General features: G+C 71.6%; 90 protein-coding genes (1 of these 90 running past the window's edge). 54 read left to right on the forward strand and 36 right to left on the reverse strand.

Going from position 1 to position 115343, the window contains the following annotated elements:
* Positions 1–219 precede the first annotated feature (219 nt).
* The 9 genes from pssA to BEK98_RS35350 all read right to left on the reverse strand — a co-directional run bounded on the left by pssA (position 220) and on the right by BEK98_RS35350 (position 11177).
* Positions 220–1038 carry a CDP-diacylglycerol--serine O-phosphatidyltransferase gene (pssA, locus tag BEK98_RS35310; RefSeq protein ID WP_094220827.1) on the reverse strand — a complete coding sequence of 273 codons (819 nt, stop codon included), beginning with the start codon at positions 1036–1038 and terminating at the stop codon, positions 220–222.
* 22 nt (positions 1039–1060) lie between these two features.
* Positions 1061–1717: a phosphatidylserine decarboxylase gene (locus BEK98_RS35315; protein WP_094220828.1), complete on the reverse strand. Its 657-nt coding sequence runs from the start codon at positions 1715–1717 to the stop codon at positions 1061–1063.
* 170 nt (positions 1718–1887) lie between these two features.
* Entirely contained in the window at positions 1888–3093 is a 1206-nt protein-coding gene (locus BEK98_RS35320; RefSeq protein ID WP_094220829.1) for an acyl-CoA dehydrogenase family protein, read from the reverse strand.
* 3 nt (positions 3094–3096) lie between these two features.
* Positions 3097–3609 carry a MaoC family dehydratase gene (locus tag BEK98_RS35325; protein ID WP_062716551.1) on the reverse strand — a complete coding sequence of 171 codons (513 nt, stop codon included), beginning with the start codon at positions 3607–3609 and terminating at the stop codon, positions 3097–3099.
* Between the two features lie 5 nt (positions 3610–3614).
* Positions 3615–4574 (reverse strand): HpcH/HpaI aldolase/citrate lyase family protein, encoded by a 960-nt coding sequence (locus BEK98_RS35330; RefSeq protein ID WP_094220830.1) that lies wholly within the window; start codon positions 4572–4574, stop codon positions 3615–3617.
* The gene (locus BEK98_RS35335; protein ID WP_094220831.1) at positions 4571–6598 is read right to left on the reverse strand and encodes a protein meaA; all 2028 of its coding nucleotides are present in this window, start codon (positions 6596–6598) and stop codon (positions 4571–4573) included. The genes BEK98_RS35330 and BEK98_RS35335 overlap by 4 nt, the downstream gene beginning before the upstream one ends.
* 9 nt (positions 6599–6607) lie before the next feature.
* The gene (gene ccrA, locus BEK98_RS35340; RefSeq protein ID WP_167444339.1) at positions 6608–7945 is read right to left on the reverse strand and encodes a crotonyl-CoA carboxylase/reductase; all 1338 of its coding nucleotides are present in this window, start codon (positions 7943–7945) and stop codon (positions 6608–6610) included.
* 438 nt (positions 7946–8383) lie between these two features.
* The gene (locus tag BEK98_RS35345; protein ID WP_208643319.1) at positions 8384–9220 is read right to left on the reverse strand and encodes a TetR family transcriptional regulator; all 837 of its coding nucleotides are present in this window, start codon (positions 9218–9220) and stop codon (positions 8384–8386) included.
* Between the two features lie 151 nt (positions 9221–9371).
* Positions 9372–11177, reverse strand: coding sequence for a 3-hydroxyacyl-CoA dehydrogenase family protein (locus BEK98_RS35350; RefSeq protein WP_094220834.1), 1806 nt, complete (start codon positions 11175–11177; stop codon positions 9372–9374).
* A 379-nt stretch (positions 11178–11556) separates the two neighbouring features.
* Here BEK98_RS35350 and BEK98_RS35355 point away from each other — a divergent pair, with 379 nt between their 5' ends.
* A complete protein-coding gene (locus tag BEK98_RS35355; protein WP_094220835.1) occupies positions 11557–12138 on the forward strand; it encodes an adenylosuccinate lyase in 582 nt (193 codons plus the stop codon).
* 7 nt (positions 12139–12145) lie between these two features.
* On the opposite strand, the gene BEK98_RS35360 is transcribed toward BEK98_RS35355, so the two are convergent.
* From BEK98_RS35360 to BEK98_RS35375, 3 genes are all read right to left on the reverse strand, one after another.
* Complete coding sequence (locus BEK98_RS35360) at positions 12146–12664, reverse strand: GNAT family N-acetyltransferase (protein WP_167444335.1); 519 nt, start codon at positions 12662–12664, stop codon at positions 12146–12148.
* Between the two features lie 350 nt (positions 12665–13014).
* Positions 13015–14577, reverse strand: a complete 1563-nt coding sequence (locus BEK98_RS35370; RefSeq protein WP_094220836.1) for an alpha/beta hydrolase — start codon at positions 14575–14577, stop codon at positions 13015–13017.
* Positions 14578–14713: 136 nt separating this feature from the next.
* Positions 14714–15787 carry an Rv2578c family radical SAM protein gene (locus tag BEK98_RS35375; protein ID WP_094220837.1) on the reverse strand — a complete coding sequence of 358 codons (1074 nt, stop codon included), beginning with the start codon at positions 15785–15787 and terminating at the stop codon, positions 14714–14716.
* A gap of 134 nt (positions 15788–15921) precedes the next feature.
* On the opposite strand from BEK98_RS35375, the gene BEK98_RS35380 reads away from it, so the two are divergent.
* The 14 genes from BEK98_RS35380 to BEK98_RS35445 all read left to right on the forward strand — a co-directional run bounded on the left by BEK98_RS35380 (position 15922) and on the right by BEK98_RS35445 (position 36423).
* Positions 15922–16365 carry an SRPBCC family protein gene (locus BEK98_RS35380; RefSeq protein ID WP_094220838.1) on the forward strand — a complete coding sequence of 148 codons (444 nt, stop codon included), beginning with the start codon at positions 15922–15924 and terminating at the stop codon, positions 16363–16365.
* A gap of 154 nt (positions 16366–16519) precedes the next feature.
* Positions 16520–18916: an MFS transporter gene (locus BEK98_RS35385; protein WP_094220839.1), complete on the forward strand. Its 2397-nt coding sequence runs from the start codon at positions 16520–16522 to the stop codon at positions 18914–18916.
* A gap of 153 nt (positions 18917–19069) precedes the next feature.
* The gene (locus BEK98_RS35390) at positions 19070–21520 is read left to right on the forward strand and encodes a SpoIIE family protein phosphatase (protein ID WP_094220840.1); all 2451 of its coding nucleotides are present in this window, start codon (positions 19070–19072) and stop codon (positions 21518–21520) included.
* A gap of 77 nt (positions 21521–21597) precedes the next feature.
* Positions 21598–22317 (forward strand): class I SAM-dependent methyltransferase, encoded by a 720-nt coding sequence (locus BEK98_RS35395; protein WP_094220841.1) that lies wholly within the window; start codon positions 21598–21600, stop codon positions 22315–22317.
* 125 nt (positions 22318–22442) lie between these two features.
* Positions 22443–24038 (forward strand): glycosyltransferase family 2 protein, encoded by a 1596-nt coding sequence (locus tag BEK98_RS35400; protein WP_208643320.1) that lies wholly within the window; start codon positions 22443–22445, stop codon positions 24036–24038.
* Positions 24035–25054, forward strand: coding sequence for a glycoside hydrolase family 26 protein (locus BEK98_RS35405; RefSeq protein WP_094220842.1), 1020 nt, complete (start codon positions 24035–24037; stop codon positions 25052–25054). Before BEK98_RS35400 ends, BEK98_RS35405 begins: the two co-directional genes overlap by 4 nt.
* Positions 25055–25098: 44 nt before the next feature.
* Positions 25099–26775 (forward strand): ArnT family glycosyltransferase, encoded by a 1677-nt coding sequence (locus tag BEK98_RS35410; RefSeq protein WP_244202112.1) that lies wholly within the window; start codon positions 25099–25101, stop codon positions 26773–26775.
* Positions 26776–26832: 57 nt separating this feature from the next.
* Positions 26833–27666, forward strand: a complete 834-nt coding sequence (locus BEK98_RS35415; protein ID WP_094220843.1) for a M55 family metallopeptidase — start codon at positions 26833–26835, stop codon at positions 27664–27666.
* Positions 27659–28966, forward strand: a complete 1308-nt coding sequence (locus BEK98_RS35420) for a M20/M25/M40 family metallo-hydrolase (protein WP_094220844.1) — start codon at positions 27659–27661, stop codon at positions 28964–28966. Before BEK98_RS35415 ends, BEK98_RS35420 begins: the two co-directional genes overlap by 8 nt.
* Before the next feature lie 3 nt (positions 28967–28969).
* Entirely contained in the window at positions 28970–30934 is a 1965-nt protein-coding gene (locus tag BEK98_RS35425) for a S9 family peptidase (RefSeq protein ID WP_094220845.1), read from the forward strand.
* Positions 30931–31854: a S66 peptidase family protein gene (locus BEK98_RS35430; protein ID WP_094220846.1), complete on the forward strand. Its 924-nt coding sequence runs from the start codon at positions 30931–30933 to the stop codon at positions 31852–31854. Before BEK98_RS35425 ends, BEK98_RS35430 begins: the two co-directional genes overlap by 4 nt.
* A gap of 130 nt (positions 31855–31984) precedes the next feature.
* Entirely contained in the window at positions 31985–33760 is a 1776-nt protein-coding gene (locus tag BEK98_RS35435; protein WP_094220847.1) for a CocE/NonD family hydrolase, read from the forward strand.
* Between the two features lie 22 nt (positions 33761–33782).
* Entirely contained in the window at positions 33783–34355 is a 573-nt protein-coding gene (locus BEK98_RS35440; RefSeq protein WP_094220848.1) for a GNAT family N-acetyltransferase, read from the forward strand.
* Between the two features lie 40 nt (positions 34356–34395).
* Positions 34396–36423, forward strand: a complete 2028-nt coding sequence (locus tag BEK98_RS35445; protein ID WP_094220849.1) for a DUF5107 domain-containing protein — start codon at positions 34396–34398, stop codon at positions 36421–36423.
* 9 nt (positions 36424–36432) lie between these two features.
* Here the strand turns inward: BEK98_RS35445 and BEK98_RS35450 are convergent, their stop codons facing one another.
* Positions 36433–36780 carry a VOC family protein gene (locus BEK98_RS35450; protein ID WP_094220850.1) on the reverse strand — a complete coding sequence of 116 codons (348 nt, stop codon included), beginning with the start codon at positions 36778–36780 and terminating at the stop codon, positions 36433–36435.
* Positions 36781–36872: 92 nt separating this feature from the next.
* On the opposite strand from BEK98_RS35450, the gene BEK98_RS35455 reads away from it, so the two are divergent.
* From BEK98_RS35455 to BEK98_RS35470, 4 genes are all read left to right on the forward strand, one after another.
* Positions 36873–37295 carry a phage holin family protein gene (locus BEK98_RS35455; protein WP_094220851.1) on the forward strand — a complete coding sequence of 141 codons (423 nt, stop codon included), beginning with the start codon at positions 36873–36875 and terminating at the stop codon, positions 37293–37295.
* A 118-nt stretch (positions 37296–37413) separates the two neighbouring features.
* A complete protein-coding gene (locus tag BEK98_RS35460; protein ID WP_208643321.1) occupies positions 37414–38733 on the forward strand; it encodes an NAD(P)/FAD-dependent oxidoreductase in 1320 nt (439 codons plus the stop codon).
* Positions 38730–40577, forward strand: coding sequence for a transketolase (locus BEK98_RS35465; RefSeq protein ID WP_094220853.1), 1848 nt, complete (start codon positions 38730–38732; stop codon positions 40575–40577). Before BEK98_RS35460 ends, BEK98_RS35465 begins: the two co-directional genes overlap by 4 nt.
* A 52-nt stretch (positions 40578–40629) precedes the next feature.
* Positions 40630–41304: a GvpL/GvpF family gas vesicle protein gene (locus BEK98_RS35470; RefSeq protein ID WP_094220854.1), complete on the forward strand. Its 675-nt coding sequence runs from the start codon at positions 40630–40632 to the stop codon at positions 41302–41304.
* Between the two features lie 19 nt (positions 41305–41323).
* Here the strand turns inward: BEK98_RS35470 and BEK98_RS35475 are convergent, their stop codons facing one another.
* Complete coding sequence (locus BEK98_RS35475) at positions 41324–42154, reverse strand: class I SAM-dependent methyltransferase (protein WP_094220855.1); 831 nt, start codon at positions 42152–42154, stop codon at positions 41324–41326.
* Between the two features lie 99 nt (positions 42155–42253).
* Positions 42254–43747: a bifunctional phosphatase PAP2/diacylglycerol kinase family protein gene (locus tag BEK98_RS35480; RefSeq protein ID WP_094220856.1), complete on the reverse strand. Its 1494-nt coding sequence runs from the start codon at positions 43745–43747 to the stop codon at positions 42254–42256.
* A gap of 73 nt (positions 43748–43820) precedes the next feature.
* On the opposite strand from BEK98_RS35480, the gene BEK98_RS35485 reads away from it, so the two are divergent.
* From BEK98_RS35485 to BEK98_RS35495, 3 genes are all read left to right on the forward strand, one after another.
* Entirely contained in the window at positions 43821–44507 is a 687-nt protein-coding gene (locus tag BEK98_RS35485) for a histidine phosphatase family protein (RefSeq protein ID WP_094220857.1), read from the forward strand.
* Positions 44508–44549: 42 nt separating this feature from the next.
* Positions 44550–46169, forward strand: a complete 1620-nt coding sequence (locus BEK98_RS35490) for an ABC-F family ATP-binding cassette domain-containing protein (protein WP_094220858.1) — start codon at positions 44550–44552, stop codon at positions 46167–46169.
* Between the two features lie 126 nt (positions 46170–46295).
* On the forward strand, positions 46296–46583 hold the full coding sequence (locus tag BEK98_RS35495) for a DUF6158 family protein (RefSeq protein WP_094220859.1): 288 nt from the start codon (positions 46296–46298) through the stop codon (positions 46581–46583).
* A gap of 70 nt (positions 46584–46653) precedes the next feature.
* Here the strand turns inward: BEK98_RS35495 and BEK98_RS35500 are convergent, their stop codons facing one another.
* The gene (locus BEK98_RS35500) at positions 46654–47196 is read right to left on the reverse strand and encodes a type 1 glutamine amidotransferase domain-containing protein (protein WP_094220860.1); all 543 of its coding nucleotides are present in this window, start codon (positions 47194–47196) and stop codon (positions 46654–46656) included.
* A gap of 67 nt (positions 47197–47263) precedes the next feature.
* Positions 47264–47638: a DUF2795 domain-containing protein gene (locus tag BEK98_RS35505; protein WP_094221008.1), complete on the reverse strand. Its 375-nt coding sequence runs from the start codon at positions 47636–47638 to the stop codon at positions 47264–47266.
* Between the two features lie 250 nt (positions 47639–47888).
* Here BEK98_RS35505 and BEK98_RS48715 point away from each other — a divergent pair, with 250 nt between their 5' ends.
* The 3 genes from BEK98_RS48715 (at position 47889) to BEK98_RS35520 (ending at position 51299) form a co-directional block, all read left to right on the forward strand.
* Positions 47889–48707, forward strand: a complete 819-nt coding sequence (locus tag BEK98_RS48715) for a hypothetical protein (RefSeq protein ID WP_143684199.1) — start codon at positions 47889–47891, stop codon at positions 48705–48707.
* Between the two features lie 241 nt (positions 48708–48948).
* A complete protein-coding gene (locus BEK98_RS35515; protein WP_107428311.1) occupies positions 48949–50205 on the forward strand; it encodes an aminotransferase class I/II-fold pyridoxal phosphate-dependent enzyme in 1257 nt (418 codons plus the stop codon).
* A complete protein-coding gene (locus BEK98_RS35520; protein ID WP_094220861.1) occupies positions 50202–51299 on the forward strand; it encodes an MBL fold metallo-hydrolase in 1098 nt (365 codons plus the stop codon). Before BEK98_RS35515 ends, BEK98_RS35520 begins: the two co-directional genes overlap by 4 nt.
* A 19-nt stretch (positions 51300–51318) precedes the next feature.
* On the opposite strand, the gene BEK98_RS35525 is transcribed toward BEK98_RS35520, so the two are convergent.
* Positions 51319–51933 (reverse strand): DedA family protein, encoded by a 615-nt coding sequence (locus tag BEK98_RS35525; RefSeq protein WP_094221009.1) that lies wholly within the window; start codon positions 51931–51933, stop codon positions 51319–51321.
* A gap of 14 nt (positions 51934–51947) precedes the next feature.
* Complete coding sequence (locus BEK98_RS35530; RefSeq protein WP_094220862.1) at positions 51948–52721, reverse strand: MBL fold metallo-hydrolase; 774 nt, start codon at positions 52719–52721, stop codon at positions 51948–51950.
* Positions 52722–52805: 84 nt separating this feature from the next.
* On the opposite strand from BEK98_RS35530, the gene BEK98_RS35535 reads away from it, so the two are divergent.
* The 8 genes from BEK98_RS35535 to BEK98_RS35570 all read left to right on the forward strand — a co-directional run bounded on the left by BEK98_RS35535 (position 52806) and on the right by BEK98_RS35570 (position 64409).
* The gene (locus tag BEK98_RS35535; protein WP_094220863.1) at positions 52806–53237 is read left to right on the forward strand and encodes a hypothetical protein; all 432 of its coding nucleotides are present in this window, start codon (positions 52806–52808) and stop codon (positions 53235–53237) included.
* Between the two features lie 95 nt (positions 53238–53332).
* On the forward strand, positions 53333–55486 hold the full coding sequence (locus BEK98_RS35540) for a phage holin family protein (protein WP_094220864.1): 2154 nt from the start codon (positions 53333–53335) through the stop codon (positions 55484–55486).
* 79 nt (positions 55487–55565) lie between these two features.
* Positions 55566–56627, forward strand: a complete 1062-nt coding sequence (locus BEK98_RS35545; protein WP_094220865.1) for an ATP-binding protein — start codon at positions 55566–55568, stop codon at positions 56625–56627.
* The gene (locus tag BEK98_RS35550; protein WP_094220866.1) at positions 56624–58426 is read left to right on the forward strand and encodes a vWA domain-containing protein; all 1803 of its coding nucleotides are present in this window, start codon (positions 56624–56626) and stop codon (positions 58424–58426) included. The genes BEK98_RS35545 and BEK98_RS35550 overlap by 4 nt, the downstream gene beginning before the upstream one ends.
* Positions 58427–58493: 67 nt before the next feature.
* Positions 58494–58919 carry an OsmC family protein gene (locus tag BEK98_RS35555; protein WP_094220867.1) on the forward strand — a complete coding sequence of 142 codons (426 nt, stop codon included), beginning with the start codon at positions 58494–58496 and terminating at the stop codon, positions 58917–58919.
* Between the two features lie 139 nt (positions 58920–59058).
* The gene (gene dnaK / locus BEK98_RS35560; protein WP_094220868.1) at positions 59059–60942 is read left to right on the forward strand and encodes a molecular chaperone DnaK; all 1884 of its coding nucleotides are present in this window, start codon (positions 59059–59061) and stop codon (positions 60940–60942) included.
* Positions 60943–61038: 96 nt separating this feature from the next.
* Positions 61039–61581 carry a hypothetical protein gene (locus BEK98_RS35565; RefSeq protein WP_244202113.1) on the forward strand — a complete coding sequence of 181 codons (543 nt, stop codon included), beginning with the start codon at positions 61039–61041 and terminating at the stop codon, positions 61579–61581.
* Complete coding sequence (locus BEK98_RS35570) at positions 61578–64409, forward strand: M56 family metallopeptidase (RefSeq protein ID WP_094220869.1); 2832 nt, start codon at positions 61578–61580, stop codon at positions 64407–64409. Before BEK98_RS35565 ends, BEK98_RS35570 begins: the two co-directional genes overlap by 4 nt.
* Positions 64410–64420: 11 nt before the next feature.
* Here the strand turns inward: BEK98_RS35570 and narI are convergent, their stop codons facing one another.
* From narI to BEK98_RS35605, 7 genes are all read right to left on the reverse strand, one after another.
* Positions 64421–65143 (reverse strand): respiratory nitrate reductase subunit gamma, encoded by a 723-nt coding sequence (narI, locus tag BEK98_RS35575; RefSeq protein WP_094220870.1) that lies wholly within the window; start codon positions 65141–65143, stop codon positions 64421–64423.
* The gene (gene narJ, locus BEK98_RS35580; protein ID WP_094220871.1) at positions 65140–65634 is read right to left on the reverse strand and encodes a nitrate reductase molybdenum cofactor assembly chaperone; all 495 of its coding nucleotides are present in this window, start codon (positions 65632–65634) and stop codon (positions 65140–65142) included. The genes narI and narJ overlap by 4 nt, the downstream gene beginning before the upstream one ends.
* A gap of 8 nt (positions 65635–65642) precedes the next feature.
* Positions 65643–67238, reverse strand: a complete 1596-nt coding sequence (gene narH / locus BEK98_RS35585; protein ID WP_094220872.1) for a nitrate reductase subunit beta — start codon at positions 67236–67238, stop codon at positions 65643–65645.
* A complete protein-coding gene (locus BEK98_RS35590) occupies positions 67238–70921 on the reverse strand; it encodes a nitrate reductase subunit alpha (RefSeq protein WP_094220873.1) in 3684 nt (1227 codons plus the stop codon). The genes narH and BEK98_RS35590 overlap by 1 nt, the downstream gene beginning before the upstream one ends.
* Positions 70922–71029: 108 nt before the next feature.
* Positions 71030–71851 (reverse strand): SAM-dependent methyltransferase, encoded by an 822-nt coding sequence (locus BEK98_RS35595; protein WP_094220874.1) that lies wholly within the window; start codon positions 71849–71851, stop codon positions 71030–71032.
* Between the two features lie 90 nt (positions 71852–71941).
* Positions 71942–72805, reverse strand: coding sequence for a helix-turn-helix domain-containing protein (locus BEK98_RS35600; protein ID WP_094220875.1), 864 nt, complete (start codon positions 72803–72805; stop codon positions 71942–71944).
* 96 nt (positions 72806–72901) lie between these two features.
* Positions 72902–73777 carry a helix-turn-helix domain-containing protein gene (locus BEK98_RS35605; RefSeq protein WP_094220876.1) on the reverse strand — a complete coding sequence of 292 codons (876 nt, stop codon included), beginning with the start codon at positions 73775–73777 and terminating at the stop codon, positions 72902–72904.
* A gap of 68 nt (positions 73778–73845) precedes the next feature.
* Here BEK98_RS35605 and BEK98_RS35610 point away from each other — a divergent pair, with 68 nt between their 5' ends.
* From BEK98_RS35610 to BEK98_RS35620, 3 genes are read left to right on the forward strand one after another with little or no spacing between them, the layout of a single operon-like run.
* On the forward strand, positions 73846–74922 hold the full coding sequence (locus tag BEK98_RS35610; protein ID WP_094220877.1) for an ADP-ribosylglycohydrolase family protein: 1077 nt from the start codon (positions 73846–73848) through the stop codon (positions 74920–74922).
* Positions 74923–74970: 48 nt separating this feature from the next.
* Positions 74971–75276 carry a 4a-hydroxytetrahydrobiopterin dehydratase gene (locus tag BEK98_RS35615; protein WP_094220878.1) on the forward strand — a complete coding sequence of 102 codons (306 nt, stop codon included), beginning with the start codon at positions 74971–74973 and terminating at the stop codon, positions 75274–75276.
* A gap of 5 nt (positions 75277–75281) precedes the next feature.
* Positions 75282–76031: a class I SAM-dependent methyltransferase gene (locus tag BEK98_RS35620; protein ID WP_094220879.1), complete on the forward strand. Its 750-nt coding sequence runs from the start codon at positions 75282–75284 to the stop codon at positions 76029–76031.
* On the opposite strand, the gene BEK98_RS35625 is transcribed toward BEK98_RS35620, so the two are convergent.
* Together BEK98_RS35625 and BEK98_RS35630 are read right to left on the reverse strand one after the other, a co-directional pair.
* Entirely contained in the window at positions 76009–76476 is a 468-nt protein-coding gene (locus BEK98_RS35625) for a hypothetical protein (RefSeq protein ID WP_094220880.1), read from the reverse strand. The two genes, BEK98_RS35620 and BEK98_RS35625, sit on opposite strands and share 23 nt — an antisense overlap.
* Positions 76473–76952: a hypothetical protein gene (locus BEK98_RS35630; RefSeq protein ID WP_094220881.1), complete on the reverse strand. Its 480-nt coding sequence runs from the start codon at positions 76950–76952 to the stop codon at positions 76473–76475. Before BEK98_RS35630 ends, BEK98_RS35625 begins: the two co-directional genes overlap by 4 nt.
* 40 nt (positions 76953–76992) lie before the next feature.
* On the opposite strand from BEK98_RS35630, the gene BEK98_RS35635 reads away from it, so the two are divergent.
* The 4 genes from BEK98_RS35635 (at position 76993) to BEK98_RS35650 (ending at position 81085) form a co-directional block, all read left to right on the forward strand.
* Positions 76993–77943, forward strand: a complete 951-nt coding sequence (locus BEK98_RS35635) for a helix-turn-helix transcriptional regulator (RefSeq protein ID WP_094221010.1) — start codon at positions 76993–76995, stop codon at positions 77941–77943.
* Positions 77944–77982: 39 nt separating this feature from the next.
* Entirely contained in the window at positions 77983–79860 is a 1878-nt protein-coding gene (locus BEK98_RS35640; protein WP_167444336.1) for a rhamnogalacturonan lyase, read from the forward strand.
* Between the two features lie 302 nt (positions 79861–80162).
* The gene (locus BEK98_RS35645; protein WP_341869026.1) at positions 80163–80711 is read left to right on the forward strand and encodes a DUF6313 family protein; all 549 of its coding nucleotides are present in this window, start codon (positions 80163–80165) and stop codon (positions 80709–80711) included.
* Positions 80708–81085 carry a hypothetical protein gene (locus BEK98_RS35650; protein WP_094220882.1) on the forward strand — a complete coding sequence of 126 codons (378 nt, stop codon included), beginning with the start codon at positions 80708–80710 and terminating at the stop codon, positions 81083–81085. The genes BEK98_RS35645 and BEK98_RS35650 overlap by 4 nt, the downstream gene beginning before the upstream one ends.
* Positions 81086–81127: 42 nt before the next feature.
* Here BEK98_RS35650 and BEK98_RS35655 read toward each other — a convergent pair whose 3' ends face one another.
* Together BEK98_RS35655 and BEK98_RS35660 are read right to left on the reverse strand one after the other, a co-directional pair.
* A complete protein-coding gene (locus tag BEK98_RS35655) occupies positions 81128–83794 on the reverse strand; it encodes a cellulose binding domain-containing protein (RefSeq protein ID WP_094220883.1) in 2667 nt (888 codons plus the stop codon).
* A gap of 96 nt (positions 83795–83890) precedes the next feature.
* Positions 83891–86806: a glycoside hydrolase family 48 protein gene (locus tag BEK98_RS35660; RefSeq protein ID WP_094220884.1), complete on the reverse strand. Its 2916-nt coding sequence runs from the start codon at positions 86804–86806 to the stop codon at positions 83891–83893.
* A gap of 262 nt (positions 86807–87068) precedes the next feature.
* On the opposite strand from BEK98_RS35660, the gene BEK98_RS35665 reads away from it, so the two are divergent.
* The 3 genes from BEK98_RS35665 (at position 87069) to BEK98_RS35675 (ending at position 91384) form a co-directional block, all read left to right on the forward strand.
* A complete protein-coding gene (locus BEK98_RS35665) occupies positions 87069–88544 on the forward strand; it encodes a cellulose binding domain-containing protein (RefSeq protein ID WP_094220885.1) in 1476 nt (491 codons plus the stop codon).
* Between the two features lie 61 nt (positions 88545–88605).
* Positions 88606–90324 (forward strand): glycoside hydrolase family 6 protein, encoded by a 1719-nt coding sequence (locus tag BEK98_RS35670; protein WP_094220886.1) that lies wholly within the window; start codon positions 88606–88608, stop codon positions 90322–90324.
* Between the two features lie 187 nt (positions 90325–90511).
* The gene (locus BEK98_RS35675) at positions 90512–91384 is read left to right on the forward strand and encodes a class I SAM-dependent methyltransferase (protein ID WP_094220887.1); all 873 of its coding nucleotides are present in this window, start codon (positions 90512–90514) and stop codon (positions 91382–91384) included.
* A 12-nt stretch (positions 91385–91396) separates the two neighbouring features.
* Here BEK98_RS35675 and BEK98_RS35680 read toward each other — a convergent pair whose 3' ends face one another.
* The gene (locus tag BEK98_RS35680; protein WP_244202114.1) at positions 91397–92935 is read right to left on the reverse strand and encodes a glycosyltransferase family 39 protein; all 1539 of its coding nucleotides are present in this window, start codon (positions 92933–92935) and stop codon (positions 91397–91399) included.
* A gap of 115 nt (positions 92936–93050) precedes the next feature.
* Here BEK98_RS35680 and BEK98_RS35685 point away from each other — a divergent pair, with 115 nt between their 5' ends.
* A complete protein-coding gene (locus tag BEK98_RS35685; protein WP_094220888.1) occupies positions 93051–96428 on the forward strand; it encodes an nSTAND1 domain-containing NTPase in 3378 nt (1125 codons plus the stop codon).
* Positions 96429–96486: 58 nt separating this feature from the next.
* On the forward strand, positions 96487–97188 hold the full coding sequence (locus tag BEK98_RS35690; protein ID WP_094220889.1) for an SDR family oxidoreductase: 702 nt from the start codon (positions 96487–96489) through the stop codon (positions 97186–97188).
* Between the two features lie 13 nt (positions 97189–97201).
* Here BEK98_RS35690 and BEK98_RS35695 read toward each other — a convergent pair whose 3' ends face one another.
* Positions 97202–97897 (reverse strand): glycoside hydrolase family 75 protein, encoded by a 696-nt coding sequence (locus tag BEK98_RS35695; protein ID WP_094220890.1) that lies wholly within the window; start codon positions 97895–97897, stop codon positions 97202–97204.
* A gap of 123 nt (positions 97898–98020) precedes the next feature.
* Here BEK98_RS35695 and BEK98_RS35700 point away from each other — a divergent pair, with 123 nt between their 5' ends.
* Positions 98021–98656: a hypothetical protein gene (locus BEK98_RS35700; protein WP_244202115.1), complete on the forward strand. Its 636-nt coding sequence runs from the start codon at positions 98021–98023 to the stop codon at positions 98654–98656.
* Positions 98657–98765: 109 nt separating this feature from the next.
* Here BEK98_RS35700 and BEK98_RS35705 read toward each other — a convergent pair whose 3' ends face one another.
* Positions 98766–99602, reverse strand: a complete 837-nt coding sequence (locus BEK98_RS35705; RefSeq protein ID WP_094221015.1) for an aldo/keto reductase — start codon at positions 99600–99602, stop codon at positions 98766–98768.
* A gap of 317 nt (positions 99603–99919) precedes the next feature.
* Between BEK98_RS35705 and pqqA the strand changes: the two genes are divergently transcribed.
* From pqqA to BEK98_RS35735, 7 genes are read left to right on the forward strand one after another with little or no spacing between them, the layout of a single operon-like run.
* Positions 99920–100087, forward strand: a complete 168-nt coding sequence (gene pqqA, locus BEK98_RS48140) for a pyrroloquinoline quinone precursor peptide PqqA (protein ID WP_107428312.1) — start codon at positions 99920–99922, stop codon at positions 100085–100087.
* Positions 100084–100857: a pyrroloquinoline-quinone synthase PqqC gene (gene pqqC / locus BEK98_RS35710; RefSeq protein WP_094220891.1), complete on the forward strand. Its 774-nt coding sequence runs from the start codon at positions 100084–100086 to the stop codon at positions 100855–100857. The genes pqqA and pqqC overlap by 4 nt, the downstream gene beginning before the upstream one ends.
* Positions 100854–101177 (forward strand): pyrroloquinoline quinone biosynthesis peptide chaperone PqqD, encoded by a 324-nt coding sequence (pqqD, locus tag BEK98_RS35715; RefSeq protein ID WP_425276643.1) that lies wholly within the window; start codon positions 100854–100856, stop codon positions 101175–101177. The genes pqqC and pqqD overlap by 4 nt, the downstream gene beginning before the upstream one ends.
* Positions 101174–102340: a pyrroloquinoline quinone biosynthesis protein PqqE gene (pqqE, locus tag BEK98_RS35720; protein WP_094220892.1), complete on the forward strand. Its 1167-nt coding sequence runs from the start codon at positions 101174–101176 to the stop codon at positions 102338–102340. Before pqqD ends, pqqE begins: the two co-directional genes overlap by 4 nt.
* Entirely contained in the window at positions 102337–103521 is a 1185-nt protein-coding gene (locus tag BEK98_RS35725; protein ID WP_094220893.1) for a glycoside hydrolase family 88/105 protein, read from the forward strand. Before pqqE ends, BEK98_RS35725 begins: the two co-directional genes overlap by 4 nt.
* A 4-nt stretch (positions 103522–103525) precedes the next feature.
* Positions 103526–108085 (forward strand): glycosyl hydrolase family 28 protein, encoded by a 4560-nt coding sequence (locus BEK98_RS35730; protein WP_094220894.1) that lies wholly within the window; start codon positions 103526–103528, stop codon positions 108083–108085.
* On the forward strand, positions 108082–110112 hold the full coding sequence (locus tag BEK98_RS35735) for a PQQ-dependent sugar dehydrogenase (RefSeq protein WP_094220895.1): 2031 nt from the start codon (positions 108082–108084) through the stop codon (positions 110110–110112). The genes BEK98_RS35730 and BEK98_RS35735 overlap by 4 nt, the downstream gene beginning before the upstream one ends.
* A 6-nt stretch (positions 110113–110118) precedes the next feature.
* On the opposite strand, the gene BEK98_RS35740 is transcribed toward BEK98_RS35735, so the two are convergent.
* Both BEK98_RS35740 and BEK98_RS35745 read right to left on the reverse strand, forming a co-directional pair.
* Positions 110119–111945: an AMP-dependent synthetase/ligase gene (locus tag BEK98_RS35740; RefSeq protein ID WP_094220896.1), complete on the reverse strand. Its 1827-nt coding sequence runs from the start codon at positions 111943–111945 to the stop codon at positions 110119–110121.
* 239 nt (positions 111946–112184) lie between these two features.
* Complete coding sequence (locus BEK98_RS35745; protein ID WP_094220897.1) at positions 112185–113684, reverse strand: MFS transporter; 1500 nt, start codon at positions 113682–113684, stop codon at positions 112185–112187.
* Between the two features lie 109 nt (positions 113685–113793).
* Here BEK98_RS35745 and BEK98_RS35750 point away from each other — a divergent pair, with 109 nt between their 5' ends.
* A complete protein-coding gene (locus tag BEK98_RS35750; protein ID WP_208643322.1) occupies positions 113794–114777 on the forward strand; it encodes an Lrp/AsnC family transcriptional regulator in 984 nt (327 codons plus the stop codon).
* Here the strand turns inward: BEK98_RS35750 and BEK98_RS35755 are convergent.
* On the reverse strand, positions 114759–115343 hold the 3' portion of the coding sequence (locus BEK98_RS35755; RefSeq protein WP_094221018.1) for a LysR substrate-binding domain-containing protein. Its footprint extends 294 nt past the window's final position; the window shows 585 of its 879 coding nt (coding positions 295–879); its start codon lies beyond the right edge, outside the window — the gene reads right to left on this strand; its stop codon occupies positions 114759–114761. The two genes, BEK98_RS35750 and BEK98_RS35755, sit on opposite strands and share 19 nt — an antisense overlap.

Raw genomic sequence — 115343 nt, forward strand, 5'->3', positions numbered from 1 at the left:
CCACCCGACTCGGTAGGCCGAAAGGGCACCCATTCAGCCGCCCGAGACGACCCCCACCCGTCCGACCGAGACGGCACCTTCCCAGCCCACCGAGACGGGTGGGCGGGTGGGCAAGGGGGGTCTGGGGGCGGAGCCCCCAGGACGGCCACATCGACGCCGGGCGCGCACAAAACGAAGGGCCCCGAACCCAACCAGGTTCGGGGCCCTCAAGCGTGAGCGTTACGGCAGCTGGGCTGCCCGCGCCTCACGCCGGTTGTCGCGGAAGTTGTTCACCCGGCGAGCCGTGGCGAACAGCGGGATCACCGCGCCCATGACCAGCTGCAGGGCGCAGCCCGTCTGGAGGAGCAGCTGGCCGCCCGGGGCGTCGAAGGCCCAGGCGGTCAGGAGGCCCATGGACAGGACGATCCAGGACAGCATGGCCACGGCGAGGCGGCCCCGCGGCTTCGGGTACTCGACCCGGCTCACCATCAGCCAGGCCGTACCGAGGATCGCCAGGAGCGTCGCGAAGAAGGGCAGCTCCAGGAGCACGATCGAGACGACCGTCAGCGCGCCGAACGGCGACGGCATGCCCTGGAACATGCCGTTGGTCGGCGTCACGCACGAGAAGCGCGCCAGGCGCAGCACCACGGCCAGGAGCACCACGATTGCCCCGACCGCCGCCACCTTCTGGTACGCGTCGTCCGCGACCATGCCGTAGACCAGCACGAAGTACGCGGGCGCCAGTCCGAAGCTGATCAGGTCCGAGAGGTTGTCCAGCTCGGCGCCCATGGGGGAGGAGCGGAGCTTGCGCGCCACCAGGCCGTCGAACAGGTCGAACACGGCTGCGCACAGCATCAGGATGACCGCCGTGGCCGCGCTGTTGCGCGCCATGCCGGACTCCTGGCTGTCGGTGAGGTGCGGGATCAGGATGCCGGTGGTCGTGAAGTACACCGCCATGAAGCCGCACGTGGCGTTGCCCAGCGTCAGGGTGTCCGCTATTGAGAGGCGGAGAGAAAGAGGCATCTCCTCCTCGTCGTCCACCTCGTCGGCCTCGGGCACCCAGCCCGCCTGGGTCTCCGGATCAATCACGGTCAATGCGAGTCACCCCAGCCACGGTCTTCTGGCCGACCTCGACCGCGACCTCCACGCCCTCGGGCAGGTAGAGGTCGACACGCGAGCCGAAGCGGATCAGACCGATTCGGTCGCCCTGCTCGACCTTCGTGCCTTCCGGGAGGTAGGGCACGATGCGGCGGGCCACCGCGCCGGCGATCTGGATCATCTCGATGTCGCCGAGTTCGGTGTCGAAATGCCAGACTACGCGCTCGTTGTTCTCGCTCTCCTTGTTGAAAGCCGGAACAAAGCCGCCGGGGATGTGCTCGACCGACGTCACCGTGCCCGCGAGGGGCGCGCGGTTGACGTGGACGTTGAGCGGGCTCATGAAGATCGCGACCCGGGTGCGGCCGTCCTTCCAGGGCATGATGCTCTGCACCACACCGTCGGCGGGCGAGATGACACGGCCCTGGGCGATCTCACGCTCGGGGTCGCGGAAGAACCACAGCATGCCCGCCGCGAGCGCGGTGGCGGGCACGGCGACGGCCTTGGCGGCGCCGGAGCGACGGGCGCGGGCCAGGCTGAGGGCTGCGGTGGCGACGGTCGGGAGAAGCCACGGCGATGCTCCGCGCGCGAGGCGTACGCCGACCTGGCGGTCGCGAGGTGCAGAGGTTTGGCTGTGGGGCATGGATGACCTTCGTAGCGGATGATGCCGCGCTCTGACGGGGGACGGCGGCTTTCCCGGGATCGTACCGGGCGTGGGCTACAACTGGGCAAGCCAGGAAGCCGAGTCGGCGGCTGAAGAGTGCCTACGGGGTGTGATCTTCTTCTCGAAGAAAACACCCCGTATCCGGACAATCAGCCCTGGAATCGATACTCTTCGAGCAGCCTGCGCCCGATGATCATTTTCTGGATCTCGGCGGTACCTTCACCGATGAGCAGCATCGGAGCCTCCCGGTAGAGGCGCTCGATCTCGTACTCCTTGGAGAAGCCGTAGCCGCCGTGGATCCGGAAGGCATCCTCCACGACCTCCTTGCAGTACTCGGAGGCGAGGTACTTCGCCATCCCTGCCTCGAGGTCGTTTCGTTCTCCGGAGTCCTTTTTGCGTGCCGCGTTGACCATCATGGCATGCGCGGCCTCGACCTTGGTGGCCATCTCCGCCAGCTTGAACTGGATGGCCTGGTGCTGGGCGATCGGCTTGCCGAACGTGTGCCGCTGCTGGGCGTACTGGACGCCCAGCTCGAACGCGCGCTGGGCGACACCGCAGCCACGCGCCGCCACGTTGACGCGGCCGACCTCGACTCCGTCCATCATTTGGTAAAAACCTCGGCCGGTGACGCCGCCGAGCACCCGATCGGCCGGAAGGCGCAGACCGTCCATGATCAGCTCGGTGGTGTCGACGCCCTTGTAGCCCATCTTCTCGATCTTGCCCGGGATGGTGAGGCCGGGGCGGACCTCGCCGAAGCCGGGCTCCTTCTCGATCAGGAAGGTCGTCATCGACTTGTGGGGCGCCGTGCCCTCGGGGTGTCCTTCGTCACTTCGGACGAGAACGGCCACCAGCGACGAGGTGCCGCCGTTGGTCAGCCACATCTTCTGACCGTTCAGGACGTACTCGTCGCCGTCCTTGACCGCCTTCGATGTGATGGCCGACACATCGGAGCCCAGGCCCGGCTCCGACATCGAGAACGCGCCCCGGATGTCGCCGGCCGCCATGCGCGGCAGGAAGTGGTCCTTCTGCTCCTGCGTGCCGTGCTGCTTGAGCATGTACGCGACGATGAAGTGCGTGTTGATGATGCCGGACACCGACATCCAGCCGCGGGCGATCTCCTCCACGCACAGCGCGTAGGTGAGAAGCGACTCGCCCAGGCCCCCGTACTCCTCGGGGATCATCAGACCGAACAGGCCGAGTTCCTTCAGGCCGTCCACGATCTGCTGGGGGTACTCGTCGCGGTGCTCCAGCTCGGTCGCGACAGGAATGATCTCCTTGTCGACAAAGTCCCGAACGGTGGAGAGGATCTCCTGCTGGATGTCGGTCAGACCGGCGGTCTGGGCGAGACGGGCCATGGCTTACTTCTCCTGCTGCTTGAGCTCGGGGCGGCCGGGCTGCTCGCCGCCGCGCTCCTTGATGTACGTCTCGGTGGGCACCATGACCTTGCGGCGGAAGACGCACACCAGGGTGCCGTCCTGCTTGTAGCCCTTGGTCTCGACGTAGACGATGCCGCGGTCGTTCTTCGACTTGGACGGCCACTTGTCGAGCACGGTCGTCTGGCCGTAGATCGTGTCGCCGTGGAAGGTCGGCGCCACGTGCTTGAGCGACTCGATCTCCAGGTTGGCGATCGCCTTGCCGGAGATGTCCGGGACGGACATGCCGAGCAGGAGCGAGTAGATGTAGTTCCCGACGACGACGTTCTTGCCGAAGTCCGTCGTCTTCTCCGCATAGTTGGTGTCCATGTGGAGCGGGTGGTGGTTCATGGTGAGGAGACAGAACAGGTGGTCGTCGTACTCCGTGACCGTCTTCCCCGGCCAGTGCTTGTACGTCGCGCCGACCTCGAACTCCTCGTAGGTGCGTCCGAACTGCATCGCGCTCAGGCCTCCGGGATCTCGAACTTCGACGTGCGCTGCATGCCGGCGGCGCGTCCCTTGCCGGAGATGACCAGGGCCATCTTGCGGCTGGCCTCGTCGATCATCTCGTCGCCGAGCATCGCGGAGCCCTTCTTGCCGCCCGCCTCGGACGTGTAGTAGTCGTACGCGTCCAGGATCAGCTCGGCGTGGTCGTAGTCCTCCTGGGAGGGCGAGAAGATCTCGTTGGACGCCTCGACCTGGCCCGGGTGCAGCACCCACTTGCCGTCGAAGCCCAGGGCCGCGGCGCGCTGGGCGACCTCGCGGTAGCCGTCGATGTTGCGGATCTGCAGGTAGGGGCCGTCGATCGCCTGGAGGTTGTTGGCGCGGGCGGCCATCAGGATCTTCATCAGGATGTAGTGGTAGGCGTCCGCCGGGTAGCCGGGCGGCTGCTCGCCCACGACCAGCGACTTCATGTTGATGGAGGCCATGAAGTCGGCCGGGCCGAAGATGATCGTCTCGACGCGCGGCGAGGCCTGGGCGATCGCGTTGACGTTGTTGAGGCCCTGGGCGTTCTCGATCTGCGCCTCGATGCCGATCTTGCCGACCTCGAAGCCCATGGTCTTCTCGATCTGCGTCAGCAGCAGGTCCAGGGCGACGATCTGCTCGGCGTTCTGCACCTTGGGCAGCATGATGCAGTCGAGGTTCTGGCCGGCGCCCTCGACCACCGTCACGACATCGCGGTACGTCCACTCGGTCGTCCAGTCGTTGACGCGCACGACCCGCGTCTTGCCCGTCCAGTCGCCCTCGTTGAGGAACTTGACGATGGTGTGCCGGGCCTCGGGCTTCGCGAGCGGCGCGCACGCGTCCTCCAGGTCCAGGAAGACCTGGTCGGCCGGGAGGCCCTGCGCCTTCTCCAGGAAGCGGGGGTTGCTCCCCGGCACGGCGAGGCAGGAACGCCGCGGACGAAGACGGTTGACGGTCATGCGGGGACCTCCAGGGGGTCGAGCTTGTTCGCTTTCCGGATCTCGTCGACGATGCGGCCGATGATCCCGGTGATGTCGAAGTCCTTCGGGGTGAAGACCGCGGCCACTCCGGCTTCCCTGAGCTGCTCGGCATCACCGTTGGGGATGATGCCACCGGCGATCACCGGTATATCTGTGGCACCGGCCACACGCAGCCGCTCGAGGACGTCCGGCACCAGCTGGGCGTGCGAGCCGGACAGGATCGACAGGCCCACGGCGTGCACGTCCTCCGCCAGGGCGGCGTCCACGATCTGCTCGGGGGTGAGCCGGATGCCCTGGTAGACCACCTCGAAGCCGGCGTCACGCGCGCGGACGGCTATCTGCTCGGCGCCGTTGGAGTGCCCGTCCAGGCCGGGCTTGCCGACCAGGAAGCGGAGCTTGCCGGAGCCCAGCTCGCGGGCGGTGGCGTCCACCTTGGCACGGACCTCGGCGAGTGCCGAGCCCGCCTCGACGGGGACGGCTATGGGGGCGGAGGAGACCCCGGTCGGCGCCCGGAACTCCCCGAACACCTCCCGCAGCGCGCCCGCCCACTCGCCGGTCGTGACCCCGGCACGGGCGCACTCCAGGGTGGCCTCCATCAGGTTGCCGGTGCCCTTGGCGGCCTCCTTGAGCCGCTCCAGCGCCTTGCACGGGCGCGGGTGGTTGAAGGGCGGCTGGTAGCGCGTGTCGCGCCAGGTCCCGATGGCGGCGACCACCCGGGCCTCGACGGCCGGGTCGACCGTCTGGATCGCGGCGTCCAGGTCGGCGGTGAGCGGGTTCGGCTCGGTCGTCTCGAAGATGTTGACGCCGACGATCTTCTCCTGGCCGGACTCGATCCGGCCCCGGCGCTCGGCGTGCGAGGAAACGAGCTGCGACTTGAGGTAGCCGGACTCGACGGCCGCCATCGCGCCGCCCATCTCCTGGATGCGGTCGATCTCCGCGAGGGAGTCCTCGATCAGCTGGGAGACCTTCGCCTCGATGACGTGCGAGCCCTCGAAGATGTCCTCGTACTCCAGCAGGTCGCTCTCGTGCGCGAGGACCTGCTGGATGCGCAGCGACCACTGCTGGTCCCAGGGGCGGGGCAGGCCCAGGGCCTCGTTCCAGGCCGGCAGCTGCACGGCACGCGCGCGTGCGTCCTTGGAGAGGGTCACGGCCAGCATCTCCAGCACGATCCGCTGGACGTTGTTCTCCGGCTGCGCCTCGGTCAGGCCGAGCGAGTTGACCTGGACGCCGTAGCGGAACCGGCGCTGCTTGGGGTTCTCGATGCCGTACCGCTCACGCGTGACCTTGTCCCAGATGCGGCCGAACGCCCGCATCTTGCACATCTCCTCGACGAAGCGGACGCCCGCGTTCACGAAGAAGGAGATGCGCGCGACCACGTCGCCCATGCGCTCCTGCGGCACCTGGCCGCTGTCGCGCACGGCGTCGAGGACGGCGATGGCGGTGGACATCGCGTACGCGATCTCCTGCACCGGCGTGGCCCCGGCCTCCTGCAGGTGGTAGCTGCAGATGTTGATCGGGTTCCACTTCGGGATGTGGGAGACCGTGTACGCGATCATGTCCGTCGTCAGACGGAGCGACGGCCCGGGCGGGAAGACGTGCGTCCCCCGGGACAGGTACTCCTTGACGATGTCGTTCTGGGTCGTGCCCTGGAGCTTGGTGATGTCCGCGCCCTGCTCCTCGGCGACGACCTGGTAGAGCGCCAGCAGCCACATGGCGGTGGCGTTGATCGTCATCGAGGTGTTCATCTGCTCCAGGGGGATGTCCTGGAAGAGACGGCGCATGTCACCAAGATGCGATACGGGCACGCCGACCCGGCCGACCTCGCCGCGGGCGAGGATGTGGTCGGGGTCGTAGCCGGTCTGCGTCGGCAGGTCGAACGCCACCGACAGACCGGTCTGCCCCTTGGCGAGGTTGCGCCGGTACAGCTCGTTGGACGCCTCGGCCGTGGAGTGGCCGGCGTACGTCCGCATGAGCCACGGACGGTCCTTCTGACGCTCTGTCATCTATGGCTCTCAGATGTTCCGGAAGCGGTTGATGGCGTCGATGTGCTTGGCGCGCATCTCCTCGTCGCGCACGCCCAGGCCCTCCTCGGGGGCGAGGCACAGCACGCCGACCTTGCCCTGGTGGAGGTTGCGGTGCACGTCGTAGGCGGCCTGGCCGGTCTCCTCCAGGGAGTAGACCTTCGACAGGGTCGGGTGGATCTTGCCCTTCGCGATGAGCCGGTTGGCCTCCCAGGCCTCGCGGTAGTTGGCGAAGTGCGAGCCGATGATCCGCTTCAGCGACATCCACAGGTAGCGGTTGTCGTACTCGTGGTTGTAGCCGGACGTCGAGGCGCAGGTGACGATGGTGCCGCCCTTGCGCGTGACGTAGACCGAGGCGCCGAAGGTCTCGCGGCCGGGGTGCTCGAAGACGATGTCCACGTCCTCGCCGCCGGTGAGTTCACGGATGCGCTTGCCGAAGCGCTTCCACTCGCGCGGGTCCTGGTTCTGCTCGTCCTTCCAGAACTTGTAGCCCTCGGCGTTGCGGTCGATGATCGCCTCGGCGCCCATGGACCGGCAGATGTCCGCCTTCTGGTCGCTGGAGACGACACAGATCGGGTTGGCGCCGCCCGCGAGCGCGAACTGCGTGGCGTACGAGCCGAGTCCGCCGCTCGCGCCCCAGATGAGGACGTTGTCGCCCTGCTTCATGCCGGCGCCGTTGCGGGAGACCAGCTGGCGGTAGGCGGTGGAGTTGACCAGGCCCGGGGCCGCGGCCTCCTCCCAGCTGAGGTGCTTGGGCTTCGGCATCAGCTGGTTGGACTTGACGAGCGCGATCTCGGCGAGACCACCGAAGTTGGTCTCGAAGCCCCAGATGCGCTGCTCGGGGTCGAGCATCGTGTCGTTGTGGCCGTCGCTGGACTCCAGCTCGACGGACAGGCAGTGCGCGACGACCTCGTCACCGGGGTTCCAGGCGTTCACGCCGGGGCCGGTGCGCAGGACGACGCCCGCGAGGTCGGAGCCGATGATGTGGTACGGCAGGTCGTGGCGCTTGGTCAGCTCGCTGAGCCGGCCGTAGCGCTCCAGGAACCCGAAGGTGGACAGCGGCTCGAAGATCGAGGTCCACACCGAGTTGTAGTTGACCGAGGAGGCCATGACGGCCACCAGGGCCTCGCCCGGGCCCAGTTCGGGCACCGGGACCTCGTCCAGGTGGATCGACTTGCGCGGGTCCTTGTCGCGGGTCTCCAGGCCCGCGAACATCTCCGTCTCGTCCTTGTGCACGGTGATCGCGCGGTACGACTCGGGGAGCGGCAGGGCTGCGAAGTCGGCCGGCGTCGATTCCGGCGACTGGATCGCGTCCAGGATGTCCTTCACGGTCACGGTATTGCCTCCGGCGGTGAGCGCCCTGAGGGAGGGGCGCTGAGGGTTCGTCGGTGCTGCTGAGAGTGCTGCTGAGGGTTTTGGGTGATGCCGTCGGTTCGGCGGGTGGTGCTTCGGCAGCGCTTTGTGGCGCGGGAGGTTGCCTGTGACGCAGGCGTCCGGGCGTGCAGGCCATCGGCTTGCTGGGACAGCCGACGCGCGATGGGTCTCTGCGCGCCGGCCGCCCGGACTCCTTCAACGTATGACACCGCGTGTCAGGCCGCAAGGCACTGAGTGCCAGAAGCTGGCCTCAGATGAAATCTTTACGTAACAAATGAGCGATGATCGATCGAACGGCCTCTGAAATCTGCTGGAAAAGGGCCCCTGACATGCCAAAACGGCCACCCGGTTGGGGTGGCCGTTGTCACAGCGGGGAACGCGTGCTCAGCGTGCTCAGCGTTCCTTGAGCGCCTCCTCGATGGTGCGCATGACCTCGTCCAGCGGGGCGTCCGTGCGGGCGACCGTCACGAGCACCTCGCCGTGCGCGGAGACCGTCGCCGGGGCCGTGGCTGCGGGCCTGGGCGCCGAGCCGCGTCCGGCGCCGATGCCGGTGCCGAAGGTCTTGCGCACGATCGCGAAGGCGTGGTCGAGCTGGGCCTCCACGTCGCCCTGGCCACCGGCCCGCAGCCAGCGCCTGAGGACGTGGTTGTGGGCGGTGACGACGGCGGAGGCGGCCACCTCGGCGAGCAGCGGGTCGTCGTTGGCGTCGTCGGCGTGCGCGTGCTCGTCGAAGTGGCCGAGCAGATAGCGGGTGAACAGACGCTCGTAGCGGGCGACCGAGGCGATCTCGGCCTCGCGCAGGGTGGGCACCTCGCGCGTCAGCTTGTAGCGGGCGACCGAGATCTCCGGCCGGGCCGCGTACATCTTCATGACTTCCTTGATGCCTCGGCACACGGTGTCGAGCGGGTGCTCGTGCGCGGGGGCGGCGTTGAGGACCGCCTCGGCGCGGATCAGCGTGTCGTCGTGGTCCGGGAAGATCGCCTCTTCCTTGGAGCGGAAGTGGCGGAAGAAGGTACGGCGCGCGACCCCGGCCGCGGCCGCGATCTCGTCGACGGTGGTCGCCTCGTACCCCTTGGTAGCGAACAGCTCCATCGCTGCGGCTGCCAGTTCCCGGCGCATTTTCAGCCGCTGGGCGGCGGCGCGACTGCCTGCGGCACTTTCCGGTGCGTCGGGCGTGGCTGGTGTACGTGAGGACTTGGCGGGCTGGGGCATGACCCGAACGTACTGCATGTCCGCAGCTCGATGCGCAGGTCCGGGGTTTCCCCCGCCCGTGGAGGGCGGGGGACCGCCGGCTCGGGAGAGCGGGGGAAACGCCACCGGATCCAGCAGCCCGCCCCACTCCGCGCCCTCCGGGGCACCGTCGAACCAGTCACCGAGCCCGTCAGCGGCGGGCATACTCGCGGAAGCCGCGGCCGGTCTTGCGGCCGAGGCAGCCCGCGGCCACCAGGTGCTCCAGCAGCGGGGCCGGGGCCAGGCCCGGGTCGCGGAACTCGCGGTGCAGCACCTTCTCGATCGCGAGCGAGACGTCCAGACCGACGACGTCCAGCAGCTCGAAGGGGCCCATCGGGTAGCCGCCGCCCAGCTTCATCGCGGCGTCGATGTCGTCCAGGGACGCGTAGTGCTCCTGGACCATCTTGACCGCGTTGTTCAGGTACGGGAACAGCAGCGCGTTCACGATGAACCCGGCCCGGTCGCCGCAGTCCACGGCGTGCTTCCTGACCTTCGCGCAGACCTCGCGGACGGTGGCGTGGACGTCGTCGGCCGTCAGGACCGTGCGCACGACCTCGACCAGCTTCATCGCCGGGGCCGGGTTGAAGAAGTGCATGCCGATCACGTCCTGCGGGCGCGAGGTGGCGCGGGCGCAGGCGACCACGGGCAGCGAGGAGGTGGTGGTGGCGAGCACCGCGCCCGGCTTGCAGACCTTGTCCAGCGTCGCGAACAGCTGCTGCTTGATCTCCAGGTCCTCGGCGACCGCCTCGACGGCCAGGTCGACGTCGGCGAAGGCGTCGTACGAGCCCGCCGGGGTGATCAGCTCCAGCGCCTGGGCGGCGGCCTCGGCGGTCAGCCGGCCCTTGTCGACGGAGCGGGCCAGCGACTTGCCGATCCGGGCCTTGGCGACCTGGGCCTTCTCCTCGCTGCGGGCGGCCAGGACGACCTCGTACCCGGCCTTGGCGAACACCTCGGCGATCCCGGAGGCCATCGTGCCCGACCCCGCGACGCCGACGGAGCGCACGGAACGGGCCGCGACCCGCGTGTTCCCCTCCTGCGGGGTCAGTGCGTCCGGGACGGTCACGGCGCTGCCCGGTGCCTCGTACGTGTAGAAGCCGCGCCCCGACTTGCGGCCGGTCAGGCCCGCCTCGCTGAGCTGCTTCAGGATCGGGGCGGGGGCGTGCAGCCGGTCGCCGGACTCGGCGTACATGGCCTCCAGGACCGTACGCGCGGTGTCGACGCCGATGAGGTCCAGCAGGGCGAGGGGGCCCATGGGCAGGCCGCAGCCGAGCCGCATCGCCGCGTCGATGTCCTCGCGGGAGGCGTACCGGGCCTCGTACATCGCGGCGGCCTGGTTGAGGTAGCCGAACAGCAGCCCGTCCGCGACGAAGCCGGGGCGGTCGCCGACCGCGACCGGCTCCTTGCCGAGTTCGATCGCGAGGTCGGTGACGGCGGCGACGGCCGGCGGAGCGGTCAGCACCGAGGAGACCACCTCGACCAGCTTCATCGCCGGGGCCGGGTTGAAGAAGTGCAGGCCGAGCACGCGCTCCGGGCGGGCCGAGTCGGCGGCGAGCCGGGTGACCGACAGGGCGTTGGTGCCGGTCGCGAGGATCGTCTCGGGGCGGACGATGCCGTCCAGTTCGCGGAAGATCTGGTGCTTGATCTCGTACGACTCCGGTGCCACCTCGATGACCAGGTCGGCGGCGGCCGCCGCGGCGAGGTCGGTGGAGGTGCGGACCCGGGCCAGGAGGTCCGCGCGCTCCTGCTCGGTCAGCCGGCCGCGCTCCACGGCGCGGGCGGTGGCGGCCTCCAGGGCGGCGACGGCCTTCGTGGCCTGGGCCTCGCTGACGTCGATGCCGATCACCTCGCGGCCGGCCTTCGCGAGGACCTCGGTGATGCCGGTGCCCATGGTGCCGAGACCGACGACGGCGATCGTCTTGAGCGGGGACAGAGGGGTGTCGGACAGGGGAGTGGCCATCGCGGGACTCCAGGAATGAGGGTGACGACTGGGAACGCGCCGGGTGCGCCGGAAGGCGCACACCGGTGCGGAGAGAAGTGCGGGTGTTGCCGGGCTGCGAGCGCACACGCCCGGGGGCCGTCGCCGCGGGCGTGCACACGCCCGGGAGCGGCTGAATCCGACCGGCCCTGTCCCGGAGCCGGGTCGTGCAAGCGGTACCGATGTACCGAACCGACCACGCTCACGACGGCTGCGTCACCAAACCGTCGTCAGTGGATGTGCGAGTGGGTAACTCGCTCGAATGAGCTTAACCGGCGGGTAACGAGCGCGCCAGCCCTGAGCCGGACCGAGTTTGTGATGTAGCTCCCTCGGCGGGGGCGACCCGCCTAGGCTGGTCTTCGTGGACGAAGAGTGGCGATCGCTCACGGAACGCGTACGGCAGGAGTCGCGCGGCTCGGTGGCGTACGAGCGGCTGGTGGCGACCGAGGACCACGACGAACTGGCCGAGGTGCTCATCGCGCCGGGACAGCCGCTGTGGGCCAGGGAACTGGCGGCGTTCCGGCTGGGCGTCGCCGGCGACCGGCGCGCCTTCGAGTCCCTGGTGCTGCTGCTCAACCACCGCGACCCGCCGCGCTGTGCCTCCGCCGCCCACGCCCTCTCCCGGCTCGGCGACCCGCGCACGGCCCGCGCGGCCGCGGCCCTCGCCACCAACGAACTGCGGGTCGCCTACGCCCTGCACCCGGTACGGCTCCTGGTCGAGTTGCGCGCGCCCGAGTCCGTGCCCGCGCTGATCACCACCCTGGAGCGGCGGCTGAGCCCGCACGACCCGTACCGGCGGGTGGCCCTGGCCTGCGTGGAGGGCCTCGGCACCCTCGGCGACGCCCGCGCCCGCCGGGTCCTGAGCGAGGCCCTCGCGCATCCGGCGCTCGCCGAGGCGGCGGTGCACGCGCTGGCCCGCATCCCGCAGCAGAGGCAGGGGTGACGCCCGCTCACAGCTCCCTGGCGTACCGCACCTCGGGGACGGCCACGCCGTCCACGTCGAAGGGCTCCTCGGCGCCGTCCGCACGGAAACCGGCCCGCTCGTAGAAGCGGCGGGCCCGCGTGTTCTCCTTCAGGACCCACAGGAACATGCGCGGGTACCCGGAGCACCGCTCGACCGACGCGGCCAGCAGCGCCCGCCCGGCCCCGCTGCCGAGGTGCACGGGATCGATGTAGATGGCGTACAACTCGGCGTCCCCGGTCCGCACTTCACCGTCCCGGTACGGCCCGTACGCCGCCCACCCGACGACCTGGCCGTCCCGCTCGGCGACCAGGTTCACCACGGTGCCGTCCCCCTGCCCGAACCAGGCCCGCCGCTTCTCGGCGTCCCGCGCCACGCTGAGCGCGTCGAGGTACGGCTGCGGCATGAGCCCCCGGTAGGCGTGCTGCCAGCCACGGATACGGATCTCCGAGACGCGGTCGCAGTCGCCGAGGGCCATCGGACGGATGTGCGGGGGCGGGGTGTCCATGGCGGCACCCTAGAGAGCCGCTCCCGCGGGCGCCCGTGGTTATTCGCCGGAAGCCAGGCGTCGGGTATGGGTGCGGCATGGGCTACAGGGCTCTCCCCTGCTCAAACGGGGCTGAGAGCCAGGGGAAGGATCGCTGGTACGTACACCCCGGTGGTGGCCGGACAGCGCCTCAGGTTCTCGGATACCTGCCGGGTTTGGGCGGTCGGCTCGTCCTCGCCGACCGGCTGACCACGTGGCTGTACTGGGCCGCGGGTGCGACCCCGTCGGGGGCGGGGATCCGGGTCGGTTCACTCATGGCTCCATGGTGGACCACGGGTCCGACAACGCCCCCGACGGGCCGGGAGGGTCGGCTACCGGCGGAAGCCCAGCAGGCCGTGCAGGGTCGAGCCGCGCGACGACGTCGAGGCCGCCTTCGCCTTGAGCGGCTTCGGGTCCGGGGACTTCCGGCACACCGCGTCCACCGTGCCGGTGCCGTGCGGCACCGCGCCGCTCTTCAGATACGCGGCCAGGTACTTGTCCAGGCAGCTGTTGCCGCTCAGCGTGACGCCGTGGTTGCCGCCGCCCTCCTCGACCACCAGGCTGGAGCGGGCCAGCAGGTGGTGGGCCGTCACTCCGCCGGGGTACGGGGTCGCCGCGTCGTCCGTCGCCTGGAACAGCAGCGTCGGGGGCAGCTTGCCGTTGGCGATGTTCACCGGCTTGCGGGTACTGGCGGGCCAGTACGCGCACGGGGCGTTGTACCAGGCGTTGTTCCAGGCCATGAAGGGTGCCTTCGCGTACACCCCCCAGGTGTCCGTCCGCCAGCGAGTCCACGAGCGCGGCCAGGAGGCGTCACGGCACTGCACCGCCGTGTAGACGCTGTAGCCGTTGTCGCCCGAGGCGTCCACGGCGGCGAAGTTCTGGTACGCCTCCACCAGCGGCTCGGCGTTCCTGTCGTGGACGTAGGCCGAGAACGCCTGGGCGAGGTAGGGCCAGTAGCCGTTGAAGTAGCCGCCGGGGATGAAGGTGTCCTCCAGCTCGGCGGCGCCGACCTTGCCGCCGGCCGGCTTCTTCGCCAGGGCCGCCCGCATCGCGTACCACGCGGCCTCGACCTTCTCGGGGTCCTTGCCGAGCCGGTACGTGGAGTCGTACTTGGCGATCCACGCCATCAGCGCCCGGTGGCGGTCGTTGAAGGCGTAGTCCTGGCCGAGGTTGTCCTCGTACCAGACCCCGGTCGGGTTCACGATCGAGTCCAGCACCAGGCGGCGGACCCGCTCGGGGAAGAGCTTGGCGTAGACCGCGCCGAGGTAGGTGCCGTAGGAGTAGCCGAAGTAGCTGATCTTCCGCGCGCCCAGGGCCTGCCGGATCGAGTCCATGTCCTGGACCGCTTCGGCGGTGTTGATGTACGGCAGCACGCTCGCGTACTTGCTGCCGCAGGCGGCGGCGAAGGACCGCGCGCGCTGCAGGTTCTTCTGCTCCAGCGCGGCGGTGGCGGGCACGGTGTCCGGACGCACCGTCTTGAAGTGGCGGGGCGAGCAGTCGAGGGCCGGGGTGCTGCGGCCCACCCCGCGCGGGTCGAAGCCGATGACGTCGTACTGCGCCGCCACGCTCCTGGGCAGCGCGGCCGCGACGAATCCGGCGAGCGTCAGACCGCTGCCGCCGGGGCCGCCGGGGTTGACCAGCAGCGGGCCCTGGGAGGTCTCCGCGGTGTGCGGGACGCGGGACAGGGCGAGGGTGATCTGCTTGCCGGACGGGTGCGTGTGGTCCAGCGGCACCTTCACGGACGCGCACTGGAGCGTCGGGTAGTCGCTGGTGCCACAGGTCTTCCAGGCGAGCTTCGCCGCCGGAGCGGTGGGGGCCGCCTGCGCGGGCACGGCCGTGACCGAGCCCGCCACCATGGCGGCGGCTGCGCACAGCATGGCTGCGCGTGTCCTCATGGGTCCTCCCGGGACGGAGGGTGATGCGAACCGCGAAGGTCACGGTTCTCGCCGCATCGTCCCGAAGAGAGCGCCCTGAAGAACCCGTTCTGTCAATAGTTGACCCAATTGGGTCGAGGGATGCGCTCCAACGCTCTCAAATGAGGGTGAGTTGGGTCGGTTCGGACGTGGCCGGAGGCTCGGCGGCGGCGGAGGCCTCGGTCGGCCGGATTCGCCGGGCCGCGCCCGCGCGCGTGGGGCCGATGCCGTACTCCTGGGCCAGCTCGTGCACCTGACGGGTGATCCGGCGCTGGTACCACTTGGGCGCGTAGACACCCTCCGCGTACAGCCGCTCGTAGCGGCGCACCAGGTGCGGGTGGTGCCGGCCGAGCCAGGCCATGAACCACTCCCGGGCGCCCGGCCGCAGATGCAGCACCAGCGGGGTGACCGAGGTGGCCCCGGCCGCCGCGATCGCCCGCACGGTGTCCCGCAGTTGGGCCGGATGGTCGCTCAGGAACGGGACGACCGGCGCCATCAGCACCCCGCAGCCGATGCCGTGCTCGCCGAGGGTGCGCACGACGTCCAGGCGGCGCTCGGGCGCCGGTGTGCCCGGCTCCACCGTGCGCCACAGCTCGGTGTCGGTGAAGCCCACGGAGACCGAGATGCCGACGTCCGTCACCTGGGCCGCCCGGGTCAGCAGCTCCAGGTCGCGCAGGATCAGCGTGCCCTTGGTCAGGATCGAGAACGGGTTCGCGTGCTCGGTGAGGGCCGTGATGATGCCCGGCATCAGCCGGTAGCGGCCCTCGGCGCGCTGGTAGCAGTCGACGTTGGTGCCCATCGCCACGTGGTCGCCCTGCCAGCGGCGCGAGGCCAGCTGGCGGCGCAGCACCTCGGGCGCGTTCACCTTCACCACGATCTGGGTGTCGAAGCCGATCCCCGTGTCGAGGTCCAGGTAGCTGTGCGTCTTGCGGGCGAAGCAGTACACGCACGCGTGCGTGCAGCCGCGGTAGGGGTTCACCGTCCATTCGAACGGCATGCGCGAGGCGCCCGGCACCCGGTTCAGGATCGAGCGGGCCCGCACCTCGTGGAAGGTGATCCCGCGGAACTCGGGCGTGTCGAAGGTGCGGGTGACGACGGCGTCCGCGCCGAACAGCGCGGCATCGGCGGCCCGGCCGTGACCGCCGGACTCTCCGGGCTCCCCGGATTCCACGGTGAGGTTCTCCCAGCGCATGACGCCTCCTAGGTAGCGCTCGCGCACACAATAGAACATACGTTCCCATGATCGTGCGACCCCGATTTGGGTGGCCGGGCGCCGGGGTGGTTGGCTTGCCCCAACCCCGAGAAACCAGGTCCTGGAGGAACGCAATGGCGCAGGTCGAGGCCACCACGGAGCGGGTCGTCGCGGCGGACGCGGAGAAGGTGTTCGACGCGCTCGCCGACTACACCGGCACGCGGCAGCAGCTGCTGCCCGAACACTTCAGCGAGTACGAGGTGCGCGAGGGTGGCGACGGCGAGGGCACCCTCGTCCACTGGAAGCTCCAGGCCACCAGCAAGCGTGTGCGCGACTGCCTCCTGGAGGTCAGCGAGCCCACCGACGGCGAACTCGTCGAGAAGGACCGCAACTCCTCGATGGTCACCACCTGGCGCGTCACCCCGGCCGGCGAGGGCAGCTCCCGGGTCGTCGTCACCACCACGTGGAAGGGCGCCGGCGGCATCGGCGGCTTCTTCGAGAAGACCTTCGCCCCCAAGGGCCTCGGCCGGATCTACGACGCGATCCTCGCCAACCTCGCCGCCCAGGTGGAGAAGTAACGTCAAACACGGGCCGGTGAGGGGGCGTTGCGCCCCCTCACCGGTTCGGGTGGTTCTCGGTGCCGTCCGGAATTGCGCCGTAACTCGCCGTACTTGTTCGCAGTTGTCGCATAACGCGGGAAATGTGTGACAGGCGCGACGAGGGGAGCCGTACGTGGGCGGGACGACTCTGGTGCAGCACGAGCCGGCCGTGGCACCGGCCCCGGCGGAGACTGCCGACGAACCTCCGCCCCCCGCCCCGGCCGCGGAACTCGGCACGCGCCGGGTGCGGTTGGTCTTCTTCGGGCTCATGCTCACGCTGCTGCTCGCCGCGCTGGACCAGATGATCGTCGCCACCGCGCTGCCGAAGATCGTCGGCGAGCTGCACGGCCTGGACCGGATGTCCTGGGCGATCACGGCCTATCTGCTGACCTCCACCATCGGCCTGCCCCTGTACGGCAAGATGGGTGACCTCTTCGGCCGCAAGGGCGTCTTCCAGTTCGCGATCCTGGTCTTCGTCGTCGGCTCCGCGCTCGCCGGGCGGGCGCAGACCATGGACCAGCTGATCGCCTTCCGCGCCCTCCAGGGCGTGGGCGCGGGCGGGCTCATGATCGGCGTGCAGGCGATCATCGCCGACATCGTGCCGTCCCGGCAGCGCGGCCGCTACATGGGCCTGATCGGCGCCGTCTTCGGCCTCGCCTCCGTCGCCGGACCGCTGCTCGGCGGCTACTTCACCGACCACCTCTCCTGGCGCTGGTGCTTCTACGTCAACGTCCCCTTCGGCCTGGTCACCCTGGCCGTCGTCACCGTCGTCCTCAAGCTGCCCAAGCCTGCCACCAAGGCCCGCCTCGACGTCCTCGGCGCCCTGCTGCTCGCCGCGGCCTCCACCTGCCTGGTGCTGCTGACCAGTTGGGGCGGCACGGAGTACGCCTGGGGCTCGCGGGAGATCCTCGGCCTCGGCGCGGGCGCCCTCGCCGCCACCGTCCTCTTCCTCGTCGCCGAGCACTTCGCCGCCGAACCCCTCATCCCGCTCCGGCTGTTCAGGGACTCCGTCTTCAACGTCACCGGCCTGGTCGGCCTGGTGATCGGTGTCGCCCTGTTCGGCGCGGCCAGCTATCTGCCGACCTTCCTGCAGATGGTCGACGGGGCCAGCGCCACCGAGTCCGGGCTGCTGATGCTGCCGATGATGGCCGGCATCGTCGGCGCCTCGGTCATCGGCGGGCAGCTCATCACCCACACCGGGCGCTACAAGATCTTCCCCCTGCTCGGCGGCGCCCTCGCCGCCGTCGGCATGTGGCTGCTGTCCCGCCTGGAGACCGACACGCCCCGGCTGCACTACAGCATCTGGATGGCGGTCCTCGGCGCGGGCATCGGCCTGGTGATGCCCGTCCTCGTGCTCGCCGTGCAGAACTCCGTGCGCCCCGCCGACCTCGGCACCGCCACCAGCGCCAACACCTACTTCCGGCAGATCGGCGGCAGCGTCGGCGCCGCCGTCTTCGGCACCCTCTTCGCGAACCGGCTCACCGACTCCCTGCGCAGGGAACTGCCCCCGCGCGCGGGCGCCCGGCTGCCCGACCCCGAGTCGCTCACCCCGCAGCTCGTCCACGCGCTGCCGCCGGCCCTGCGCGACGCCTACATCCGCGCCTACGCCGACGCGATGCCCCGGATCTTCCTCTATCTCGTCCCGGTGCTCGTCCTCGGCCTGGTCATCGCCTTCTTCCTCAAGGAGAAACCGCTGGTGTCCCACCACGCCACCGAGACGGAGCCCGCCACCGTGAACGCCCCCATCCCGCAGGCCCGTTCGCCGCACAGCGCCGGAATCCCGGTGTGCGGCACGGTCCAGCACCCCGACGGGACCGTGGTGCCCCGCGCGGCGCTCACCCTCATCGACATCGCCGGACAGCAGGTCGGACGGGGCGCGAGCGGCGAGGACGGACGGTACGCGCTCGCCACTCCCGGCACCGGCTCGTACGTCCTGATCGCCGCCGCGGGCGGCCACCAGCCGCAGGCCGTCTCCGTGACCGTCGGCGAGCGGCCCGTCGAACTCGACGTCGTCCTCGGCGGCGCCGGACGCCTCGCCGGCAGCGTGCTCACCGCCGACGGCAGCGCCGTCCGGGACGCCACCGTCACCCTCACCAACGTGCACGGCGAGGTCGTCGCCGCCACCCGCAGCGGCCGCGAGGGCAGTTACGTCATCACCGAACTGGTCGCCGGCGAGTACACCCTCGCCGCCAGCGCCCCCGTCTTCCGCCCCGCGGCCCTGCCGGTCACCGTGCAGGCCGCCCGGGAGACCCGGCAGGACATCGAACTCGCGGGCGGCGCCGTCCTGAAGGGCACCGTCCGGGCGAACGGCGGCCGCCCCGTGGAGGACGCGCGCGTCACGCTCCTGGACGCCGCCGGCAACGTCGTCGACACCCTCACCACCGGAACGGACGGAACCTTCCGGTTCGTGGATCTCTCCTCCGGCGAGTACACCGTCATCGCCGCAGGTTACCCACCGGTCGCCACCGTCCTCCAGGTCGCGGGCGGCGGCCGCACCGAACGTGACCTGCAGTTGGGCCACGAGGACTGAGGGGGGCGCCCGCAGGGCGCTGAGCTGCGCGCCGGGGTGATCCGGTGAAACCAATTCCAGGATTGCCACACATTGCTACCGGCCGCCGCCGTACCGTAGTGACGGGCGGCACAGATCGTTTGCGAACAGCCGTGGGGAGAGAGGGCCTGGGCCATGGACCGTGGCAGCGAGCGGGACGAACCTCCCGGCCGCGGCGCAGGCGACGCGGCCGCGGGCCGGGTTCCGCTGGGCGTGATCGTCGTCGACCGCGACGGCCTGGTGTCCCACTGGAGCAGCGGAGCGCGCCGCCTGTTCGGCGTGCAGCGCGACGACGCGATCGGGCACCCCGCCGCCGACCTGCTCCCGGTCTCCGGCGCACTCGCCGACGACCTCCCCGACGACGCGCTGCCGGACACCTACGGCCTCCACCAGGCGCACGACGGGCTCGGCCCCGACCTGGAGGCCTCCCTCGACGGCCGTACCGGCTACGCGACGGCGGGCCGCGCCCGCCTCTTCCCGCACGCGGACCACGGCACCCGCATCGACGTGCTGTGGTGGGCCTACCCGCTGATCGGCCCGGGGCCCTCGCGGCTTCTGGTGCTCGCCGCGGACGCCACCCGGCTGCGGGACGAGCGCGGGTACGACGACGAGACCGCCGAACGCATCTCGCCCGGCTTCGCCCGCCACACCGAACTGCCCGCCTCCGCCGAACTGGAGCGCCGGCTCCCCGAGATCCTGCCCAACATGGGCCCCGGACTCAGCGGCCGCATCGTCTCCCAGGTCCTCGAACTCGGCTACCCCGTCCTGGAGTTCAGCCAGTACGACCGGGTGCCCGTCACCCCGTACTGGGGCGTCCCGCGCCGCCCCGGCCGCGGCCCCGCCGAAGCCCTCGTACCGCAGCAGCGCACGGCCGCCGTGGTCCCGCTCGGCGCCGAGCAGGACCTCGAGTACGCCGCCGTGCGCGAGCGGCTGGAGTTCCTCAACGAGGTCAGCTCCGGCATCGGGTCCTCGCTCGACCTCGGCGAGACCATCCGCGAGGTCACCAGCGCCGCCGTGCCCCGCTTCGCGGACTTCGCCGGCACCCATCTGCGCGCCGCCGTCCTCGCGGGCGAGGGCTTCCCGGACGGCCCGCCGGACACGAGCACCGTGATGTTCCGCGTCTCGGTCGAGCACAACGACGAACCGGGCCGCTGGGACGACACCGTGCCGGTCGGCGAGGCAGTCGCCTTCCCCGAACACACCCCGTTCTACAAGTGCATGGTCACGGGCGAACCGGTGCTCATCCCGAGGGTCACCGAGGAGCTGTCCCACCGCATCTCCGGCGAGTTCGAGAAGCGCGACCTCAGGCCGCTCATCACCGGCCGCTCCCTGCTCATCGTGCCGCTCAAGGCCCGCAACGTCGTGCTCGGCTTCATGGTGCTCATGCGCCGCCCCGACCGCCCGGCCTTCGACGACATGGACCGCACCACCGGCGCCGAACTCGCCGCCCGCGCAGGGCTCGTGCTCGACAACGCCCGCATGTACACGTACCAGGAGAACGTCGCCGACACCCTCCAGGACAGCATGCTGCCGCAGGTGAACCCGCGGATGGCCGGCTGTGACGTGGCGACCCGCTATCTGCCCGGCACCCGGCTCGGCCGGATCGGCGGCGACTGGTTCGACACCATCAAGCTGCCCGGCTCGCGCACCGCCCTCGTGGTCGGCGACGTCATGGGCCACGGCCTCAACTCGGCCGCCATGATGGGCCAGTTGCGTACGGCCGTACAGACCATGGCCACCATGGAGACCCCGCCGGCCCAACTGCTGCGCAACCTGGACGACCTGGCCCGGCGGCTCGGCGAGAACTACCTCGCCACCTGCCTGTACGCGGTCTACGACCCGATCCGCGGCGAACTGCACCTGGCCAACGCCGGACACATCCCGCCCGTCCTGGTGCGCGCCGAGGACGGCCGCAGCGAACTGCTCGACCTGCCCACCGGCGCTCCCATAGGGGTCGGCGGCGTCCCGTTCGAGTCCACCGTCGTCCGCGTCTCACCCGGCGACCGGCTGGTGCTGTGCACCGACGGACTGGTCGAGGTGCGCGGCTCCGACATCGGCGAGGGCCTCGCCGCGCTCTGCGAGTCCGCCGCCCACCCCGCGGCCTCGATGGACGTCGCCTGCGACACCATCATCCGCGCCCTCAACACCCGTGGCGGCCGCAAGGACGACGTCGCCCTCCTCATGGCCCGGCTCAACGGCATCCCCGACGACCACGTCGCCGAGTGGCACCTCGACGCCGACCCGCGCGAAGTGGCCCGGGCCCGGCGCCTGGTCCGGGACCGGCTGCTGGAGTGGGGCCTGCCGCAGACGGTGGAGACGGCACAGCTGCTGGTCAGCGAGGTCGTCACCAACGCCGTCCAGCACGCGGGAGGCGGCCGGGTCGGACTGCGGGTGGTCCGCACCGACGCCCTGCTGTTCGAGGTCACCGACGACGAACCGGGCCTGCCCGCCATGCTCGCCAGCGGACCGTACGACGAGTCGGGCCGCGGTCTGCGCGTGGTCAGCCGGCTGGCCCGGGAGTGGGGCGCCAGCGCGACCGGGCACCGCAAGACCGTCTGGTTCGAACAGACCGTCAGCGGAAGGTGAAGGTGACCGCCCGCCCCTTGCCCCACTGACGGCCGTCGCGATATCCCGATCACGGAACCGACCGTGGGGAGATCGACATGAACGTCTCGGACAACTACCGTGACGCGTGGGAGAGTTACTGGCGCGAGACCTCCGACGCGACGGGCGAGGCGATCTGGGACTCCGATCCCTCCCTCACCGCCGAGCCGCACAGCGAGCTGCTCCTGCCCTATGCGGACACCGCGCGCACCATCGTCGACCTGGGCTGCGGCAACGGCACCCAGACCCGCTACCTCGCCACCCGGTTCGCCCGAGCCGTCGGCGTCGACCTCTCGCCCGCCGCCATCGAGCACGCCCGCCGCGCCGGCCACGGCGACACCGTCGAGTTCCAGCAGCTCGACCTGACCGACACCGACGCCGTACGGGCCCTGCACGAGCGGCTCGGCGACAGCAACGTGTACATGCGGGCCGTCATCCACCAGAGCGAACCGGACGCGCGTGCCGCGGTGGCCGCCGCGGTCGCCGAGATCATCGGCACCGAGGGACGCGCCTTCGTCGTCGAACTCACCTCCGGCTCACGCGATGTCCTCAAGCGGGCGGCCACCGGCCCGGACGGCCCGCCGCCCAAACTGCGCCGCGTCTTCCACCACGGCCTCAAGCCCGCCGACGCCGAGGACGAGGAGATCCCCCAGCTGCTCGGCAAGGCCGGCCTCAAGGTCCTGGCGAGCGGCGAGACGACCCTGCCGCAGACCGAGTACCACGCCGACGGCACCCGCATCGACCTGCCGGCGCGCTGGTTCGTCCTGACCGGAAAGTAAGCAGCCCCGTCACGGCCGGAACGGGATGGTCCGGCCGTGACTAAGCCGTGTCCCTTAGGTGAAGATCCCTCCGATAGCATTCCCCTCGCTGATTCACCCGAAGGTGTAGAGGGGGGCCCTTAGCCGTGACCGTCCGTACGGCCGAAGTACGCAGCCGAGGGCGGCGGCGTGCTCCGCGCTCCGGGCGCCCGAAGGCCCCCGCAGGGCTGCTGCCCACGCCCCCCGACGAACGGGAGAAGTACAGCTACGTCAAGCGCCACACCTGGGTGCTGACGTCCAGTTCCTTCCTCGGCTTCGCCTGTGTGCTGTACAGCCAGGCCGACACCGCCCGGCACAGCGGGTGGATCTGGGTGTTCGCGCCCACCCTGCTGCTGGCCGTCGTCGGCTTCCTCATATCCCTGCGCCTGGAGGCGTTCGCGCCCAGCTTCGACCTCAAGGGGCACCGGCGTCTGGTCCGCCGCTGGCAGCCGCAGCACCACCCGAGCGTCGACGTCTTCCTGCCGGTGTGCGGCGAGCCCCTGGAAGTGCTGCACAACACCTGGCGCCACGTACGGATCCTGGCCGACACCTACCCCGGCCGGGTCGAGGTCCTGGTGCTCGACGACGGGGACAGCGCGGAGGCGGCCGCCATGGCCGCCGACTTCGGCTTCCGCCACCTGGTGCGGCCCAACCGGGGCTGGATGAAGAAGGCCGGCAACCTCCGCCACGGCTTCGAGAACTCCTCCGGCGAGGCGATCCTCATCCTGGACGCCGACTTCGTCCCGCGCCCGGACCTGCTGCACGAGCTGATGCCGTACCTGGACGACGACCCGCGCTGCGCCATCGTCCAGTCCCCGCAGTTCTTCCGGGTGCTGGACCAGCAGAACTGGATCGAGCGCGGCGGCGGCGCCGTCCAGGAGCTGTTCTACCGCTCGGTGCAGGTCTCCCGGCAGCGCAGCGACGGCTCCATCTGCGTGGGCTCCTGCGCGGTCTACCGGCGCGCGGCCCTGGACGAGATCGGCGGCACCAGCCTCATCGAGCACTCCGAGGACATGCACACCGGCTTCGACCTGCGGGCCCGCGGCTGGGACCTGCGCTACGTACCGCTCGCGCTGTCCACCGGCATCTGCCCCGACACCGTGGGCGCCTACTACAACCAGCAGTACCGCTGGTGCATGGCCTCGATGAGCATGCTCGGCAGCCTGCGCGACTTCTGGCAGGTGCGGATGCGCTTCGCCAGCCGCCTCTGCTACATGTCCGGCTTCATCTACTACATCGAGACGGCCCTGCTCACCTTCACCACCCCGCTCATCGCGCTGACCCTGCTGATCCACTACCCGGACCAGCTGCAGGCCACCAACTACTGGATGGTCCTGCCCAGCGTGCTCTACCTGACCGTGGTCTACCCCCTGTGGCACCGCAACCCCTACCGGCTGGAGGCCTGGGCGACCCGGGTGATGTACGGATGGGCGCACGTCTTCGCCATCTGGGACGTCGTACGCCGCCGCCCGATGGGCTGGCAGCCCACCGGATCCAGCGGCGCGAAGAAGAACAAGACCCGCCGCTTCTGGGGCGGGATGTGGCTGTGGAGCGCCCCCACGGCCGTGCTGTGGCCGGTCCTCGCCGTGTGGCGCATGAACGGCGCCCACCCGGAGAACTTCGCGCTGATGCTGGCCCTGGGCCTGTTCTACGCGGTGGCCGTCGGCCGGGTGCTGATCCAGCCGAAGGAGGTGACCGAGTGAAGGCCACCGCCCTCGCCCGGACGCTGGCGGCCCTGCTGACCGGGATCCTCTGCCTGGCGGGCTGCGTCAGCTCCGGCCCGGCGCCCATCGGCGCCGGCGGCAACGGCGCCCAGCCGGCCGCGACCGGGCCCGGCGGCGCGTCGTACGTGCCCGCGCAGCCCTACGACGTCACCCCGCTGTTGCACCCCAAGGCCAAGTACTTCGGCGCCACCTTCGACGGCGTCCCCAAGGACCTGAGCCCCGTCGCACGCTACGCCTCCCAGGTCGGGCGCACCCCGACGATGCTGGAGTACTACCTCGGCTGGGGCGACGAGCTGCAGACGGACCAGACCGAGGCCGTGTGGGAGAACGGCCAGCTGCCGTACATCGCCTGGGAGCCGCACAAGGCCACCCTCGCGCAGATCGCCGACGGCAGCCAGGACGCGTACATCGTCAGCACCGCCCGTACGCTGCGCGCCCTGAACGTGCCCGTGGCGATGAGCCTGGCCCACGAGATGAACGGCGCCTGGTACCCCTGGGGCACCAAGGGCGCGACCGCCGCCCAGTTCGTCAAGGCCTGGCGCCACGTCCACGACGTCTTCCAGGACGAGGGCGTCTCCACCGTCATCTGGGTCTGGAGCCCGAACATCATCAACCCGGTGCCCCAGGTGGCCCTGAAGCCGTACTACCCCGGCGACGGGTACGTCGACTGGATCGGCGTCGTCGGCTACTACGCGCGCACCGGGGCCCAGGACTTCCAGACCCTCTTCGGGCCCACCTTCCGCCAGATCAGGACCTTCACCCAGCGTCCCTTCCTGCTGGCCGAGACGGGGGCCCAGCCCAATCCGCGCAAGAGCGCGCAGATCACCGAACTGCTGAAGACCGTCGCCACCCGCAGCGACGTCGTGGGCTTCATCTGGTTCGACCTGAACAAGGAGACGGACTGGCGGGTCGACAGCAGTCCCGAGACGCTGGCCGCGTTCCGCACGGCAGCCCGGAACCACCGGTACGACCTCGACTTCGCCGCCCTGAAGTAGCCGAAGCAGACGAAGCAGAAGAAGCAGACAAGACAGAAACCACGATGACCTACACGGAGCACCCGCGGCCGGTGCACGACGAGACCCTGCAACTGCGGGTCCTGCCGCCGCCCCCGGCCGAGGCCGACCCCGGCTTCTCCTTCGTCGAGCAGCCGCTGCCCGGCTGGACCCTGCCGCCGGTCGCCGAGATGGGCTGGGCCGCGGACACCGGACGGCGGCGCCGCATGGTCGGCCGCGTGCTGCTCGCCGTGATCCTGCTCGTCCAGGCCGCGCTCTCGCTGCGGCTGGCCAACTCCGCCTTCGAGGACGAGGCGCTCTACGTCTACGCGGGCCACGTGGAGATCGGCCACCTCTTCTACGGGGCACCCGACTACGGCGGCTTCGACAGCTACTTCTCCGGCGCGCCCGTCCTGTACCCGGTGCTCGCGGCCGCCGTGGACTCCGTCCTCGGTCTCGCCGGGGTCCGCGCGCTCAGCCTGCTGTTCATGCTGACGGCCACCGCCTGTCTGTACGGGCTGACCCGGCGCCTGTTCAACGAGCGCGCGGGTCTGTGCGCCGGCGCGCTGTTCGCCGTCTCCATGCCGACGCTCTTCCTCGGCCACTTCGCCACCTACGACGCCCTGGCCGTCTGCCTGCTGGCCCTCACCGCCTGGCTCCTGGTGGTGGTCGCACCGCGGCACTGGCTCCTGGCCGTCCCCGTCGGGCTGGTCGCCGCGCTCGCGGTCGCCGTGAAGTACGCCTCCGCGCTGTTCCTGCCGACGCTGGTGCTGCTGTTCGTGCTGGCCGCCTACCGGCACCACCATGTGCGCCGCTCCCTGCTGCGCGGCGCGCTCTTCAGCGTGGCCACCATCGGCGCGCTCCTCGGCGGCCTCGCGGCCAGCGGCTATCTGACGGCGATCCAGAGCACCACCACGGCGCGCGCCCACGGGGACACGCCCGCCTGGCAGATCCTCCAGGACACCACCCGCTGGGCGGGGCTGCTGATCGCCGTCGCCCTGGTCGGCACGGTCACCTACGCCCGCACCGCCCGGCTGAGCGAGATCCCGGGGTGGCGGCGGGCCGTCCCGGGCCGGCGCTGGCGCACCTGCCTGGGCGTGCTGCTCACCGGCACGGCGCTGCTCGCGCCCGCCTACCAGATTCATCTGCAGACCGAGACGTCCCTGCAGAAGCACATCGGCTTCGGGCTGTTCTTCGCCGCGCCCATGGCGGGCGTCGGGATCACCCGGCTGATGGGCGCCCACTTCAAGTTCCCGCAGTGGGCCATCGCCATCGGGGTCGTCGCGCTCACCCTCGGCCTGAGCCAGTCCGCCGCCTACTTCGGCAGCTGGCCGGACACCCGCTACCTGATCCCGCAGCTCTCCTACACGGTGCGTCCGGGCCAGCACTGGCTGGGCGATCCGAAGGAGGGCCCGGTGTACTACCTCAGCCGTGAGCGCCGCTCCTCGTACCAGGACTGGACCTCCTTCTTCTTCATCGACTACAAGGCCCCCGACGGCCGCCACCTGTCGGGCGTGCCCGGCTACCGCGCGGCCGTCCGCGCGGGCTACTTCGACGGTGTGGTGCTGAACTACTCCGGTGGCCTGCCCGCGGCGCAGGAGGCCGTACGCCAGGAGATGCGCACCAGCGGCCGCTACCGCCTGACCAGTTCGCTGCCGTACCGGACGTCCACGGGCGGCGGGCACTTCGAGATCTGGGTCAGGCAGAGCGCCGGCCGGTCGTGAGGACGCGGCGCCGCCCCGTCGTGGCCTCGCCCGGTCGGGACGCGTAACGTGCCCGGCATGAAGATCCTGATCAGTGCGGACATGGAGGGTGCCACCGGCGTCACCTGGCCGGCCGACGTGCTCCCGGGCACCCCGGAGTGGCAGCGGTGCCGGTCGATGTTCACCTCGGACGTGAACGCCGCCGCGCTCGGCTTCTTCGACGGCGGCGCCGACCAGGTGCTCGTCAACGAGGCCCACTGGACCATGCGCAACCTGCTGCTGGAACGGCTCGACGAGCGGGTCGAGATGCTCACCGGGCGGCACAAGGAGCTGACCATGGTGGAGGGCGTGCAGCACGGCGACGTGGACGGCATCGCGTTCGTCGGCTACCACGCGGGCGCCGGCATGGAGGGCGTCCTCGCCCACACCTACCTCGCGAACCAGATCACCGGGGTGTGGGTGAACGACGTCCGCGCGAGCGAGGGTCTGCTCAACGCGCAGGTGGTCGCCGAGTACGGCGTACCGGTCGTGCTCGTCACCGGCGACGACCTGGCCTGCGAGGACGCGCTCGGGTACGCGCCCGAGGCGCTGAAGGTCGCGGTCAAGGACCATGTGTCCCGCTACGCGGCGGTGTGCCGCACCCCGGCCCGGACCGCCGCCGACATCCGCGCGGCCGCCAAGGAGGCCGCACAGCTGGCCGTCCGCCACGCGCCCGTGCACGGCGGGCCGTTCACCGTCGCCGTCGAGTTCGACGCCGAGCACCTGGCGATGGCGGCGACCGTCGTCCCGGGTGTCGCCCGTATCGGCGAGCGGAAGGTGGCGTACACCAGCGACACCATGTACGAGGGAATCCGGACCTTCAAGGCGGTCACCACGATCGTCTCGGCCGCGGTGGAGGAGCAGTATGGCTGACCAGCAGGCACTGGACGAGGTGGTCGAGTTCACCTCCGGTCTGATCCGGATCGACACCAGCAACCGGGGCGGCGGCGACTGCCGGGAGCGGCCCGCCGCCGAGTACGCGGCCGAGCGGCTGGCCGGGGCGGGACTGGAACCCCTGCTGCTGGAGCGGACCCCGGGGCGGACCAACGTCGTCGCCCGGATCGAGGGCATCGACCCGTCCGCCGACGCCCTGCTGGTGCACGGTCATCTGGACGTGGTGCCGGCCGAGGCCGCCGACTGGAGCGTGCACCCGTTCTCGGGCGAGATCCGCGACGGAGTCGTGTGGGGGCGCGGCGCCGTCGACATGAAGAACATGGACGCGATGATCCTCGCGGTCGTCCGCTCCTGGGCCCGGCAGGGCGTACGGCCCCGCCGTGACCTCGTCATCGCGTTCACCGCGGACGAGGAGGACAGCGCCGAGGACGGCGCCGGGTTCCTCGCCGGCCGGCACCCGGAGCTGTTCGAGGGCTGCACGGAGGCCATCGGCGAGTCGGGCGCCTTCACCTTCCACGACGGCGCCGGCCGGGAGATCTACCCCATCGCAGCGGGGGAGCGCGGCACCGGCTGGCTGAAGCTCACCGCGCACGGCCGGGCCGGGCACGGCTCCAAGGTGAACCAGGAGAACGCGGTGACCCGGCTCGCCGCCGCCGTCACCCGTATCGGCGAGCACGAGTGGCCGCTGAGGCTCACCCCGACCGTACGGGCCGCCCTCACCGAACTCGCCGCCGTCTACGGCATCGAACCGGACTTCGGCGACGTGGACGGGCTGCTGGACAAGCTCGGCCCGGCCGCCAAGCTGGTCGAGGCGACCGTCCGCAACAGCGCCAACCCGACCATGCTGGACGCCGGTTACAAGGTCAACGTCATCCCGGGCGAGGCGGTCGCGTTCGTGGACGGACGCTATCTGGCCGGCGGCGAGGAGGAGTTCCGCGCCACCCTGGACCAGCTGACCGGGCCGGACGTGGACTGGGAGTTCCACCACCGGTCGGTCGCGCTGCAGGCGCCCGTCGACTCGCCCACGTTCGCCGGGATGCGGGCGGCCGTCGAGGAGTTCGCGCCCGAGGGACACGTGGTGCCGTACTGCATGACCGGCGGCACGGACGCCAAGCAGTTCTCGCTGCTCGGCATCACCGCCGCCTACGGATTCGCTCCGTTGAGGCTCCCCGAGGGCTTCGACTACCAGGCGATGTTCCACGGCGTCGACGAGCGCGTCCCGGTCGAGGCGCTGCACTTCGGCGTCCGGGTCCTCGACCGCTTCCTGCGGACGGCCTAGGCGATGGGGGACGAGGTGCACCAGCAGGCGTACGGTTCCTGGCCCTCGCCCATCGACGCGGCGCTGGCCGCCGCGCACGACGGGCACCCGGAGTGGGTGGGCTTCGTCGGGGACGAGGTGTGGTGGACCGAACCCCGGCCCGCCGAGGGCGGGCGCCGGGCCTTGGTGCGGCGTGGCACGGACGGTGCGGAGGAGTCGGTGCTGCCGGCGCCGTGGAACGTGCGCAGCCGGGTCATCGAGTACGGCGGCCGGCCCTGGGACGGCGTGATGCGGGACGACGGACCCCTGGTGGTGTTCACGCACTTCGCCGATCAGCGCCTGTACCGGTACGAGCCCGGCGGCGAGCCGCGCCCGCTGACCCCCGTCTCGCCGGTGGGCGGCGGGCTGCGCTGGGCGGAGCCGCAGGTGGACCTCGCCCGCGGCGAGGTGTGGTGCGTGCTGGAGGAGTTCACCGGGGACGGTCCGGACGACGTACGGCGCGTCCTGGCCGCCGTACCGCTGGACGGCTCGGCCGCCGACGACCGGGCCGCCGTACGCGAACTCACCGACGGCCGGCACCGGTTCGTCACCGGACCCCGGGTCTCGCCCGACGGGCGCCGGGCCGCGTGGCTCGCCTGGGACCATCCGCGGATGCCGTGGGACGGCACGGAACTGCTCGTCGGCGAGGTCGGTGACGACGGCACACTGCATACCGTCCACACGGTCGCGGGTGGTCCGGAGGAGGCCGTGGCCCAGGTGGAGTGGTCCGCGGACGGCCGTCTTCTGTATGCGAGCGACCGCAGCGGCTGGTGGAACCTGTACCGGGACGGCACCCCGCTGTGCCCGCGCGAGGAGGAGTTCGCCGGGCCGCTGTGGAAGCTCGGACTGCGCTGGTTCGCGCCGCTCGGCAACGGGCTGATCGCGGTCGTACACGGTCGAGGGTCGACCGTATTCGGGATACTGGATCCAGAATCCGGCGAGGTCGTCGACGCCACCGGACCCTGGACCGAGTTCGCGCCCAGCCTCGCGGCCCACGGCGGACGCGTTGTCGCGGTGGGCGCCGGCCCGCGCACCGGATACGAAGTGGTCGAGCTGGACACCAGCAGCGGACACGCCCGCGCGATCGGCGCCCGGCACCGGGATCCCGTCGACCCGGCCTACTACCCCGAGCCGCGGATCCGCACCTTCACCGGACCCGGCGGCCGCGAGGTGCACGCCCACGTCTACCCGCCCCACCACCCCGGCCGCACCGCCCCGGACGGCGAGCTGCCGCCCTACGTCATCTGGGCGCACGGCGGCCCCACCAGCAGGGTGCCGCTCGTGCTGGACCTGGAGATCGCCTACTTCACCTCGCGGGGCATCGGGGTCGCCGAGGTCAACTACGGCGGCTCCACCGGATACGGCCGCGCCTACCGGGAGCGGCTGCGCGAGCAGTGGGGCGTGGTCGACGTCGAGGACTGCGCGGCCGTCGCCCGCGCCCTCGCCGAGGAGGGCACCGCCGACCCGGGCCGGCTCGCGATCCGGGGCGGCAGCGCCGGCGGCTGGACCACCGCCGCCTCCCTGACCACGACCGACGTCTACGCCTGCGGCACCATCGTCTACCCCGTCCTCGACCTCGCCACCTGGGGGCCGGGGGAGACCCACGACTTCGAGTCGCGGTACCTGGAGTCGCTGATCGGCCCGCTCACCGAGGTACCCGCGCGGTACGCCGAGCGTTCGCCCACCGCACACGCCGACCGGCTCACCGTGCCCTTCCTGCTGCTCCAGGGCCTGGACGACGTGATCTGCCCGCCCGCCCAGTGCGAGCGCTTCCTCGCCGGGATCGCGGGCCGGGGGGTGCCGCACGCCTACCTCACCTTCGCGGGGGAGGGGCACGGGTTCCGGCGGGCCGAGACCATGGTGCGCGCGCTGGAGGCCGAGCTGTCCCTGTACGCTCAGGTGTTCGAGCTGGATGTTCCCGGGGTCCCGGAGTTGGAGCTGCGCACGTGAGAGAGCTGGTACGGCCGGCCCGGCTGGCCCCCGGGGCGCGCGTGGCCGTGGTGGCCCCCAGCGGGCCGGTGCCCGAGGAGCGGCTGCAGGCGGGACTGGACGTGCTGCGCGGCTGGGACCTCGACCCGGTGGTCGCACCCCATGTGCTGGACCGCCACGGGGAGTTCGCCTATCTGGCGGGCACGGACGCCGACCGTGCCGCCGACTTCCAGAACGCCTGGTGCGACCCGGCGGTGGACGCGGTCCTGTGCGCCCGCGGCGGGTACGGCGTGCAGCGGATGATCGACCTGCTCGACTGGGAGGCGATGCGCGAGGCCGGGCCGAAGGTGTTCGTCGGCTTCAGCGACATCACCGTCCTGCACGAGGCCTTCGCCGCCCGCCTGGGGCTCGCCACCCTGCACGGGCCGATGGCGGCCGGCATCGACTTCATCAAGAACGACCGGGCGCAGGAGCACCTGAAAGCCACGCTCCTCGCCCCGGAGACCGTCCGCACCATCGCCTCCGGCGGCACGGCCCTCGTCCCCGGCCGGGCCCGCGGGGTCACCCTCGGCGGTTGCCTGAGCCTGCTCGCTGCGGATCTCGGCACCCCGCACGCCCGTCCCTCCGCAAGCGGCGGGCTGCTGTGCCTGGAGGACGTGGGCGAGGAGACGTACCGGCTCGACCGCTACCTCACCCAACTCCTGCGCGCCGGCTGGCTGGAGGGGGTGCGCGGGGTGCTGCTCGGCTCCTGGGCGAAGTGCGATCCCTACGAGCGGGTGCGGCCCATGCTCGCCGACCGCCTCGGTCCGCTCGGTGTCCCCGTCGTCGAGGAGTTCGGCTTCGGGCACTGCGAGGGCGCGTTGACCATCCCCTTCGGTGTCGCGGCCGAACTCGACGCGGGCGCGGGCACGTTGACGCTGGACGAGCCCGCCCTGCGCTGAGATTCCCTGCTGAATCTCCGTCAAGAAACCACACGCAGGCCGATCGGCCAGGGTCCGACACGGGTCACAGCATGAGGACCGGCCGTTACCTACCGGCCGGTATCCGCGTTGCCTCGGTGTGGAGGTTTCCGTGCCCCGACGCCTGCCCAGATCCCGAGCCACGCTCGCTCTCGCCCTGGGCGCCGCGCTCACCGTCCCCCTCGCGCTCACCGCTCCCGCGGCCGCGACCGGCCCGTTCTCCGTCACCGCGCTGACGTTCACCGTCCAGGCGGGCGGCCGTACCTGCACGGTCGACGCCGACCTCTACCGCCCGGCGGGCGTGGACCGCGCCCACCCCGCACCCGCCGTGCTCGCCACGAACGGCTTCGGCGGGAGCAAGACCGACGGCTCGACCGACGCGATCGGCAAGGCCTTCGCCCGGCGCGGATACGTCTCGCTCGTCTACTCCGGACTCGGCTTCGGCCGGTCCGGCTGCCTCATCTCGCTCGACGACCCCGGAATCGACGGCACCGCCGCTTCCCGGCTCGTCGACTTCCTGGGCGGAAAGCGGGCCGCCGACGACGGCACCAGGGCCGACTTCGTCACCCTCGACTCCGCCGGTGACCCGCGCGTCGGCATGGTCGGCGGCTCCTACGGGGGTGCCATCCAGCCGGCGACGGCCGCCGTGGACCACCGGGTCGACGCGCTCGTCCCCCTGATCACCTGGAACGACCTCGCCTACTCGCTGGACCCGAACAACACCGCCGGCGGTGTCCCCGGCGCCTTCAAGTGGCAGTGGACCAACGGCTTCTACCTCATCGGCGAGAGCCGGCCGCTGACCGTGCCGAACCTGGACCCGTCCCGGATCAACTCCCTCGCCTGCCGTCACTTCGTCACCGAGGCCTGCGAGACGATCCGCACCCTCAACTCCGGCAGCTACCCGGCGCGCGCCACCGCCGAGCTGCTCGCCTACCTCCGCAGCGTCTCCCCGGTGTCGTACCTGAACCGGGTCGAGGCGCCCACCCTGCTGGTCCAGGGGCAGGCCGACAGCCTCTTCAACCTCAACGAGGCCACGGCGACGTACCGGACGCTCAAGGCCCAGGGCGTGCCCACCCGGATGATCTGGCAGTCCTGGGGCCACAGCGGCGGCATGACCGACCCGGCCGCCGGTGAACTCGACCTGACGCAGGGCAACTTGGAGTCCAGCTACGTCGGCCGGCGCATCCTCGCCTGGTTCGACCGCTACCTCCACCGGCGCCCGGACGCCGACACCGGCCCGGCCTTCGCCTACTACCGCGACTGGATCACCGACCCGAACCACACCTACGCCACCGCCGCCCACCTGCCCGCCCGCACCCGGAAGCTCTACCTCTCCGGCGACGGCAAGCTCGTCGACAACCGCGGGAAGGTGGCGCGAGGAAGCCGTACGTACCGCAACGGGCCACTCCCCACGAGCCATTCGGAAAGCCTGCTGACCGGGACCGTCGGGCTGCCGGACCCGGCGCCGTACGACACCGAGGGCACCTACCTGGGCTGGAGCAGCGCGCCGCTGACCCGCGCCACGGATGTCGTCGGCGCACCCCGGGCCGTCCTGAAGGTGGTGTCCCCGCAGGCCGAGCGGACGCAGCACTCGGGCAACGCCGCCGACAAGCTGGTCCTGTTCGCCAAGCTGTACGACGTCGCGCCCGACGGCACGCAGACGCTGGTGCACCGGCTCGTCGCGCCGGTCCGCGTGCCCGACGTGACCCGGAGCTTCACCGTGACCCTGCCGGGCATCGTGCACCGGTACGAGAAGGGCCACCGGCTGCGGTTCGTGATCGCGGCGAGCGACGACGCGTACTTCGGCAACCGGGGGATCAAGCCGGTCACCGTGGTCAGCGCGCCCGACGACACCGGGGTGCTGGAGCTTCCGGTGCTCGGCGGCTGAGTCCGGCCCTTAGGCTGGCGGGATGCCGCACACCGCATCCCGCTACCTCGCCGAAGGCCCCCGCGTGGGCATCCGCCCCTTCACCCTGGACGACGGCCCCGAGTTCACCGCCCGGGCCAGGGAGAGCAAGGACCTGCACCGGCCGTGGCTGTTCCCGCCGGACACCGACGAGGGCTACGCCGCCTACGCCAAGCCGCTCATCGAGGATCCGAGCAAGGCCGGGTTCCTCGTGTGCGAGAAGGACTCCGGGGACATCGCCGGGTTCATCAACATCAACAACATCGTCCGGGGCGGCTTCCAGTGCGGCGCCCTCGGCTACGGCGCCTTCGTGCACGCGGCGGGCCGGGGGCTGATGCGCGAGGGCCTCGACCTGGTGATCGGGTACGCGTTCGGGCCGCTGGGGCTGCACCGGCTGGAGATCAACGCGCAGCCCGACAACGTCCCCTCCGTCGCGATGGCGCGGGGCGCCGGCTTCCGGCTGGAGGGGTTCTCACCCGACATGATCTTCATCGACGGGGCCTGGCGGGACCATGAACGCTGGGCGCTCACCGTCGAGATGCGCGCCACGTCCGACCCCGCCTTTGCGCAATCCTGACCGGCAGCGCCCCTGGTCGACTCCGCGCACCGCGGGTTGCATGGTCATCGTGACGAGGATCCGACGTGAGGTACTGACCCTGCCCGCCGCGCAGTTGGGCCCCGACAACCCCCTGCCCCCGCTCCGGCCTCTCGACGATGGGGGCACCGCCCACGCCCTTGAGGCAGTGGGGGAGCACCGCATCGACGGCCGGGAGCGGGACGACATGCCCCGGGACATGGCCCGGCAGCTCGGCTACGAGCCGCTGCACAGCCTGTTGCCGGTGCGCGTCCGCGACGGGTACGGCAGAACCCGTGAACCCCGCGCCCTCGACGCGCTGGTGATCGAGAACGACCGGCTGCGCGCCACCGTCCTGCCCGGCCTCGGCGGCCGGATCGCCTCCCTGGTCCACCTGCCCACCGGACGGGAACTCCTCTACCGCAACCCGGTGTTCCAGCCCGCCGACTTCGCCCTCAACGGCGCCTGGTACTCCGGCGGCATCGAGTGGAACATCGGCGCCACCGGCCACACCACCCTGTCCTGCGCCCCCCTGCACGCCGCCCGCGTCCCCGCCCCCGACGGCGGCGAGATGCTGCGGCTGTGGGAGTGGGAGCGGCTGCGCGACCTGCCCTTCCAGGTCGACCTGTGGCTCCCGGAGGGCTCCGAGTTCCTGTACGTCGGCGTCCGGATCCGCAACCCGCACGAGCGCCCGGTGCCCACGTACTGGTGGTCCAACACCGCCGTACCCGAGGAGCGCCGGATCCTGGCCCCCGCCGAGGAGGCGTGGCTCCCCCACTGCCTTGAGGGCGTGGGAGGTACCCCCATCGGCTACGAGCGTCGGCTGCGCCGGGTGCCCGTGCCGTCGTACGACGGCATCGACCGTACGTACCCGCTGAACAGCCCCTACGCCGCCGACTACTTCTACGAGGTCCCGGACGGCCGGCGCCGCTGGATCGCCGCGCTGGACGCGGACGGGCACGGGCTGGTGCAGACCTCCACCGACGCACTGCGCGGCCGCAAGCTGTTCGTGTGGGGCAGCGGGCCCGGCGGCCGGCGCTGGCAGGAGTGGCTGACCGAGCCCGGCACCGGCGGCTACTGCGAGATCCAGGCGGGGCTCGCCCGCACCCAGCTGGAGCACGTCCGGCTGGAGCCGGAGAGCGAGGTGTCCTGGCTGGAGGCGTACGGCCCGCTCGACACCCCCGCCGAGGGCGCGTGGCCGGAGGTCGTCCGGGGCGCCGAGGAGCGGCTCGCCGCGGTGCTGCCGCGCGCCCGTGTCGAGGAGGCGCACGCGGCCTGGAAGCCGTACGCCGACACCGAACCCGGCGAGATCCTCGCCACCGGCTCCGGCTGGGGCGCGCTCGAAGTGCTGCGCGCCGACTGGAAACTGCCCGGCACCCCCTTCCCCGAGTCCACCCTCGGCGAGACACAGGCGCCCTGGCGGGAGCTGCTGCGCACCGGTTCCCTGCCCGAGCCGCGCCGGGTCCGCCCGCCCGGCGAGACACCGGTCGCCCCGCACTGGCGGGACATGCTGGAGACCGCGCCCGCCGACCCGCACACCGAGTACCACCTCGGCGTCGCCCAGTGGCACGCCGGCGACCGCGCCCAGGCGGTCCGCAGCTGGGAACGCGCCCTCCCGCTCGCCCCGTCCCTGTGGCCCCTGCTGCGCTGCCTCGCCGTGGCCGACCAGGAGTCCGGCCACCACGAGCGGGCCGCCGAACGGTACGCGGAGGCCTTCGACGACCTGTGCCGCGAGCGGCGCGACGACGGCGAGGCCTGGACGGCCGCCGTGGCCGCGCTCGGCCGGGAGGCCCTGGGGGCGCTGCTGCGGGCCCGGCGGACGGCGGACGCCCGCGCGGTGTGGGAGCGGCTGCTGCCCGCCGTGCGGCGGCGCGGCCGGTTCCGGCTGCTGGAGGCCGAGCTGCTGCTCGCCGAGGGACGGCGCACCGACGCCCGGGCCGTCTTCGACGCGGGCTTCGAGGTCGCGGACCTGCGGGAGGGCGCGGAGGTGATCGGCCGGCTGTGGGCCCGTCTCACCGACGAGCCCCTGCCCGCCCGCTACGACTTCCGGATGCGCCCGGACACGCCCTGAGAGCCTGAGTCAGCCGCTGTGGTCGACGTACTCGAAGACCGAGCCGTCCGGGTGCACCGCGAGCAGATTCCGGCCCACCGGCGTCGGCACCGGTCCCGCGACGATCCGGGCGCCCAGCTCCGTGAGCAGCCGGTGGGCCTCGTCCACGTCCTTCACGGCGATCGTGGCCGTCACCTTGCGCAGCAGCTCCAGCTCGGACTCGGGACCGCTCATCAGCAGGAAGGAGCCGATCGCGGCGACCTGCACGCCCCCGCGTTCGAACCGGAGCGCTCTGCCGCCCGCGAGACGCTCGTAGAAGGGGATCGCGGCTTCGAGGTCGTCGACGCAGATGCGCAGTGAGGCGCCCAGAATCTCCATACGGACGAGCCTAGTTGGGGCGGACGGGCGCGCACAGGCCAGGGCCGTGGCCGTCGCTGTTACGCATCGTGCCCGGTGGGTACCCGCAGTTCATGGAGCACTCGGATCACTTGGATCACCTGGAACATCTGGACAAGCACCTCGTCGAAGAGCTGGCTCAGGTGGCACGCGAGACGGTACGCGACGAGCTGCGCGAGCAGACCCGCAGGCAGCGCCGCACCGCCATGCTCTACGCCGCCTCGGGCGCCGTCGCCCTGTACGCGGGCGGCGCGCTCGCGCTCGCCCTGATCCTCGGCCTCGCCGCCGGCCTGCCCGGCTGGGCCGCCGCGCTCATCACCGCGGCGATCCTCGGCGTCATCGCCTACCTGCTGCGCGGCGCCGCCCACCCGAAGCACCCGCATGCGGCCGCCGTGGGTGAGGCCGCCGTCCCGCCCGGCACGCCGTACCCGCCGATGCCGTCCGAGGCCCCCCTCCGGCCGGGCATCGACCCCGAGGGCCCGCACCACCGGGCCTGACCCCCCACAGGGGGGAACGGGGGCCGCACCGGCGTCCGGGTGAGCTGAGCGGCGTTTGGGTGGCGCGGGGCCGGTTACGCGGAAAGCCTCGGAGGAGCCACACCGCCGGAGGCACACCGTGAGTCGACCACGCGTCGTGATCGTCGGCGCCGGTTTCGCCGGGTACCGGGCCGCCCGCACCCTCGCCCGTGTGACCCGGGGCCGGGCCCTGATCACCCTGCTCAACCCGACCGACTACTTCCTGTATCTGCCCCTGCTGCCCCAGGTGGCCGCCGGGATCCTGGAACCCCGCAGGATCACCGTGTCGCTGCCCGGCACCCTGCGCGGGGTGCGGCTGCTGCTGGGCGAGGCGCACCACGTCGACCTGGACGGCTGCACCGTCCACTACACGGACCCCGAGGGCGGCACCGGGACCGTCGGCTACGAGCGGCTGGTGCTGGCCGTCGGCAGCGTCAACAAGCTGTTGCCGATCCCGGGGGTCGCCCAGCACGCGCACGGGTTCCGCGCACTGCCCGAGGCGCTGTACCTGCGCGACCACGTGACCCGGCAGGTGGAGCTGGCCGCCACGGCCGACGACCCGGGGATCCGCGCCGCCCGGTGCACGTTCGTCGTGGTCGGCGCGGGCTACACCGGCACCGAGGTGGCCGCGCAGATGCAGCTGCTCACCGACAGCCTCGCGCGCCGGCATCCGGCGGGCGCCGGGCGGCCCCGCTGGATCCTGCTGGACACCGCACCGCGGGTGCTGCCGGAGCTGGACGAGCGGCTCTCCCGCACGGCCGGCCGGGTGCTGCGGGCGCGGGGCGTCGACGTACGGACGGGGACCTCCGTGAAGGAGGCCGGCCGGGACGGGGTGCTGCTCACCGACGGCGAGTTCGTCGAGTCGCGGACCCTGGTGTGGTGCGTCGGGGTCCGGCCGGATCCGCTGGTCGAGGCCGTCGGACAGCCGCTGGAGCGGGGCCGGCTGATCGTCGATCCCTACCTCCGGATGCCGGGGAGCGCGGATGTGTTCGCCTGCGGGGACGCGGCCGCCGTACCCGATCTGGAGCACCCGGGCGGGTTCACGCCGATGACGGCCCAGCACGCCTGGCGGCAGGGCCGGGTGGCCGGCGAGAACGTGGCCGCCTCGCTCGGCCTCGGCCGGCGCCGGCGCGCCTACCGCCACCGCGACCTGGGCTTCGCCGTCGACCTCGGCGGCGTCCGGGCCGCCGCCAACCCGTTCGGCATCCCGCTGTCCGGGCTGCCGGCCGGCGCGGTCACCCGCGGCTACCACCTGGCCGCGCTGCCCGGCAACCGCGTCCGAGTCGCCGCCGACTGGCTCCTGGACGCCGTACTCCCGCGCCAGGCCGTCCAGTTGGGGCTCGTCCGGTCCTGGGCGGTGCCCCTGGACACGGCGTCACCGGAGCACCCTCTCCCGCAACACCCCGAAGGAGTCTCATGAACACCGCCGAACTCGCCCAACTCGGCCAGCAGTTGCGCGTCGACAGTGTGCGGGCCGCCGCCGCGGCGGGCTCCGGGCATCCGACCTCCTCGATGTCCGCCGCCGATCTGATGGCCGTCCTGCTCGCCCACCATCTGCGCTACGACTTCGAACGCCCCGAGCACCCCGCCAACGACCGCTTCGTGCTCTCCAAGGGACACGCCTCGCCGCTGCTGTACGCCGCGTACAAGGCGGCCGGTGTCGTCGAGGACGGCGAACTGCTCACCTTCCGCAAGCTCGGCAGCCGCCTCGAAGGCCACCCGACCCCGCGCCGGCTGCCGTGGGTGGAGACGGCCACCGGCTCGCTCGGCCAGGGCCTGCCGGTCGGTGTCGGCATCGCGCTCGCCGGCAAACGCCTGGACCGCGTCGGCTACCGCGTGTGGGTGCTGTGCGGGGACAGCGAGCTCGCCGAGGGCTCGGTGTGGGAGGCCGCCGAACACGCCGGGTACGAACACCTCGACAACCTGACGATGATCGTGGACGTCAACCGGCTGGGCCAGCGCGGCCCGACCCGGCACGGCCACGACCTGGACGCCTACGCCCGCCGCTTCGCGGCCTTCGGCTGGCACACGATGGAGATCGACGGTCACGACGTCGACGCCATCGACCGGGCCTACGGCGACGCGCTGGCCCGGACCGGGCAGCCCACGGTGATCCTCGCCCGCACCCTCAAGGGCAAGGGCGTCGCCTCGGTCGAGGACCGCGAGGGCCTGCACGGCAAGCCGCTGCCCGAACCCGAGGAGGCCATCGCCGAACTGGGCGGACCGCGTGACGTGCGCGTCCGCGTCGGCGAGCCGCCCGCCGCCGCGATGCTCCGCTCTCTGACCACCGAGGTCGTCCAGCTCCCGCACTACGACCAGGGGGACGAGGTCGCCACCCGCGACGCCTTCGGCAAGGCCCTCGCGGCGCTCGGCACCGCCCGCGGCGACGTCGTCGCCCTGGACGGCGAGGTCGGCGACTCCACCCGTACCGAGGTGTTCGCCAAGGAGCACCCGGACCGCTTCTTCGAGTGCTACATCGCCGAACAGCAGCTCGTCGCCTCGGCCGTCGGCATCGCGGCCCGCGGCTGGGTACCGTACGCCGCCACGTTCGCGGCGTTCTTCACCCGCGCCCACGACTTCCTGCGGATGGCCTCGATCAGTGGCTCCGGCATCAACCTGGTCGGCTCGCACGCGGGGGTCGCGATCGGGCAGGACGGGCCCTCGCAGATGGGCCTGGAGGACCTGGCGATGTTCCGGGCGCTGTACGGCTCGACCGTGCTCTACCCGTGCGACGCCAACCAGACCGCCCGGCTGGTCGCGGAGATGGCCGCACTCGACGGCATCCGCTATCTGCGCACCTCGCGCGGCGCGACCCCGGTGATCTACGGCCCCGAGGAGGAGTTCCCCATCGGCGGCAGCAAGGTGCTGCGCTCCGGCGACCAGGACCGGCTGACCGTCGTCGCGGCCGGCGTCACCGTGCACGAGGCGCTCGCCGCCGCCGACCGGCTCGCGGAGGAGGACATCGCGGTGCGGGTGATCGACCTGTACTCCGTCAAGCCCGTCGACGTGGCGACCCTGCGCCGGGCCGCCGAGGAGACCGGCTGTCTGGTGACCGTCGAGGACCACCACGAGCAGGGCGGCCTCGGCGACGCCGTCGCGGAGGCGTTCGGCGACGGCCGGCCCGCACCCCGCCTGGTCCGGCTCGCGGTACGCACCATGCCGGGCTCGGCCGCGCCCGACGAACAGTTGCACGCGGCCGGCATCGACGCCCTGGGCATCGCGGCCACGGCGAAACTGCTGGTCGAGGAGGCGATCGTGCGCTGAGCGAGGCACACCGATCCGCCCAGGAGGCGGCCGAGCCGCCGAAGGAGGCTCCATGCCCGGACTGCGCTACGTCTACGCCGTCTGCCGCCCGCCCGGAGCGCCGCTGCAGGCCCAGCTGACCGGCATCGGCGGCGCCCCGCCGGCGTTGCTGCACCACCACGGGCTGGTCGTGGTCGTCAGCACGGTCCCGGAGGGCGACTTCGGCGAGGAGGCCCTGCGGGCCCGCCAGGGCGACCACGACTGGCTGGCCGCGACCACCCGCGCCCACCAGGGCGTGATCGACGCGCTCACCACCGTCACCACCCCGCTGCCGCTCAGGCCCGTCACCGTCTTCCGGGACGACAGCGGGGTCCGGACGATGGTCGAGGCCCGCGAGGACGACTTCCGGCGCGTCCTCGACCGGCTGGAGGGCCGGGTGGAGTGGCGCGTCCAGGCCCACGCCGACCGCGCCGGCAGCGGGCCCGATGCGCCCGCCCGGGCCCTGCACGAACGGCTCTCCCGGCACGCCGAGGACTCCCGGCTGCAGCCACCGCAGCACGCCCCGCCCGCCGCGGCGCCGGGCCGGCCGGTGCTCGACGCGGCCTACCTCGTGCGCCGGGCGGACTCCGAGGAGTTCGTGGAACTGGTGCGGCGTACGAAGGCCGAGGTGCCCGGACTGAGGGTGCACCTCACCGGGCCCTGGGCCGCCTACTCGTTCTCCGGGGAGTTCAGCGGGGACGAGACGTGACCGCCGCTTCCTGGCGTTCCTATCGCTCCTGGCGTTCCTTGCGGCACAGGATCTCCCCGTGCAGGACGGTGAACCAGCCGTCCTCCCGCCGGCCCCACTCCCGCCACGCCTCGGACACCGCCCGCAGGTGCTCCGGCGTGGCGTGACCGCCCTGCGTGGCTCGGTCGGCGTAGGCCGAGGCGAGGGTGCGGTCCGCCCACAGCCCGCTCCACCAGGCCCGCTCCTCGGGCGTGGCGAACGTCCAGGTGCCGGAGGTGGCCGTGATGTCCCGCAGGCCCGCGGCCAGCGCCCAGGCCTTCAGCCGGCGCCCCGCGTCGGGCTCTCCGCCGTTGGCCCGGGCGACCCGCCTGTACAGGTCCAGCCAGTCCTCCAGCCCCGGCACCGCCGGATACCAGGTCATCGCCTCGTAGTCCGCGTCGCGTACGGCGATGAAGCCGCCCGGCTTCGTCACCCGGTGCATCTCGCGCAGCGCCTGCACCGGGTCGCCGACGTGCTGGAGCACCTGGTGGGCGTGGACCACGCAGAAGGTGTCGTCGGGGTAGTCCAGGGCGTGCACGTCGGCGACCGCGAAGTCCACGTTGGCCAGACCGCGTTCGGCCGCGGCCTTGCGGGCCTGGTCCAGGATTCCCGGGGCGTGGTCCACGCCGGTGACATGGCCGTCGGGGACCAGTTCCGCCAGGTCGGCGGTGATGGTGCCCGGGCCGCAGCCGATGTCCAGGATCTTCATGTGCGGCTTCAGCGAACCGAGCAGATAGGCCGCGGAGTTGGCGGCGGTCCGCCAGGTGTGCGACCGCAGTACCGACTCGTGGTGGCCGTGCGTGTAGACGGCGGTCTCCTGCGTTTTCGGCATGGCTGAACTCCCCTGTTCGACGTCCTGTCGCTACGCCTCACCGTATGCCTGCATGTCGAATAATGAGACCTGTGTTTTGCCATGTGGACTGATGGAGCGTCAGAATCCGTACAGTGGGCGGTACACCGTGAGCGCCTCGGGGAGCTTTTCCAGCGTCACTTCGCCCGCGATCTCGGTGACTTCGCCGTCATAGGCGAGAAGGGTGCCGGGCGCGACACCCGCGAGGTGCAGACGGCTCACCTGGACCGCCGCATGCGCGGGGGAGCGGGTCAGCGGGCCGGCCAGCGCCGCCGCCAGCAGACGCAGCGCGGGGCGGCGGCCGCCGTGCACCACCCGCACGTCGAGCTGCCCGTCGGCCAGGTCGACGCGGCGGCCGGGGGCGAGGCCCATCCGGTGGTAGGTGCCGTTGCCGGCGAACAGCAGCCACAACGGGCGTACCTGGCCAAGGAACTCGGCCTGCATCGGATGCCCGTGCGCGCGCAGCACGCGCAGCGCCGCGAGCACCCCGGCCGGCCAGCCGCCGATCCGGCGCGACCAGTGCTCCCGCTCCCGCACCAGCTCCGGGTACACGCCCAGGCTGCACGTGTTGAGGAAGATGCCCCACCTGGCGCCGCAGGTGAACCGGCCGACGTCCACGCGCACCGCCTCGCCCCGCCGGACCGCCCGCGCCAGGTCGCTGCCGTCCTCCACGCCGAGGTCGTGGGCGAAGTGGTTCAGGGTGCCGCCGGGCAGCACCGCGAGGGGCAGGCCGTGGCGCAGGGCGACCTCGGCGGCCGCGTTCACCGTCCCGTCCCCGCCGCACACACCGAGCACCCGCGCACGGGCCGCCGCCTTCTCCAACTCGGCCGGCACATCGTCCGGTTCGCACTCGACGACCTCGGTGAGCGGCAGGCCGGCGCGCAGGGTGCGCACCCGGTCCGCGGTGCCCGAGCCGGAGTTGGCCACGACGACCAGCCCCGCCCCGTCGGGCAGCGCCGGGACCTCGGCGCGGGGCCGGGCCGGCGGCACGACCTGGGCACGGGTCGGCACCATGCCCCGTACGGCGAACGCGGCACCCGCGCCCAGCACCGCGCCCGCGAGCACGTCGCTCGGGAAGTGGACGCCGGTGTAGACGCGGGAGAGCGCGACGGACCAGGCCACGGGAGCCACCGCCGCGCCCCACGCCGGTGACTCCAGGGCGACGCCGGTCGCGAACGCGGCCGCCGACGCGGAGTGACCGGACGGGAACGACGTGGTGATCGGCAGCCGCTTCAGGTGCCGGACCGGCGGGACCGGATCCAGGACGGGCCGTGGACGGCGCACCGAGCGCTTGCCGAGCGTGTTGACGGCCAGCGAGGCCAGGCTCAGCGAGGCCAGCCCGCGGGCGGCCGCCCGGCGGGCCCGGGGCGTACGGCTCGCCGCCATCGCGGCCGCCGTCGCGAACCACAGGAGACCGTGGTTCGCGCTCCGGCTCAACCGTGGCAGCACGGGCTCGGCGAACGGCCAGTGCTGCTCGGCCGCGAACTCGAACAGCCGGCTGTCGAGAGCGAGCAGCCGGTTGCGCAGGGGATGGGGGCCGGGCTTCGCGACGGTGAGATCGACGTCTGGGCTCATAGGCTGCCGGGTACCCTGAACCGGACGTTTTCCCGACCGGCGGGCGATGATCGACACCCGGAGGGCCCCTGCCATGCGTCTGCTCCTCGTCCGCCACGGCGAGACCCCGTCCAACCTGGACCATCTGCTGGACACCGCCGTACCAGGAGCGGGCCTGACCCCGCTCGGCGAGGCGCAGGCCGCCGCCCTGCCCGCGGCGCTCGCGGACGAGGACATCGAGGCCCTCTACGCCTCCACCCTGCTCCGCACCCGGCTCACCGCCGCCCCGCTGGCCGCCGCCCGCGGCCTGGAGGTGACCGTCCGCGACGGCATCCGCGAGATCTCCGCCGGCGACCTGGAGATGGTGCCCGGCGACTCCCCGCAGGGCGAGCGCTACATGCGCACGGTGTTCGCGTGGGCGGCCGGGGACACCGCGCTCAGGATCCCCGGCGGGGAGAACGGCGAGGAGGTCCTGGACCGGTACGACGCCGTGATCGCCGAGGCCGCCGGGAGCGGCGCCGGGACCGTCGCGATGATCAGCCACGGCGCCGCCATCCGCATGTGGACCGCCGCCCGCGCCGACAACGTCGACGTGGCCTTCGCCGCCGCCCGCCCGCTGGCCAACACCGGCGTGGTGATCCTGGAGGGCTCCCCGTCCGACGGCTTCAAGGCGCTGTCCTGGGCCGGCGCCACGGTCGTACCGGCGGGCGAGGGCGGGCCGGCCGGCGCGCCGCTGGACACGGCGGGACGCATGGGCGGGGGACCGTCGGAGCCCGCATAAGCGTTTGCCCCAGGTCGGCGGCGCCCCACAGAATGCCTCCTCATGGGACATCTGGAAGCCGCGCACCTCGAGTACCACCTCCCCGACGGGAGGACGCTGCTCGGCGATGTCTCCTTCCGGGTCGGCGAAGGGGCGTCCGTCGCCCTGGTCGGCCCGAACGGCGCCGGCAAGACGACCCTCCTGCGCCTGATCTCCGGCGAGCTGAAGCCGCACGGCGGCACGGTCACCGTCAGCGGCGGCCTCGGTGTGATGCGCCAGTTCGTGGGCTCCGTACGGGACGAGTCGACCGTCCGCGACCTGCTCGTCTCCGTCGCCCCGCCGCGCATCCGCGAGGCCGCCGGGGCCGTGGACCGGGCCGAGCACGCCCTCATGACCGTCGACGACGAGGCCGCCCAGCTGGCCTACGCCCAGGCCCTCGCCGACTGGGCCGAGGTACGCGGCTACGAGGCCGAGACCCTGTGGGACATGTGCACCACCGCCGCACTCGGCATGCCGTACGAGCGGGCCCAGTGGCGGCAGGTGCGCACCCTCTCCGGCGGCGAGCAGAAGCGTCTCGTGCTGGAGGCGCTGCTGCGCGGCACCGACGAGGTCCTGCTGCTGGACGAGCCGGACAACTACCTGGACGTGCCCGGCAAGCGCTGGCTGGAGCAGCAGCTGAAGGAGACCCGCAAGACGGTCCTGTTCGTCTCCCACGACCGCGAACTCCTCGCCCGCGCCGCCGCGAAGATCGTCTCCGTGGAGCCCGGCCCGGCCGGCGCCGACGCCTGGGTGCACGGCGGCGGCTTCGCCACCTACCACGAGGCCCGCCGTGAACGCTTCGCCCGCTTCGAGGAGTTGCGCCGCCGCTGGGACGAGAAGCACGCCCAGCTGAAGAAGCTGGTGCTCAACCTCCGCCAGGCGGCCTCCATCAGCCACGAGCTGGCGTCCCGCTACCAGGCCGCGCAGACCCGCCTGCGCAAGTTCGAGGAGGCCGGGCCGCCGCCCGAGCCGCCGCGCGAGCAGGACATCACCATGCGGCTCAAGGGCGGCCGTACCGGCGTGCGGGCCGTCACCTGCGAGCAGCTGGAACTGACCGGCCTGATGAACCCCTTCGACCTGGAGGTCTTCTACGGCGAACGGGTCGCCGTGCTCGGCTCGAACGGCTCGGGCAAGTCGCACTTCCTGCGGCTGCTCGCCGGCGAGGACGTGGCGCACACCGGGCGGTGGAAACTCGGCGCGCGGGTCGTCCCCGGCCACTTCGCCCAGACCCACGCCCACCCCGAGCTGCAGGGCCGCACCCTGCTCGACATCCTGTGGAAGGAACACTCACAGGACCGGGGCGCGGCCATGTCCCGGCTGCGCCGCTACGAGCTGACCGGCCAGGCCGAGCAGCCCTTCGACCGGCTCTCGGGCGGCCAGCAGGCCCGCTTCCAGATCCTTCTGCTGGAACTCCAGGGAGTCACCGCGCTGCTGCTGGACGAGCCGACCGACAACCTCGACCTGGAGTCCGCCGAGGCTCTCCAGGAGGGGCTGGAGGCTTTCGACGGCACGGTCCTCGCGGTCACCCACGACCGCTGGTTCGCCCGCTCCTTCGACCGCTTCCTGGTCTTCGGCAGCGACGGCCGGGTCCGCGAGACCCCGGAGCCGGTCTGGGACGAACGCCGGGTGGAACGGGCCCGGTAGCCGCGTGGCTCCGCCGGAGGGCCCGGGGAGCCGGATGTTCGTACAGTGGACTCAGGAAACGAGCTCCACGGCTCCCTCCCGGAAACGCTCGGGGGCAGTGCGCGCCCGGGCGGGTACCCGAACCGGATGAACGAACACGACGAGCGGGGCACCACCATGACCGGAGTCGACCCCAGCCGGCTGGACGACCAGCAGCTCATGAAAGAGCTGGAGACGATCCACCGCACGCGCCACGACACCCTCCTGTACGGCTCGAACGACGCGCTACGGGCCCACAACGAGCGCATGGCGCAGCTCGAGGGCGAGTACCTGCGCCGCAACCCGCGCCGCCTCGTCAGCGCGGGCCGCACCCGCGAGGGCGCCCGTGAGCGCGGTTGCGGCGAGGCGGCGACTCCGGGCACGTCCGGCAGCTGAGGCGGCCGTAGGGTCCGGTGCCTGAGCGGCCGCACGGTCCGGTGTCTGAGGCGGCCGCACGCGGCACGGGTCAGGCCGCCACGCCGGAGAGGACCCGCAGGAACGCGTCGCAGAACGCCTTCAGGTCGCGCGGCCTGCGGCTGGTCACGAGCGTGTTCGGGCCGTTGTCGCAGATCGTCACCTCCTCGTCCACCCAGATGCCACCCGCGTTGCGGATGTCCGTCCGCAGGCTCGGCCAGGAGGTCAGCGTCCGGCCGCGTACGACATCCGCCTCGACCAGCGTCCACGGGGCGTGGCAGATCGCGGCGACGGGCCGGCCCCGGTCGAAGAACTCCCGCACGAAGGCCACGGCTCCCTCGTCCATGCGCAGGAAGTCGGGACTGGCCAGGCCACCCGGCAGGACCAGCGCGTCGAAGGCGTCGGCCGAGGTCCGGCCCACCACCTCGTCCACGGGGAACGCGTCCGCCCTGTCCAGGTGGTGGAAGGCCCGGACCTGGCCGGCCCGCGTCGACACGAGGACCGGCTCATGGCCGTGGGACCGCACGGCCTTCCACGGCTGGGCCAGTTCGATCTGCTCGACGCCCTCGGGCGCCACCAGAAACGCGATGCGCATGCGCATGACTCCTCACCAGCTCCTCACCTGCTCCTCCCGGTGCGCGCAGCGCTCTGGTCCCGGCTCGTCAGCCGCCCGCCAGCGCCTCGGCCAGCTGCTGCACATTGGCGTACCGATGCGAGCGCGGCAGGCCGGACACCGCGTCGATCAGCGCGCCCGGTGCGTTGCCCCGGCGCAGGGCCCGGGCCAGCTCGTGCGCGTCGGCGGGGAAGGCGTGCCGGTTCAGGTTCCGGGCCAGCGCCAGCCGTACCCGTTCCAGCGACGCCGGTGATCCGAGGCCGCCCACCGGCCCGCTCCAGACCTCCGGGTCGTCGTCGGCGGTCGGTTCCGGATCGTGCCATTCCTCGGTGCGTGTCGGGTGCCCTGACCTGAGCAGCTCCTGCAGCTCGTGTTTCATCTCGTCGTCCCGGTGGACGCTCAGTCGGTCACTGCCTCGCTGCATGACTTCCTCCAGAGGGTCGAGGGTCAGCACCTCCCGAGTCACCTGCACGGGGGGCGGAAAACCTGTGTCGAGCCGTTCGGCGGCCGTTGCCTTCAGGTCACCCGTTAGGCCGTTCGCGTCCCGCGAATGGGGCCCGGCCGCGCGCGCGGCGGCGTCCGCCGGGCTGTGATGGCAGCGAGGGCACGACAGCCGTGTCCCGCAGGGCACGAGAGCCGTGTCCCGTGGCCGTACCGCCGAGGGAGCCCGCCCCATGCGCCGCACCGCCCGTGCTCTGTCCGTCGCCCTCCTGGCCGGGGCCGCGCTCGTCATAGCGGGGCCCGCCGCGTCCGCGGACCCCACGCCCGGGGCCAGCCCCGGTGCCGTCCAGCCCGATGGCACGCCCAGTGTGTCCGTGCCGTGCGATGCCCTCGCCGGACTGGTACCGGACACCACGGACGCCGCGCCTCCGGCCTCTGCGGACGGCAGCGCGCAGTGTGACGACGGACAGGGGATGGGGCAGGGGCGGGGACTGGGCCAGGGCGAGACGCCGGGGCTGGTGCCGGGGGAGCGGGAGGATCCGGGGGCGGGGCAGGAGACGGGGCAGCCGCAGTGGCAGGAGCCTGGGACGTCGCAGGGGCAGGGGCGAGAGCAGGGTCAAGGGCAGGGCCAGGGGCAGGGCCAGGGCCAGGGGCAGGGGCAGGGGCAGGGGCAGGGGCAGGGACAGCGGCCGGATCAGGGGCGGGAGTGCCAGGGAGGCACGCGCACCTGTTCCGACGGGGCCGCCCAGTGCCGCGAGCCCGGGCAGTGTCACGGGGACGACGGCGACGGACAGAAGTGCGCGGCGGCGCGGTCGTGCACCGATGACCACCAGTGCGAGGACTCCCACGGCGACTTTCACGACGACTCCCACGGCGCGGCCGACGACGGCGACTGCGGCCGGGCGACGGGAGGGCACGGGGTCGAGGCAGGGACGGGTGGATCCTTCAGCGACTCGGTTCCGGCGCTGGTCGCGGGCGGTGTGCTGATCGCCACCGCCTGCGCGGGAGCCGGCTACCGGCTGTGCGGCCGTAGGAGGTCCATGGACGGCTGACGCGGGCCCCGGGCCGGGGCCCGTGACAGGGACCAGATCCGGTCACCGGCCATGGCGGGCCGTCCGCCGGGTACACATCCCGAGGGCACGACGGCAGGCACCACACGCACCAGCCGGCCACACAGCCGGCATCACAGGAGAAGGCACACCAGCAGGCACGGGAACAGCCGACGAGGAGAGTCAGGAGAGCACGGCCCGGACGGGAACACCACACGGCACCACGGACTGCGCGGAGGCGGACATGCGGCGGACGTACCCGGAGGGCCACGGCCCGGTCCGCTACGGGCCTCCGCTGCCCGGCGACGGCCTGCCGGTCCTCCCGGAACTCTCCGCCGTCCTGGCCGCCGCGGCGGGCCGCGCCGAGGCGCAGCCGGTCGGCGGCGCCCCCGCACTGCTGGAGGCGGCCTGCGGCTACTGGACCCGGCGCGGACTGCCCTGCGTCCCCGACCGGGTGGCCGCCGGACCCGGCGCCCCCCAGCTGCTGCTGGCCCTGACCGCCGCGGTCGCCGGTGACACCGGTGACGTGCTCGTGCCCCGGCCGTGCGCCGCCTGGTGGGCGCCCTACGCCCGCCTGCTCGGGAGGCCCGTCTTCTCCGTGCCGACCCCGGCCGAGAGCGGCGGGGTCCCCGACCCCTACGCCCTGCTGGAGACCGTCCGCAGGGTCCGTACCGAGGGCGGGGACCCCCGGCTGCTGGTGCTGTCCGTCGCCGACGACCCCACCGCCACCGTCGCCCCGCCCGAACTGCTGCACGAGACCGTCGAGGCGGCGGCCGCCGAGGGCCTGCACCTGGTCAGCGACGAGACCTGGCGCGACACCGTGCACGACCCGCACCAGACGGTCCTGCTCAGCCCCGCCGAGATGGTGCCCGACGGGGTCACCGTCGTCACCGACCTGGCCGGTGCCCTGCTGCCGACCGGCTGGCCCGCGGCCGTCGCCCGCTTCCCCGCGGGAGAGACGGGGGAGCACCTTCACGCGCGCGTGCTCGACATCCTCACCGCGCTCGGTGCCCGGATCGCCGCACCGGTCGCCGCGGCAGCCGGGTACGCCCTCGACGAACCCGCGCCCGTCACCGAGCGCCGCGAAGCCGCCGTACGCCTGCACGCGCGCGTGGCGGCCGCCGTGCACGGCGAGGTCGTCGCGGCCGGCGGGCTCGCCCGGCCGCCGCAGACAGGCCGCCATCTGTACGCCGACCTCGGCCCGTTGCGCGAGGCGCTCGCCGAGCGGGGCGTCGGCGACGCCCAGGAACTGGAGGACCTCCTCACCGCCCGGCTCGGCATGCCCGCGCCCGGCGGCCACCGCTTCGGCGACGACCTCGGGGCGCTGCGCGTACGGCTCGCCACGGGGCCCCTGCTGGGCGGCACGGACGAGGAGCGCACGGAATGTCTCACGTCACCCTCACCGTTGGAACTGCCACACGTGCAACGCGCGTTGATGTCCTTGAGGTCGGCCTTCGACGATCTCCGCGACGACGCTCAGCGACGGGAGCCTCCTCGATGACGCAGCAGACGCATGAGCCCGAGTCCGCCACCCCGACCGCGACGACGAGCACGCCCACGACCGCGACCTCGACCGGCGCCGAAGCCGGCGCCCCCGTGACCCCGACCCCCCTCGCGCCCCCGTTCCCTCCACTGGCCGAGCCCCGCCCGCTGGGCGAACACCGGGTGTGGCCGCGGACCTTCCACGACCGGCTCACCGCGCCCCTGCCCGGCCTCAAGGCCCTCGCCCGCTTCGCCCGCGAGGGCGCCGTACGCCCCGGTCCCGTGGGCCTCGCCGACATTGCCCGGCTCCCTTACGCCCCCGCCCCGTTGCCCCGCACGGGGACCCGCACGCTCGCCGTCACCTGGGCGGGACACGCCAGTTGGATCGTCCGGATCGGCGGGCTGACCGTCCTCACCGACCCCGTGTGGTCCCGCCGCATCCTCGGCACCCCGGCCCGCATCACCCCCGTCGGCGTCCCCTGGGAGGACCTGCCGCACGTGGACGCGGTCGTCATCAGCCACAACCACTACGACCACCTGGACGCCCCCACGCTGCGCCGACTCCCGCGCACCACACCGGTGTTCGTGCCCGCCGGCCTCGGCCGCTGGTTCCAGCGGCGCCGGTTCACCCACGTCACCGAGCTGGACTGGTGGGAGGGTGCCGAACTGTCCGGCGTCCGCTTCGACTTCGTGCCCGCCCACCACTGGTCCAAGCGCACCCTCACCGACACCTGCCACAGCCTCTGGGGCGGCTGGGTCCTCACCGACCGCGACGGACAACGCCTCTACTTCGCCGGGGACACCGGCTACGGCCACTGGTTCTCCCGCATCGGCCGCCGCTACCCCGGAATCGACCTGGCCCTCATGCCCATCGGCGCCTACGACCCCCGCTGGTGGCTCAGCGACGTCCACTGCGACCCGGAGGAGGCAGTCCAGGCCACCCAGGACCTGGGCGCCCGAAGAATGGCCCCGATGCACTGGGGCACGTTCATCCTCTCGGCAGAGCCGGTCCTGGAACCGCTCACCAGGGTGCAGACGGCCTGGGAGAAGGCGGGCCTGGATCGAGAGGACCTGTGGGATCTACCGGTAGGCGGCTCAAGAGTGCTGGACTGAACTCCCTATACCAACGGCGCTACCGCGAAACCCGCCGCACCAGACTCGGAACCACGCTGATCACCACCGTCAACCCCACCGCGGCCACCACCCCCTCCCAAGGCTCCGGAAACAGGGAACCCCCCAGAATCCCGATCACCTGATACGTCAACGCCCAAGCCAGACAAGCCGGCAGGTTCCCCCGACTGAACCGCCGCAAGGGCCACTCGGCCACCAGACAGGCCAACATCACCGGCAACCGCCCGGCCGGCACCAGCCGGGACAGCACCAGCACAGCCACCCCGTGCTCGGCCAACTTCTCCCGGGACTGAGCAAGCCGCTCCTCCGGAGCACGGGCCCGAATCGCCTCCAGCCACCGCGACCCGTTCCGCGACCGCATCCCCCGCTGCCCCAGCCAGTACAGCGTCGCATCCCCCAGAAAGGCCGCCAGCGAAGCCGTGACGAACACCAGCAGCAAAGAGAACGGCGCCGTCTGATGGAACGCCACCACCGCGGCCGAACTCACCAGCGCCCCTGTAGGCACCACCGGCACCAACGCCCCGATGAGCACCAGCAGGAACAAGGACGGATACCCGATCGCCTGCTGCGTCGACTCCCGCGGCACCGTGGACGTGGAAGCAGCGGCCAGCGCCACCGCGGCGGACCATCTCACCGCGCGACCTCCAGCCGCACACTTTCCCCGTGCCCGAGCTTGTGCACGGCCACCTGCGGCGCCGCCGCGGCCGCCAGGCGTACGAACTCGTCGCCCGGCGCGTGGAATTCGTGCGGGCGCACCGCGTCCATGCCGATCGGCCAGTACGTCCCGTAGTGCACCGGCACCGCGACCCGCGGCGCCAGCCGGGCCAGCGCCCGGGCCGCCCGCCCCGCGTCCAGGTGCCCCTCGCCGAGGTACGGCCCCCAGCCGCCCACCGGGAGCAGGGCCACGTCCACCGGCCCGACCTGCTCGGCCATGCCGTCGAACAGCCCCGTGTCCCCGGCGAAGTAGGTCCGCGCCTCGCCCTCGACGACGTATCCGAGCGCGGGGGAGCGGTGCGGGCCGACCGGCAGCCGGCGCCCGTCGTGCCGCGCGGGCACCGCCCGGACCACCAGGTCCCCGACCCGGACCGCGTCCCCCGGGCCCACCTCGGTGATCTCCAGATGCCGCAGCCGGCGCAGCCCGGGGACCGCCCGTCGTGCGCCCCGGGGCACGAGTAGGCGCGTGCCCGGGGCGAGGGCGGCCAGCGAGGGCACGTGCAGATGGTCGGCGTGCAGATGGGAGACGAGCGCCACGTCCGCGCGGTGGGCCTCGGCGGGGGGCACCGCGCCCCGGCGGCGGCGCAGATGCGCGAGCCTGCTCGCGAACAGGGGATCGGTGAGCACCCGTATGTTCGAATCCAGGAGCGTGCAGGTGGCGTGACCCCACCAGGTGATCTCCACCGGCACCTTCTTCGCCTCCTCGCGCGACTCCCCCGAAGCCTACGGGCAGGAGTAGGGTCGGCGGCGAAACCCGGAGGTGAGGGGGACGCCATGGGACAACTGCGGGGTGCCTCCGGCGGGCTCGCGCAGGTGCGGGTCACCGCCATCGCGAGCCTGACGCCTCTGGAGGAGCTGGAGGCGGACCCGTTCCTGGTCGACTCCCGCAGCCAGCACGCCATGTGTGCCCGGTGGGCGGCGGAGCGCGGCTATGTGGTCGCGCGGGAACTTCTCGTCGGCGGGCTGCGTTTCGACCATTGCGCACTGTGGGACGGCGTACGGCCCGGTGTGGACGTGTTCGTCGCACCCAGCCGGCGCGTGCTGGAGCGTGCCCTGTCCTCGGTGGAGGAGTTCACCGCCGAGTGCGCGCGGCGCGGGGTGCGGGTGGAGACGGTGGGGCGGGCCGAGCCGTCGTACGACGCGCAGATGAAGGCGCGGGTGCACCGCAGGCTGTCCATGCCGACGGCGGGCTACGACGGGCGGTGAGGGCTCGTCGCCCCGCCCGGCCGGGCTCCGTCCCGTGTGACAAGGTGGAGTGAGGCCCGGTGACCGAGCGGGCCGGGACGCGAGGTGCAGGGGGCGTGCGGGGCGTGCGGTGGCGGCGGATCGCCAGTCAGATCGGGCGGAGCGTCACGGTGTGGGCGGTCTCCACGCTCACGATGCTCGTGCTCGCCGGCCTCCTGCCCGACTTCAGGCTCCAGTCCGCCGACGGCGACAGCGCCACGCAGATAGCCGTCACCGCCGCGTGCGGGGCCGGGGCCTTCGGTCTGCTCTCGGCCGTGGTGTGGCCGCTCCTGGTACGGCTGCTGCTGCTCGTGCCCGCGTTCGTCCTCGGCCTGCTGGTCTTCTTCCTCAACGGTTCCCTGCTGCTGCTCGCCCTGCGCATCAACCCCTCCGGACGGGGCGAGGTCGCCCCGGAGACCGCCGTCATCGTGGCCGCCGTGATGTCCGCCGTCGCCTCGGCCACCGGCGCCGCCCTCGCCGTACGCGACGACGACGCCTACCGCCGCCGGCTGCTGCGGCTGGCCGACCGCCGCCGCAGAGCCGGTCCGCCGTGCGCGGCCACGCCCGGCCTGGTCTGCGTCCAGCTCGACGGCGTCGGCCACGACGTGCTGACCGATGCCGTCCGCAAGGGCCTGATGCCGACCGTCGGCCGCTGGCTGGCGACAGGTGACGGTGAGCAGGAGGCCGTTGGCGGTACGCGGGAGGCGGTCGACGGTACGCAGGAGTCCGTCGACCGTACGCGGGAGGCGGTCGACCGTATACAGCCGACCCACCGGCTCGCCCCCTGGCGTACCGACTGGTCCAGCCAGACCGGCGCCAGTCAGCTCGGCATCCTGCACGGCAGCACCTTCGACGTGCCGGCCTTCCGCTGGTACGAGAAGGACCGGGGCGAGGTGATGGTGTGCAACCGGCCGACGAGCGCCGCCGAACTGCAGCACCGCGCCATACTGCATACAGGCGACGGTGGACTGCTCACCGTCGACGGAGCCAGCCGAGGCAACCTGTTCGGCGGCGGCGCGGGCGAACAGGCCCTCGTGCTGTCCATCGCCACCCGCCGCCGCGGCCGGGACAACCGCTCCCGCGCGGGCTACTTCGCCTACTTCTCCGACCCCGCCAACGCGGTGCGCACCGCCCTGTCCTTCGTCGCCGAGGTCGCCCGCGAGATCGTCCAGTCCACCCGGGCCCGCATCCGCAGACAGCGGCCCCGCGTGAGCCGCGGCGGCCTCTACCCCTTCGTGCGCGCCTTCGCCACCGTCGTCGAACGGGACGTCGTGGTCGCCGCCGTGATGGGCGACCTGCTCGTCGGCCGCACCTCCGTCTACGCCGACCTCGTCGCCTACGACGAGGTCGCCCACCACTCCGGACCGCGCAGCCGGGACGCCGAGAAGGTCCTGCAGCGCCTGGACCGGTCCCTCGCGCTCATCGAGAAGGCCGCCGAACACGCCCCGCGCCCCTACCGGATCGTCGTCCTGTCCGACCACGGCCAGAGCCCCGGCGAGACCTTCCGCGCCCGCTACGGCCTCACCCTCACCGACCTCGTCCGCGCCGGCTGCGGACTGCCCGTGCCCCGCCGGGCCGAGCGGACGCACAGCGGCGCCGAGGCCCGCACCGCCGTCCGCGCGGCCCTGCGCCGCCCCGTGGAGGAGAAGGGCGAGCAGCACCGGCCCGCCCGGAACTCCGAGCCGATCGTGCTGGCCTCCGGCAACCTCGGCCTGGTCTCCTTCCCGGACGTGCCGCACCGCATGACCAAGGAGGAGATCGAGGCCCGCCACCCCGCCCTGCTCACCACCCTCGCCAACCACCCCGGCATCGGCTTCCTGCTGGTGCGCAGCGAGGAACACGACGGCGTGCTGCTCGGCCCGTACGGCACCGAGATCCCGCTGGCCGACCTGGACCACCAGCCCGGCCCGCTGGCCCGGTTCGGCCCCGGCGCCGCCGACGCCGTGCGCCGCACCCACTCCTTCCCGCACACCGCCGACATCATGGTCAACTCCCTCCACGACCCCGCCGACGGCGAAGTCCTCGCCTTCGAGGAGCAGATCGGCTCCCACGGCGGCCTCGGCGGCGCCCAGTCCCACCCCTTCCTGCTCTCCCCGCTCACCCTGTCCGCGCCGGACGGGGAACTGACCGGCGCCGAGGACGTGCACCACGTACTGCGCGGGTGGCTGAGCGAGCTGAACGGACCCCAGGTGCCGATCACCGAGGCGGCGGAGGAGGAGCGGGCCGCCTGAAATTCGGCTGCGCCCGAGGGGACGTACACCCACACTGTTCGAGTCGCACATCCTCGAACATCCCCAAGGAGCCTCTGCTTTGCAGGCTGCCGTCACGGTCACCCCTGCCCGTCTCCCCGAGCTGCTGCTCGGCCTCGCCACCGTCCGGCCCGTTTTCGTCTGGGGCGCCCCCGGCATCGGAAAGTCCTCCCTGGTACGGGAGTTCGCCGCCTCGCTCGGACTGGAGTGCGTGAGCCTGCTCGGCACCCAGCTCGCCCCCGAGGACCTGATCGGTGTGCCGCAGATCCGCGACGGGCGCTCCGTCTTCTGCCCGCCGGAGACCATCGCCCGGGACGAGCCGTACTGCCTGTTCCTGGACGAGCTGAACGCGGCCACCCCGGACGTGCAGAAGGCCTTCTACTCGCTCATCCTCGACCGCCGCATCGGCAGCTACGAGCTGCCCGAGGGATCCATCGTCATCGGCGCCGGCAACCGCGCCACCGACAACGCCCTCGCCCGGCCCATCGCCTCCGCCCTGGTCAACCGGCTCGCCCACGTCCATCTCGAGGCCTCCCCGAAGGACTGGCTCGCCTGGGCCGCGGGCCACGGCATCCACCCGTGGATCCTGGACCACCTCACCGACCGGCCCGACCACCTGTGGTCCAAGCCGCCGAAGACCGAGGAGCCCTTTTCCACGCCCCGCTCCTGGCACATGCTCTCCGACGCCCTGCACTCCTTCGGAGACGACCTCGACGAGCCCACCCTGAGCGTCCTCGCGCACGGCACCCTCACCCCCACGCACGCCACCGCCTTCTGCGGCTACGTCAAGATCGTCCGCAGCCGGTTCGGCATCGAGGCGATCCTCAAGGGCGACGCCCGCTGGCCGCACCGCCTGGAGGACCGCGACCTGCTGTACTACCTCGCCGAGTCCTTCCGCGGCCGCCTGGTCAAGGAGCTGCCGGTCAGCAAGGAGCACATGTCGGCCAACGGCCGGCAGACCGCCTACCGCGCCAAGTCCCTGCTGGTGCAGCTCGCCGAGATCTCCGTCGAGGTCGCCCAGAGCGTCATCGCCTCCGACGCCGACGGCAACCCCGTCCTGCCCGGCTGGTTCCTCATCGAGGCCGCCCGGGACATGCCCCGGCTGGTCGAGGCCCGGCGATGAGCAGCCGCGGCGCGAAGACCAAGAAGAAGCCGGATCCGGCCGCCGAGGACTGCGCCAAGGGTGTCCAGCTGGTGTGGGCCAACCCGGCGCTCGCCGCGATCGAGGCCGACCTGTGCCGCCGTGAGGACTGCTCCGCCTCGCCCCGCCAGGGCCTGGTCCGCATCGACTCCGGCGGCCGCGTCCACCTGCACCCCACCCGCCGGGCGGAGCCCGACGAGTGGGCCTGGGCCATCGCCCACGGCCTGATCCACCTCGGCTTCGGACACGTCCCCGCCGCCAAGGGCGAACGCGTCCAGCCGGACCGCTACGACCTCGCCGCGCGCTGCGCCGTCGTCAATCGCTTCCTGCTCACCTTCCCCGTCGGCCGCACCCCCGACGACCTCCCCGCCTCCTACCCCGACGGCGACGAGGAGCGGATCGCCGCCCGCTGGCGCCGCGACGAGCACATCCCGGCCCGGTACGAGCGCTGCGGCACGGCCGGCACCGAACCCGACCAGCTCCTCGTGCCCTGGACCGGATACCTCCAGAAGCCCCCCGACTGGCAGCTCGCCTTCGCCCACGGTCTCACCCGCACCATGGCCACCGCCATGGATCTGGCCGGCGGCCGCCGCGACTCCATGACCGGCGGCCCCACCCGGCTGCGCCCCTGGGAGCGGGCCCTGAGCTGGTTCGTCTCCTCCTACCCGCTCCTCGGTGGCATCGCGGCCGGCATCACCCTGGTCGCCGACGCCGAACTCGCCCGCGCCCACGGCATCGCCGTCGCCGCCGTCAACGCCGAGGCCGGCGAGATCTACGTCAACCCGCTGCGCACCTTCGAGGACGAGGAGTGGCGGTTCATCCTCGCCCACGAGATGCTGCACGCCGCCCTGCACCACGGCGACCGCTGCGGCACCCGCGACCCCTACCTGTTCAACGTCGCCTGCGACTACGTCATCAACGGCTGGCTCGCCGAGATGCAGGTCGGCACCATGCCCGACGGACTGCTGCACGACCCGCAGCTGGCGGGTCTGTCCGCCGAGGAGGTCTACGACCGGATCGCCGGCGACCTGCGCCGCATGCGCCGGCTCGCCACCCTGCGCGGCAAGGGCCTCGGCGACGTCCTCGGCGCCCCGCTCGGCCCGCCCGGCGCTCCCGTCGACCTGGACGAGTTCTACCGCCGCGGCCTGGTCCGGGGCCTGGATCTGCACCAGGGGCAGGAACGGGGCTTCCTGCCCGGCGGGCTGGTCGAGGAGATCCGCGCGCTCAGCCACCCGCCGCTGCCCTGGGACGCCCGACTGGCCCGCTGGTTCGACGAGTTCGTGCCGAGCCCGCAGCCGGTCCGGTCCTACGCCCGTCCCTCGCGCCGCCAGTCCGCCACCCCCGACATCCCCCGCGCGGGCCGCTACTTCCCGCCCGAGGAGATCGCCCGCTGCACCTTCGGTGTCGTCCTCGACACCTCCGGCTCCATGGACCGCACCCTGCTCGGCAAGGCCCTCGGCGCCATCGCCTCCTACGCCGAGGCCCGCGACGTACCGGCCGCCCGCGTGGTGTTCTGCGACGCCGCCCCGCACGACGCGGGCTATGTACCGGTCACCGAGATCGCCGGCCGGGTACGGGTGCACGGGCGCGGCGGTACGGTCCTGCAGCCCGGTATCGACCTGCTGCACCGCGCCGACGACTTCCCGCCGGGCGCACCGGTGCTGGTGATCACCGACGGCTGGTGCGACGTGCTGCGGGTTCGGCGCGAGCACGCCTATCTGATCCCGCAGGGTGGTCGCCTTCCGTTCACCCCGCGTGGCCCGGTCTTCAGGGTGCGGTGAGCCCGGATGTGATCGGATGGGGAACGCAGGAACCCGCACACGGGACCCACACGCGAAAGGAACCACCGTGGCCACCACGCGCACCGCACACACCGTCTGGGAAGGCGACCTGCTCCACGGCAAGGGCGACATCACCTTCGACTCCTCCGGCATCGCGGGTCAGCCGGTGACGTGGGCCTCGCGCTCCCAGGAGGCGAACGGCAAGACCAGCCCGGAGGAGCTGATCGCGGCCGCCCACTCCAGCTGCTTCTCCATGGCGCTCTCGCACGCCCTGGCCGGCGCCGGCACCCCGCCCACCCGCCTGGAGACCAACGCCGACGTCACCTTCCAGCCCGGCGAGGGCATCACCGGCATCCACCTCACCGTCCGCGGCGAGGTGCCGGGCCTGGACGCGGAGGGCTTCGCCTCGGCGGCCGAGGACGCCAAGAAGAACTGCCCGGTCAGCCAGGCCCTGACCGGTACGACCATCACCCTGACGGCCGAGCTGGCCTGACCGCCGTACGACCTCCACGATGCCGCGCTCCCCCGCAGGGGCGCGGCATCGCCGTTTCCGGGTATTCGTCCATTGACAGCGCCGTACGCGCGCTTTGTGCTGGAAGGGTGCGAGGCGCCCTGGCGGAAGGGAACGGACCATGGCACGTGCGGTCGGGATCGATCTCGGGACGACGAACTCGGTGGTGGCCGTCCTGGAGGGCGGCGAGCCCACCGTCGTCACCAACGCGGAGGGCGCGCGGACGACCCCCTCCGTGGTGGCGTTCGCGAAGAACGGCGAGGTGCTGGTCGGCGAGGTCGCCAAACGGCAGGCCGTGACGAACGTGGAGCGCACCGCCCGCTCGGTGAAGCGGCACATGGGCGACGGGGGCTGGCGCTTCCCCGAGCAGGGCACGGTGGACGGCGCCCGGCTGCGCGCCCAGGAGCTGTCGGCGCGGGTGCTGCAGAAGCTGAAGCGGGACGCGGAGGCCTACCTCGGCGAGGACGTCACGGACGCGGTGATCACCGTACCCGCGTACTTCGACGACGCCCAGCGGCAGGCGACCAAGGAGGCCGGGGAGATCGCCGGCCTGAAGGTGCTGCGGATCATCAACGAGCCCACGGCCGCCGCCCTCGCCTACGGCCTGGACCGCGGCGAGGAGCAGACCGTGCTCGTCTTCGACCTGGGCGGCGGCACCTTCGACGTGTCCCTGCTGGAGATCGGCGACGGCGTCATCGAGGTGAAGGCCACCAACGGCGACACCCACCTCGGCGGCGACGACTGGGACCAGCGGGTCGTCGACCACCTGGTCAAGCGGTTCAAGGGGCAGTACGGCATCGACCTCGGCGGCGACAAGATGGCGGTGCAGCGGCTGCGCGAGGCCGCGGAGAAGGCCAAGATCGAGCTGTCCTCGTCCTCGGAGACCTCGATCAACCTGCCCTACATCACCGCCTCCGCCGAGGGCCCGCTGCACCTGGAGGAGAAGCTGACCCGCGCCCAGTTCCAGGAACTGACCGCGGACCTGCTGGACCGCTGCAAGACCCCCTTCCACCAGGCGGTCAAGGACGCCAACCTGAAGCTCTCCGCCATCGACCACGTCATCCTCGTCGGCGGCTCGACCCGGATGCCCGCGGTCACCGAACTGGTCAAGGAGCTGACCGGCAAGGACCCGCACAAGGGCGTCAACCCCGACGAGGTGGTGGCGGTCGGCGCCACCCTCCAGGCGGGCGTGCTCCGCGGCGACGTCAAGGACGTCCTCCTCCTGGACGTCACCCCGCTGTCCCTGGGCATCGAGACCAAGGGCGGCATCATGACCAAGCTGATCGAGCGGAACACCACGATCCCGACCCGCCGTTCGGAGATCTTCACCACCGCCACCGACAACCAGCCCTCGGTCGGCATCCAGGTGTACCAGGGCGAACGCGAGATCGCCGCCTACAACAAGAAGCTCGGCGTCTTCGACCTCACCGGCCTGCCGCCCGCCCCGCGCGGCGTCCCGCAGATCGAGGTGGCCTTCGACATCGACGCCAACGGCATCATGCACGTCTCCGCGAAGGACCTCGCGACCGGACGGGAACAGAAGATGACCGTCACCGGCGGCTCCGCGCTCCCCAAGGACGACATCGACCGCATGATGCGGGAGGCCGAGCAGTACGCCGAGGACGACCGGCAGCGCAAGGAGGCCGCCGAGACCCGCAACCAGGCCGAGCAACTCGTCTACCAGACCGAGAAGTTCATCCGCGACAACCAGGACCGCGTGCCCGCCGACACCCGCACCGAGGTCGAGGAGGCGGCCACGGAACTCAAGACCCTGCTGGAGCAGAACGCCGACACGGCCGCCCTGCGCACGGGAGTCGAGAAACTCGCCACGGTCAGCCAGAAGATGGGGCAGGCCATGTACGCCCAGGCCCAGCCCTCGGCCTCCGCCGGTTCGGCCGGTTCGGCCGGTTCCGCCGAGGAACAGAGCACCGGGACCGACGAAGAAGGCGTGGTGGACGCGGAGATCGTCGACGACGAACGGGACACGAAGGGCGGCGCCGCCTAGTTGTCGCGCCCGCGCCCGCTACCGCAAAGCCCGTACAGCAGTGATGCTGGTGTTGCTGGTCGGCAGAGACGTGCGGGACAGTCAGGGAGGGGACGCATGCGCGCGACCGTGCTGGACGTGGTGCGGGACGTCGTGGACCAACGGGCGCCGGACGAGCGTCCGTTGGTCGACGATCTGACGGGGATGGACTACGGGCTCGTCGTACGGCGGCTGCGACAGGCGAACGACGGAAGGGGCGGTGACCCCCTCGGCTTCGGCCTTTCCGAGGTCACGGCATTCGTCACGCCTGTCGTGCTGCTGGCGGTCGACGAGGCCTGCCGGGCCGCGGTGGCGGAGGCGACCGGCCGCCTGCTGTCCCGCGCCCTGGGCCGCCTGCGCCCGCCGAGCCGCCGCCCGACCGCCCCGCCCGAGGTCCCGGACCTCGACCGGGACCAACTGGCGGCCGTACGACACCGGGTGCGCACGGAGGCGGTACGCCGCGGGCTCCCCGAGCCGGACGCGGAGGCCCTGGCGGACAGCGTGGTCGCGAGGCTGGCGCTGGCCGGAACGGAGGGCGCCGAACCGGCGGAGGGCGCTGAGCAGGCGGGGGGCTCCGAACCGGCGGAGCGCTCCGAACAGGACGGAGCCTCGGCGACATGAGCGGGGCCACTCAGACCCCGGCGTCTCGCCCGGATCCCGAGTCCGCCCCGCCCCCTCCCGCCGGCCCCGACCCCGGCGCACTGCCCGCGGGCACCACCCTGCGCTTCCTCGTGCTGGTCGTCGCCATGGTGGTGGCCATGGTCGAGATGCTGAGCGGCATTCTGCGGCCGCTGCCGTACCAGGACGTGCAGTTGGTGTGCGACTTCGCCGCCGGGTTCGACCCCGGGGGCAAGCTGATCGACGAGCTGGTGCGGGACCCGGCGCAGGCCCAGGCGGTGCGGGCGTGCGCCGAGGGTGCGCCGGCGGTCCCGCGCTGGTACGGGCTGGCCGGGACCGGCACCGTGCTGCTGGCGGCCGTTGGGCTGTATCTGCTGCTGCCGCGCTGGAAGCGGAGCCGACGCGGCGTGGAGCCGCTGCACACACGGGACCCGCAGGGCGAGGTGCGGGCCGAGGTCGTACGGCTCGCACAGCGTGCCGGGGTGCGGTCCCTGCCCGACCTCGTGGTCGACCGGCTCGCCCTCGATCCCGGCGCGGTCGTCCACGGCCGGGCCGGCCGCCGCACGCTCTGTCTGAACAGCGGCCTGCTGCACGCCCGTCGCGTGGACTCCGCCCGCTTCGAGGCCGTGGTCCTGCACGAACTGGCCCACCTCCGCCACCGGGACGTGGACATCGCCTACGCGGTGACGGCACTGTGGCGGGTCTTCCTGGCGCTGGTCGTCGTCCCGTACACGCTCCTGATCGGCGGGAGCCTGGTCGCGGCGCAGTTCTTCCATGTGTTCCTGGGCGCCGACGAGGTCTTCTGGCCGGCCAGCCGGCCGGCCACGATCAAGGCGATCGCCGTCGCCGCGTTCCTGTTCCTGCTGGTCGTCCTGGCCCGCGCCGACACCCTGCGCCACCGTGAGCTGTACGCCGACCGGGGCGCGGTCGCCCTGGGCGCCGACCCGGCCGTCTGGGCGGCGCAGGCCGAACGGCGTACCCAGGACCGCTCGGCGACCCGGGCCGTCACCTCGCTGTGGCGCAGCCACCCCTCCTGGGCCGAGCGGTGGCAGTCGCTGCGCAACCCGGCGGGGTTGTTCACGCTGACGGACGTGCCGCTGTTCCTGCTCGGCGTGGTCACGCTCGTCACCGGGAACGCGCTGGCGGCGGTGTGGAACAGGGACGCGGCCGCCTGGATCGTCGGGTCTCTCGCCGCGTGCGTGCTGACGGTCGCGGTCTGGCGGGCGGTCCTGTACGCCGTCCACGCCCAGGCGCCCGGACCCAGGGGCATGCGGGCGGGGCTCGCCCTCGGGCTCGGCCTGGTCTGCGGGGAGCTGCTGTCCGGGCCGACCGTACAGCCAGGCTGGTGGCCCGAGCACGTGGAACCGCTCCTCTTCCCGCTCCTCGGCTCCGTCGTCTTCGTCGCCTGGCTCGCCCAGTGCGTCCGGCTGCACCTGCGGGCCGCACCGAGCGGGCGTGCCGTGCCGCGCCGGGCCGTCCTCGGCACGGCCGTCGCCGGGTCCGTCGTGGCGGCTGCGGGGCTGGACTGGTGGCTGCACGAGGGCCAGCTGTGGATGACGGGGGACATCTTCGCGGCCGGCGGCATGTCGGAACTGGCCCGGGACTCCTTCCCGGGCCCCTGGGACAGCTTCGCCCCGTACGCGTCCGTGCTGCCCTGGATCGGCTCGGTGCTGATCAGCCTGGCCATCGCGGGCGCGTCCCCGACGAACGCCGCCGCCGCGGTGGCGCTGTGGGCGTATCCGGCAGTGCTGCTGTTACGGCGGCCGAGGACGGAGGGGCTGCGCTCCACCGTCCTCGCCGGGCTGGCCGGAGGCGTCGCGGGCGTCGCCGCCGTGGCGGCGGTGATGGCGTACGTCCACTCCTGGCGCCCTCCGCTGGAGGAACGGACCCTCGCCTACGGAGTGGTCTACCTGTGGTGGCGGGTGGTCGCCCTGTGGGCCGGGGTGGTGGGCACGGCGGCCGTGGTCGCCGCGACCACCCGCACCCACCGCCTGCCCCGTGCCCTGACGGCGGCGGCCATCGCGCAGGTCGTCGTGCTGGCCGGACAGTTCGTCCTCCAGGCCGCCGACGGCTGCCTCGGCCCGCTGCGGGTCATGGGCGACACCTGCCACGTGCTGCCCGACGCCTCCTGGACACTGACCGAGCTGCTCGCCCAACCGGTGACACCGGCCTTCTTCGGAGCCGCCCTCGCCGCGACCGCCGCAGCCCAACTGCCCCGCGCGGAGTGCGAGTCGGTGTCCTCGGGCGCCGTACGACGCTCCTGGCCGGCCCGGACCGTGGTGGCCGTCGCGGGGGTGGCCGGGATCGTCCTCACGGCCGTCGTCACGAACCCGATGCCGGGCGACGGCAGCACGCCCTCGGCCGTGCCGGCCCGCCCCGAACCGGCCGGCACCGCCGAAAAGGTGCGCGACTTCCAGCTCCTGGCCTGGTTCAAGGTGGGCGGCCAGTCCGACATCGTGGCGCTGGCCAACCGGTACGACGAATTCGCGAAGTGGTTCAAGGGTGTGAACGCCGACAAGGGGTCCTTCGACGGCGACACCCTTCACCCCCTGTGCGACGACCTGGCTCGCGACACGGCCACCGCCCGCCGCCATCTACGGGTGCCCGACCCCGGCCTGGACCGGAAGTGGTCCACCCTGCTGGACCGCGGCGGGGACGCGGCCGGGGAGTGCAAGGCGGTCCTCGACGGCTCGGGGGACGACGTCGATCGCAACACCAGGATGCTGCAGCAGCTCGTCGCAGCCTTCAAACAGGCACAGGTGACCCTGCCGCCCCTGACGGACCGTGTCTCCGCCGCGCTGAAAAGGTGGCCGGAGTGGAAGGCCGCTTGACCGGTCCCGGGTCAGCTGCCCAGCCGCTCCCAGCCCCGCCGCTCCGGCCGCGGCCCGAGCTGTTTCGGATCCCGTGTCCGGTAGACGATGTACGGCCGGAACAGGTACGGCACCGGTGCGCTGAACATGTGCACCAGCCGGCTGTACGGCACGAACGCGATCAGCAGCATGCCGATCACCGCGTGCACCTGGTACAGCACGGGCACGCCCGCCATCAGCTGCGTCCTCGGCCGGAGCGTGAACAGGCTGCGCGCCCAGGGGGCGATCGTCTCCCGGTAGTTGTAGCCGTCGCCGGAGGGGTGGGTGAGCTTGGCGGTCATGCCCAGCACGATCGCCGCGAGCAGGACGACGTACATCACCTTGTCGTTGGCCGTGGTGGCCCGGAACACGGGGGAGCGGGTCCGTCGACGGTATACGAGCAACAGGATCCCGAGGACCGTCAGCACTCCGGCCGCCGTCCCGCCGTACAGCGAGAACAGGTGGTAGGTGTGCTCGCTCACGCCCAGCGCGTGCGTCCAGGACATCGGCACGAACAGGCCCACCAGATGCCCGGCCAGCACGAACAGGATGCCGTAGTGGAAGCAGGGGGAGGCGATGCTCAGCAGTCTCGACTCGTACACCTGCGACGAGCGCGTGGTCCAGCCGTACTTGTCGTAGCGGTAGCGCCAGACGAGGCCGGCGACCAGGAGGGCGAAGGCGATGTAGGGCAGGGCGCCCCACAGGAGTGTGGTCATGAGCGCACCCCGGTGTATACGGTCGGCAGTGTGGCGCATACCGCATCCAGGACGACCGCATACGGTGTGCCGTGGTCGGTCAGCCGGGACCGCAGCTGCTCCAGAGCGTCGCGGTACTCGGTCAGCAGATCGGTGTTGCCGGTGCGGGCGGTGAACTCCAGCACCGCCGGCAGGAAGTCCGGCAGCTCCTCGCCGCTGAACTCCAGGCCGTGCTCCCGGTAGACCTCCTTGAAGCGGACCAGTGACATGCCCCGCCGCCGGGTGTCGCCGTCCGACCACCAGCTCAGATACAGGCTGTGCCGGTTCCTGAAGTCGAAGACCTGCACATAGTGCTCGGCCAGCTCCTGCGGCTCGCTGACCGCCGCGTGGTCGGTGAACGTCCGCAGCTGCGGGGCGGCTTCGCGCAGCAGCGGCAGCCGGGCGAAGAAGTCGTCGTCCGGGTAGGTCAGGCAGAGCGCCGCCGCCTGGTACAGCACCGCGTCCGAGGGCATCAGGTCTCCTAGGCGTCGTCCGCGTGGTCGGAGGTCTGCCGCTTGCGCAGCAGATGGAAGTTCTCGACGGACACCAGCGGCAGCTGTCTGCGGCCGGAGTCCTGCCCGAAGGGGCCGTCGCCGCCCATGCCCGGGCCGCCGTCGTAGTCGAGGCTGCACCCCGCGGGCAGTGCCGACTCCTCCAGCCGGCGGGCGTCGCCGACGGCGGCGGTCGGGATGACGTACCGCTCCTCGTACTTGGCGATGGCCAGCAGCCGGTACATCTCCTCGATCTCGTGCGGCCGCATCCCGACCGCGGACGCGATCGCCGGGTCCGGTACGTCACCGAGGTTGAGCGCGCGCATGTGGGAGCGCATCGCGGCGAGCTTGTCCAGCGAGGCCCGCACCGGCCCGGTGTCGCCCGCCGTGAACATCTCCGCCAGGTACTCCAGCGGGATGCGCAGCGTGTCGATCGCGCCGAACAGGTTCAGCGCGTCCTCCCCGTCGTGCCCGGTCCCGGTCAGCGCGTCCACCACCGGCGACAGCGGCGGGATGTACCAGACCATCGGCATGGTCCGGTACTCGGGATGCAGCGGCAGCGCCACCCGGTACCTGCTGATCAGCGCGTGCACGGGGGAGCGGCGGGCGGCCTCGATCCAGTCGTGCGGGATGCCCGCCCGCTCGCAGGCCTGCCGCACCGCGGGGTCCTCCGGGTCGAGGAAGACGCCCAACTGGGCCTCGTACAGATCCTTTTCCTCGCGCACGGAAGCGGCCGCGGTCACCCGGTCGGCGTCGTAGAGGATCACGCCCAGGTAGCGCAGCCGGCCCACGCAGGTCTCGGAGCAGACCGTCGGCAGGCCGACCTCGATCCGCGGATAGCACAGGGTGCACTTCTCGGCCTTGCCGGTGGCGTGGTTGAAGTACACCTTCTTGTACGGGCATCCGGTCACGCACATCCGCCAGCCCCGGCACTGGTCCTGGTCGACCAGCACGATGCCGTCCTCGGCCCGCTTGTACATCGCCCCCGACGGGCAGGAGGCCACGCACGAGGGGTTGAGGCAGTGCTCGCAGATCCGCGGCAGATAGAACATGAAGGTCTGCTCGAACGCGAACTTCACCTTCTCCGAGGCCTGTTGGCGGGTGCGCTCGACCATCGGGTCGAGGTCGCCGTAGGCCGGGGCGCCCGCAAGGTTGTCGTCCCAGTTCGAGGACCACCCGATCTTCATCGGCTTGCCGTCGAGGGACGACACCGGCCGGGCGACCGGGTAGTCGTCGCCGAGTGGGGCGTCGGTGAGGTTCCGGTAGTCGTACGTCCAGGGCTCGTAGTAGTCCTTGATCTCCGGCAGTTTGGGGTTGGAGAAGATCCCGGCGAGCTTGTGCAGCCGGCCGCCCGCCTTGAGCTTCAGGGCTCCGCGACGGTTCAGCTCCCAGCCGCCGCGCCACTTCTCCTGGTCCTCGTAGCGGCGCGGATAGCCCTGCCCGGGCCGGGTCTCGACGTTGTTGAACCAGACGTACTCCATGCCCCGCCGGTTGGTCCACGTCTGCTTGCAGGTGACCGAACAGGTGTGGCAGCCGATGCACTTGTCGAGGTTCATGACCATCGCGATCTGGGCCATCGGGCGCATCAGTACTCGACCTCCTGGCTGCGGCGGCGGATCACCGTCACCTCGTCACGCTGGTTGCCCGTCGGGCCCAGGTAGTTGAAGGCCCAGGACAGCTGGGCGTAGCCGCCGATCAGATGGGACGGTTTGAGGATCAGCCGGGTCAGCGTGTTGTGGATGCCGCCGCGCATTCCGGTGGTCTCCGTCTTCGGCACGTTCACCGTGCGCTCCTGTGCGTGGTGCATGTAGACGGTGCCGGCCGGCATCCGGTGCGAGACGACCGCGCGGGCGACGACCACGCCGTTGCGGTTGACCGCCTCGACCCAGTCGTTGTCCTGCACTCCGATCGCGTCCGCGTCCTGCGGGGACATCCAGATGTTCTGGCCGCCCCGGGAGAGGGCCAGCATGAACAGGTTGTCCTGGTACTCGGAGTGGATGGACCACTTGTTGTGCGGGGTGAGGTAACGGACCGTCACTTCCCGCTGTCCGTCCGGTCCGAGGCGTGGTTCGCCGAAGAGCCGGTTCATGTCCAGCGGCGGCCGGTACACCGGCAGCGCCTCGCCGAGTTCGTGGATCCAGTCGTGGTCGAGGAAGAAGTGCTGGCGGCCGGTGAGGGTGTGCCACGGCTTGCTGTGCTCGGTGTTCAGCGTGAACGCGGTGTACCGTCGCCCGCCCGACTCGCTGCCGGACCACTCCGGCGAGGTGATCACCGGCACCGGCGCCGCCTGCGTGTCGGCGTAGGTGATCCGCTTGCCCTCGTGCTCGGCGGCCAGATGCGCCATCTCCTGCCCGGTGCGCTGCTCCAGCGTGTGGAACCCCTGGGTGGCCAGGCGCCCGTTGGTGGTGCCGGACAGGGCCAGAATGGTGTTCGCGGCCTTCACGGCGGTGTCGAGCGACGGACGCCCCTGGTAGCCGACGCCGTTCAACTGCCGCAGATGCTCGACCTCTTCGTCCGGCCGCAGGGCGATCCCCTTGGCGGGCAGCCCGAGTTCCTCCACCAGCGGGCCGAGCGCGGCGAACTCGGCGCCGATCGCCGTGTAGTCCCGCTCCACGACGGTGAGGTGGGGCAGGGTCTGCCCGGGCACGGGGTCGCACTCCCCGCGCTTCCAGTCCAGGACCACCCCGCCGGGCTGGGCGGTCTCGCCCGGGGTGTCGTGCTGGAGCGGGGTCGCCACCAGGTCCCTGCGGACGCCCAGGTGGTCCACGGCCAGCTCGCTCAGCTTCTCGGCGAGGGCCTTGAAGGTGTCGAAGTCGGTGCGGGCCTGCCAGGGCGGGTCCACGGCCGGGGTGAAGGAGTGCACATAGGGGTGCATGTCGGTGGAGGAGAGGTCGTGCTTCTCGTACCAGGTGGCAGCGGGCAGCACCACGTCCGACAGCAGGGTGGAGGAGGTCTGCCGGAAGTCCAGCGACAGCAGCAGGTCGAGCTTGCCCTCGGGTGCCTCCTCCCGCCAGACGACGTCCCGGGGCCGTTCGCCGGGCGCGGCCTGTTCGGCGCGCAGCGAGGAGTGGGTGCCGAGCAGATGCTTCGTGAAGTACTCGGCGCCCTTCGCGGACGAGCCCAGCAGGTTGGCCCGCCACAGGGTGAGCACGCGCGGCCAGTTCTCCGGTGCGTCCGGGTCCTCGCAGGCGAACTTCAGGGTTCCCGCCCGGAGTTCGGCCACCGTCTTCGCCACCGGGTCGCCGAACACCTCGGCCAGCTCGAGTGGGTTGCGGTCGAAGGTCGGATACGACGGCATCCAGCCCACGCGGGCGGACAGGGCGAGACAGTCGGCCCCCGTCATCCCCGCGAACCGGCCCTCACCGAGCGGCGAGGCCAGCACGTCGGCGCCGAAACGGTCGTAGCGCCACTGGTCGGTGTTGAGGAACCAGTACCCGGTGCCGATCATCTGCCGTGGCGGCCGCGCCCAGTCGGAGGCGGCGGCCAGCGTCGCCCAGCCCGTCACCGGACGGCACTTCTCCTGGCCGACGTAGTGCGCCCAGCCGCCGCCGTTGCGGCCCTGGCAGCCGGTGAGCTGGAGCAGGGCGAGGAAGGCGCGGTAGATCGTCTCGGAGTGGAACCAGTGGTTGGTGCCGGCGCCCATCAGGATCATGCAGCGGCCTTTGGACCGCTCGGCGGTCCGCGCGAACTCGCGGGCGATCTTCACGCACTGGGCGGCCGGGACGGAGGTGTGCCGCTCCTGCCAGGCGGGCGTCGCCGGGGAGCGTGCGTCCTCGTAGGAGGCGGGCCAGCCGCCCGGCATACCGGGCCGCCACACCCCGTACTGTGCCAGCAGTAGATCGTAGACAGTCGTCACGAGCGGGCCGTCCGCGCCGCCCAGCCGGGTCGCCGGCACGCTGCGCCGCAGTACGTCCCCACGCCCCTGCCCGTGCTCCCCGCCCTCGGTGTCGAACCGCGGCAGCAGCACCTCGACGTGGGCCGCGATCTCACTGCCGTAGAGACTCAACTCAGGTTCGAAAGCGCCGAGTTCGAGATTCCACTTCCCCATGCCGGACTCGGTCCAGCGGAAGCCCAGGGAGCCGTTCGGGACGACCGCGCGGCCACTCGCCCGGTCCAGGACGACCGTCTTCCACTGAGCGCCCTCGCCGGCCTGTCCGATGTCGCCGGCGCGCAGGAACTTGTCCGGTACGTACGCCCCGTCCCGCTCGCGCAGTGTCACCAGGAACGGCAGGTCGGTGAACTTCCGTACGTAGTCCGCGAAGAACGGTGTCTCCCGGTCGACGAAGAACTCCTTGAGGATCACGTGTCCCATGGCGAGCGCCAGCGCGCCGTCGGTGCCGGGGTGCGGGTGCAGCCACTCGTCGGCGAACTTGGCGTTGTCCGCGTAGTCCGGCGCCACCACCACGACCTTCTGGCCGCGGTAGCGGGCCTCCGCCATCCAGTGCGCGTCCGGGGTCCGCGTCACCGGCACGTTGGAGCCCCACATGATCAGGTAGGCGGCGTCCCACCAGTCGCCCGACTCCGGTACGTCCGTCTGGTCGCCGAAGACCTGCGGGGAGGCCACCGGCAGGTCCGCGTACCAGTCGTAGAACGACAGCATCGGCGCGCCGATCAGGGAGTGGTAGCGGGCGCCGGCCGCGTGCGACACCATCGACATCGCCGGGATCGGGGAGAACCCGGCGATGCGGTCGGGCCCGTACGCCTTGATGGTGTGGACCTGGGCGGCCGCGACGATCTCCACGGCCTCGTCCCAACTCGCCCGCACCAGGCCGCCCTTGCCGCGCGCCCGCTGGTAACGGCGCCGCCGCTCCGGGTCGTTCTGCAGGTCCGCCCACGCCAGCACCGGGTCGCCGAGCCGCTGCTTCGCCTCCCGGTACAACTCCAGCAGCACGCCCCGGACGTAGGGGTAGCGCACCCGGGTGGGGGAGTAGGTGTACCAGGAGAACGCGGCGCCGCGCGGGCAGCCGCGCGGCTCGTACTCGGGGCGGTCCGGGCCCACCGACGGATAGTCCGTCTCCTGCGTCTCCCAGGTGATGATCCCGTCCTTGACGTACACCTTCCACCGGCAGGAGCCGGTGCAGTTCACCCCGTGGGTGGAGTGCACCACCTTGTCGTGGCTCCAGCGGTCCCGGTAGAAGGCGTCCGCCTCCCGGCCGCCGGTCAGCGTCACGCTGTGCAGGTCGGGCGCCGGCGTGCCCGGCCGGAAGAACCGCCCGGTGCCCAGCAGTACAGCGCCGGGCTCCCTGGGTGGTTGCTGCGTGTCCGTCACGTGCGCTCCCTTGCTCACCCCATGGTTCAGAACCTAGGGGCGGGCAGGGATACGCACCTGTTCAGACCGCCGTACGGGTCACCGGGCGCGGGCGGGCACCCGTCCGGGTCAGGGCTTGCGCGCCACCCCCGCGTACACGGGCACGACACCCTCCGCCTGGGCCGCCACGTCCTCCGGCTCCGGACGCCACCCGTGCACGGGGATCACCCCCGGACCGAGGAGTTCCAGGCCGTCGAAGAACCGCCGGAACTCGGGCAGCGTGCGCGGGTGGAAGGGCGTGCCGCTCCTGCGGAACAGCTCGGCGGCCCGGGCCACCCCGTCCGGGCTGAGGTCCTGCGTGACCTGGGACAGGATCAGGAAGCTGCCCGGCGCGAGCCGCGCGACATAGCGCTCGACCAGGCCGTACACGTCGTCGTCGGCATCGGCCCCGTCGCCCAGGTAGTGGGTCAGTGCGACCAGGGACAGCGCCACCGGCCGGCCGAGGTCGAGGCTCTCCCCGGCCCGCGCGAGGATCGTCTCGGGGTCCCGGGCATCGGCGTGCAGGTACTCCGTGCGGCCCTCGGCGGAGCCGCGCAGCAGCGCCTCGGCGTGCCGCAGCACGATCGGGTCGTTGTCCGCGTACACCACCCTGGACTCCGGGGCCGCCTCCTGCGCCACCTGGTGCAGGTTGGGCTCGGTGGGGATGCCGGTGCCGATGTCCAGGAACTGCCGTATCCCCGCCCCGGCCGCCGCCCGCACGGCGCGGTGCATGAACCGGCGGTTGGCACGCGCCCCGCGCACCGCCGTGCCGTCCGCGGCCAGGATCTTCCGGGCCAGCTCCTCGTCCACCGGGTAGTTGTCCTTGCCGCCCAGCCACCAGTCGTACACCCGTGCCGGGTGCGGCCTGCTGGTGTCGATCGCGGTGGGCGGCGCGGCGTCGGGTCCGGTCATGCGGTGTGTGCTCCTCGGCTGGTCACGGGGCGGTCGGAGGTCTCACCTGGCGGTCAGGGGTCATCGGGTTGTCGGAGGTCTCACCGGGGGTCAGAGGCTCCCGCGGTACTCCCGCAGCAGCTTCATCGTGCGCTGCGCGGAGGCGGCCCGGGCCGTCATGTGGTCCAGCACCTCCAGATGCGCCGAGACCTCCTGCCGGGAGTCCAGGTACAGGGCGCCGGTCAGGTACTCGGTGAACACCATGTCCGGGAGCTCCGGCTCGGCGAACCGGAACAGCGTGAACGGGGCGTACGTCCCCGGGTGCGGGCCGGCCGCGAACTCGGCGAGCTGAAGCGTGACCCGGTCCCGCTCGGCGTACTCCAGCAGCCGGTCCAGCTGGTCGCGCATCACCTCGGGCCGGATGCTCACCGGGCGCCGCAGCACCGTCTCGTCCATGATCACCCACAGATGGGGCGGATCGTCCCGCTCCAGCAGCCGCTGCCGCTCCATGCGCAGCGACACATGCCGCTCGACCGTCTCCGGGCCGGTCTGCCCTATCGTCCCGGCCTCCATCACCTCGCGCGCGTACTCCTCGGTCTGCAACAGACCGGGCACGAAGTGCGGCTCGTAGGAGCGGATGATCCGGGCGGCGCCCTCCAGGCTCACATACAGGCTGAACCAGTCGGGCAGCACGTCGTGGAACCGCTGCCACCAGCCGGGCTGGTTCGCCTCCTCGGCCAGCCGCACGAACGCGGCCGACTCCTCCTCGGGCACCCCGTAGGTGGTCAGCAGCACCTGCACGTACGGGATCTTCAGCGCGACCTCGGCCATCTCCATCCGCCGTACGGTCGCCGACGCCACCCGGAGCACCCGGGCGGCCTCCTCGCGGCTGAGGCCGGCCGCCTCCCGCAGCTCCTGCAACCGCTTGCCGAGCACCACCTGGCCCACGGTGGGCGCGGCCCGCCGCTCACTCACGCCACGCCCTCCCCTACGCGCCGAAGTATGCGCGCAGTCTGCCATGCGACGCCGTCTCGCACAGGCGGTCGAAGAGAGTCGGCTCGGGCGGGTTCGTCAACCGGCCAGCATGTGCAGGTACTTGGTGGTCGCCGGGTCCGCGGGTAGGAACGTCTCGATGGCGAGCTCGGCGACCGTGACGTCCATGGGCGTGTTGAAGGTGGAGATCGACGACACGAACGACAGGATCCGGCCGTCGTGCTCGATCTGCATCGGCAGCGCGAAGTACGGCACCGGCTCGGCCGGTTCGACGCCGGGCGCGTCCTCGGGCACCGGGTAGGCGGCCACCTCCTCGTACAGGGCACGCAGTTGGTCCGAGCGGTGCAGGGCGATCTCCCGCTCCATCTGCGCCAGCAGATGCCCGCGCCACTCCCGCAGGTTGCGGATGCGCGGGGCGAGCCCCTCCGGGTGCAGGGTCAGCCGCATCGCGTTCGGCGCCGGCGTCATCAGCTTCTCGGGGACGCCCTCCAGCAGCATCGTGATGCCCCGGTTGGCGGCCACCACGGTGTACCCGGCGTCGACCACCAGCGCCGGATACGGCTCGTACCCCTGGATCAGGCGCTCCATGCCGTCGCGCAGCGCGTCCAGCGCCGGGTCGTCCAGCGGGGTCTCCGGGTAGTGCGGGGCGTAACCGGCCGCCAGCAGCAGGGCGTTGCGCTCGCGCACCGGCACGTCCAGGTGCTCGGCCAGCCGCAGCACCATCTCCTCGCTGGGCCGGGAGCGGCCGGTCTCGATGAAACTGATGTGCCGGGCGGAGGAGTCGGCGCGCAGCGCCAGCTCCAGCTGCGAGATCCTGCGCCGCTCCCGCCAGGCGCGCAGCAGCGGGCCCACGCCCTTGTCGGCTTTATCGGCTCTGTCTGCCCTGTTGGCCTTGTCGGTCCTGTCGGCGGGGGTGGCGGCGGATGCGTGGAGGCCGGTCGCGACAATGGTCATACGGACGACCGTAGTCGAGGTGTGCGTCCGACGACCGCAACCGGGCACCGGAGTTGAGGAGCACCCGCATGAACCAGCCGTGGCAGCAGTCCTGGGAAGCCGCGGCGGTGTACCGGTCCCGGGTCCGCGGCTGTCTGCTCGGCGGAGCCGTCGGCGACGCCCTCGGCTATCCCGTCGAGTTCGCCTCCCTCGACCGGATCCGCTCCCTGCACGGCGAGCGCGGGGTCACCGGCCTGGTCCCCGGCGGGCACGGGATGGTCGGCCGGATCAGCGACGACACGCAGATGACCCTGTTCACCGTCGAGGCCCTCGTCCAGGCCCAGGCCCGGGAGCGGGAGAAGGGGATCGGCGGAGGCTGGTCCCTGCTGCTGCGTCAGGCGTACGAGCGCTGGCTCCAGACCCAGTCGAAGCCGGGCCCCGAGGAGGCCGAACCGCCGCACGGCGCAGGCCTGCTCGCCGAGGCCTGGCTGTATGCCCGCCGCGCCCCCGGCAACGCCTGCCTGTCCGGGGTCGCCCAGATGTACCACCCCGACCCCCAGCTCCCGCTCGACGGCAGGCCGGGGGAGATCAACCCGGACTCCAAGGGCTGCGGCGCGGTGATGCGCTCGGCCCCCTTCGGGCTCGTCAACCCCGCCGGCGCGGCCTTCGCCATGGCCGCCCGCGGCGCCCAGATCACCCACGGCCACCCCACCGGCTACTACGCGGCGGGCGCCCTGGCCGCGATCGTGGCCCACCTCGTCGCCGGGGACTCCCTGGAGGGCGCGGTGCTGAGCACCCTGCGGCTGCTGGGTCGGCACCCCGGCCACGAGGAGACCTCGGCCGCCCTGCGCGAGGCCCTCGACCTGGCCGCGGACGGGTCGCCGACCGCGGAGAAGGCCGAGTCCCTCGGCGCGGGCTGGGTCGCCGAGGAAGCCCTCGCCATCGGCGTCTACTGCGCCCTGGCCGAGCCCCGCGTCAAGGACGCCCTGCTGCTGTCCGTCAACCACTCGGGTGACAGCGACTCCACCGGTTCGATCTGCGGCAACCTGCTCGGCGCCCGGCACGGCGACGTCGGCCTGCCGCACGCCTGGGTCGAGCGGGTGGAGGGGCGCGCCCGTATCGCCGCACTGGCGGACGACCTCGCGGCGGAGCGCGTACGGGGCTGACCGTGGCAGGCTGAACGCGTACCAACCCGCCCCGAAGGGAGACCGGTGATGGCCGTCGAACCGCTGTCGCAGAAGGAGATCGAGGACCGGCTGGCCGAGCTGCCCGGCTGGTCGGTGGACGGCGACCGCCTCACCCGCACCTACCGGCTCGGCTCGCACTTCGCGGCCACGGCGCTGGTCGTCCACATCGCACGCATCCAGGACGAACTGGACCACCACTCCGACCTGACCCTCGGCTACAACACCGTCTCCCTCAGCGTGAACACCCACAGCGCGGGCGGCGCCATCACCGAGAAGGACTTCGCGCTCGCCCGCAGGGTGGAGGACATCGCCCCAGGTCACGGACCACACTGAGGGGCGTGCTGAACTACGACAAGGAAGCCGACGCCTACGACGCGTCCCGCGGCGGCGAGCCGCGCGCCGAAGCCGCCACGGAAGCCGTCCTCGGCCTGATCCCCGACCGGCAGGGCCGCCTCCTCGACGTCGCCTGCGGCACCGGCATCGTCACCCGGCGCCTGGCCGCCTCCCGCCCCGGGCTGCGGGTGACGGGCGCGGACCTCGCCCCCGGCATGGCCCGCATGGCCGCGGCCCGCCTGCCCGGCGCGGTCCTGCTGGCCGACAGCCGCCGGCTGCCCTTCGCCGACGCCACCTTCGACGCAGTCACCAGCATCTGGCTGCTGCACCTGCTCTCCGACCCCGCCGACGTCCGCGCCGTCGTCGCCGAGTGCGCCCGCGTGCTGCGGCCCGGCGGGGTCTACGTCACCACCGTCGACAAGGCCGCCGCGCACGACGTCGGCAGCGACATCGACACCGTCCTGGCCCCGCGCCCCCGCCGCCCCGCCCAGGACGCCGCCGAAGCCGTCACGGCCCACGCGGCCGAGCACCGCCTGCAACCGGCCGGACAGGCCTCCTTCCCCGGCCTCGGCCAGGGCCGCAGCCCCCGCTCCACCATCGCCGACCTGCGGCGCGGCTGGTTCACCGCGCTGCAGCCCGGCGATCCGCGCATCGAGACGTTCGCCGAAGACCTGGCCCGCCTCCCCCACCAGGACCGCCCGCGCCCCGACCCCGTCTTCCGCGTGCGCGCCTTCAGGAAGCCGGCGGCCGCCTGAAGTCCATCGTCCAGTTGGTCACCCACGTCCTCTCGCCGTCCACCGAGAACGCCTGCTCCCAGCGGGCGGCGGTCGGCGAGACCCCCGACCAGACGAACCGCACCCGCACGTCCTTGCCGCGGTACGCGTCGTCGCCGTAGAACTCGCCGCGGTCGCCCTCGAAGCGGCCGGTCACGGGCGGGAAGAGCTTGCCGCTGCGGCTGGCCGACCAGTTCAGGGACCACTGTCCGGTCTCATGGTCGAAGAGCCGCAGCGTGAGCCCCTTGGCGCCCAGGTGGGGCATGTCGATCTCGTCGATGTTCGCGGCGCCGTCGAACAGCGGCCGGCAGCGGCTCGTGGCCGGGAACTCCTCCCAGTCGCTGCCGGGGTCCAGGAAGTCGGTGCGGCGGCGGTTGAGGACCTGCCACGCGCCGTGGAAGAAGTCGAAGTCGTGCGGGCTGCTCATGCGTGGTCTCCTGTGGTTCCCTCGGGCAGGCTGTCGGTCAAGTAGGCCTCCAGATCCGGGACTTCGGGGGTCAGCAGGTGCCGTACCCAGGCGTCCCGTTCGTGCCGGATCGGCGGCAGCTCCCAGACGCAGCCGATCCACGGCAGGTCCGGCCGGACGAAGTGCGCGGGATCGCGGTCCGGGCAGCCGAGCACCGGCTGGCCGGCCGCGGCTCCCCGGAAGTGCAGCACGTTGTCCCACACCCAGCTGTACGCGTTGAGGTAGGCGCCGTCGTCGCCGCCGCGGTGCAGCACCACGAACGTCGCCGGCGGAGTGCCGTCCGGCTCCGGCAGCAGCTCGGGCAGGATCGCGTACGCCGCCCGCTCCACCTCGGGCGCGATGCCCGCCGGGTCGGCGGTGACGTGGTAGCGCTTGACATGCCGTCCGGCCACCTCGATCGGCGGCGGCACGGTCAGCAGTTTCTCTCGGAAGGCCATGAACGCGACGCTAGGCCCGCTTCACTGACACCCTGTGGCAGTGAAGTCCAGCCGTCTCGTCTCGATCCTGCTCCTGCTCCAGACCCGGGGCCGGATGACCGCCGCCCAGCTCGCCGAGGAACTGGAGGTCTCCGTGCGCACCGTCTACCGCGATGTCGAGGCGCTGAGCGCGGCAGGCGTCCCGCTGTACGGCGACGCGGGCCACGCGGGCGGCTACCGCCTCCTCGACGGCTACCGCACCCGACTGACGGGTCTCACCGCCGCCGAGGCCGAGGCCCTGTTCCTGGCCGGCGCCCCCGGCCCCGCCGCCGACCTCGGACTCGGCCCGTTCCTGGCCGCCGCCCAGCTGAAGGTCCGCGCCGCCCTGCCGCCCGAACTCCGCGGCCACGCCGACCGGATCAGCGGCCGCTTCCACCTGGACGCACCCGGCTGGTACGCGGACGCCGAGGCGACGCCTCATCTGCCGGCGGTGGCCGACGCGGTGTGGACGAGCCGGGTCCTGCACGTCGTCTACCGGCGCTGGCGCGAACCCACTGACGTCGAGCGCCGCCTGGAACCGTACGGACTGGTCCTGAAAGCGGGCCGCTGGTACGTCGTCGCAGGCCCCGGGCCGCGCACCTTCCGCGTCGACCAGATCCTCGAACTCGCGCCCTCGGAGGAGGAGTTCACCCGCCCCGACGACTTCGACCTGGCCGCCTACTGGACGGCGTACCAGCGCGACTTCCGCGACCGGCTGTACCGCGCCGAGGCGGTGGTCCGGCTGGCGCCGGGTGTGACGCTGTCGAGGGCGGTCGACGCACGTACGGACGACGACGGTTGGACCCTTGCCAGGGTCCCCATCGAGTCCGTCGACCACGCCCATGGCGAGTTTCTGCGCCTGGGCGCTGACATCGAGGTGCTCCAACCGCCTGAACTGCGCGCGAGCATCGCCCGCACCGTGGCCGAACTGGCCGGAATGTACGGCAACTCGACTCGGAGCGGCGGCGACTGAGTGGGCGGAACCCGTCCGTCCTCTCTGGAGGTTCGTCACGTGCAGCACCCGCACAGGCACCGCAGACGCCGAGCCCTCCTCTCGGCAGTGACAACGGCCGCGGCCCTGGTCGCCGCCGGCCTCACCGCAGTGACCACCACCGGTACCGCCGAAGCCGCCACCGCCCGCCAGGTCGAGAAGCTCGACCGGGGCGTGGTCAGCGTCCACACCGACAGCGGCAACCTGGTCAGCTGGCGCTGGCTCGGCACCGACCCCGACAACGTCTCCTTCAACGTCTACCGCGCCGGTACGAAGGTCAACTCGGCCCCGGTCACCGGCTCCACGACCTTCTTCCACGTCGGCGCCCCCGCCCAGGCCGACTACACGGTCCGCGCGATCGTGAACGGCGCCGAGCAGCCCGACTCCGTCCACGCCATCCAGTTCCGCACCGGCTACAAGGACGTACCGATCAGCCCACCCGCAGGCGGCACCACCCCCGACGGGGCGTCGTACACCTACGAGGCCAACGACGCCTCCGTCGGCGACCTCGACGGCGACGGACAGCTGGACTTCGTCCTGAAATGGCAGCCGACCAACGCCAAGGACAACTCCCAGTCCGGCTACACCGGCGACACCTACCTGGACGGCGTCAAGCTCGACGGCACCCGCCTGTGGCGCATCGACCTGGGCCGCAACATCCGCTCCGGCGCGCACTACACGCAGTTCCAGGTGTACGACTACGACGGCGACGGCAAGGCCGAGGTCGCCATGAAGACGGCCGACGGCACGGTCGACGGCACGGGCGCGGTGATCGGCAGCGCGTCCGCCGACCACCGCAACTCCAGCGGCTACATCCTCTCCGGCCCCGAATACCTGACCATGTTCAACGGGCAGACGGGCAAGGCGATGCAGACCGTCGACTACGTCCCCGCGCGTGGCACGGTCTCCTCCTGGGGCGACTCCTACGGCAACCGCGTCGACCGCTTCCTGGCCGGGACGGCATACCTGGACGGCTCCCGCCCGTCGCTCGTCATGGCCCGCGGCTACTACACCCGTACGGTGATCGCGGCCTGGGACTGGCGGGGCGGCTCCTTCACGCGCCGCTGGACCTTCGACACCAACTCCTCCACCAACAGCGGCAAGGGCTACGACAGCCAGGGCAACCACCAGCTGTCCGTGGCCGACGTCGACGGCGACGGCAGGGACGAGATCGTGTACGGCTCGATGGCCGTGGACGACAACGGCAACGCCCTGTGGACCACGAAGAACGGCCACGGCGACGCCCTGCACGTGGGCGACCTGGACCCGTCCCGGCCCGGCCTGGAGGAGTTCAAGGTCGACGAGGACTCCTCGAAACCGTCCTCCTGGATGGCCGACGCGAAGACCGGCCAGGTCCTGTGGTCCACCGCCCCCAACGGCGACAACGGCCGGGGCGTGTCCGGGGACATCTGGGCGGGCAGCGCGGGCGCCGAGTCCTGGTCGTCGGCCGAGAGCGGCATCCGCGACCCGAAGGGCACGGTGGTCGCGAGCCGCAAACCGTCCAGCACCAACTTCCTGTCCTGGTGGGACGGCGACCCGGTACGCGAACTCCTCGACGGCACCCACATCGACAAGTACGGCACGTCGTCCGACACCCGACTGCTGACCGGCGCCTCCGTTCACTCAAACAACGGCACCAAGGCGACCCCGTCGCTGTCCGGCGACATCCTCGGCGACTGGCGCGAGGAGGTCGTCTGGCCGACGTCCGACAACACGGCCCTGCGCATCTACTCCACCCCGTACGACACCACCACACGCATCACGACCCTCCTCCACGACACCCAGTACCGCACGGCCCTGGCCTGGCAAAATACGGCTTATAACCAGCCGCCGCACCCGAGCTTCTTCATCGGGGACGGGATGGCGACGGCGCCGCGGCCGGCGGTGTACACGCCGTGAACGACGGTGGGTGCGGGCCCGAGAGGGGCGCGCACCCACCGCTCACGAGTCGTGCGGGGCGGGGCACATGAACGGAACCGGTGGCCGGTCGCGCGTCGCGTGATGCACAATCAGCCTCGGCGACTCGTCGTGCCAGGCCTGCCGGGCACGACAACTGCACGTTTTGTCGGGGGAGTTACTTGCCTATAGGTCCCATTCCGGTGCCGCTGGATCTGAAACTGGCGCCTGCCAAGTTCGGCACGTTCCGACGGATACGACGTGTCTGGCGTTCGAGGAAGGCCCTGAAGGGTGTCACCCAGTGGGTGATCGACTGGGGCGTGCCCATGGCGGTCGGGGCGGGACTTCTGTACTTCTACGCCGCTCGGTCCGCATCCCCCAGCAGGGTCTACAAGACCTTCGCCCTCATCGATCCGCCGCATGGCGCACTTCTGTGGACCGCGTCCCTGATCGGTTGGCTTCTGGTGCCTGCCATCATCGGTGGGTTCGCAGGTCATGTGATCGCCACCCGTATCAGCAGCGCCAAGTCGATCTCCACGGAGACGCTGTTCCGGCAGCGAAAGCTGGGGCAGCGTATCCGGCCTCCGGGGCTGATCGACGACCTGCGGCGGTACTTCCACGGTCCCGTCGCCCAGCAGTATTTTGTCGACATGTGGGTGCGCGTCGCCCACCGGAACGACTGGGACCGAGCCCAGGACCACTGGGAGGTCTTCATCAGGGACATGGTCTCCACGCAGCAGTACGCCCACCTGGACCGTCACGAGTGCCTTCGGCAGGCTCAGGGGACGGCCCGTCTCGCGCTGGCGGTGACCGCACGCGTGGGTCAGTGCATCGTGTGTGAAAGGCGGCGATGACGGTGCGATCCGAGGACGCGGTCGAAATCGTGCGGGCGTCCCTTGCCCTCGCCTTTCCCGGCGCGTCGGTCGACGCCCTGGCCAGGGCTGCGGAGCACTTGCTGCGCTGGGGGGCGGAGGGCGCGGCCGAGCACATCACGCCTGAGCTGTCCGAGCGGATGCTGGAAGACCTCATGTTCCTGAGTGACTTCCAGCCGGGGGAGTATCGTCCCGCAGAGCCCGAGCGGCGCCGGCCCCAGGCGGCCCCATACCGTACCTGGTCCCGTCCTGATCAGGCCGAAGACGAGTACCCCTTCCGGAGACGGCCACCCGACCCCGACGACGGGACCACCCGACGACGGGACCCCGGCGGCCCCCAGCCCAGCGCCGGTTGACCGGCCCGTGTGCAACGGCGCCCGTTGCACACGGACAGTCGGTCAGGCCACCGTGCAGGTCTGGTCACCCAGCCTGAACGACGTCGGTTTCGGGTTCGACCCCGTCCAGCTCCCGGTGAACCCGAAGCTCACGGACGAGCCGGCCGCCACGTTGGCGTTCCAGTTCAGGTTCTTCGCGGTCACCGCCGTGCCCGACTGGGTGTAGTCGGCGTTCCACAGCTGCGTGATCTTCTGGCCGTCGGCGAAGGACCAGCCGAGTGACCAGCCGGTCCAGGCGGTTGAGCCGGTGTTGGCGAGCTGCACGTCCGCCTGGAAGCCGCCCGACCACTGGTTCGTGATCTTGTACGTCACCATGCAGGCGCCGGTGGGCGTCGGTGTCGGGTCGGTGCCGCCACCCCCGCCGTCACCGCCGCCGGTGTCGGAGGTGTCGCCGTAGATGACCCCCCGGCCGTTGGTCGAGACGTACACGCGGCCGTACACCCGCGGGTCGCCCGTGATCGCCGCGCCCGTCCAACCCCACTGGTGGGCATCGTCGTTGATGCGGGTCCAGGTCGCGCCCTTGTCGGTGGAGCGGAAGATCCCGCGTACGCCACCGATCTTCGCGCTGGAGTAGAGGGTCTGGTACGACGCCCCGCTCGCCGCCTTGCCGAAGCCGATGGTGTCGGCCTGGTCGACGCCCCCGAGCTTGGTGAAGCTCGCGCCGCTGTCCGTGGAGTGCCACAAGCCGTACGCCCCGTCGGTCGCACCGCCCGCCAGCCACACGTCACCCTTCGTGCCGGGCAGCGCCTTGAAGCGCACGCTGCCGCCGCTGGGGAGACCGGTCGCGGAGGACGCCGTGAAGGTCGCCCCGCCGTCCGTACTCACGTAGAACTTGCCGGACTTGAAGCCGTAGAAGGTCTTCGGGTCGACCCGGTCCGACTCGACGACCGCGCCGGACGGGATGCCGCTCGACGCCGACCAGGACGAGCCGAAGCCGGTGGTGTACTGCACGCCCGTACCCGCCGGGCTCCACACGAAGCGGCTGCCGTCCGCGGCCGCCGCCACCGTGCCGCCGCCCGAGACGCCCGAAGGGTCCGTCCCCGCGAACCAGTTGGCGCCGTTGTCCGTCGAGAACGCGATGTGCGGGCCGGAGTCCAGGTTGCCGACGCGGACCACCGTGTTCGGGTTGGTCTCGGCGAAGTCCAGGCTGGTGGTCGTGGTGAAGGTGGGGGAGGTGTACATCATCGACGGGACCTTGGTGAGGTCCGTGTGGCGGAAGCCGCCGATGTCGCCGAGGGCGCTGAAGAGCTGGGCGCCGCCGGACGGGGGAGCGGCCAGGTCGTTGACCGCGGTCTCCTCCAGGCCCTGCACCATCGGCTTGACCGTGAACTGGCCGCCGCTGTCCCAGTTGTCCAGGTTCTCGGTGCCGTAGAGCGTGGCGCCCGTCCCGTACATCATGCGGGAGGAGTTGAACGGGTCGATCTCCAGGGACTCCGTCATCCAGCCCAGTTTCGGGGTCTGTTCGGGCGGGGACGGGTTCGCGCCGAACGTGAGCCAGGGGGAGGTGGAGACGTCGACCGTGTAGCGGTTCGAGCGGTTGGGGTACGAGGAGTAGTCCCAGGCCTTGGTCCAGGTCGCGCCGCTGTCCGTCGAGCGGAAGATCTGGGTGTCCGGCCACCAGGAACTGTACGCGGTCGCCATGAGGGTGGACGGGTGCTGACGGTCGACCGTCAGGCCGCTGAAGCCGTAGTAGGTGTCGGCCTCCGCCACCGGGCTGATGTTGGTCCAGGTGCCGGTCGCGGTCGCGTACCGCCACAGCTGGCCCTTGCCGCCGTCGTACGGGCCACCCTTGTCACTGTATGCGATGTACAGAATCCCGTTCTTCGCATCCAGTACGCCCCTGTGCGGCAGATAGCCGGTGGGCTGGCCGGCCACCCGCTGCCAGGTCGCGCCCGCGTCCGTCGACCGGTACACCGCGTTGTCCTTGTCGGCGACCCCGACGTAGATCGTCTTCGTCGCGCTGCCCGACGTCCCCGTCGACTCGTCGAACGTGACCCAGACGATCCCCTGGTTGTCGCTGGCGTACCCGGTCGAATCGCTCGGATCCTGCTGGTAGTTGCCCGGATCGGGGAAGCCGGTCACCTGCGACCAGGTCACCCCGGAGTCCGTCGACCGCCACAGGCCCTTGCCGCTGGGCGCCCCCAGATACAGCACGCTGTCCTTGTTCGGGTCGATCGCGAGGCGCTCGCCCATGCCCCGGCCGGGCATGTTGCCGCCCAGCTTGAACGGCAGATCCGTCTTCTGCCAGCTCGCGCCCCGGTCGGCGGAGCGCAGCACCGCGCCGTTCCCGGGGTCCCAGCTGTTGGTGTACGTGCCGACCGCCGCGTACACCTTGTTCGGGTCGGCGGAGTCCGAGGCCAGGCTGACGACTCCGGTGTGGCCCCAGTCGTTCCAGCCGACCGGGTCCAGCAGCGGGGTCCAGGTCTTCGACGCCTCCTGCCAGCGGTAGGCGCCGCCGATGTCGGTACGGGCGTAGATCAGGTTCTTCTCGGACCGGTTGAACACGATCCCGGGGACGAAGCCGCCGCCGTCGATCCGGGCGTTCTTCCAGGTGTACGTGTCGGCGGCGAGGGTCACCTTGGCGGTGGAGGTGGCCAGTGCGGGCGGAGTGCCGACGAGCAGACCGGCGGCCAGCGCCAGCACGGCGGTGAGGATGCGGGTTCTTCGCACGGTGGGGTCCTTCCTCGAGGGGAACGCGCGACGACCGGGCGGCCCCCAGTGCGGGTGGGGACCGCCCGTCGCGGTACACGGAGCCTCAGCGGGGGTTTATTCGAGTAGCTCCGCGTACGAGCCCATGGCCAGGGCGATGTCCGCCTCGGCCCAGAAGCGGTGGTACGTGAACACGGGCGCGGCGCCGCCCTTGAGGTAGGCCTCGATCTTCGACCAGGCCGGGTCGTTCTTGTAGAGGGACCGGATCGAGGAGAACGTCGAGGACGAGTTGATCGCGTCGCCGTTCGGCATCGTGCCGCTCCAGCCGCTCGGCACGTACACGCTGTCCCCGAACCTGCTGTAGTCGCTGCGGGTCTCGGGGACCGCGATGCCGAGGCTGTCCTGGTAGTTGGCCCACATGCCGTCCAGCAGCGCCTTCGCCGTCGACTTCGCCGTCGCGTCACCGGACTTGGCGGCGTAGTAGGTGAGCGTCTTGGCGTAGGCGGCCGTCACGCCGACGTCGTTCGTGTAGTCGGCGACCGTGACGTGCAGTCCGCTGTTGCCGCCGGGGCTCGACGCGTTCCAGGTGTCGGGCTGGCCCGACCACTGGAGGGTGGAGGGGATCCGGTAGGTGCCGTCCGGGTTGATCGTGGTCTTGGACAGCGCCCACTTCACCCACTTGTCGAGGACCGCCTTCGCGGTGGCGTTCCCGGTCTGCTGGTAGTACTCGGCGACCCGCTCCATCGACCAGGCCTGGAACCCGAACCACTGGTTGGAGGGCGGGTCGTGGTAGACGGGCTGCCAGTCGTAGTACATGCCGTAGAACGTCGGCGTGCCCGCGGGCGGGGTGGCGTACCGGCCCTGCCAGCTGTTGGTCGCGCCGCCCGCGATCGCGCCCTCGGACGACTGCAGCCACTGGTAGAACTCCAGCTGCCGCTGCAGCGACTTGCCCCAGTCGGCGGCGCCGGTCGCCGACTTCGGCTTCAGGTCGGCGTAGGAGCTGAGCGCGTACGCCGCAAGGGGGTTCTGGTAGCCGCCGTGGACATGGCTGGAGCCGATGCGCCAGGCCCAGCCGGCGCTGGTGTCGGTGGCGCCGCCCCAGGCGTAGTACCAGGACAGCAGGTAGTGCGAGGCGTCCTTGCCGGTGCCGGCCGGGCAGGACGAGGCCCCCACACAGTTGCCGATCTTCTTGAAGTACTTGTCGTACATCGCGTACCGCAGGTAGTCGCCCATCTTCGCGGCCTTGGCGACCGTCGCGGACACGTCACCGCCCTTGCCCTGTCCCTTCGCCCACACGTCCGCCCAGTACGCGGCCTGCACCGCGCGCGCGTCCGCGTCCGGGGCGTCCGTGTACTTCCACTGCTTGGCGTAGGAGGAGTCGCCGGTGAACAGGTCCAGGTAGCCGTTGGTGCCGCCGTACTTGAAGGCGTCGCAGGTCGGCTGCGGGACGGTCTCCCAGACCGACTCCTGCGGACCGCGCTGGAAGGTGTTGATGTACGACGGCCCGGTGGCCGTCGGCCCCGCCTCGCACTTGCCGGGCTCGTTGCCGTAGCCGTAGACGTTGTCGACGTCCTGGATCCAGTGCATGCCGTAGACGTCGTCCGTGCCGTAGGCCGACTTCAGCTCGCCGGCGATCGGATCCGATCCGACCGACACCGACGTGTCCAGCTTCGCCGGATACTCGTTCGGCGTGTCCAGCTCCGGCGCGTACGTCGCCGGCTTCGAGGCGTTGTAGAAGGAGTTGGTCGGCTGGTCGGCGTGGGTCGGGATCATGTACTTCTCCATGAGGTCCCACGCGCCGTTGAACTTCGACCAGTCACCGGTGACCTTGCCGTACATGGCCTGCAGCCAGAGAAGGTAGCTGTACGCCTCCGACGTGGTCTCGTGGCCCTGGTCCGGGGCCTCGACGATCAGCGTCTCCACCGAGTGGTAGGGGATGCCCTCGGGGGAGAAGTAGCCGTTCGCCGGGTTGGTGATCTTCCCGTACAGGTCCAGGAAGCGGGCGTCGTACGCCTTCGTCGCCGCCAGCTCGGTCACCGTGACCGTGGCCTTGGTGTGGCCGGTCGCCGAGGCGGTGAAGGTGGCGCTCCCGGTGCCGGAGGCGTCGGCCGTGATGGTCACCGGCTGCGCGGTGCTCCAGTTCGACGGGGTGAAGGTCAGCGAGGAGCCTCCGGTGACGGACAGCCCCGTGTTGCCGTCCGTGCGGGCCACGCTCACCGTCACACTGGCGCTCGGCTGCGTCGACAGCTTCACCGAGAACGAGCCCGTCCTGCCCTGCTGGATGCCCAGCTGGGCCGGCGTCGCCACGACGGCCGGTCCCGAGGCGACCGTGATGCCGACCGGTGTGGACTCGGCGGAGGCGCCGAGGCTGTCGTACGCCTTCGCTACCAGCGAATGACTGCCCACGGCCAAGCTGGAGACCGAGAGCGAGTACGGCGCGCTCGTGTCGGTGCCCAGCAGCGTGGTGTCGTCGTAGAACTCCACCTTGCTGATCGTCGCGTTGTCGGCCGCCGCCGCGGTCGCCGCGAGCGGCACCGCGTCCCCCTGCGTGTAGACCGCGCCCGCGCCGGGGCTGGTCAGCACGGTGACCGGCGGCTGGTGCGCGCCGGCGCAGGTGGTGCCGTTGACCGCGAAGGAGGCGGGGGCGGTGTTGGCGCCGCTGTAGGTGAACTGCGCCCCCGTGGAGACCGCGGCTCCGGCGGCGATCGTGCCGTTGTACGAGGCGTTCTGCACGGTGACGGTCTGGCCGGACTGGGACCAGGTGCCGTTCCAGCCGTTCGTCAGCTTCTGGTTGCCCGTGTAGCCGTAGGTCAGGGTCCAGCCGTCGATCGCGGCCGTGCCGCGGTTGGTGATCGTGAGGTCGGCCGTGAAGCCGGAACCCCAGTCGTTCGTCTTGTAGTCGACGCTGCACTGAACGGTCGCCGCCTGCGCGGCGGTCGTGCCGGTGGCGAGCATCGTCAGGGGCAGGGCGAGCGCGGCCAGTGCGGCGGTCCACCACCGCCGCACGGCTCTGCGTCTGCGTCCGGGATCCATGTGCTGGTTCCTCCTTGCGGGCTTGCGGCTCGGGAAGAAGTCAAGGCTTGAACCAGTGGGAGCGCTCCCATAGTGAGGATGGGGGTGAGGACGGTCAAGGTGCTTGAAGAGTCGAAAAGATTCGACGGATCCGGTTGAGGAAAAGTCAAGCGCCGCGTATGGGCATTCAAGCCACTTGGCGCTACCTTCCTTCGCACCAGTGGGAGCGATTCCGTTCAGTCGACGCGTCCGTCACGACGCGCCAAGCTGCAAGGAGTCGCTCATGCGACACCCCCCGCGTTCAGTACTTTTAGCCGTCGCCGGTGCGGTCGCGCTCCTCGGGAGCGTGGTCGTCCCGGTGGTCACGGCCCAGGGAGCCACGCCCGCCTGCACGGTGGAGTACGCCGTCACCAGCCAGTGGGACACCGGCTTCCAGGGATCCGTGAAGATCACCAACAACCGGTCCGCGCTGAGCAGTTGGCAGCTCACCTTCGACTTCGCGGGCGGCCAGAAGGTCACCCAGGGCTGGAACGCCAAGTGGTCCCAGTCCGGTACGACCGTGACGGCCGCCAACGAAAGCTGGAACGGCTCCCTCGGCTCCGGCGCGAGCGTCAGCGCCGGGTTCCTCGGCTCCTGGTCGGGGAGCAACGCCGTACCGACGACGTTCAAGCTCAACGGCACCACGTGCAACGTGGATTCCGACCCGACGACACCCCCGCCGACCGATCCGCCCCCGTCCACCGGCACCGCGCCCGCCCTGCACGTCTCGGGCACCAAGCTCGTGGACGCGGCCGGCAAGACCCACCGCCTGCTCGGCGTGAACCGCTCCGGCGGCGAGTTCATGTGCGTGCAGGGTTACGGCATCTGGGACGGCCCGGTGGACGACGCGGCGATCAAGGCGATCGCCGACTGGAAGGCCAACGCCGTCCGCATCCCGCTCAACGAGGAGTGCTGGCTGGGCCTTTCCAACATCAAGCCCGAGTACGGCGGCACGAACTACATCAACGCCGTGAAGGAGCTGGTGGCCCGCGTCGAGGCGCACGGCATGACGCCGATCCTCGAAATGCACTGGTCCTACGGCCAGTACACCGGCAACTCGGCCGGCTGCTCCGACGTACACGCCACCTGCCAGAAGCCGATGCCCGACCTGCAGTACGCACCGTCCTTCTGGGCGTCGGTGGCCGGCACCTTCAAGGACGACCCGGCGGCCGTGTTCGACCTGTTCAACGAGCCCTATCCGGACCGGGCGACCTCCAGCACGACGGACGCCTGGAAGTGCTGGCGGGACGGCGGCACCTGCCCCGGGATCTCGTACGAGGTCGCCGGTGTGCAGGATCTTGTCGACAGTATCCGCGGCGCCGGGGCGAAGAACGTCATCATGGCCGGCGGGCTCGCGTACTCGAACGACCTGAGCCAGTGGCTGACGTACAAGCCCACCGACCCGACGGGCAATCTCGCCGCCGCCTACCACGTCTACAACTTCAACACCTGCGCGAGCGAGAGCTGCTGGAACTCCACGCTCGCCCCCGTCGCGGCCCAAGTACCGCTGGTCGCCGGGGAGATCGGCGAGAACACCTGCTCGCACGGGTTCGTCGACCAGGTCATGAAGTGGTTCGACGACCGGGGCCTGTCCTACCTCGGCTGGACCTGGAACACCTGGGACTGCTCCTCCGGCCCGTCCCTGATCTCCGCCTACGACGGGACACCCACCGCGTACGGCATCGGGCTGCGTGACCATCTGCGCGCCCTCAACCCGTAAGCCCCGCACAGGACTCTCGGAAGCCTCACGGAAGCCTCACGGAAGAAGGAAACCCGCACTCATGAGTCGTACCAGAACCTCACTGCTCGCCGCCCTGGTGCTGGTCGCCGGGGCCTCCGGTGCGGCGCTCACCGCCGCACCGGCCGGCGCCGCCACCTCCATCCCCTGCACCGTCGACTACAAGGTGCAGAACCAGTGGGACACCGGCTTCACCGCCGCCGTGACCATCACCAACAACGCGGCCGCCAAGTCGAGTTGGTCGCTGAAGTGGTCGTACGCCGGGAACCAGAAGGTCACCAGCTACTGGAACACGAAGCTCACCCAGAGCGGCACCGCCGTCACCGCCGGCAACGAGACCTACAACGGCACGCTGGCGACCGGCGGTTCGGTCAGCTTCGGCTTCAACGGCTCCTACAGCGGCACCAACGCCGTACCCACCACGTTCACCCTCGACGGCGTCACCTGCAACGTCGACGACGGCGGCAGCGGCGGCGGGGGCGGAGGAGGCGGCGGGGGCGGCACCGGCACCCGCGTCGACAACCCCTACACGGGCGCCAAGGTGTACGTGAACCCGGAGTGGTCGGCGAAGGCCGCCGCCGAACCGGGCGGCAGCCGCGTCTCCAACCAGCCCACCGGCGTCTGGCTGGACCGCATCGCCGCGATCAACGGTGCGGGCGGAGGCATGGGGCTGCGCGCCCACCTGGACGCTGCCCTCGCCCAGAAGGGCAGCGGCGAAGAAGTCGTTCAGCTGGTCGTCTACGACCTGCCGGGCCGGGACTGCGCGGCACTGGCCTCCAACGGTGAACTCGGCCCCACCGAGATCGACAAGTACAAGACGCAGTTCATCGACCCGATCGCGACGATCCTGTCCGACCCGAAGTACGCCTCCCTCAGGATCGTCACCACCATCGAGATCGACTCGCTGCCCAACCTCGTCACCAACACCGGCAGCCGCGCCACCGCCACCGCCAACTGCGACACCATGCTCGCCAACGGCAACTACGTGAAGGGCGTCGGCTACGCCCTCGCCAAGCTCGGCGCCATCCCCAACGTCTACAACTACCTCGACGCCGGCCACCACGGCTGGCTCGGCTGGGACGACAACTTCGGCGCGGCCGCCAACGTGTTCAAGCAGGCCGCCACCAGCGAGGGTGCGACCGTGGACGACGTCCAGGGCTTCATCACCAACACGGCCAACTACAGCGCCCTGAAGGAGGACAACTTCACCATCAACGACAGCGTCAACGGCACCTCGGTACGCCAGTCCAAGTGGGTCGACTGGAACCGGTACGCCGACGAGCTGTCCTTCGCCCAGGCCTTCCGCAACCAGCTGGTCTCGGTCGGCTTCAACTCGAACATCGGCATGCTGATCGACACCTCCCGCAACGGCTGGGGCGGCACCGCCCGCCCGACCGGACCCGGCCCGAAGACCAGCGTGGACACCTACGTCGACGGCGGCCGCTACGACCGCCGCATCCACGTCGGCAACTGGTGCAACCAGTCCGGCGCCGGCCTCGGCGAACGCCCCCAGGCCAGCCCGGCCGCCGGGATCGACGCCTACGTCTGGATGAAGCCCCCGGGCGAGTCCGACGGCTCCAGCAGCGCCATCGCGAACGACGAGGGCAAGGGCTTCGACCGCATGTGCGACCCGACGTACACGGGCAACGCGCGCAACAACAACAACATGTCCGGCGCCCTGCCGAACGCCCCGCTGTCCGGACACTGGTTCTCCGCCCAGTTCCAGCAGCTGATGCAGAACGCGTACCCGCCGCTGCCCTGACGACACGGTGACACCCCGCCGGGGCCGGTCCTCCAGGGACGGGCCCCGGCGGATCGCGAACTCCAGCGCACGCTCTCTGGTCCGCAGGTCGGTGTGCACCCGGTTTTTTGCCGTCCCGGCAACAGGACTGGCCCGCGCGCGGTGCGTCGGCGCACGCTGACCGCACCAGGACGAGAGGCTGACCACCATGGCGCACCACCACCACGAGCACGGACCCACCGACGTCGACTGGGCCGAGATGGGCCCGCACCTCGAGGCCCAGGCGGAGCTGTTCACCCCCGTCTACGAGCGTGTGATGGCCTGGCTCGGGAAGGAGGTGACCGAGCCGGGGCTGATCGTCGACGCGGGCAGCGGCCCCGGGGTCGTCGCCTGCCTGTTCGCCGAGACCTTCCCCGGGGCGCGGGTCGTGGCCGTCGACAGCACCGAGCCGCTGCTGGAGCGCGCCCGCGACCGCGCCGTACGGCAGGGCGTGGCGGACCGCTTCGACATCCTCGCGGGTGAACTTCCAGGCGTGCTGGGCGAGTTGGACTACCCGGCCGACCTGCTGTGGGCCAGCCGCAGCCTGCACCACCTCGGCGACCAGCGGGCCGCGCTCACCGCGTTCGCCGCCCGGCTCGCCCCCGGCGGCACCCTGGCCCTGCTCGAAGGCGGCCTCCCCTCCCGCTTCCTGCCCCGGGACATCGGCATCGGACGCCCCGGACTGCAGGAGCGGCTGGACGTGGTGCAGGCGGAGTGGTTCGCGCGGATGCGCGCCGACCTGCCCGGCTCGGTCGCGGTGACCGAGGACTGGCCGGCCCTGCTGACCTCCGTCGGCCTGAAGCACACCCGCACCCGCAGCTTCCTGCTCGACCTGCCCGCCCCGGCGACCGACCGGGCCCGCACCTATGTCGCCGCCATCCTGTCCCGGTTCCGCCAAGAGATCGGCGAGAGCCTGGACGCCGAGGACCTGGCCACCCTGGACCGCCTGCTCGACCCGGCCGACCCGGCGAGCGTGCACCGCAGGCCGGACGTGTTCGTCCTGGGCGCGTACACGGTCCACACGGCGGTACGCCCCGTCTAGCCGGCGCCGCGCTCAGCACCGCCCCGGCCGGGCGTACACGCTCACCCGGGCCCCGCGGACCGTCCGGGTCCCGCACTCCTTGAAGGCCGCGGAGAGCACCCGCCGCTTCACCGCCTCCCGCGGGTCCGGGCCCAGCGGCTGTCCGGCCGGATCGCGCAGGACGACGATCCGCCGGGCGGCGAGCAGCCGGGGGCGGATGACGGACGGCCCGGCCTCCGTGCCGTACAACGTGCCGGAGTCCCGCGGGGCTCGCTCCAGGGCGAGGTCGCGCAGACCGTGTACCGCCTGCGGGTCGACCAGCGACCACACCCGGCGCCGGCCGGGCAGGTACAGCACCCCGTCGGCCCCCTCGCCCGCCGAGCGGACGGCGGTGGCGACGGCGGTGACGTTGTCGAGGCGACTGTCCGGGGTGCGCAAGTACAGGGTGACGGGCAGCAGCGCGGCCACCGCGGCCAAGGCGGCCAGCACCGCTCCGGCCCGGAGTCTGCCGCCGGCCCGCAGCAGCCGGTCCAGGGCCGCGCCGACCAGCAGCGCGGTTCCCGCCTGGCCGTACAGCACGTACCGGTCCACGTACAGCGGCTTGACCAGGGACACCAGCATCAGCAGCGGCCCGGGCAGCGCGCACAGCGGCAGGGCGAGGGCGACCGGGCCCACCGTCCGGCCGGGCGTGCGCTGCCCCGGCAGCAGCGCGGCGCAGCCCGCACCGAGCAGGGTGACCCCGGTGAGGCCCAGCAGCGCCCCGCTCCCCGGGCCGCCGATCCAGGCGACCTGCTCGGTTTGGCGCATACTGCATACAGTCAACGGCGTGATGCCGACGATCACCGCGCCCGCGGCGAGTGCCCACTCGCGCCGGACCGCACGGGGGACGGCCACGGCGTGTGCGAGCAGGGCCAGTACGGCGAACTCGTGCAGCAGACAGGCGCCCAGCAGGACGCCGGCGTAGCCGGCCCAGGCCCGGCCGGTCCCCAGCCGCACCGCGCGGACCAACAGGCAGGACGCCCAGACCACCAGCATGCAGACGACCGCATACGATCTGCCTTCCTGCGCATACCGCTGCACCGGCGGCAGCATCCCGAACACCACCCCGGCGAGCAATCCCGCCCCCGGTCCCGCAAGCCGCAGCCCGAGCAGGGCGAGCAGCCCGGCCGCCACCGCGGTCGCCAGCACCGACGGCAGCCGCAGCACCAGCAGCGGATCGGCTGCCCCGAACGCGCGGAACAGGCCGTGCATCAGCAGGTAGTACAGGCCGTGCACCGCGTCGGCGTGCTCCAGGGCCCGGCCCAGGTCCGGCAGCGGGCGCCGCGCCATGTCGTACGTCACCACCTCGTCCCGCCACAGGCTTCCGCCCCGCCGGACACCCCACAGACCGAGGGCGAGCGACAGCAGGACGGGGACGAGTACGACGAGTACGGGGACCGGACCGGTCGGGCGCGGGACGGCCGGCGGAGCGGGCGGGCGCGCGGTCCTGGGGCTCTGGACGGTGGCGATGACGGACTCCGGTGCGTGTCGGGGAGGCGCGGCCCCGCGAGGGGGTTCCGCGCCGACGTGCACCGACGAGTTCAGGCGCCGGACGATTGATGGGCAGCCCCCGTCCGGCTCACCAATCAATCGCCGTACGGGCGTTGTTAACGTGGAGGACGGTCACGGTCGACGGGGGAGGCGTTGCATGGGGCGCCGGGAGAAAGCGCTGGATCCGGCGGCGGGGGTGGCGCAGCGGCTCGCGTACGAGCTGCGCAAGCTGCGCGACGAGGCGGGCACCCCGACCTACCGCGCCATGGCGGCGCGGGCCGGCTACTCCGGTCCCACCCTGTCCGCCGCGGCCGCCGGGGAACGGCTGCCCACCCTGCCTGTCCTGCGCGCCTTCGTCACCGCGTGCGGCGGCGACCCCGAGGAGTGGGAGCGCCGCTGGCACACGGCGGTCGCCGAGGCCGCCGCCACTCCGGCCCCCGACGAGGAGGCCGACAGCCCCTATCCGGGGCTCGCCCGGTTCGACACCGCGGACCGGGACCACTTTCACGGCCGCGACGACCTGATCGCCGAACTCGCCGCCCACACCCGCCGCACCCGCGTCTGCGCGGTCGTCGGAGCCTCCGGCAGCGGCAAGTCGTCCCTGCTCCGGGCCGGACTCATCCCTGAACTGAGCGAACGAACCGACCCCGTGGAGCGGCCGGCCGCCATCCGTGTCCTCACCCCGGGCTCCCACCCGGCCCGCACTCACGAGGCCCTGTTCACCCCGCACGACGGACCCGGCGACACCGTCCTCGTCGTCGACCAGTTCGAGGAGGTCTTCGCCCTCTGCCCGGACCCGGCCGAACGCGAGCTGTTCCTCGGCCGGCTGCTCACCGCGCTCGACCCCGCCTCCCGGCTCCGCGTCGTCCTGGCCGTGCGCGCCGACTTCTACGGCCGCTGCGCCGACCACGCCGAACTGGCCCACGGGCTGCGCGACTCCACGCTCTTACTCGGCCCGATGACCGGCCGGCAGCTGCGCGAGGCGGTCGTACGGCCCGCCGCCGCGCACCGGCTCGTCGTCGAACGCGCCCTGAGCGCACGGATCGTGGCGGACGTCGCCGGCGAGCCGGGCGGACTCCCGCTGATGGCCCACGCCCTGCGCGAGGTCTGGCGCCGCCGTACCGCCAAGACCCTCACCCTCGCCGCGTACGAGGCCGTCGGCGGGGTCCGCGGCGCGGTCGCCCACACCGCCGAGGACGTCCACGCCCACTGCACCGCGGCCGAAGCCACCGCCCTCCGCGCCCTGCTGCTGCGCCTGGTCACCCCCGGCGACGGCACCGAGGACACCCGCCGCCCGGCCGACCGCACCGAACTCGGCACGGACGACACCACCGCCCGCGTCCTCGAACGCCTGGTCCGGGCCCGTCTGCTGACCGTCGACGGCAGCACGGTCGACCTCGCCCACGAGGCCCTGCTGCAGGCCTGGCCCCGGCTGCGCGGCTGGATCGACGCCGATCGCGAACGCCTGCGGGCGCACCGCCGCCTCACCGAAGCAGCGCTCGTCTGGGCGGAGTTGGACCGGGACGCAGGGGCGCTGTACCGCGGGGTGCGGCTCACCGAGGCCCGCGAGATGTTCCAGGAGAGCGAGCGGGAAGCGGAGTTGAACCGGCTCGAACGCGACTTCCTCACGGCGAGCGTCGAGTCGTACGAACGCGGTCGGCGCAGTGCCGTCCGGGCCGCGCGCCGACTGCGCCGGCTCATCGTCGCGCTCGCGGTGCTGCTCTGCGCCGCCCTGGTCACCGGCGCGGTCGCCTGGCGGCAGAGCGGGGTCAGCGCCCGGCAGCGCGACGAGGCCGAAGCCCGCCGGGTCGCCGCCCTCGCCGGCACCCTGCGCGCAACCGACCCCCGCACCGCCATGCGCCTCGCCCTCGCCGCCTGGCACACCGCCGACCTGCCCGAGACCCGGCAGGCCCTGCGCGGCGCCGCCGCACAGAGCGAACAGGACGTCTTCACCGCGCCCGAAGAGGGCGGCCGCTCGCTCAACGCGCCCTACTGGCTCAGTGCCGACGGCCGGATCCTGACGACGGTCGCGCACGACCGAGCGACTCAGTGGGACGTGCGCACCCACCGACGCATCCGTGCCGTACGACGCGACGGGCTCTCCGCGGGTGTGAGCGGTGTCAGCGGGGACGGCCGGCTGATCGCCTACCGCGGCCCGCACCACCAGGACCTGGTGATCGCCGACCTGAGGAACGGCAGCACCCACCGCCTCGCCACCGGCTCCTGGACCGACACCGACGGCGCGTTCGGGCCGAGCGGCCGCACCTACCTGCAACGGGGACAGCCGACCGGCGAGCGCGCGACGCTGACACTGTGGGACGTCCGCACACAACGCGTTCTGCTCCGCTACGACCGGGCCGACCGCGACGGCCCGCTGCCGGTGCTCAGCCCCGACGAGCGCCACATCGCCTGGTGCACCGGCTACGGCGAGCGGCTGCGCGTCCTCGACGTCGCCGAGCGGCGCCTGGTGACCGTCCCGGTGCCCGCGGCGACCGAGCACCTGCTGTGCCGGGGCGACGAGCTGACCTTCACCTCCGACGGCCGGGCCGTGGCGACCGTGGTCTCCGACGCGGTCGTGAGCTGGGACTTCCACACCGGTCGGGAACGCCCCCGGCTGCCCCTGCCGGGCGGCACCGCCGTGGAGTTCGTCGGCGACTACGCGCTGACCTGGACGGCGTACTCCTCCCTCGCCCTGTGGCGCACGGACCTGCCGGCCCCCGTCGACGACGGCCCACGCGAACCGCTGCTGACCGTCCCCCTCGCCACACCGTCCCTCACGGGCCTGCGCCTGGACCTCGCCGACGGCGTGCTGCGCTACGCGGAGCAGACGCGTACCGCTGTCGTCGGCACCGTCGCGCTGCACGGGCTCGTGGGCGGTGCGTGGCGGCAGAAGGCGGTGACCCGGGCCGCGTTCGACCGGGAGGGCCGGCCCGTGCGGCCCGGACCCGCGCCGACGGAGGACAGCATGGCCCTCGACCCGTCCGGCCGTTACGCCCTGACCACCGACGGCACGCTTGTCGACGCCTCAACGGGCAAACAGCGAAAGGGAGTCGGCGGAGTGAGAGGGGAGGACCTGCTGGTGGCGGGAGCCTTCAGCCCCGACGGGAGGTATGCCGTGGTCGCCGACTTCCGGGGCCGGGTCACGCTGTGGGACGCGCGCACCTGGCGCCGGACCGCTGTGCTGCGGACGGTCGGCTCCACGACGCAGCGGACGGCGCTGGCGTTCTCCGCCGACGGCTCGCTGGTCACGGCAGGGGCGCCCGACGGGTCCGTCGAGGTGTGGGAGACGGCCTCTCCCCGCCTGCCGGCGGCCAGGCTGCCGGTCGGTGACGGGCCCGTACTGGCGGTCGGATTTCCGCAACACGGGGAGGAGTTGCACGTCGCGACCGCTCATCTGGCCGACCGTACGGCCTCGTTGGAGCCGCGCCGGGCCGCGGCCACGGTGTGTGCGCGGACCGGAAGGGGGCTGGCCCAGGCGGAATGGCACCGCTACCTCCCCGCGGTGTCGTACAGCCCCACCTGCGACCGCACTTGACTTGGAGAACGCTCGAAGTGATGGACTGCGGGCGTTCACCGACACACAGGGGGAAACCATGAACGACGCTCCGGTCGCGCTCATCACCGGCGGCGGCAGCGGTATCGGCGCCGCCGTCGCCCGGCAGCTGCTGGACGCCGGATACAGGGTCACGGTCACCGGGCGCGGCGAGCAGCGGCTGCGGGAGTTCGCCGACAGTCTGGGAAATCCCGACGAACTGCTGACGGTCGCCGGCAGCGCGTCGACCTTCGACGACATACAGGATGCGGTCGACCGTACGCTCAAGGCATACGGTCGACTGGATACCGTCGTCGCCAACGCCGGCTCCGCCACCCACGACTCCGTCGCCGACGGCGACCCGTCCGGCTGGACCGAGATGGTCCTCACCAACGTCCTCGGCCCCGCCCTGCTCATCCGTGCCTCCGTCGACGCGCTGAAGGAGACCGGCGGCCGGATCGTCCTCATCGGCAGTGTCGCCGGGTTCGTGAACACGCCGGGCAACCTCTACGGCGCCACCAAGTGGGCGGTCACCGGACTCGCCGAGAACACCCGGCGCCAGGTCACGGAGTTCGGCGTCGGTGTCACGCTGGTCGCCCCCGGCCGGGTGGAGACCCCGTTCTGGGACAGCTACGGCAGCCTGCCCCCGGGGCACCTCCTGACCGCGGACCAGATCGCCGACTCGGTGGTCTGGGCGATCCGGCAGCCGGCCGGGGTCGACGTCAACACCGTGGTCATACGTCCGCTGGGTCAGCCCAACTGACGTACGTGCGGCCTCAGTTGTTGGCGAGGAACTGCTTGGCCAACTGGTCCCCGAGGGAGACGGCCGCGCTGTGGCTCTCGATGGGGGAGACCTTGGAGTTCTTGAACAGGATGTAGGTCACGCCGGAGTCGACCCCGCCGGTGGCCGGGTCGGGGTCGATGCCGAGCGCCTTGGCGGTGGCGTACGAGGCCTCACCGATGATCTTCGTGGGGCCGGTGTCGCCGACAACGGCGTACTCGACCTTGTTGTTGTAGATGACGGCGACGACACCGCCGCCCTTGATGCCGGCACCGGAGTAGTTCCAGATGCTGCTGGAGCTGGGCACCACGACGTACGGCAGCGACTCGGCCTTCAGGGGCTTGCCGTCGGACTGGTGGAAGGCGGTGTCGTCCTGGTACCAGGGGTCGCGGTTCTCGTTGCAGTTGGTGGTGCGCTGGCCGTCGCAGTCGATGTCCATGTCGGCCTTCCAGAACACCGCACCGTTCTTGCCGCACACGGGGATCGTGGCCGAGGTCTCGTCGTCGGTCTTGTACTTGCCGTTCGATATCTGCGAACAGGACGTCACCTTGGAGAGCAGGTCGGACGCGCTGACCGAGCCCTCCTGGGCGGAGGTGGGTGCGCGGTTGCCGGAGGCGTTGGCGGGCAGCACTCCGGCGGCGAGGAGGGCGGCTCCGGAGGCTGCGGCGAGGGTCAGTGTTCGAAGGCGCACTGTGGGGGACCCTTCTGTTAGGAAAGTTTCCTTACCGGGTGCCGTACAAGGTGGCCCCTCCGGCATGTCCCCGTCAAGTCCTGGCACCGGATGCAGTGCATTGCCCCCCGGGGAACACTGGTCATGTCGAACTGGGAGGCGATCGTCATGTTCGTACGCACCGTCTATGTGACCGGCGACCCCACGAAGATCGACACGGCCATCAGAGCGCTGAACACCGAAGGGCGGGAACTGCTCGAGGAACGGCCGGGCTACCGCGGAGCCGGGGTCTTCGTGGACCGGGATCTCGGCAAGCTGCTGGGCGTGAGCTGGTGGGAAACGGCCGAGGCGCGGCAGAACAGCGACGAGGTCATGCGCGGCCGCAGGGACGCGCTGCTGGGGCCGTTCGCCGGCACGCTGACGGTGGAGAACTTCGAGGCGGTGGTGTACCAGCCGCTCCAGCCGCCGCGCATGGGCGGCGGACTGCGTGTCACGCGGGTGGAGTTCGACCCCGCGGACGCCGATCTGGTCGCCGAGACCTTCCGGTCGACCGTCCTCCCGCGTCTTGAGACCCTGCCCGGCCTGGCCACGACGGGCCTGCTCATCGACCGCGAACGCGGCACGGGCCAGGTCGGCACCCTCTTCGTCGACCGCGACTCGATGGTGGTGTCGCGGGCCGGCCAGGCGGCGGCTCGGCACGAGGGCGTGGCCAAAGCGCATGTGAGCGTCGTCGGCCTGGAGGAGTTCGAGGTCGTGCACACGGACGTGCACGTCGGCTGACCCGCTCCGACCCGTTCCGCACCAGCGTTCGAACGCGCCCCCCAGGACGGGAAACGGCCGTCGGCCCCACCGCTCGGGTGGGGCCGACGGCCGTGCGCCGGGCGGCTGTTCAGCCCATGTCGAAGGTGGCCGGGTCCGGGCCGATACGGCGGTCCTCGTTCAGGGCGCTGATCGCCGCGAGGTCCTCGTCGTCCAGGCTGAAGTCGAACACCTCGATGTTCTCCTTGATCCGGGACGGCGTCACGGACTTCGGGATCACGATGTTGCCGCGCTGGATGTGCCAGCGCAGCACGACCTGGGCCGGAGTGCGGTTGTGCTTCTGTCCGATGGCGACGATGGCCGGCACCTCCAGCAGGCCCTTGCCCTGGCCGAGCGGCGACCAGGCCTCGGTCCTGATGCCCTGCTCCGCGTGGAACTCGCGCGCCGCGCGCTGCTGCAGGTGCGGGTGCAGCTCGATCTGGTTGACCGCCGGGATGACCGAGGTCTCCTCGATCAGCCGCCGCAGGTGCTCGGGCAGGAAGTTGGACACGCCGATCGCCTTGACGCGGCCTTCGGCGTACAGCTTCTCGAACGCCTTGTAGGTGTCGAGGTACTTGTCCCGGGTCGGCAGCGGCCAGTGGATCAGGTACAGGTCCAGATAGTCGAGACCCAGCTTCTCCAGCGACACGTCGAAAGCGCGCAGCGTGGAGTCGTACCCCTGGTCGCTGTTCCAGAGCTTGGTGGTGACGAAGATGTCCTCACGGGGCAGGCCGGAGGCGGCGATGGCCTTGCCGGTGCCCGCTTCGTTGCCGTAGATCGCCGCTGTGTCGATGCTGCGGTACCCGGCCTCGAGCGCCGTGCCGACGGCCTGCTCGGCCTCGTCGTCCGGCACCTGCCAGACGCCGAAACCCAGCTGGGGCATCTCGACGCCGTTGTTGAGGATGATCGGGGGGACCTTGCTGCTCACGAGCTTCTTGATCCTTCGGTTGTCGACAGGTGGTACTCCCATCGTCAACGATCACGCGCCACCTTGCATTCCTGACCGCGGAATCCGCATCAACTGACCGGTGAGTCAGTCTCCGGAGTCGCAGATTGGCCGGAAACGCATCCGACGTTATCGGTCCGGACCATTGACCGCGGCCCTTCGTCCCGGGACTCTGTATCGCGCCACCGGACGTGTCGCTGAACCCGGTGCACACATGTGAACGGCCTCTGACCATGGCCTCCGTCTGCCTCCGTCTGCCCTCTGAGAACCCCCACCCTCAGGAAAGCGGGTACGCGCACATGAACAAAACCCTGCCCCCGACCCCTCGTACGACCCTCCCGGACCCGAAGACATCGGATGAAAAGGTCTGGGAAAGCCCCGGCTACCAGGTCGTGGAGACCGCCCTCGAAGTGACCGCCTACGCGCTCACCGACCGCCGCGCACCCGAGCCGCCCCGGGCCTCATGAGTACGACGGTCCCGAGTACGGCCGTCCCGCGCATCGCGGACGCCTCGACCGTCCCTCGCCCTGACGCCGCCGTGGCCGCCTGGTCGCCCGCCGAGTTCACCGACCGGCTGCGCGCCGTCACCGCGGCCCGCTACCACGACCGGCACCCCTTCAACCTGCGGATGCACCGCGGCGAGCTGACCCCCGCCGAGCTGCGCCGCTGGATCGCCGCACGCTTCCACTACCAGCGGCACATCCCCGTCAAGGACGCCCTGATCCTCGCGGGGCTCGACCGGCCCGAGCAGCGCCGCCTCTGGCTGCGGCGGATCCGCGACCACGACGGCACGGGGGACGGCGGCCCCGGGAGCGAGGGCGGGATCGAGCGCTGGCTGCGGCTCGGCGAGGCGGCCGGGCTCAGCCGCGAGGAGCTGTGGGACACCTCCCGGGTGCCGCCCGGGGTGCGGTTCGCGGTCGAGGGGTACGTCACCTTCTGCCGGCTGCGCCCCACGCTGGACGCGGTCGCCGCCTCCCTGACCGAGCTGTCCGCCCCGGACCTGATGCGCACCCGCATCGCCGCCTTCGAACGCCACTACCCGTGGATCGACCCGGCCGGTCTCGCCTACTTCCGCACCCGTGTCACCCAGGGCGCCCGCGACGGCGAGGAGGCCCTCGCCCTGGTCCTCGCCTCCGCCCGCACCCGTGAGCAGCAGGAACGGGCGGTGGCCGCGCTCACCTTCAAGTGCGAGGTGCTGTGGGCGCTGCTGGACGCGGTGGGCGGGGGCACTTCGTGACCTCCTTACGTCCCGCAGCCCGCCAGAACGCGGCCGGCTGGGCTCCCGCCCTCGTCCCGAACGTGACCGCCTGGCGTCCCGCCCTCGCCCGGGGCGTGCTGCCGCGGCACGACCCGGTGCGGGACGCGGATCTGTTGCTGCTGCCGGAGCGTGTGGTCGTCCTGCACGGCCGCGCGGGCGCCGTCCTCGCGCGGTGCGACGGCAGCCGGACCGTGGCCGGCATCGTCGCCGAGCTGTCCGCCGAGTATCCCGGCGCACCCGTCGCCGCCGAAGTCCCGGACTTCCTGGCCGGGTTGCGGAAGGAGGGCTGGCTGACATGACGACCGTCGCTCCACCGTGGGCCCTGCTCGCCGAACTCACCCACGCCTGCCCGCTGCGCTGCGGATACTGCTCCAACCCTGTCGAACTGGTCGGTCGGTCAGCGGAGTTGACCACGGAACAGTGGGCCGGGGTGTTCGCACAGGCGGGCGCCCTCGGGGTCGTCCACACCCATCTGTCCGGCGGTGAACCGCTGCTGCGCCGCGACCTGCCCGACCTGGTGGCCGCCGCCGACGCGGCCGGCCTGTACACCCAGCTCGTCACCAGCGGGGTGGGCCTGGGCGAGCGGCGGCTGGCCGGGCTGGTCGAGTCCGGTCTTCGCAGCGTCCAGCTGTCCGTGCAGCACGCGGACCCCGCCGTCGCCGAACGCATCGCGGGCGCACGGTCGTTCGCGGCGAAGGAGCGTGCGGCCCGGCTGATCCGCGAGGCGGGACTGCCGCTCGGGCTCAACGCCGTCCTGCACCGCGGCAACCTCGACGCCCTGGACGAGCTGATCCGGCTCGCCGTGGCCTGGGGCGCTGACCGGCTCGAACTGGCCCACACCCAGTACCACGGCTGGGCGCTGCGCAACCGTGCCGCCCTGCTGCCCACACCCGGCCAGGTCGAACGGGCCCGCTCGACGATCGCCCGCTGGCGTGAACGACTGGGCGATTACCTGGAGTTGGTGTGGGTGGCCCCCGATCTGCTGGACGCCACCGCGAAGCCGTGCATGGGCGGCTGGGGCCGCATCTCGCTCACCGTCGCTCCCGACGGCACGGTCCTGCCCTGTCCGGCCGCGGGCAGTCTGCCGGGCCTGGACCCGCCGAACGTCCGAGAGCATCAACTGGGTGTGATCTGGCGGGAGTCGAAGGCCTTCAACGCCTTCCGGGGCGAGTCCTGGATGCCCGATCCCTGCCGTGGCTGCGCCCTGCGCGCCACCGACCACGGCGGCTGCCGCTGCCAGGCCTACGCCCTCACCGGCGACCCCGCCCGCACCGACCCCGCCTGCCGGCACGCCCCTGACCACCACGTCGTACGCGACCTCGTGCATGACCTCGTGGGCGGGCCCAGGCGGCTCGCGTACGCCTACCGAGAAGCCCCGCGAGAAGCCCCGCAAGCCCAGCGAGAAGTCCCGCGAGACCTCCGGCGAGGCATCCGAGACCTCCAGCGAGAGGAAGGACCATGAGACGCCGACCCCTGTGCGCGGCCCTGACGGCACTCGCGCTCACCACCGCCGGCCTGGCCGCACTCCCCGCGGCCGTACCCCCGGCGGCCGCCGCCCCCGCCCTGCCCCGGCCGGCCGCCGCCCCCGACTGGTCCACGGCCGTGGTCGACTCCACCATGGCCCGCTACACGCCGGCCGGCATCGGCGGCTGGTCGTACCCGGTCGGGCTCTACCTCTACGGCCAGTACCTCACCTACCGCCGCACCCACGACCCGCGCTACCTCACCTACATCAAGACCTACGTCGACCGCTTCGTGAAGAGCGACGGCTCCATCGACCAGTCCTTCAACAGCCTGGACAGCATGCAGGCCGGCCGCCTCCTGGTGATCCTGCACCACGAGACCGGTCAGGACCGCTACCGCAGGGCGGCGAAGAAGATCCGCGACCGCCTCACCACCTACCCGCGCACGAGCGACGGCGGATTCTGGCACGCGGACAACAGCAGCCGCGCCCACCAACTCTGGGCGGACGGCGTCTACATGGTGAACCCGTTCCTCGTCGAGTACGGCAGGGAGTTCGGCGACAGCGCGTACACGAACGACGAGGCGGCCAGGCAGCTCGCCGTCTACGGCAGCCATCTCCAAGTCGGCAACGGCCTGTTGAGGCACGCCTACGACGAGTCGAGAACCGCGAGCTGGGCCGACCCGCAGACCGGGCTCGCCCCCGAGCACTGGTGCCGCGCGGTCGGCTGGTACGCGATGGCGATCGTGAACGTCCTCGACGCGATCCCGGAGAACCAGCCGCGACGGCCCCAACTCCTCGGCATCTTCCGGAACTTGGCGGCAGGTCTGGAGCGGTACCAGGACCCGGCCGGCGGCCGCTGGTTCCAGGTCATGGACAAGGGGGCGAGGAACGACGACTGGACCGAGACGTCCTGCTCCAGCATGTTCACCTACGCCCTCTCGCGCGGTGTGCAGCAGGGCTATCTCGATCCGCACTACGCGGCCGTCGCCCGGCGCGGCTACGAAGGCGTGCTGGCGAAGATCTCGGTCGGCGCCGACGGCCGCACGAACCTCGCCGACATCTCCGTCGGCACGAACGTCGGCGACTACGCGTACTACGCCGCCCGCACCCGGGCCGTCAACGACTTCCACGGCCTGGGCGCCTTCCTGATCATGAACGAGCAACTGCGAGGTGAATAGTGTCATGAGCACGTCCAGAAGAGGGGTGCTCGGCGCCACGCCTTCGAGACACCCGAAGTGTTCGAGAACCCCCCACGGAAGAGGTGCGGCGGCGATCGTCCTGTGCGTCCTCGCCGTCGTCCTCGGCCTCACCCACCCCGCCGCCCTCGCGGCCCCCCAGCCGTCGCCCCACGCCGCCGTCTTCGACGTACGCGACTACGGCGCCAAGGGTGACGGCTCCAGCAACGACACCCCGGCCGTCAACAAGGCCATCACCGCGGCCAGTTCGGCCGGCGGAGGCACCGTCCGCTTCCCGTCCGGCACCTACAAGTCCAAGAACACCATCCACATGAAGAGCAACGTGACGCTCCAGGTCGACACGGGTGCCACGATCCAGGGCTCGTCCGCGGACACCTATGACCCGCCCGAGTCCAACGCCTACGACAAGTACCAGGACTACGGGCACAGCCACTTCCACAACGCGATGATCTACGGCGACCGGCTCACGAACATCGGCTTCGTCGGCGGCGGGGTCATCGACGGCGCCGGCAACCTGATCACCGGCAACCCGAAGCCGGGCGAGGCCGACAAGATCCTCTCGCTGACCCGCTGCGACGGCCTGCGCGTCGGCGACGGCCTCACCCTCCGACGCGGCGGCCACTTCGCGGCCCTCGTCAACGGCTGCAAGAACGTGACGTCGGACCACCTGACCATCGACACCGCGAGCGACCGCGACGGCTGGAACATCATCTCCACCACCAACGTCACGGTGACCCACGCGCGCATCAAGGCGAACGACGACGCACTCGTCTTCAAGAGCGACTACGCCCTCGGCGCCGAGCTCCCCAACGGCCATGTCCGGGTGAGCGATGCGTACCTCTCGGCGAGGTGCTGCAATGCCCTGATGTTCGGCTCCGAGACCTGCGGCGACTTCTCGGACTACCAGTTCGAGAAGATCCGCATCGAGGGCGCCGACAAGTCCGGGCTCGGCATGGTCTCCATGGACGGCGCGAAGATCTCCGACGTCCACTACCGCGACATCACCATGACCGACGTCCACTCGCCGATCATGCAGAAGATCGGCACGCGCAAGCGCTGCGGCAACAGCCCGGGCGTCGGCTCGATCAGCGACGTGACGTACGACGACATCACCGCCACCGGCACCAGCCCGTCCTTCAGCCCGACCCTGTGGGGCGAGACCGGCCACCGGATCAGCGGCGTCACCTTCGACCACGTCGACATCACCGTGCCCGGCGGCAACGGCACCCTGTCCACCGCGGTGCCGAGCAACGACCCGAACGACTACAACCCGAAGAGCATCGGCACCCGGCCGGCCTACGGCTGGTACCTGCACAACGCCGACAGCGTGCGGTTCACCGACAGCTCGGTGAGGTTCGCCGCGGACGACGGCCGTCCCGCGGTCATCGCCGACGCGGCGAGCGACATCCGCTTCACCCGCTTCACCGCACAGCGCGGCGGCGACTCCCCGCATGACGCCGGCTTCCAGAACGTCACCGGCTACTGTCTGACGGACAGCCACACCACCTCCGGCGGCGCCCTGCGGATCTCGTCCACCGGATCCACCGAGAACTGCGGTACGGCGGCCAGGCCCCTGGATCTGGAGAACCCCCGCCAGGACTTCCTCCGGGGCTCGGTCGGCGGCCTCTTCCTGCACTGGGGCCTGCGCACCGCCCCCGCCCACACCAGCTGCGGCGCGTGGGAGAACGACGTCACCGGCGGCGGCTGGACACCGGACTACTGGGTGAACGAAGCCCGCAAACTGCATACGCAATACCTTGTACTGGCTACCTTCCACAGTCGACTGGGCTACGCCCGCCCCTGGCCCTCGAAGATCCCCGGCTCCTGCTCCACCCAGCGGGACTTCCTCGGCGAGCTGATCGCCGCCGCCAAGGCCAAGGGCATGAAGGTCATCCTCTACATGACCGACGACCCCCAGTGGCACGCCGAGGGCGGCCACGAGTGGCTCGACTCGGCCGCCTACTCCGCCTACAAGGGCAAGAACGTCGACCTGACCACCCGCGACGGCTTCGGGCAGTTCAGCTACGACAACTTCTTCGAGGTGATGGACCGCTACCCCGACCTCGGCGGCTTCTGGATCGACAACGACAACGCGTACTGGGAGAGCCACGACCTCTACGCGCAGATCTATGCCAAGCGCCCCCACTACACGCTCAGCAACAACAACGAAGACACGCCGATCATGGACATGATCAGCAACGAGCAGAAGACCGGCATGACGCCCGCATACGACTATCCGCAGGCTGTCTACACCGCCCAGCCCCGCCTGACCGAGGCCGACTTCAAACTCCCCTCGACCGGCGCCTGGTGGTACGACGGCTCCGACCCGTCCGTCGACCGTAAGCTCACGCTCGGCCGCCTCGTCACCGACGCCGGCTCCTCGGTCAAGTCGCTGATGGCCGAAACCGCCCAGGTCAACGGCAAGTTCCCGGCCAACCAGGCCGCCTTCAACAACTTCGCCGACACCTACCTCGACACCGTCTGGGAGTCCCTGCACGGAACCGAGGGCGGCGGCTACATGTACGGCGGCCTCAAGCCCGGCTTCTGGAACGACGGCGCCCACGGCGTGACGACGATCAGCAGGGCGGACCCGAACCGCCAGTACATCCACGTCCTGACCCCGCCCAGCACCGGCACCCTGCGCATCCGCGACAACGGCTACAGGATCGCGTCCGTCTCCAACCTCCGTACGGGCGCGGCGGTTTCGTGGTCGCAGGCCGGTGGCGTGCTGACGCTGACCGGTCTCGGCTCCTGGGACCCGTACGACACCGTCTTCAAGGTCACGACCGTCGGCCGCCAGGGAATCGCCACCGGCGTCGAGGTCACCGCGAGCGCCTCCGCGAGCGGCCACGCGGGCCAGGCCGCCGGAGACGGCGACCACCTCACCTACTGGGACAACAACAAGACCCTGCCCGTCAACCTCACCTTCGACCTCGGTGCGCCGAAGAAGGTGCAGTACATCGGCCTCAACCAGCGCGAGGACTCCGTCGCCTACGCCCGCTCCGCCACCGAGCAGTCCGCCCGCATCAAGGACTACAAGGTGTTCCTGAGCGATGACGGCACCACCTGGGGCAGCCCCGTGAAGACCGGGCAGCTCCCCAGCCGGCGGGGCATGCAGGGCATCGACCTCACCTCCGCGCACGCCCGCTACGTACGCCTGGAGGTCGACACCACCTGGGCCGCGTCGACCGACACCACCCGCTACCGGCGGCTGCGGATCGACGAGGCGTGGATCGGCACCGCGTACGCGACGCCGGCGCCTGTCACCGTCGAGTCGGACAACGGCCAGTCCCTGCGCCCCGCCATGGGCTGGAGCAGCTGGAGCTTCGTGCGCCGCCGGCCGACCGAGGCCAAGATCAAGGCGCAGGCGGACGCACTGGTGGCGAGCGGTCTCAAGGACCACGGGTTCGTGTACGTCAACCTCGACGACTTCTGGCAGAAGTGCGACTCCAACGGCTTCGTCGTCGACTCCTACGGCCGCTGGGCCGTGGACACCGCCAAGTTCCCGTCCGGGATCAGGGCGCTCGCGGACTACATCCACTCCAAGGGGCTGAAGTTCGGCTTCTACGTCACCCCGGGCATCGCCAAGAACGCGGTCACCGCGAATACGCCGATCGAAGGGACTCCGTACCACGCGAAGGACATTGCGGACACCTCGAAGACGGAGAAGAACTACAACTGCAAGAACATGTACTACATCGACTACTCCAAGCCGGGCGCGCAGGAGTTCGTGAACTCGTGGGCGAAGCAGTTCGCGTCCTGGGGAGTCGACTACCTGAAGATCGACGGCGTGGGCAGCCAGGACATCCCCGACGTCCAGGCCTGGGACAAGGCCCTGCGCGCCACCGGGCGGCCCCTCACCTTCGCCCTCTCCAACAACCTGCCGATCGCGAACGCCGCCACCTGGCGGCAGCTGGCCAACAGCTGGCGCACCCAGGGCGATGTGGAGTGCTACTGCGGGTCGGGCGCGAACGGCAGCGGCTACCCGCTCACGGACTGGTCCCACGTCTCCGCCCGCTTCACCTCGGCCGCCAACTGGCAGCCGTATGCCGGCCCCGGCGGCTGGAACGACCTCGACTCGCTGGAGATCGGCAACGGTGACCAGGTGGGCCTGACCGCCGACCAGCGGCGCTCGCACTTCACCCTGTGGGCGATGGCAGGCGCACCCCTGCTGCTCGGCACCGACCTCACCCACCTCGACCCCGTCGACAAGGCGATGCTCACCAACGACCGGCTGACCGGGGTCGACCAGGACGGGGTCGCGGCGAAACGGGTTGTGAACAGTGGGGTCAAGCAGGTCTGGAGCAAACAGGAGAACAGCGGCGACTACGTGGTCGCGCTGTTCAACACCGGTACGTCCGACAACGCCACGGTCACCGTGAACTGGTCGCAGGTGGGTTTCACCGGCTCCGGTGACGTCACGGACCTCTGGTCCGGCTCTCACAAGGGTGTGATCACGGACTCGTACAGCGCAACGCTGCGGCCGGGCGAAACACGGCTGATCCGTGTGAACCCAGTCAACAGCGCGCTGAGGGGAGAATCATGAAACGCGACAGAGTTCTCGTCTGGGGCCTCTCCCTGGCCCTGGCCGCACCACTGACCGGCCTGACCGGCGGCGTCGCCCGCGCGGCCACCGACTACCAGGCCGAGGACGCCCATATCTCCCAGGGCACCGTGGCCACCAACCACACCGGCTACACGGGCACCGGCTTCGTCGACTACACCAACATCAAGGGCTCGTACGTGGAGTTCACGGTGAACGCGGCCTCCGCGGGCACCGCAGCGGTCACCCTCCGCTACGCCAACGGCACCTCCACCGACCGGCCCATGGACATCTCCGTGGGCGGCACGGTCGTCGCGCCCGCCGTCTCCTTCCCGGCCACCGCCGACTGGAACACCTGGGCCACCAGGACCCTCACCGTGCCGCTCACCGCCGGATCCGACAAGATCCGCGCGACCGCCACCACGGCCGACGGCGGACCCAACCTGGACCGCATCAGCGTCGACGCCGCCACCGACACCCAGGCCCCCACCCGCCCCGGCCGGCCCGGCTGCTCCGACATCGGCGAGAACGGCCTCACCCTCGGCTGGGGCGCGTCCACCGACAATGTGGGCGTGACGGCGTACGACATCTACGAGCACGGCAACAAGATCGGTGAGGCGCCCGGGAGTTCGACCAGCAAGACACTGACCGGGCTCACCCCGAACACCACCTACAACCTCACCGTCATCGCCCGGGACGCGGCCGGCAACACCTCGCAGGCCAGCCCCGTCGTCGACTGCACGACCAAGCCCAGCTCCGACACCACACCGCCGACCGCCCCCGGCATACTGTCCACAGCCGACATCACATCGAATACAGTCGACCTCGGCTGGGGCGCGTCGACGGACGACCGCGCGGTCGTCGGCTACGACATCCGCAGCGACACCACCGTCTACAAGACCGTCACCAGCGGTACGTCGACCACCCTCACCGGTCTCGCCTGCAACAGCCCGTACACGCTGAACGTCGTCGCCCGCGACGCCGCCGGGAACGTCTCGCAGCCGAGCAACACCGTCACCTTCACCACCAAGGCCTGCGCCACCGACGGCGGTGTCCCGTCCTCGATCGCCACGCTCTCCAGCGGCTGGACGATCCCCTGGGGCACCTACTGGCTGCCCGACGGCCAGTCCGCGCTGGTCACCGAGCGGGACGACTTCCGGGTCTGGAAACTGACCAAGAGCGGCACTCGGACCCAGGTGGGCACGGTCCCCAACGCCGTGACCACCAACGGCGAGGGCGGTCTGCTCGGAGTCGCCGTCGACCCCAAGTGGGACACCAACCACTACGTCTACTTCATGCACACCGCGTCCGAAGGCAACCGGGTCGTCCGCATGACGTACGACGGCACCCAGCTCACCGACTACAAGATCCTGCTCCAGGGCATCAAGAAGAACCGCTACCACAACGGCGGACGCCTCGCCTTCGGCCCCGACGGCTATCTGTACGTCTCCACCGGCGAGGCCCAGACGCCCGACCTCGCGCAGGACAAGAACTCCCTCAACGGCAAGATCCTGCGCATGACGACCGACGGAAAGCCGGCCCCCGGCAACCCCTTCGGCACCTACGTCTACTCCCTGGGCCACCGCAACCCGCAGGGCCTCGCCTTCGACCGGAACGGGCGCCTGTGGGAAGCCGAGTTCGGCAACAGCTCCAAGGACGAGCTGAACCTCATCAAGCCCGGCGCCAACTACGGCTGGCCGACCTGCGAAGGCAGCTGCTCCGTCGCCGGGATGACCAACCCCAAGGCCACCTGGAACGTCTCCGAGGCCTCGCCCAGCGGCATCGCCGTCGTCCGCAACGTGATCTACATGGCCTCCCTGCGCGGCGAGCGCCTGTGGCGCATCCCGATCAACGGCGACAACGAGAGCGTCGGCACGCCGACCGCGTACTACGTCGGTACCTACGGTCGACTGCGTACCGTCACCAAGGTGCCGGGCGCCGACCAGTTGTGGCTGTCCACCACCAACTGCGACAACAACGGAGGAGCGGCGGACGGATCCGACAAGATCTTCAAGGTGACGATCAGCTGACGGTCGTCAGGCTCGGTAGAGGGCCTCGACCTCGTTCTCGTACGCCTTCTCGATCGCCTTCCGCTTCAGCTTCAACGACGGTGTCAGCAGGCCGTGTTCCTCGGTGAACGGCTGCGCCAGGATGCGGAAAGTGCGGATGGACTCGGCCTGGGAGACGAGGGTGTTGGCGGCGACCACCGCCCGCCGCACCTCCGTCTCCAGGTCCGGGTCCCGGACCAGCTGAGCGGCCGTCAGATGCGGTTTGCCGCGCATCTGCAGCCAGTGCTCCACCGCCTCCTGGTCGAGGGTGACCAGGGCGGCGATGTAGGGGCGGTCGTTGCCGACGACGATGCACTGGTTGACCAGCGGATGGTCGCGGACCCGCTCCTCCAGGACACCGGGGGAGACGCTCTTGCCGCCGGAGGTCACCAGGATCTCCTTCTTGCGGCCGGTGATGGTCAGATAGCCGTCCTCGTCGAGGGAGCCGAGGTCGCCGGTGGCGAGCCAGCCGTCGTGCAGGGTCGCGTCGGTGGCCTTCTGGTTGTTGAGGTAGCCCTGGAAGACGTTGCCGCCGTGCAGCCAGATCTCCCCGTCGTCCGCGATGTGCACGGTGACACCCGGGATGGTCTGGCCGACGGTGCCGTAGCGGGTGCGGTCGGGCGGGTTCGCGGTCGCCGCCGCCGTCGACTCGGTCAGGCCGTAGCCCTCGTAGATCTGCACGCCCGCGCCCGCGAAGAACAGGCCGAGGCGGCGGTCCATCGCCGATCCACCGGACATCGCGTTCCGGATCCGCCCGCCCATCGCCGCGCGGACCTTCGCGTACACGAGCTTGTCGAACAACTGGTGCTGCATCCTGAGGGCCGCCGACGGTCCCGGTCCGATGCCCCAGGCCTTGGCCTCGACGGCGTCGGCGTACTTCACGGCGACCTCGACCGCCTTCTCGAACGGCCCCGCCTTGCCGTCCTTCTCCGCCTTGCGCCGGGCCGCGTTGAACACCTTCTCGAAGATGTACGGCACCGCGAGGATGAACGTCGGCCGGAACGCGGCCAGGTCCGGCAGCAGCGCGGCCGCGTGCAGCTGCGGCTGGTGCCCGAAACGGACCCGGCCACGGATCGCGGCGACCTCCACCATCCGCCCGAAGACGTGCGCGAGCGGCAGGAAGAGCAGGGTGGAGGCCTCGTCGCCCTTCTTGGAGTGGAACACCGGCTCCCACCGCTCGATGACGGTGTCCGCCTCGTACATGAAGTTCCCGTGCGAGAGCACACAGCCCTTGGGGCGGCCGGTCGTGCCCGAGGTGTAGATGATCGTGGCGACCGAGTCCGGGGTGACCGCCTGCCGGTGCCGGTGCACCACCTCGTCGTCCAGATGCGCGCCGGCGTCGTACAGCTCCTGCACGCAGCCCGAGTCCAGCTGCCACAGCTCCCGCAGCTGCGGGAGCCGGTCGATGACGGTGGCGATGGTCATCGCGTGGTCCTCGTGCTCCACGATCGCCGCCGACACCTCGGCGTCGTACAGCATCCAGAAGCACTGCTCGGCCGAGGAGGTCGGGTAGACGGGGATCACCTGGGCGCCGATCGTCCACAGCGCGAAGTCGAACAGGGTCCACTCGTAGCGGGTGCGGGACATGATCGCGACCCGGTCGCCGAACCGGATGCCCCGGGCGAGGAGCCCCTTGGCCAGGGCGAGGACCTCGTCGCGGAACTCGGCGGAGGTCACGTCCCGCCACTGTCCCGACTCGTCCTTGCGGCCCAGCGCGATGTGCAGCGGGTCCGTCCGGGCATGCTCGAAGACGACATCGGCCAGACCGCCCACCGGCGGCGCCGACGCCAACGGAGGGGTGGTGAACTCGCGCAATCCCTCGCTCCCCGTTCCTGTGACGCTCCGCAGCGCCGTGAAAGCTACCCCACGCACAGACGGGGCGGGAGGGGGTACGAAATCGCCCGATGCTCACCAACGGTCTGGCCGGTGCCCGGAAAATACGCTCACATGCGGAAGGGTCGGACAGAATACTTACGGTTCAGTAAGTTTCGGTGCCGTAATCTCCACCGAATCTGTACGACCCGATTACGGTCGGCATCCGCCTCCTGAGCGGGTCAGACGCGCGGCGCAGTCGTCTCTTTTGTCTGCGTCGCGGCAGCCGATTCCGTCACTCCGGTCCGCTGTGCGCGGGGCTCCCTGACCAGGGCCAGGACCAGCGCGCCCGCCACGATCCCGGCAAGCCCCGCGGTCACCAGCGCCGTGTCGAGGCCGGAGGCGAACGCGGCCCGCAGCGTGTGCTCGGGGATCGAGCCGCGCAGCGCGCCCGCGCCGCCGCCCGCCAGCGTGTGCGCCGCACCGTCCGGGAGCGAGTCCCGCATCCGGGACGTCAGCACGGTGCCGAACACCGCGACCCCCAGCGCGTACCCCAGCTGCCGTACGGTGTTGACCGCACCGCCCGCCATCCCGGCCCGCTCCGGCGGCACCGACGCCAGCGCTGCCCCGGCCACGGTCGGCGACACGAACCCGGTGCCGACGCCCACCAGCACGAACCCCGGCACCAGCGCCGACCAGCCGGAGCCCGCGTCCAGCACCGCCTGGCAGATGTTCCCGGAACCGATCAGCAGCAGCCCGCCGCCGATCGTCAGCCGGGCCGGCACCCCGTGCAGCAGCTTGCCCACCAGCACGGCGACGATCATCGCCGCGACCGTCAGCGGCAGCAGCGTCAGCCCGCCGCGCACCGGACTCATGCCCAGCAGCGTCTGCATCCAGATCGACACGTACGGCGTCACCCCGAACGCCACCCCGTTGAACGCGAACGCCCCCGCCATCACCCCCACGAACGCGGGCTTGCGCAGCAGCCCGAGGTCCAGCAGCGGATGCGCCGCCCGCCGCTCCACCAGCACGAAGACCAGCAGCGCCAGCGCCGCGCACCCGAACGCCGTGAGCGCCGCCGGCGCCGTCCAGCCGTCCTCCCCGGCCCGCACCACCGCGTACGTCAGCCCGCCCGCGAAGCCGGCGAAGGCCGCCGTGCCCGGCCAGTCGACGCGCATCCCGCGCGGACCCCGCGACTCCGGCACCACCCGCAGGGTCAGCCACACCTCGACCACGCTCACCGGCAGGTTCACGAAGAAGATCCACCGCCAGCCCGGCCCCTCGGTGAGCAGGCCGCCCACTATCGGGCCGACGGCCGCGGCCCCGCCGCTCACCGCGCCCCACACCCCGAGCGCCGCCGACCGCCGCTGCCCCTGGTAGACCGAGCCCAGCAACGGCAGCGTCGTCGCGAACATCGCCGCCGCACCCACACCCTGCACCGCGCGCGCGGCCACCAGCACACCCGGCCCGGACGCCAGCCCGCACAGCAGCGACGCCACCGCGAACAGCACCACACCCGCCACATGCACCCGGCGCCGCCCCAGCACGTCCGCGGCCGCTCCCACCCCGAGCAGCAGCGCCGCCAGCGCCAGCGCGTACCCGTCGACCACCCACTGCAGATCGCTCAGCGACGCATGCAGCGCACCGGCCATGTCCGGCAGCGCCACCACCACGATCGTCACGTCCAGCAGCAACATGAACGTGCCCAGGCACACGGCCGTGAGCGTCCCCCATCCACGCATGTCCTCAACTCCCTGTACGACGGCTGCGTATCGCTCCGTACGATGCGTAGGACGCGGCCGATCAACCCGGAAAAGACCGCCACAGCGACGGAATCCGACGGGGGAGCACATGCTGAAGATGGAATCCGACACCTTCGATCACCTCGACCTCCAGCTGCTGTCCGCCCTGGAGGTCGACGCCCGGGCCTCCTTCAGCCGGATCGCGCAGGTGCTCGGCGTCTCCGACCAGACGATCGCGCGCCGCTTCCGCCGGCTGTCCGCCGAGGGCGGCCTCAGGGTCGTCGCCCTGCGCGACGCCGAGGCCCTCGGCCAGGACCAGTGGATGCTCCGCCTGCGCTGCGCCCCCGACGGCGCCTCCGTCATCGCCGACGCACTCGCCAAACGCCCCGACACCGCCTGGATCGGCCTGGCCGCCGGCGGCACCGAGGTCGTCTGCATGACCCGGCCGCGCAGCCCCGGCGACCACGACGACCTCCTCCTCGGCAAGCTGCCGCGCACCCCGAGCGTGGTGGAGATCCGCGCCCAGCAGCTCCTGCACCGCTTCTACGGCGGACCCACCGGCTGGCTGCGCAAGTTCCGGGCACTCGACGACGACCAGATCGCCGCCCTGCGCCCCGAGCCCCAGGCCCCGGCCGGACCGGCCCGCATCGACCCCGAGGACGAGCCGCTCCTCGCCGTCCTGGAACGCGACGGCCGGGCCGGCCACCCCGAACTGCAGCGCGCCACCGGCCGCTCCGAGTCCGCGGTCAAACGCCGCCTCGCCGCCCTGCTCGCCTCCGGAGCGGTGTACATCGACGTCGAGTACCACTCGGAGATCCTCGGCTACTCCCGGGCCGCCGCCCTGTGGATCACCACCGCCCCCGCCGCCCTGCACACCGTCGGCGAGGCCCTCGCGACCCACGAAGAGATCGCCTTCGCCTCCGCCACCGCCGGCCCCTCGCACATCGTCGTCACCGCGGTCGTCCGCGACACGACCAGCCTGTACGGCTACCTCAGCGGACCGCTCGGCCGGCTGGAGGGCGTCCAGCACGTGGAGACCACGCCGTTCCTGCGCCGGGTCAAGCAGCTGACGTATCAGCGGCCGCCGCGCTGACCCCGGTGCAACCGGTCCCCGCCCGCCAGGACCGCCGCCGCCAGCGCGTTCGCCGCGCCCTCCGCCGCGCCCCGCCGCCGGCCGTGCACGAGGACGAAGTCCACCTTGCCCAGCTCCGGCAGGCCCGAACGGTCCGGCACCCGGAACAGCCCCGGCGGGATCAGCCGCCGCGAGTGGGCCATCACGCCGAGCCCCGCGCGCGCGGCGGCGATCAGACCGTTGAGGCTGCCGCTGGTGCACACGATCCGCCACTCGCGCCCCTGCTCCTCCAGCGCCTCCAGGGCGCGGGCGCGGGTGATGCCGGGCGGGGGATACACGATCAGCGGGACCGGCCGGTCGGGCTCCAGACGGACGTGTTCGGAGCCGACCCACACCAGGTCGTCGCGCCACACCAGCTCGCCGCGCGGGTCCTGCGGGCGCCGCTTGGCCAGCACCAGATCGAGCTTCCCCGCCGCCAGCTGCTCGTGCAGGGTGCCCGACAGCTCCACCGTCAGCTCCAGGTCGACCTCCGGGTGGTCGTGGCGGAAGCCCTCCAGGATCTCCGGCAGCCGGGTGAGGACGAAGTC

Origin of the sequence: Streptomyces diastatochromogenes (assembly GCF_002242805.1) — a bacterium.
GTDB lineage: Bacteria > Actinomycetota > Actinomycetes > Streptomycetales > Streptomycetaceae > Streptomyces > Streptomyces diastatochromogenes.

Coding starts and splice junctions, on each gene's coding strand:
- BEK98_RS35315 (WP_094220828.1), bottom strand. CDS start 1,717: ATGCCCCACAGCCAAACCTCTGCACCTCGCGACCGCCAGGTCGGCGTA.
- BEK98_RS35320 (WP_094220829.1), bottom strand. CDS start 3,093: ATGGCCCGTCTCGCCCAGACCGCCGGTCTGACCGACATCCAGCAGGAG.
- BEK98_RS35325 (WP_062716551.1), bottom strand. CDS start 3,609: ATGCAGTTCGGACGCACCTACGAGGAGTTCGAGGTCGGCGCGACGTAC.
- BEK98_RS35330 (WP_094220830.1), bottom strand. CDS start 4,574: ATGACCGTCAACCGTCTTCGTCCGCGGCGTTCCTGCCTCGCCGTGCCG.
- BEK98_RS35335 (WP_094220831.1), bottom strand. CDS start 6,598: ATGACAGAGCGTCAGAAGGACCGTCCGTGGCTCATGCGGACGTACGCC.
- BEK98_RS35345 (WP_208643319.1), bottom strand. CDS start 9,220: ATGCAGTACGTTCGGGTCATGCCCCAGCCCGCCAAGTCCTCACGTACA.
- BEK98_RS35350 (WP_094220834.1), bottom strand. CDS start 11,177: ATGGCCACTCCCCTGTCCGACACCCCTCTGTCCCCGCTCAAGACGATC.
- BEK98_RS35360 (WP_167444335.1), bottom strand. CDS start 12,664: ATGGACACCCCGCCCCCGCACATCCGTCCGATGGCCCTCGGCGACTGC.
- BEK98_RS35370 (WP_094220836.1), bottom strand. CDS start 14,577: ATGAGGACACGCGCAGCCATGCTGTGCGCAGCCGCCGCCATGGTGGCG.
- BEK98_RS35375 (WP_094220837.1), bottom strand. CDS start 15,787: ATGCGCTGGGAGAACCTCACCGTGGAATCCGGGGAGCCCGGAGAGTCC.
- BEK98_RS35380 (WP_094220838.1), top strand. CDS start 15,922: ATGGCGCAGGTCGAGGCCACCACGGAGCGGGTCGTCGCGGCGGACGCG.
- BEK98_RS35390 (WP_094220840.1), top strand. CDS start 19,070: ATGGACCGTGGCAGCGAGCGGGACGAACCTCCCGGCCGCGGCGCAGGC.
- BEK98_RS35395 (WP_094220841.1), top strand. CDS start 21,598: ATGAACGTCTCGGACAACTACCGTGACGCGTGGGAGAGTTACTGGCGC.
- BEK98_RS35410 (WP_244202112.1), top strand. CDS start 25,099: ATGACCTACACGGAGCACCCGCGGCCGGTGCACGACGAGACCCTGCAA.
- BEK98_RS35415 (WP_094220843.1), top strand. CDS start 26,833: ATGAAGATCCTGATCAGTGCGGACATGGAGGGTGCCACCGGCGTCACC.
- BEK98_RS35420 (WP_094220844.1), top strand. CDS start 27,659: ATGGCTGACCAGCAGGCACTGGACGAGGTGGTCGAGTTCACCTCCGGT.
- BEK98_RS35425 (WP_094220845.1), top strand. CDS start 28,970: ATGGGGGACGAGGTGCACCAGCAGGCGTACGGTTCCTGGCCCTCGCCC.
- BEK98_RS35440 (WP_094220848.1), top strand. CDS start 33,783: ATGCCGCACACCGCATCCCGCTACCTCGCCGAAGGCCCCCGCGTGGGC.
- BEK98_RS35445 (WP_094220849.1), top strand. CDS start 34,396: ATGGTCATCGTGACGAGGATCCGACGTGAGGTACTGACCCTGCCCGCC.
- BEK98_RS35450 (WP_094220850.1), bottom strand. CDS start 36,780: ATGGAGATTCTGGGCGCCTCACTGCGCATCTGCGTCGACGACCTCGAA.
- BEK98_RS35455 (WP_094220851.1), top strand. CDS start 36,873: ATGGAGCACTCGGATCACTTGGATCACCTGGAACATCTGGACAAGCAC.
- BEK98_RS35465 (WP_094220853.1), top strand. CDS start 38,730: ATGAACACCGCCGAACTCGCCCAACTCGGCCAGCAGTTGCGCGTCGAC.
- BEK98_RS35470 (WP_094220854.1), top strand. CDS start 40,630: ATGCCCGGACTGCGCTACGTCTACGCCGTCTGCCGCCCGCCCGGAGCG.
- BEK98_RS35475 (WP_094220855.1), bottom strand. CDS start 42,154: ATGCCGAAAACGCAGGAGACCGCCGTCTACACGCACGGCCACCACGAG.
- BEK98_RS35480 (WP_094220856.1), bottom strand. CDS start 43,747: ATGAGCCCAGACGTCGATCTCACCGTCGCGAAGCCCGGCCCCCATCCC.
- BEK98_RS35485 (WP_094220857.1), top strand. CDS start 43,821: ATGCGTCTGCTCCTCGTCCGCCACGGCGAGACCCCGTCCAACCTGGAC.
- BEK98_RS35490 (WP_094220858.1), top strand. CDS start 44,550: ATGGGACATCTGGAAGCCGCGCACCTCGAGTACCACCTCCCCGACGGG.
- BEK98_RS35495 (WP_094220859.1), top strand. CDS start 46,296: ATGAACGAACACGACGAGCGGGGCACCACCATGACCGGAGTCGACCCC.
- BEK98_RS35500 (WP_094220860.1), bottom strand. CDS start 47,196: ATGCGCATCGCGTTTCTGGTGGCGCCCGAGGGCGTCGAGCAGATCGAA.
- BEK98_RS35505 (WP_094221008.1), bottom strand. CDS start 47,638: ATGCAGCGAGGCAGTGACCGACTGAGCGTCCACCGGGACGACGAGATG.
- BEK98_RS48715 (WP_143684199.1), top strand. CDS start 47,889: ATGCGCCGCACCGCCCGTGCTCTGTCCGTCGCCCTCCTGGCCGGGGCC.
- BEK98_RS35515 (WP_107428311.1), top strand. CDS start 48,949: ATGCGGCGGACGTACCCGGAGGGCCACGGCCCGGTCCGCTACGGGCCT.
- BEK98_RS35520 (WP_094220861.1), top strand. CDS start 50,202: ATGACGCAGCAGACGCATGAGCCCGAGTCCGCCACCCCGACCGCGACG.
- BEK98_RS35535 (WP_094220863.1), top strand. CDS start 52,806: ATGGGACAACTGCGGGGTGCCTCCGGCGGGCTCGCGCAGGTGCGGGTC.
- BEK98_RS35550 (WP_094220866.1), top strand. CDS start 56,624: ATGAGCAGCCGCGGCGCGAAGACCAAGAAGAAGCCGGATCCGGCCGCC.
- dnaK (WP_094220868.1), top strand. CDS start 59,059: ATGGCACGTGCGGTCGGGATCGATCTCGGGACGACGAACTCGGTGGTG.
- BEK98_RS35565 (WP_244202113.1), top strand. CDS start 61,039: ATGCGCGCGACCGTGCTGGACGTGGTGCGGGACGTCGTGGACCAACGG.
- BEK98_RS35570 (WP_094220869.1), top strand. CDS start 61,578: ATGAGCGGGGCCACTCAGACCCCGGCGTCTCGCCCGGATCCCGAGTCC.
- narI (WP_094220870.1), bottom strand. CDS start 65,143: ATGACCACACTCCTGTGGGGCGCCCTGCCCTACATCGCCTTCGCCCTC.
- narJ (WP_094220871.1), bottom strand. CDS start 65,634: ATGCCCTCGGACGCGGTGCTGTACCAGGCGGCGGCGCTCTGCCTGACC.
- narH (WP_094220872.1), bottom strand. CDS start 67,238: ATGCGCCCGATGGCCCAGATCGCGATGGTCATGAACCTCGACAAGTGC.
- BEK98_RS35595 (WP_094220874.1), bottom strand. CDS start 71,851: ATGACCGGACCCGACGCCGCGCCGCCCACCGCGATCGACACCAGCAGG.
- BEK98_RS35605 (WP_094220876.1), bottom strand. CDS start 73,777: ATGACCATTGTCGCGACCGGCCTCCACGCATCCGCCGCCACCCCCGCC.
- BEK98_RS35610 (WP_094220877.1), top strand. CDS start 73,846: ATGAACCAGCCGTGGCAGCAGTCCTGGGAAGCCGCGGCGGTGTACCGG.
- BEK98_RS35615 (WP_094220878.1), top strand. CDS start 74,971: ATGGCCGTCGAACCGCTGTCGCAGAAGGAGATCGAGGACCGGCTGGCC.
- BEK98_RS35625 (WP_094220880.1), bottom strand. CDS start 76,476: ATGAGCAGCCCGCACGACTTCGACTTCTTCCACGGCGCGTGGCAGGTC.
- BEK98_RS35630 (WP_094220881.1), bottom strand. CDS start 76,952: ATGGCCTTCCGAGAGAAACTGCTGACCGTGCCGCCGCCGATCGAGGTG.
- BEK98_RS35650 (WP_094220882.1), top strand. CDS start 80,708: ATGACGGTGCGATCCGAGGACGCGGTCGAAATCGTGCGGGCGTCCCTT.
- BEK98_RS35660 (WP_094220884.1), bottom strand. CDS start 86,806: ATGGATCCCGGACGCAGACGCAGAGCCGTGCGGCGGTGGTGGACCGCC.
- BEK98_RS35665 (WP_094220885.1), top strand. CDS start 87,069: ATGCGACACCCCCCGCGTTCAGTACTTTTAGCCGTCGCCGGTGCGGTC.
- BEK98_RS35670 (WP_094220886.1), top strand. CDS start 88,606: ATGAGTCGTACCAGAACCTCACTGCTCGCCGCCCTGGTGCTGGTCGCC.
- BEK98_RS35675 (WP_094220887.1), top strand. CDS start 90,512: ATGGCGCACCACCACCACGAGCACGGACCCACCGACGTCGACTGGGCC.
- BEK98_RS35685 (WP_094220888.1), top strand. CDS start 93,051: ATGGGGCGCCGGGAGAAAGCGCTGGATCCGGCGGCGGGGGTGGCGCAG.
- BEK98_RS35690 (WP_094220889.1), top strand. CDS start 96,487: ATGAACGACGCTCCGGTCGCGCTCATCACCGGCGGCGGCAGCGGTATC.
- BEK98_RS35700 (WP_244202115.1), top strand. CDS start 98,021: ATGTCGAACTGGGAGGCGATCGTCATGTTCGTACGCACCGTCTATGTG.
- pqqA (WP_107428312.1), top strand. CDS start 99,920: ATGAACAAAACCCTGCCCCCGACCCCTCGTACGACCCTCCCGGACCCG.
- pqqC (WP_094220891.1), top strand. CDS start 100,084: ATGAGTACGACGGTCCCGAGTACGGCCGTCCCGCGCATCGCGGACGCC.
- pqqE (WP_094220892.1), top strand. CDS start 101,174: ATGACGACCGTCGCTCCACCGTGGGCCCTGCTCGCCGAACTCACCCAC.
- BEK98_RS35725 (WP_094220893.1), top strand. CDS start 102,337: ATGAGACGCCGACCCCTGTGCGCGGCCCTGACGGCACTCGCGCTCACC.
- BEK98_RS35730 (WP_094220894.1), top strand. CDS start 103,526: ATGAGCACGTCCAGAAGAGGGGTGCTCGGCGCCACGCCTTCGAGACAC.
- BEK98_RS35735 (WP_094220895.1), top strand. CDS start 108,082: ATGAAACGCGACAGAGTTCTCGTCTGGGGCCTCTCCCTGGCCCTGGCC.
- BEK98_RS35745 (WP_094220897.1), bottom strand. CDS start 113,684: ATGCGTGGATGGGGGACGCTCACGGCCGTGTGCCTGGGCACGTTCATG.
- BEK98_RS35750 (WP_208643322.1), top strand. CDS start 113,794: ATGCTGAAGATGGAATCCGACACCTTCGATCACCTCGACCTCCAGCTG.